Origin of the sequence: Paenarthrobacter sp. CCNWLY172 (genome assembly GCF_037402035.1) — a bacterium.
Taxonomy (GTDB): domain Bacteria; phylum Actinomycetota; class Actinomycetes; order Actinomycetales; family Micrococcaceae; genus Arthrobacter.
In genome coordinates this window covers 1-81,379 of record NZ_JBBEGB010000016.1, presented here as the reverse complement: position 1 = coordinate 81,379, position 81,379 = coordinate 1, and the positions used below count along the sequence as shown (strand labels likewise).

General features: G+C 63.0%; 77 protein-coding genes. 39 read left to right on the top strand and 38 right to left on the bottom strand.

Features of this window, described 5'->3' with window-relative positions; all coding sequences use genetic code 11:
• The first annotated feature begins 616 nt into the window (after positions 1-616).
• Positions 617-2,065 (top strand): aromatic amino acid lyase, encoded by a 1,449-nt coding sequence (locus WBN73_RS19540; protein ID WP_337341080.1) that lies wholly within the window; start codon positions 617-619, stop codon positions 2,063-2,065.
• A 164-nt stretch (positions 2,066-2,229) separates the two neighbouring features.
• Here the strand turns inward: WBN73_RS19540 and WBN73_RS19535 are convergent, their stop codons facing one another.
• Both WBN73_RS19535 and rraA read right to left on the bottom strand, forming a co-directional pair.
• Entirely contained in the window at positions 2,230-3,882 is a 1,653-nt protein-coding gene (locus tag WBN73_RS19535) for an MDR family MFS transporter (protein ID WP_337341079.1), read from the bottom strand.
• A gap of 132 nt (positions 3,883-4,014) precedes the next feature.
• Entirely contained in the window at positions 4,015-4,488 is a 474-nt protein-coding gene (gene rraA, locus WBN73_RS19530) for a ribonuclease E activity regulator RraA (RefSeq protein WP_207595300.1), read from the bottom strand.
• Between the two features lie 157 nt (positions 4,489-4,645).
• On the opposite strand from rraA, the gene WBN73_RS19525 reads away from it, so the two are divergent.
• Positions 4,646-5,950: an MFS transporter gene (locus WBN73_RS19525; protein WP_207595299.1), complete on the top strand. Its 1,305-nt coding sequence runs from the start codon at positions 4,646-4,648 to the stop codon at positions 5,948-5,950.
• 2 nt (positions 5,951-5,952) lie between these two features.
• Here the strand turns inward: WBN73_RS19525 and WBN73_RS19520 are convergent, their stop codons facing one another.
• The 6 genes from WBN73_RS19520 to WBN73_RS19495 form a co-directional block, all read right to left on the bottom strand.
• On the bottom strand, positions 5,953-7,260 hold the full coding sequence (locus tag WBN73_RS19520; protein ID WP_337341078.1) for an FG-GAP repeat domain-containing protein: 1,308 nt from the start codon (positions 7,258-7,260) through the stop codon (positions 5,953-5,955).
• A 592-nt stretch (positions 7,261-7,852) separates the two neighbouring features.
• On the bottom strand, positions 7,853-9,025 hold the full coding sequence (locus tag WBN73_RS19515; RefSeq protein WP_337341077.1) for an FG-GAP-like repeat-containing protein: 1,173 nt from the start codon (positions 9,023-9,025) through the stop codon (positions 7,853-7,855).
• A 171-nt stretch (positions 9,026-9,196) separates the two neighbouring features.
• Positions 9,197-10,480 carry a VCBS repeat-containing protein gene (locus WBN73_RS19510; protein WP_337341076.1) on the bottom strand — a complete coding sequence of 428 codons (1,284 nt, stop codon included), beginning with the start codon at positions 10,478-10,480 and terminating at the stop codon, positions 9,197-9,199.
• A gap of 142 nt (positions 10,481-10,622) precedes the next feature.
• Positions 10,623-12,476, bottom strand: a complete 1,854-nt coding sequence (locus WBN73_RS19505) for an FG-GAP-like repeat-containing protein (protein ID WP_337341075.1) — start codon at positions 12,474-12,476, stop codon at positions 10,623-10,625.
• Positions 12,477-12,491: 15 nt separating this feature from the next.
• Positions 12,492-13,640 carry an FG-GAP repeat domain-containing protein gene (locus WBN73_RS19500; protein ID WP_337341074.1) on the bottom strand — a complete coding sequence of 383 codons (1,149 nt, stop codon included), beginning with the start codon at positions 13,638-13,640 and terminating at the stop codon, positions 12,492-12,494.
• Between the two features lie 51 nt (positions 13,641-13,691).
• Positions 13,692-14,819: an FG-GAP repeat domain-containing protein gene (locus tag WBN73_RS19495; protein ID WP_337341073.1), complete on the bottom strand. Its 1,128-nt coding sequence runs from the start codon at positions 14,817-14,819 to the stop codon at positions 13,692-13,694.
• 203 nt (positions 14,820-15,022) lie between these two features.
• Between WBN73_RS19495 and WBN73_RS19490 the strand changes: the two genes are divergently transcribed.
• From WBN73_RS19490 to WBN73_RS19480, 3 genes are all read left to right on the top strand, one after another.
• The gene (locus WBN73_RS19490) at positions 15,023-15,631 is read left to right on the top strand and encodes a TetR/AcrR family transcriptional regulator (RefSeq protein ID WP_207595291.1); all 609 of its coding nucleotides are present in this window, start codon (positions 15,023-15,025) and stop codon (positions 15,629-15,631) included.
• Positions 15,632-15,912: 281 nt separating this feature from the next.
• The gene (locus WBN73_RS19485) at positions 15,913-17,103 is read left to right on the top strand and encodes an NAD(P)-dependent malic enzyme (protein WP_207595290.1); all 1,191 of its coding nucleotides are present in this window, start codon (positions 15,913-15,915) and stop codon (positions 17,101-17,103) included.
• A 171-nt stretch (positions 17,104-17,274) separates the two neighbouring features.
• Positions 17,275-17,778, top strand: coding sequence for a DUF456 domain-containing protein (locus WBN73_RS19480; RefSeq protein WP_280624304.1), 504 nt, complete (start codon positions 17,275-17,277; stop codon positions 17,776-17,778).
• 90 nt (positions 17,779-17,868) lie between these two features.
• Here the strand turns inward: WBN73_RS19480 and purU are convergent, their stop codons facing one another.
• Genes purU through glyA form a run of 7 tightly spaced genes read right to left on the bottom strand, consistent with a single transcriptional unit; the run spans position 17,869 to position 26,814 of the window.
• Positions 17,869-18,768, bottom strand: coding sequence for a formyltetrahydrofolate deformylase (gene purU, locus WBN73_RS19475; RefSeq protein ID WP_337341072.1), 900 nt, complete (start codon positions 18,766-18,768; stop codon positions 17,869-17,871).
• A gap of 2 nt (positions 18,769-18,770) precedes the next feature.
• Entirely contained in the window at positions 18,771-20,174 is a 1,404-nt protein-coding gene (locus tag WBN73_RS19470; protein ID WP_280624300.1) for an L-serine ammonia-lyase, read from the bottom strand.
• The gene (locus tag WBN73_RS19465; RefSeq protein WP_337341071.1) at positions 20,174-20,833 is read right to left on the bottom strand and encodes a sarcosine oxidase subunit gamma; all 660 of its coding nucleotides are present in this window, start codon (positions 20,831-20,833) and stop codon (positions 20,174-20,176) included. The genes WBN73_RS19470 and WBN73_RS19465 overlap by 1 nt, the downstream gene beginning before the upstream one ends.
• Complete coding sequence (locus WBN73_RS19460; protein WP_337341070.1) at positions 20,826-23,771, bottom strand: sarcosine oxidase subunit alpha family protein; 2,946 nt, start codon at positions 23,769-23,771, stop codon at positions 20,826-20,828. Before WBN73_RS19460 ends, WBN73_RS19465 begins: the two co-directional genes overlap by 8 nt.
• Before the next feature lie 2 nt (positions 23,772-23,773).
• A complete protein-coding gene (locus WBN73_RS19455) occupies positions 23,774-24,190 on the bottom strand; it encodes a sarcosine oxidase subunit delta (protein WP_280624293.1) in 417 nt (138 codons plus the stop codon).
• Positions 24,191-24,211: 21 nt separating this feature from the next.
• The gene (locus tag WBN73_RS19450) at positions 24,212-25,432 is read right to left on the bottom strand and encodes a sarcosine oxidase subunit beta family protein (RefSeq protein WP_011776430.1); all 1,221 of its coding nucleotides are present in this window, start codon (positions 25,430-25,432) and stop codon (positions 24,212-24,214) included.
• Positions 25,429-26,814, bottom strand: coding sequence for a serine hydroxymethyltransferase (glyA, locus tag WBN73_RS19445; RefSeq protein WP_337341069.1), 1,386 nt, complete (start codon positions 26,812-26,814; stop codon positions 25,429-25,431). The genes WBN73_RS19450 and glyA overlap by 4 nt, the downstream gene beginning before the upstream one ends.
• A 151-nt stretch (positions 26,815-26,965) precedes the next feature.
• On the opposite strand from glyA, the gene WBN73_RS19440 reads away from it, so the two are divergent.
• Positions 26,966-27,637: a GntR family transcriptional regulator gene (locus tag WBN73_RS19440; protein ID WP_089596525.1), complete on the top strand. Its 672-nt coding sequence runs from the start codon at positions 26,966-26,968 to the stop codon at positions 27,635-27,637.
• A gap of 333 nt (positions 27,638-27,970) precedes the next feature.
• Here the strand turns inward: WBN73_RS19440 and WBN73_RS19435 are convergent, their stop codons facing one another.
• Positions 27,971-28,450, bottom strand: a complete 480-nt coding sequence (locus WBN73_RS19435) for a DUF4383 domain-containing protein (RefSeq protein WP_207595280.1) — start codon at positions 28,448-28,450, stop codon at positions 27,971-27,973.
• A 155-nt stretch (positions 28,451-28,605) separates the two neighbouring features.
• Here WBN73_RS19435 and WBN73_RS19430 point away from each other — a divergent pair, with 155 nt between their 5' ends.
• The 3 genes from WBN73_RS19430 (at position 28,606) to WBN73_RS19420 (ending at position 30,537) form a co-directional block, all read left to right on the top strand.
• A complete protein-coding gene (locus WBN73_RS19430; RefSeq protein ID WP_207595279.1) occupies positions 28,606-29,577 on the top strand; it encodes a hypothetical protein in 972 nt (323 codons plus the stop codon).
• A 109-nt stretch (positions 29,578-29,686) separates the two neighbouring features.
• Entirely contained in the window at positions 29,687-30,073 is a 387-nt protein-coding gene (locus WBN73_RS19425) for an ArsR/SmtB family transcription factor (RefSeq protein ID WP_280624286.1), read from the top strand.
• The gene (locus tag WBN73_RS19420) at positions 30,070-30,537 is read left to right on the top strand and encodes an SRPBCC family protein (RefSeq protein WP_337341068.1); all 468 of its coding nucleotides are present in this window, start codon (positions 30,070-30,072) and stop codon (positions 30,535-30,537) included. Before WBN73_RS19425 ends, WBN73_RS19420 begins: the two co-directional genes overlap by 4 nt.
• Here the strand turns inward: WBN73_RS19420 and WBN73_RS19415 are convergent.
• On the bottom strand, positions 30,534-31,190 hold the full coding sequence (locus WBN73_RS19415) for a LysE family translocator (RefSeq protein WP_337341067.1): 657 nt from the start codon (positions 31,188-31,190) through the stop codon (positions 30,534-30,536). The two genes, WBN73_RS19420 and WBN73_RS19415, sit on opposite strands and share 4 nt — an antisense overlap.
• 101 nt (positions 31,191-31,291) lie before the next feature.
• Between WBN73_RS19415 and WBN73_RS19410 the strand changes: the two genes are divergently transcribed.
• A complete protein-coding gene (locus tag WBN73_RS19410; protein ID WP_280624280.1) occupies positions 31,292-31,747 on the top strand; it encodes an Lrp/AsnC family transcriptional regulator in 456 nt (151 codons plus the stop codon).
• A gap of 7 nt (positions 31,748-31,754) precedes the next feature.
• On the opposite strand, the gene WBN73_RS19405 is transcribed toward WBN73_RS19410, so the two are convergent.
• Positions 31,755-32,264: an Lrp/AsnC family transcriptional regulator gene (locus WBN73_RS19405; RefSeq protein ID WP_337341066.1), complete on the bottom strand. Its 510-nt coding sequence runs from the start codon at positions 32,262-32,264 to the stop codon at positions 31,755-31,757.
• A 311-nt stretch (positions 32,265-32,575) separates the two neighbouring features.
• Here WBN73_RS19405 and gluQRS point away from each other — a divergent pair, with 311 nt between their 5' ends.
• Together gluQRS and WBN73_RS19395 are read left to right on the top strand one after the other, a co-directional pair.
• Entirely contained in the window at positions 32,576-33,478 is a 903-nt protein-coding gene (gluQRS, locus tag WBN73_RS19400) for a tRNA glutamyl-Q(34) synthetase GluQRS (protein ID WP_337341065.1), read from the top strand.
• A gap of 9 nt (positions 33,479-33,487) precedes the next feature.
• Positions 33,488-34,606, top strand: a complete 1,119-nt coding sequence (locus tag WBN73_RS19395) for a serine hydrolase domain-containing protein (protein ID WP_337341064.1) — start codon at positions 33,488-33,490, stop codon at positions 34,604-34,606.
• On the opposite strand, the gene WBN73_RS19390 is transcribed toward WBN73_RS19395, so the two are convergent.
• Positions 34,603-35,214, bottom strand: a complete 612-nt coding sequence (locus WBN73_RS19390) for a TetR/AcrR family transcriptional regulator (protein ID WP_207595272.1) — start codon at positions 35,212-35,214, stop codon at positions 34,603-34,605. The genes WBN73_RS19395 and WBN73_RS19390 overlap by 4 nt on opposite strands.
• Positions 35,215-35,317: 103 nt before the next feature.
• Between WBN73_RS19390 and WBN73_RS19385 the strand changes: the two genes are divergently transcribed.
• The gene (locus tag WBN73_RS19385) at positions 35,318-36,109 is read left to right on the top strand and encodes an SDR family NAD(P)-dependent oxidoreductase (protein ID WP_337341063.1); all 792 of its coding nucleotides are present in this window, start codon (positions 35,318-35,320) and stop codon (positions 36,107-36,109) included.
• A 45-nt stretch (positions 36,110-36,154) separates the two neighbouring features.
• Positions 36,155-36,736: an HD domain-containing protein gene (locus WBN73_RS19380; RefSeq protein WP_337341062.1), complete on the top strand. Its 582-nt coding sequence runs from the start codon at positions 36,155-36,157 to the stop codon at positions 36,734-36,736.
• 161 nt (positions 36,737-36,897) lie between these two features.
• Here the strand turns inward: WBN73_RS19380 and WBN73_RS19375 are convergent, their stop codons facing one another.
• From WBN73_RS19375 to WBN73_RS19360, 4 genes are all read right to left on the bottom strand, one after another.
• Positions 36,898-38,142, bottom strand: a complete 1,245-nt coding sequence (locus tag WBN73_RS19375) for a low temperature requirement protein A (protein WP_280624272.1) — start codon at positions 38,140-38,142, stop codon at positions 36,898-36,900.
• A gap of 132 nt (positions 38,143-38,274) precedes the next feature.
• Positions 38,275-39,600, bottom strand: a complete 1,326-nt coding sequence (locus tag WBN73_RS19370) for an ATP-binding protein (RefSeq protein WP_089596512.1) — start codon at positions 39,598-39,600, stop codon at positions 38,275-38,277.
• A gap of 107 nt (positions 39,601-39,707) precedes the next feature.
• Positions 39,708-40,478 (bottom strand): SDR family NAD(P)-dependent oxidoreductase, encoded by a 771-nt coding sequence (locus WBN73_RS19365; RefSeq protein WP_337341061.1) that lies wholly within the window; start codon positions 40,476-40,478, stop codon positions 39,708-39,710.
• Complete coding sequence (locus tag WBN73_RS19360; RefSeq protein ID WP_337341060.1) at positions 40,478-41,404, bottom strand: fumarylacetoacetate hydrolase family protein; 927 nt, start codon at positions 41,402-41,404, stop codon at positions 40,478-40,480. The genes WBN73_RS19365 and WBN73_RS19360 overlap by 1 nt, the downstream gene beginning before the upstream one ends.
• Before the next feature lie 138 nt (positions 41,405-41,542).
• Between WBN73_RS19360 and WBN73_RS19355 the strand changes: the two genes are divergently transcribed.
• The 5 genes from WBN73_RS19355 to WBN73_RS19335 are packed head-to-tail and all read left to right on the top strand — an operon-like array spanning position 41,543 to position 46,255.
• Positions 41,543-42,847, top strand: a complete 1,305-nt coding sequence (locus tag WBN73_RS19355; RefSeq protein ID WP_337341059.1) for an L-fuconate dehydratase — start codon at positions 41,543-41,545, stop codon at positions 42,845-42,847.
• Complete coding sequence (locus WBN73_RS19350; RefSeq protein ID WP_337341058.1) at positions 42,844-44,151, top strand: alpha-L-fucosidase; 1,308 nt, start codon at positions 42,844-42,846, stop codon at positions 44,149-44,151. The genes WBN73_RS19355 and WBN73_RS19350 overlap by 4 nt, the downstream gene beginning before the upstream one ends.
• The gene (locus WBN73_RS19345) at positions 44,144-44,458 is read left to right on the top strand and encodes an L-rhamnose mutarotase (protein ID WP_207595265.1); all 315 of its coding nucleotides are present in this window, start codon (positions 44,144-44,146) and stop codon (positions 44,456-44,458) included. The genes WBN73_RS19350 and WBN73_RS19345 overlap by 8 nt, the downstream gene beginning before the upstream one ends.
• Positions 44,455-45,393 (top strand): aldo/keto reductase, encoded by a 939-nt coding sequence (locus WBN73_RS19340; protein ID WP_337341057.1) that lies wholly within the window; start codon positions 44,455-44,457, stop codon positions 45,391-45,393. Before WBN73_RS19345 ends, WBN73_RS19340 begins: the two co-directional genes overlap by 4 nt.
• Positions 45,386-46,255, top strand: a complete 870-nt coding sequence (locus WBN73_RS19335) for an amidohydrolase family protein (protein ID WP_337341056.1) — start codon at positions 45,386-45,388, stop codon at positions 46,253-46,255. The genes WBN73_RS19340 and WBN73_RS19335 overlap by 8 nt, the downstream gene beginning before the upstream one ends.
• Here WBN73_RS19335 and WBN73_RS19330 read toward each other — a convergent pair.
• From WBN73_RS19330 to WBN73_RS19310, 5 genes are all read right to left on the bottom strand, one after another.
• Positions 46,252-46,923 carry a FadR/GntR family transcriptional regulator gene (locus WBN73_RS19330; RefSeq protein ID WP_207595262.1) on the bottom strand — a complete coding sequence of 224 codons (672 nt, stop codon included), beginning with the start codon at positions 46,921-46,923 and terminating at the stop codon, positions 46,252-46,254. The two genes, WBN73_RS19335 and WBN73_RS19330, sit on opposite strands and share 4 nt — an antisense overlap.
• Before the next feature lie 201 nt (positions 46,924-47,124).
• Positions 47,125-48,633 (bottom strand): amino acid permease, encoded by a 1,509-nt coding sequence (locus WBN73_RS19325; protein WP_207595261.1) that lies wholly within the window; start codon positions 48,631-48,633, stop codon positions 47,125-47,127.
• Between the two features lie 138 nt (positions 48,634-48,771).
• On the bottom strand, positions 48,772-50,187 hold the full coding sequence (aspA, locus tag WBN73_RS19320; RefSeq protein ID WP_207595260.1) for an aspartate ammonia-lyase: 1,416 nt from the start codon (positions 50,185-50,187) through the stop codon (positions 48,772-48,774).
• A 13-nt stretch (positions 50,188-50,200) separates the two neighbouring features.
• The gene (locus WBN73_RS19315) at positions 50,201-51,208 is read right to left on the bottom strand and encodes an asparaginase (protein ID WP_337341081.1); all 1,008 of its coding nucleotides are present in this window, start codon (positions 51,206-51,208) and stop codon (positions 50,201-50,203) included.
• Between the two features lie 17 nt (positions 51,209-51,225).
• Positions 51,226-51,945: a FadR/GntR family transcriptional regulator gene (locus tag WBN73_RS19310; protein WP_280624253.1), complete on the bottom strand. Its 720-nt coding sequence runs from the start codon at positions 51,943-51,945 to the stop codon at positions 51,226-51,228.
• A gap of 175 nt (positions 51,946-52,120) precedes the next feature.
• On the opposite strand from WBN73_RS19310, the gene WBN73_RS19305 reads away from it, so the two are divergent.
• The 3 genes from WBN73_RS19305 (at position 52,121) to WBN73_RS19295 (ending at position 53,836) form a co-directional block, all read left to right on the top strand.
• The gene (locus WBN73_RS19305; RefSeq protein ID WP_337341055.1) at positions 52,121-52,627 is read left to right on the top strand and encodes a hypothetical protein; all 507 of its coding nucleotides are present in this window, start codon (positions 52,121-52,123) and stop codon (positions 52,625-52,627) included.
• Between the two features lie 78 nt (positions 52,628-52,705).
• Positions 52,706-53,311, top strand: a complete 606-nt coding sequence (locus WBN73_RS19300; RefSeq protein WP_337341054.1) for a hypothetical protein — start codon at positions 52,706-52,708, stop codon at positions 53,309-53,311.
• Positions 53,312-53,374: 63 nt separating this feature from the next.
• Complete coding sequence (locus WBN73_RS19295; protein WP_216659694.1) at positions 53,375-53,836, top strand: DUF3817 domain-containing protein; 462 nt, start codon at positions 53,375-53,377, stop codon at positions 53,834-53,836.
• A gap of 675 nt (positions 53,837-54,511) precedes the next feature.
• Here WBN73_RS19295 and WBN73_RS19290 read toward each other — a convergent pair.
• The 5 genes from WBN73_RS19290 to WBN73_RS19270 form a co-directional block, all read right to left on the bottom strand.
• Positions 54,512-55,024: a PKD domain-containing protein gene (locus WBN73_RS19290; RefSeq protein ID WP_337455635.1), complete on the bottom strand. Its 513-nt coding sequence runs from the start codon at positions 55,022-55,024 to the stop codon at positions 54,512-54,514.
• A 439-nt stretch (positions 55,025-55,463) separates the two neighbouring features.
• Positions 55,464-56,138 (bottom strand): DUF6318 family protein, encoded by a 675-nt coding sequence (locus tag WBN73_RS19285; protein WP_337341052.1) that lies wholly within the window; start codon positions 56,136-56,138, stop codon positions 55,464-55,466.
• A 121-nt stretch (positions 56,139-56,259) separates the two neighbouring features.
• Entirely contained in the window at positions 56,260-56,637 is a 378-nt protein-coding gene (locus WBN73_RS19280; protein WP_018779945.1) for an RNA-binding S4 domain-containing protein, read from the bottom strand.
• A 150-nt stretch (positions 56,638-56,787) separates the two neighbouring features.
• Positions 56,788-57,891 carry a sulfite oxidase gene (locus WBN73_RS19275; protein WP_337341051.1) on the bottom strand — a complete coding sequence of 368 codons (1,104 nt, stop codon included), beginning with the start codon at positions 57,889-57,891 and terminating at the stop codon, positions 56,788-56,790.
• A gap of 163 nt (positions 57,892-58,054) precedes the next feature.
• Positions 58,055-59,089, bottom strand: a complete 1,035-nt coding sequence (locus WBN73_RS19270; protein ID WP_207595247.1) for an aldo/keto reductase — start codon at positions 59,087-59,089, stop codon at positions 58,055-58,057.
• Positions 59,090-59,383: 294 nt separating this feature from the next.
• Between WBN73_RS19270 and WBN73_RS19265 the strand changes: the two genes are divergently transcribed.
• Positions 59,384-59,875 carry a flavin reductase family protein gene (locus tag WBN73_RS19265; protein WP_231341747.1) on the top strand — a complete coding sequence of 164 codons (492 nt, stop codon included), beginning with the start codon at positions 59,384-59,386 and terminating at the stop codon, positions 59,873-59,875.
• Positions 59,876-59,881: 6 nt separating this feature from the next.
• Here WBN73_RS19265 and WBN73_RS19260 read toward each other — a convergent pair whose 3' ends face one another.
• Positions 59,882-60,856, bottom strand: coding sequence for a hypothetical protein (locus WBN73_RS19260; protein ID WP_337341050.1), 975 nt, complete (start codon positions 60,854-60,856; stop codon positions 59,882-59,884).
• Positions 60,857-60,991: 135 nt separating this feature from the next.
• Between WBN73_RS19260 and WBN73_RS19255 the strand changes: the two genes are divergently transcribed.
• Complete coding sequence (locus WBN73_RS19255) at positions 60,992-61,447, top strand: YchJ family protein (RefSeq protein ID WP_207595244.1); 456 nt, start codon at positions 60,992-60,994, stop codon at positions 61,445-61,447.
• 4 nt (positions 61,448-61,451) lie between these two features.
• Here the strand turns inward: WBN73_RS19255 and WBN73_RS19250 are convergent, their stop codons facing one another.
• The gene (locus WBN73_RS19250) at positions 61,452-63,416 is read right to left on the bottom strand and encodes an acyl-CoA dehydrogenase family protein (RefSeq protein ID WP_207595243.1); all 1,965 of its coding nucleotides are present in this window, start codon (positions 63,414-63,416) and stop codon (positions 61,452-61,454) included.
• A 62-nt stretch (positions 63,417-63,478) separates the two neighbouring features.
• The gene (locus tag WBN73_RS19245; protein WP_207595242.1) at positions 63,479-63,781 is read right to left on the bottom strand and encodes a hypothetical protein; all 303 of its coding nucleotides are present in this window, start codon (positions 63,779-63,781) and stop codon (positions 63,479-63,481) included.
• 247 nt (positions 63,782-64,028) lie between these two features.
• On the opposite strand from WBN73_RS19245, the gene WBN73_RS19240 reads away from it, so the two are divergent.
• Genes WBN73_RS19240 through WBN73_RS19230 form a run of 3 tightly spaced genes read left to right on the top strand, consistent with a single transcriptional unit; the run spans position 64,029 to position 69,947 of the window.
• On the top strand, positions 64,029-65,486 hold the full coding sequence (locus tag WBN73_RS19240) for a DUF3375 family protein (protein WP_242703423.1): 1,458 nt from the start codon (positions 64,029-64,031) through the stop codon (positions 65,484-65,486).
• Positions 65,479-66,480 carry a DUF4194 domain-containing protein gene (locus WBN73_RS19235; RefSeq protein WP_337341049.1) on the top strand — a complete coding sequence of 334 codons (1,002 nt, stop codon included), beginning with the start codon at positions 65,479-65,481 and terminating at the stop codon, positions 66,478-66,480. Before WBN73_RS19240 ends, WBN73_RS19235 begins: the two co-directional genes overlap by 8 nt.
• Positions 66,477-69,947 carry an ATP-binding protein gene (locus WBN73_RS19230; protein ID WP_337341048.1) on the top strand — a complete coding sequence of 1,157 codons (3,471 nt, stop codon included), beginning with the start codon at positions 66,477-66,479 and terminating at the stop codon, positions 69,945-69,947. Before WBN73_RS19235 ends, WBN73_RS19230 begins: the two co-directional genes overlap by 4 nt.
• An 89-nt stretch (positions 69,948-70,036) precedes the next feature.
• On the opposite strand, the gene WBN73_RS19225 is transcribed toward WBN73_RS19230, so the two are convergent.
• Entirely contained in the window at positions 70,037-70,531 is a 495-nt protein-coding gene (locus WBN73_RS19225; RefSeq protein WP_207595240.1) for an FBP domain-containing protein, read from the bottom strand.
• 490 nt (positions 70,532-71,021) lie between these two features.
• On the opposite strand from WBN73_RS19225, the gene WBN73_RS19220 reads away from it, so the two are divergent.
• The 7 genes from WBN73_RS19220 to WBN73_RS19190 all read left to right on the top strand — a co-directional run bounded on the left by WBN73_RS19220 (position 71,022) and on the right by WBN73_RS19190 (position 78,025).
• The gene (locus tag WBN73_RS19220; RefSeq protein WP_207595239.1) at positions 71,022-72,092 is read left to right on the top strand and encodes an iron-siderophore ABC transporter substrate-binding protein; all 1,071 of its coding nucleotides are present in this window, start codon (positions 71,022-71,024) and stop codon (positions 72,090-72,092) included.
• Positions 72,093-72,097: 5 nt separating this feature from the next.
• Positions 72,098-73,210, top strand: a complete 1,113-nt coding sequence (locus tag WBN73_RS19215; protein WP_207595238.1) for a FecCD family ABC transporter permease — start codon at positions 72,098-72,100, stop codon at positions 73,208-73,210.
• Positions 73,207-74,316 (top strand): FecCD family ABC transporter permease, encoded by a 1,110-nt coding sequence (locus WBN73_RS19210; protein WP_337341047.1) that lies wholly within the window; start codon positions 73,207-73,209, stop codon positions 74,314-74,316. The genes WBN73_RS19215 and WBN73_RS19210 overlap by 4 nt, the downstream gene beginning before the upstream one ends.
• 1 nt (position 74,317) lies before the next feature.
• A complete protein-coding gene (locus WBN73_RS19205; RefSeq protein WP_207595236.1) occupies positions 74,318-75,142 on the top strand; it encodes an ABC transporter ATP-binding protein in 825 nt (274 codons plus the stop codon).
• The gene (locus tag WBN73_RS19200; protein WP_207595235.1) at positions 75,139-76,194 is read left to right on the top strand and encodes a siderophore-interacting protein; all 1,056 of its coding nucleotides are present in this window, start codon (positions 75,139-75,141) and stop codon (positions 76,192-76,194) included. Before WBN73_RS19205 ends, WBN73_RS19200 begins: the two co-directional genes overlap by 4 nt.
• A 179-nt stretch (positions 76,195-76,373) precedes the next feature.
• The gene (locus tag WBN73_RS19195; protein WP_207595234.1) at positions 76,374-77,204 is read left to right on the top strand and encodes an SGNH/GDSL hydrolase family protein; all 831 of its coding nucleotides are present in this window, start codon (positions 76,374-76,376) and stop codon (positions 77,202-77,204) included.
• Entirely contained in the window at positions 77,201-78,025 is an 825-nt protein-coding gene (locus WBN73_RS19190; RefSeq protein ID WP_337341046.1) for an SGNH/GDSL hydrolase family protein, read from the top strand. Before WBN73_RS19195 ends, WBN73_RS19190 begins: the two co-directional genes overlap by 4 nt.
• Here WBN73_RS19190 and WBN73_RS19185 read toward each other — a convergent pair.
• Positions 78,001-78,288 carry a YciI family protein gene (locus WBN73_RS19185; protein WP_011776364.1) on the bottom strand — a complete coding sequence of 96 codons (288 nt, stop codon included), beginning with the start codon at positions 78,286-78,288 and terminating at the stop codon, positions 78,001-78,003. The two genes, WBN73_RS19190 and WBN73_RS19185, sit on opposite strands and share 25 nt — an antisense overlap.
• Before the next feature lie 68 nt (positions 78,289-78,356).
• Between WBN73_RS19185 and WBN73_RS19180 the strand changes: the two genes are divergently transcribed.
• The 5 genes from WBN73_RS19180 to rpsN all read left to right on the top strand — a co-directional run bounded on the left by WBN73_RS19180 (position 78,357) and on the right by rpsN (position 80,761).
• Positions 78,357-78,836: a MarR family winged helix-turn-helix transcriptional regulator gene (locus WBN73_RS19180; RefSeq protein ID WP_089596480.1), complete on the top strand. Its 480-nt coding sequence runs from the start codon at positions 78,357-78,359 to the stop codon at positions 78,834-78,836.
• 43 nt (positions 78,837-78,879) lie between these two features.
• Positions 78,880-79,644 carry an SGNH/GDSL hydrolase family protein gene (locus WBN73_RS19175; RefSeq protein WP_337341045.1) on the top strand — a complete coding sequence of 255 codons (765 nt, stop codon included), beginning with the start codon at positions 78,880-78,882 and terminating at the stop codon, positions 79,642-79,644.
• A 403-nt stretch (positions 79,645-80,047) separates the two neighbouring features.
• Positions 80,048-80,284 carry a 50S ribosomal protein L28 gene (rpmB, locus tag WBN73_RS19170; protein ID WP_011776361.1) on the top strand — a complete coding sequence of 79 codons (237 nt, stop codon included), beginning with the start codon at positions 80,048-80,050 and terminating at the stop codon, positions 80,282-80,284.
• Positions 80,284-80,451: a 50S ribosomal protein L33 gene (rpmG, locus tag WBN73_RS19165; RefSeq protein ID WP_003798558.1), complete on the top strand. Its 168-nt coding sequence runs from the start codon at positions 80,284-80,286 to the stop codon at positions 80,449-80,451. Before rpmB ends, rpmG begins: the two co-directional genes overlap by 1 nt.
• A 4-nt stretch (positions 80,452-80,455) precedes the next feature.
• Positions 80,456-80,761, top strand: a complete 306-nt coding sequence (rpsN, locus tag WBN73_RS19160; protein WP_011776360.1) for a 30S ribosomal protein S14 — start codon at positions 80,456-80,458, stop codon at positions 80,759-80,761.
• The last annotated feature ends 618 nt before the right edge of the window (positions 80,762-81,379 follow it).

The following is an 81,379-nucleotide window of genomic DNA, read 5'->3' as shown; positions in this document are numbered from 1 at the left end:
TCGACGCCGGCTACGACCGCGCCATCGACGTCGCCAACGAACGCGGCGTCCGCATCCCCATGAACGAGAAGTAGGCACGCGCTAGCAGGATCTCGCAGGAATCCCAGGGCGGCTATGCACAGCATTTTGCGCGGCCGCCCTGGGACAAACCGCAAGCATCAGCTTGTATGCAAAGTCCAAACACACTTTCTGAGAGCGAGGAGACGCACCATGGACAGGCAAAGCCCGGCGGTGTGGGCATCAGCCGCTATCGGAGCACCGGTGACCATGACAAAACAGGGCCACCATCCGTTTCGGGGGATTGTCGCTGACAGGACCGCCGATGGAACCATTCTTTGGGTCCTTTCCAGTACTGGGATTCGGAAGCTTTTTCACGCAGGGGATGGGTTTCATCTGACCCCTGGTGGACGATGACAGCACAACTTTCGCCTCTGGCCCTCCAGTCTGATGCCGGGATTCATGTTCGGGATCGGGAGGAATACCCGTACCGAGCCAATACAGGCGTAGGAGAAACCCAGTTATCTTGTCCGGAGGACTGCTTCTACTGCACTGCGCCGGAAACTGATTAGTGCACGAGGCTGATGAGCCCACGCAACTGAAGAGAAAGGATCGGTTCATGATCGTGATCGATGGCTTGACACTGGACTTGGCTGACGTCGCCGCAGTAGCCGACGGCGAGGACGTCACCTTGGCTCCGGAAGCCATGGTCCGAATGGATGAATCGCGGAAGTCTGCGGAAGCTACGGCGCTGCAGCGTCCCGTCTATGGCCGCTCCACCGGCGTCGGAGCGAACCGCGCGGTTTCCCTGATGGAAGCCGACGGCGGGGACACTCACGGACTGAAGCTTCTGCGCAGCCACGCTGTAGACGCCGGCAAGCCTCTTGCCTGCAGGACCGTCCGGGCGATGTTGGTGGTCAGGCTCAGCCAGCTGGCGGCCGGTGGATCTGGAATCAACCCCGTCATTGCCGAAGCCTTGGTGGAACTCATCAACTCCGACGTGGTTCCTGAAATCCGGGAGTTCGGTGGAATCGGAACTGCGGACCTGCAGGCACTAGCCGGAACGGCGCTGACGATGCTGGGCGAACGTCCCCCCTTGGGCAGGGGTGAGGTTCCGGTTCGCCTTAAGGGGTGGGCCACGGCTGATGCCCTGCCCTTCATCAGTTCCAGTGCGCTGACCATTGCTCAAGGGGTCCTGGCGCAACAAAAACTGTCGACGCTTTTGGACAACGCAGCGTCGGTGGCCGCACTCTCGTTCATTGCGATGTCCGGCAATTCCGAAGCTCTGAGTCCGGCCGTGGCGGCAGCGGCGGACACGTCCGCCGTAGCCGATGCCGCACACACTCTTCATTCAATGGTCCAAGGCAGCGGCCAGCCAGCCCGGATCCAAGATCCCTATTGCTTGAGGACGCTGCCGCAGGTCTTCGGGTCCCAAACAGAGGAACTCAAGGCCTTGGGTGCTCTGCTGAGTCGCCTTGTCACAGCAGGACATGAGAATCCGCTCGTACACGGCTCGCCGTCCGACGGCAGCAATGATGTGGCCCACCACGGGCTCTTCCAAATGACCAACCTCGCCCGCCGGGTGGACGCGTTGCAACTGGCTATCGGCGCGGCGTGTGCAACCCACTTGCGGAGGATCGACCTCCTGTGCGACCCCAAATACACGGGCCTGCACCCGTTCCTGGCTGAGGACGGTTCAGGTCAGTCAGGGCTGATGATGCTCGAATATGTGGCCGCGGCCGCCGTCGGCCGGATTCGTGCCGACGCCCAACCGGTTAGCCTGCAGACCGTGGTGCTCTCGCTAGGCGCTGAGGAGGATGCCAGCTTTGCAAGCGTCGCCACAGCGCGGTTGGAGTCGACGGCGGACGCACTCGCCACTGTCGCCGCCAGCGAGCTTGTGTGCGCTTCACGGGCTCTTCGCCTGCAGGGGCGGCGGCCCGAAGAGTTTGCCAGCGGCCGCCTGCGCGCCATGATGCGGGCGGGTTTCACTCTGCCCTCCGAGGTGGAGGACCGCGACCTCCGCGGGGATCTGGAGCAGGCCATCGAGATCATGAGGGCTTCGCACTAGAAGCAATCGACCGGAGTAGACGAATCCGGTAGCTCAAGGAAAACGGCAGGCAGTCCGAGGACTGCCTGCCGTTCTTCGCGGACCAACTCGTGACCGACCAACTCGTGACCGACCAACTCGTGACCGACCAACTCGTGACCGACCAACTCGTGATGAGCCGGCAATTAGTGTGCGGGCACCGATTCTTTGGCTGCAGCCTTCGGGTCGGTGAGCTTCTTGTTGGGCAGCGCGAAGCTGATCAGGAACGCGATGAGCATGAGTCCGGCTGCCGTGAGCATGACGATATCTATCGCCTGGGCAAAGCCCTCGGTGATGGGCCTGGTCAGCGTGCTGTTGGCAGTGTGGAGCCAACTGGTGTCGTTCAAGGACTCATTGTTGGCGCCGTTCTTGAAGAAGTCGAACAGCTTGGCGTTGGCGGGGTCGGATGCCACAGCCGGGTCCTTCATGACCGCTTGGTAGTCCGGGCTGGAAGCAGCGGTCTTCATACCGTCGGCGATCTTGTCGGCCGCGACGCTGAACAGCATGGAGATGAACACGGCAGTGCCTACTGCGCCACCCATCGAACGGAAGAAGGCGGCCGTGGACGTGCCCACGCCCATGTCCTTGGGCGGAACGGAGACCTGCATGGCGAGGGTGAGCGGCTGCATGCAGAATCCCAGTCCCACGCCGAAGAACACGGCGATCAGGCCCGGTACCCATAAACCGGTATCGACGCCGAGCACCAAGCCCATGACGGTGGCAGCGCCTGCCAGGATGGCTGTGCCCATGATCGGGAAGATCCTGTAGATGCCGGACGATGAGATGGTGCGGCCGGCCGAAATGGAACCGAACAGGATGCCCACGGTAAACGTGATCATCATCAGGCCGGCCTCGGTGGGTGTGAGGCCCTTTACCAACTGCAAGTACATTGGCAGCATGGCGATGGCACCGAACATGCCAATGCCGATAATGAAGTTCAGCAGCGATGACAGACCGAACGTCATGTTCTTGAAGAGACGCAGCGGAATGAGCGCGTAGTCACCCGCCCGCTTCTCTGCGAGCAGGAACGCCACGATGCCGATGACGCCAAGGCCGTAGCAGAGCCAGGACGCAGCCGACGCCCAACCCCACACGCGGCCCTGTTCTGCTACCAGCAGCAGCGGCACAATGGCCAGCGTGATAGCGGCAGCACCCCAATAATCGATCTTCTGCTTTACGTGCCTCGCAGGCAGATGCAGATACATGAAGACCACCACAAGAGCGGCCAGCCCAATGGGCAAGTTGATGAAGAAGACCCAGCGCCAGCCGTCGAAGCCCAGAATATTGGACGTGCCGGCGAAGGCTCCACCGATCACAGGGCCCAGTACGGAGGAAATGCCAAAGACGGACATGAAATAGCCCTGATATTTGGCTCTGTCCTTCAACGCCACGATGTCGCCGATGATGGTCAGCGCCAAAGCCAGCAAGCCACCGGCTCCCAGGCCTTGGATGCCACGGGCGATGGCAAGCTCCGTCATGGAGTGGACGGATCCCGCGTACAAAGACCCCACCAGGAAGATCACGATGGCCACGAGGTAGAGCGGGCGGCGACCGAAGATGTCGCTGAGCTTGCCATACAGGGGCGTGCTCACCGTTGAGGTGATGAGGTATGCGGTAGTGGCCCAGGCCTGAAGCGAGAGGCCGTCGAGATCGTTCGCAATGGTGTAGATGGACGTGGACACGATGGTCTGGTCCAACGAGGACAGGAACATGCCGAGCATGAGTCCCACCATGACGGTGAGTGTCTGACGGTGGGTCAGAACCTCGCCGGCGGCCCGGACGGGCGTGGTTTTGGACATATCTTCTCCAGAGGTGGCAGAAAAGTGGATTAAGCAGGATAGTTGCTTTCAGTAACTATCTTACGACCAAGTTGATTCCCGCCGGGAGAATATTTCTTCCACTTTTGCTCTAAGTCGGGCCCCACCGAAGAGTCAGCGCTCGATCAGGATGCCGTCCGGGTCACAGTAGATCATCACGCCGGGTTGGATGCGGACGCGATCGATCACCAGCTCTACGTCCACTTCGCCAACTCCCGTCTTGGCGCTCTTCTTCGGGTTGCTCCCAAGTGCCTTGACGCCAAGGGGCAGGCGGGCGATGGCCTCCCGGTCCCTGATGGCACCATTGATCACCACACCGGACCAGCCGTTGGCCACAGCGCTCGCGGCAATGAGGTCTCCCATGAGTGCCGTCCGCAGAGATGCCTGGCCATCAATGACCAGCACGGCACCCTCACCGGGTGTGTTGAGGACCGTTTTCACCAGCGCATTATCCTCAAAGCACCGGATAGTGCGGACCGGCCCACTGAAATGGGTTTGGCCTCCCAGATTGAGGAACTGAACGGCTATGGACTCCAGTTCCTCGCCGCGCTCGTCGTAGAGATCGGCCGTATTTATTTGCTTGCTCACAGTGCTTCTCCTCGATTGCTGTGAGGCCACACTAGCGCTCGCGAGGGGGCTAAAGCAGCGCTGGCAGCGGCCTATGTGGATAAAGGGCTTAACGGCGGTTCAGTGTCGCTTCGCCGCGCTAGGCTGAATCCAAACATTCAATGAGGGGGAACCTGCCATGAGCTTGTCTGACCTGCCGGGTCCTGTGCCGGATCCTGCAATCGTCCGCGGTGGAAACACCACGGCGCTTGCCGAACCTGTTGCCAGGGTAAGGCCGATCTGGGTTACCGGCGTTGTGCTGGTCAACCTCGGCATCAACGCAGCGTTCTTTGGCCCCCTCCAAGTGCTCCTGGGGCTGCAGGCAGCCCACTTTGATGAAGGCCAGAAAGAAGCGATCCTTGCCTTGGTCACTGGCTGTGGAGCGGCCGTTTCCATGGTGGCAAATCCACTTTTCGGGGCGTTCAGCGACCGCACGACGTCCCGGTTTGGTCGCCGTGTTCCTTGGGTCCTGATGGGCGCCATCCTGGGAGCTGTTGCGCTCGTTGCTTTGGCCGGTGCTCCCAACGTTGCAGCAATGACTTTGCTTTGGTGCCTTGTGCAGGCCGGAGCCAACGCCATGTACGCCGCTATTACGGCCGCCGTACCTGACCGCGTCCCGGTGCCACAGCGCGGAACTGTAGGCGGACTCGCCGCCATGGGACAGACAGTAGGCATTTTGATCGGCGCGGTGATCGCAGCGGTCGTCGTTGGGAACTTTGCGGCCGGGTACTGGCTGTGCGCTGCGGCGTTGCTGGCCGGCGTCGTGCTTTACCTTTTCAAGAATGACGATCAGCAGCTTCCACCAACTGAGCGCCCGCCCTTCAATCTGGCAGACTTCCTCAAGGGCTTCTGGGTCTCGCCCAAACGGTATCCGGATTTCGCGTGGGCTTGGCTGACCCGTCTGCTGGTAAGTACAGGCAACCACATGGTCACGTTGTATTTGTTGTTTTTCCTGAGTGATGCTGTGCGGCTCAAGGAAACTGAGGGAATCGATCCCTCCTTTGGTGTCCTCATTCTCACCGGGCTGTACGCGGTCTCGGTCATCATTACCAGCGTGCTTGGTGGCCGGCTGAGCGACAAGATGGGCAAACGGAAGCCACTGGTGATCGCGTCGTCGGTCATCATTGCGCTGGCCTCGCTGATCCTCGCCTTCGCACCAACGTGGATCGGCGGGCTTGCCGGTGCAGTGGTGTTGGGGATCGGGTTTGGAGCCTACCTCGCCGTCGACTTCGCCCTCATCACGCAGGTCCTTCCCACGGGAATGGACCGCGGCCGGGACTTGGGCGTTATCAACATTGCCAACTCTTTACCGCAGGTGATCGCCCCGTTGATCGCCTCTCCGTTTGTCCTTTACTGGGGCGGCTACGTCTCGCTGTACGTCGCCGCTGCGGTCATTGGGCTCCTGGGAGCGGTGTTTGTGGTGAAGATCAAGAGCGTTGACTAGGCCTAGAGGACGGCAGTAAAGCCACCCCAGCCCCACCCGACGACGGCGGACCCTTTCCAGCCACCGGCCCCGTTTCCGTAGTACATGTGCATTCGGCCGGAATAGTCGATGCCATAAACGTCCTGATGACCGTCTGAGTTGAAATCACCGGCAGCGCCAACTCTGGCCATGACCTGCCACCCAACACCGATGACCTGGCGTTGGTCGATCTTGTCACCATTCAGCCGGTAGCTGTAGAGCAGTCCGGAGGGTGTTCGGCCCATCAGGTCCTCGACGCCATCGCCATTGAAGTCTCCGGCAGGGAAGATTGTGTTGAACATGTTCCAGCCAGTTCCCACCGGGTACCCGCCGTAGGTCAGGCCACCACCGCTGTAACTGGCGAAGTGCCAGAGAGTTCCGTTGGCGTCGCGGCCGTAGATGCCGCTGTGGCCACCGTCCATGGTCGTGCTGGTTGCCGCAAAAATGGTGTTGAAGACATTCCAGCCAGTGCCGATTTGCCGCTGCTGGAGCCAGCCGCCTTGGCCGTTTCCCGGGTATAGGAACAGGCGGCCCGCGGCGTCTCTGGCCACGACATCGTTCTTACCATCGCGGTCAAGATCGCCTGCCTTGAAGATGGACGTCATCTCAGACCAACCCTGCCCGATCGCACGTGGCGCCAACCACCCGCCCTGGGCTGACGTGGGATACATGCTAAGGATGCCGGACCGGTCGCGGGCCAGAACATCCGTTGTTCCATCGCCGTCGAAACCACTGGACCAGTGGGAATCCTTGATATTTTCCTTCCATTCGCTGGTTACAAGCCGCAAGGTGTCCCAGCCGGAAGAAACAGTGACCTCAGCGGCGACGTAGTGCTCGGAGTAGCCGTGGGCTTGGTCCTGCGGGGTTGGACGATACGTCGCACCGCCAGGGCGCTCCGCATAGGGAGGTCCCACCCACCGGTACGTGACAACTGGACTTGCCCCGGACGGTACAGCCACTTCGGCGAGGTTGAAGTCGGTTCGGAGAATAGAACCAACTGCTCCTTCGCCCAGTACTTTCGGGCGCCGTGGCTGAATGATGGGCCCCACCGCTTTTGAAGCAATCGCTGTGGGCAGGTAGCCGGGCGCATACACCACCGCTCTGAAGGAAATCAGTGAGCCGACGTCAAAGGAGGAAAAGTCATAATCGTAGGTCTTTCTTTCGTGGTCCACGCCATCCCGCACCCACTGATAGTCGGCATGTGATACTCCCCCTTTCCACGAGCCAAGGTTGGCTTTCGCCCAAATACCGGTTTCGGGGGAGCCCTCAACGTGGGCGGGAGTCAGGTTCACATTTGGCTGAAGTCTCAGGCCCGGGTTGCTGACGTCAAAAGCAGCTTGAGGAAAGTCATCCGTTGCCGGTGAGCTCGCTCCAAATTTCTTTGGCCGTATGGTGGCATTTGAACCGTCGGCGAAGTGAACGTTGGCTTGTCGCAGTGTGTATTTTCCTTCTGCGTCGCTTGCCTGGACAGAACGTACTGCCGCCCCTGACACCTGCGCTTCACCGCCAAGCGGCTGCTTCCAGGATAGGAATATCTCTGTGGCTTGAGATGGGTCGACCATCACAACACTAAGACGAATTGCCGGACGGGCGACCGTGAAGTTCAAGCGCATCTCGCCGGTCACCGGAATCGGGGCAGTGGCTGCCGCTGCCAGAGTCAAGAAGGCCGGGTCTGGCGGCCAAACGTAGGAATTTACGCCTGATGCTTGTGCCTCCAACGGAGACGCCTCAGCCGCTGGGCTCTGCTGTAGAAGTCCGGCCAGCATGACCGTCAGGACCAATGCCAGGATACGCAGATGGCGCCCTGGGGATCGGGTTGGCGAATTCGTCATCTTCACATCTCCTATTGAGGTGCTGAGTAGCCAAAATGCGGTATGGTTCGGCTTAGAATACGGCGGTGAATCCGCCCCATCCCCAGCCGACTGTCGATTGGCCTGCCCAGAAGCTACCGGGCAGTCCGCTGGCCAAGTAATCCGCGCCATTGCCGTAATACATGGTCAGCTGGCCGCTGCGGTCAATACCGAAAACGTCAATCTTTTCGTCGCCGTTAAAATCGCCCGCGGAACCTATCGTGCTTAGGGCACCCCAACCCCAGCCAACGGTATCTGCGAAGTTGATAAACCATCCATCGCGACGGGTTTGGAATATCTGGAGTCCGCCGTATGCGTTTCGTCCGGCGACTTCCAACTTGCTCGTTCCGCCGAAATGCCCCACTCCCACGATCACGTCGTAGAGCCACCATGCCCACCCCGCAGTGTATGGCTGCAGCCATCCGCCGCTGCCGTTCCCGGGGTACAGCAAGACGTTGTTTGACTTGTCCTTGACCAATACGTCGTTTGTGGCGTCGCCATTGAAATCGCCGACTCCCACTATTGCGTTGAATTCTTGCCAGCCCTGGCCGACTTGGATTGCTCGCTTCCAACCGCCGCTGCCGTTTCCCTGATAGAGGTGCAGCCGTCCTTGGGAATCACGTGCCATGACATCCACTGTGCCGTCCCCATCGAAATCACCAGGAGAGAAGATGTGGTTGAAGACGTTCCACCCGGTTCCGATGACCTGCGCCGGTTGCCAGTGCCCCCGGCCGTCCGTCGGGTAGAGCAATAACCTCCCGGCCGCGTCGCGGGCGAAGATGTCCATGGTGTTGTCGCTGTTGAATCCCCGCGCGCGAGGCTTTGCAGCAATGCGGAGTGTCTCCGTAGCTTGGAGCGTAACCGCAGAGTCGGGATCATACGTTACGGTCGCGAAGGCTGTGACCGCTCGCCCATAATCCGCCGCTGTTGCCCGGTATGTCTGGTTTGTCGCGCCGGGGATTACTTGGCCGTCCCGTGTCCAGTAAAAGGAGAAGGATGGGGCTCCGCCTTCGGGCGATACTGACGGGTTGGCCCACGGGACGTCTGCTTTCAACAGTCCGCCGACTGTCGGATCTCCTATGAGCTTCGGTGGTGCCATAGAGACCAAGCGCGCAGGCACTCCAATCGCCGGCACAGCCGCTTCTGCCGGCAGCGCCGAGGTGACGAGCAAACCTGCCACCACGGACGCGGCAAGGACTGAAAACAAACGTCGTCGCTTGCGCGCAACGGCTGGCATAGGAGTACTCGTCTCCAAGGGGTTCCTCCAGGAAAAAGGCTGCGTGACTCGGGCAGCGGTAGATAAGTTGGAAAACATTCAGAGGGGACCCCGCCCGCGTCCATCAGCGGGGCCTCCTACTGGATGACGTATCGAAAGCTTCTAGAAGACTGCGTTAAAGCCGCCCCAGCCCCAACCGACCACGGCCGAGGTCTTCCAACCACCCGAGCCGTTGCCGTAGTACATGCGCATCTGGCCGGAGGTGTCGATGCCCCAGACATCGTTGGCGCCGTCGCCGTCGAAGTCTCCTGCTCCGCCCAGCTTGGTGATGGCGTTCCAACCCTGGCCAATCACGCTGCTGGTGGTCCAGCCTCCGTAGCCGTTACCGCCATAAAAGCGCAGATTACCTACCGCGTCGCGGGCCAGAACGTCGGGCTTGTGGTCACCGTTGAAGTCGCCTGGTGAGAAGACGGACGTCATGCCGTTCCAACCCCAGCCAACTGTTGATGCAGTAAGGAATCCGCCGTGTCCGTTGCCGGGATACAGGACGAGCTCACCAGAGGGCTTACGGGCCAGGAGGTCGTTGTTGCCGTCACCGCTGAAGTCGGCAGCAGGGAAGATCGAGCTGAAGATGCCCCATCCCCAACCAATCTGCTGACGGGGGTACCAGCCGCCCTGACCATCCGCGGGATAGAGGAACAGGGAACCGGCGCCGTCGCGGGCGATGACGTCGTTCTCGCCGTCATTGTTGAAGTCTCCGGCGGAGAACATCAGGTTGAAAATGTTCCAACCCGAACCAACTTCATAGGCCTGCTTCCATGTACCGTTGCCGCCAGTGGGGAAGAGACCCAGGCGGCCTGCGGAATCACGGATGAAAAGGCTCATGGTGTAGGGATCCCAGTACTCCGTGCGGTACGAGCCTGAGGTGTGGGGCCGGTCGATGTCCACGGGCGTCATGTAATTGAAGTCCAAAGCATCCAGAGCCACCGCAGCAGTGCCGGAGCCCGGCAGATTGCCTGGGTTATGGATCAGTGAACCGTCGCGCCAGTAGCCCAACTCCTGACCGGCTGCGGTGAGGATCTGCAGGTATTGTGCAACATACGTTCCTGGCGGAGTGCCTTGGGCGAAGAACACGTCAAACGAGTAGGTCGAGTCGGCAGCACTGTAGGAGCCCTGGGTCATCTGCGTGTGGAGCTTACCAGTGGCTGTATTACGGAAGAGCACGTAAACGTCGGTGATAGGCCCCGAGGCCTGGACCGTAATCCTGGATGTTGCTTGTCCTCCGGACGCGATGGAGTCCGGCGTCGTGGAGACAGCAACCGGGACCGGTGCGAAGGTGTCGTCAGCCTGTGCTGCAGGTGCCAAGCCCAGCCCGCCAACCAAAACGATGCTGCCTGTTATTGCTGCCAGCCAACTGCGCACGCGGCGCAAAGGAGTGATCCCCATTGTTCCCCCAAATCAAGCCGGTCCCAGTTGGCCGGCGGGTGTAAGTGAATTGAGAGTACAACGGCGGAACGACAGTCTGGGAATTTGCTGGCAAAAGTTCAGGGAAAAGACAAGTCAAACCCAAAACTCAACCAAAATCGGCTTAGAAAACCGCAGTGAATCCGCCCCAGCCCCAACCAACAACGCCAGCGCCCTTCCAGCCGCCGCTGCCACTGCCGTAGTACATGTTCAGTTGGCCCGAGGCGTCGATGGCCCAGACATCGTTGAAGCCATCGCCGTTGAAGTCTCCCGCGCCGCCGATGCGCGACATGACGTTCCAGCCGGTGCCGATGGACCGTGCAGTGGTCCAGCCGCCGCTGCCGTTGCCGCCGTAGAGACGGAGGTTCCCGGCATTGTCGCGGCCCATGACGTCGGGGTTGCCGTCACCGTCGAAATCGCCGGGGGAGAAGACCTGGCTGAGGACATCCCAACCTTGGCCGACTGCGCCCGGGGAGCGGAAACCGCCCACGCCGTTCCCGGGGTAGAGGACCAGAGCTCCTGAAGGGGTGCGGGCCAGGAGGTCGTTGGCGCCGTCCCCTGAGAAGTCGCCGGCTGCGATGACGGAGTCAAAGATGTCCCAGCCCCATCCGACTTCCTTGCGCGGCAGCCAGCCGCCGGTCCCGTTGCCCGGATAGAGGAACAGGGTGCCGGCATCATCCCGGGCCAGTACGTCGTTGAAGCCGTCGCCGTTGAAGTCGCCGGCGTTGAACACGAGGTCGAAAACATCCCAGCCATACCCGATGGTCTTCGCCGCTTGCCATCGTCCGGCGCCGTCCGTCGGGTAGAGCAGAAGGTTCGCCGCGGCGTTCCGGGCGAACAGGTCCAAGGAGGCACCGGCGTCGAAACCTGCTGTGTGGGCTTTGTTCCGCACCACAGTGCGGCTGTACACCGTGAACGGGCGAGTGGCCGTGGCTGGATTGCCGGCCTGGACCACTGCGCGGAAGCCGACGACGGCGCCACGGTCGGCAGCGGTCAGCGTGTAGGTTTTGGCGGTGGCCCCGTTGATCGGGATACCGTTCCGCACCCATTCGTACCGCACGCTGACGGCGCCGCCGGACGTCCCGGTGGAGACGCTGCCCTCGCTGAAAGCACCCGTGAGTTTTTCTCCCACGGTCAGCTTGCCTTGGAGCGCCGGGGCAGTTGCGGTAATGGGGGAGGTGGGGGTGAGCGGCAGGGAGGATGCCGACACAGCCCGGTACCCTGCCCTGGTGGCCGTGACGCGGACGGACAGGGTCTGGTCCAGGTCGGCTTCGGCTACCCGGTAGCTGTTGACGGTAGCGCCGGGGATGGGTTGGCCGTTCCGCAGCCACTGGTAGGCGAAGCCAGTGGGCGGGTAGGTCCAGGTGCCGTTGTCAGTGGTTAGTACTTGGTCGTAGCGGGCCACTCCGGACACCACTGGTGTTTTGGTATTGGGGTTGTCGATGAGCGGGAAATTGGGGTTGTTGACGGAGAAGTCGACGCCGTCCAGGGCGCCGGGCCGTTGCGTTGGCGCGTCGAGGCCTTGGCTCAGGAAGAGGATGTTTCCGTCACGGCCGTAGCGCACGGATCCCTGCCCCGCAGGAAGCACAATGTTGACGCTGAGGAGTTTGTACCGGCCCGTGCGTTTGAACGCGCTTCCGTTGACCGGCACCTTGGCCTGCGCACTGTATGGTCCCGGAGCCGCGCTGGTGGGTCCATAGAGAATTGCCTGCTCCAGCGTGTCCTCGTTGACGAACGCGAATCCCACTTCCCGGGCCGGCCCGCTCAGGGTGAAGGAGAGGGAGATGGTATTGCCGGGGACCACGGTGGCGGGTGAAGTCCGCGTCACCACGGTAGGCAGCGGCGCCGGTCCTGCTGCGTTGGCACCCGGCGGCGGAACCGCGATGACGAGGGCGGCGCACAGGATAATGGCCAGAAGGAGGTGGAAACCCAGCCGCAGCGGACGTCCGGAAGCCAAGGCGGAAGAATGAAATGTCATAAAATCCCCCAAGTCTTAGAAGACTGCGTTGAAACCGCCCCAGCCCCAACCGATGGCACCGGCGCCGTTCCAGCCGCCGTCGCCGTCGCCGTAGTAGGCGAGCAGTTGGCCGGAGCCGTCCACCGCGTAGACGTCCACGTTGCCGTTGCCGTCAATGTCGCCGGCCGCGCCGATGGTAGCCATGCCGCCCCACCCTTGGCCGACCACCGTCATACCGGCCCAGCCTCCCGCGCCGTTGCCCTTATACAGGCGCAGGGCTCCAGCTGCGTCGCGTGCCAGGATGTCCACGTTGTGGTCGCCGTTGAAGTCGCCGGGGGTGATGATCTTGTTGACCACGTTCCATCCGCTGCCCACCACGGAGCGGGTAAGCCAGCCGCCGTTTCCGTTGCCCGGGTAGAGGTAGAGGAGGCCGCCGGCGTCGCGGGCCAGGAGGTCATTGGTGCCGTCGCCGTTGAAGTCGCCGGGGGAAACGATCGAGTTGAAGGCGTTCCAGCCGCTGCCTACCTGGCGCCCGGCGAGGAAACCGCCGTTGCCTGTTCCCGCGTAAAGGAAGAGATTGCCGGCCGAATTCTTGGCCAGGATGTCGTTGGCGCCGTCGCCGTTGAAGTCGCCGGGGGACACCACAGTTCCGAAGCCGTTCCAGCCCGGCCCCACTGTCCTGGCGGATTCCCAGGCGTTGTTGACGCGCGGATACATCATGAGGGTGCCGTCGGTGCGGCGGGCGAGTATCTCAAAAGCACCGCGCCCGGTGAAGCCGTTCGCCCTGTTGGAAGCGGAGATCGGGGCGGTCTCTTCGCTGGAGACTTCCAGCGGCTCGCACCCATTCTGGCTGGCCACGACATGGGCTGCGATGGTCTTGCCGCGATCTGACTCATCGAGCGTATAGGTCCACCACGCCCAGTGGTCCTGGGCTCGAACGCCGTCGCGGGTCCAGTAAATGCCGTAGTCCGGGCCGGCAGCGGCGCCGCAGCCACGGTAGGAAGCAGGATCGATTTCAAGCGTGAGTGTTGAGCCAACAAAGGGCGCACCGTGAACCACGGGATTCGAGGGATCCATGGTTGCCATGGCGGGTGCCGGCGCGAAGGCGAGTGCGGCGACGACCGCCGCTGCAATGCCAGCCACCGCCCGGCGCACACCTGACGTAGGGCGCGTTGGTGCGTTCATGATGTCCTCCCCAGACTTTATGGGGCTAATTCTACCGCGCAGGGGTTTTCTCTAGAAGATCGCTGTGAATCCGTTCCAACCATGACCGGCGATCTCAGACCCGCGCCATCCGGTGCGCCCGTTGCCGTAGTAGATCACCAATCGACCCTGCTGATCGACGCCATAAACATCGTTGAAACCGTCATTGTCGAAGTCCCCGGCGGCACCCGCTGCTTTCAGCGCGTTCCAGCCGACCCCGATCAACCATGACCTCGTCCATCCGCCGGCACCGTTGCCGCCGTAGAAGTAGAGATATCCGCTGCGGTCCCGGGCCAGTACGTCCACGTTGCCGTCGCCGTTGAAGTCCCCCGGCGTCAGCAGAGCATCCATCATCTGCCAGCCCTGCCCGACGGCGGTCCTCGCCAACCAGCCCCCCGAACCATTGCCCGGGTACAGGTAAAGAGCGCCGCCGGGTTCGCGGGCCAGGACGTCGTTGTGGCCATCGCCGTTGAAGTCTCCGGGGCTCACGATCGTGTCGAAGACGTTCCAGCCCTTGCCAATGGTCTGTGCCGGTTTCCATCCGCCGGTTCCGTCGCCGACATAGAGATACAGGGTTCCTGCAGAGTCCTTGGCGATCACATCGCCCTTGCCGTCGCCGTTGAAGTCGCCCGGCGAGAAGGTCAGGTTGAAGATGTTCCAACCCCAGCCCACCGTCCGTGCCGCTTCCCATGCGCTTCCCTTGCGGCCGTAGAGTTGCAAGGCGCCGTCGGTGCCGCGGGCCAGCAACTCGTAGCTCCTGCCCGTGAACCCGGCCGCCCGGTTGGCGGCGCCCACGGGTTTGGTTTCGTCGCTGTGCAGGGAATCGCCGCTGCAGGCCGTCTTGCTGGCGGTGACATGGGCGGCCATCCGGGCCCCGGTGTCGTCGGGCTGCAGCGCGTAAGTCCGGGCTGTCTCGCCAGCCACCAGGAATCCGTCCCTGGTCCAGTAGATGGTGAAGTCCGGTCCCTTGCCGCCGCCGCAGCCGTAGAACGTGTACGGGCCGATGTCTACGGTGAGCTTGCCGCCGACGAACGCCTCTCCACTGAGGACGGGATCGGGTCCGCTGCTTTGGGCGGCCGACGCCGGGAGCGGACTCAGTGCCATGGCCGCTACAGCTGCGGTCAGCAGCGCTGCTGCCATCCGGCGTCGAAATGTCCCCATATGCGTTCCTCCCGTGATCCAGACCTGCCTGCAGTGTATGTGCGCGGAGCGCCAATGGCAGGGAGCGGCATGCGCGCTTTCTTGGCTGGAGAGCTCTCAGGAAACGGTCATATAGCTCCCGTATCATTGATGCGATCGGCCAGCCGAGGGTCTATGACCCCAGCCGGCCGCTTCCTTGTCAGCCTGCCAAGAGATCGCCGGAAATGCCCGCCTCAAACTCACTGGAACCGTATTCCCTTGACCTGACCACGGGGTTGCCCCGTATGGCTGCCGCGCCCACCACCCCGCGGCAGCAGCTGCGTTATGCCCGCATCCTGAAGACTGCTGCGGGTTTTGCCCAAAGGCAGTTCGATACGCTGAGCCTTTCCGACGTCGCGGCCAGGGCTGATATCCCGCTCGGCACGCTGTACCGCTACTTTCCCTCCACAGCCCACCTGATGCTGGCCGTGTACAGGCAGCAGCTGCGGGAGCTCCGGGATGGCGTCCGCCGCCGCGAAGGTAAAGGTCACGCGCTCGCGGGTTTGATGATGGAAATCTTCCATCTGAGGGTCATGCAGCCGGGGGTGGAGCACTGCTTGATCCGTCCTGCAGGCAAGGACGACGACACCGCACAGTTGCTGCGCGAGATCGATGCGTTGTCCGAGGAGGTGGTGGGTTCGCTCAGCAAGGACACCGGCCAGGATTCCGTGCGTGCCAGGATCCTGCTCCACCTCGTTAGTGGACTTGTCCAAGCCGTTCGATGCCGACGGTTGTCGCTCTTTGAAGCCGAAAAAGATCTGAAGAAAGCCTGCTCGCTGTTGACCGGAGAATGACGGAATGTGGACTCTGGTCTAGACCAGCAGGGCTTCTGAACACGGTTTTTCGCATGACGTGGATCACAATTAGAGCTGGTTGAACGTTTTACTCTCGAATCGTCTCTCTTGGTATTGAATCTTGTACCTCCTCAGGCTCCCTAGGCTGGAAACACCGAAGCGGCTAGCAGCCCCCTACCTGCAGAAGCAACGCCGGACCAGCCATCCTTGGTCCGCTACAGCAGTTCTGTTCCTGCCCGAACCATGCCGTGGGTCCACGGCTAGCCTGAGGAGACAAAGACGTGTCCATTGAGACAATTGCTACAGACAACGACGCCCTGGTACTGACCGAAGAAGAGATCTTCGCAGCCCACGAAGGCGGCAAGCTGACCATTTCCAGCACCGTGCCGCTGAACAACAAGCGCGACCTTTCCATCGCCTACACCCCCGGAGTCGCGCAGGTCAGCCGCGCAATCCACGCCAACCCCGAGCTTGCCCGCACCCACACCTGGGCCGAGCGCCTGGTTGTTGTGGTCAGCGACGGCACCGCGGTCCTTGGCCTCGGCAACATCGGCCCCAGCGCCTCCCTGCCGGTCATGGAAGGCAAGTCTGCCCTGTTCAAGTCCTTCGGGGACCTCGACTCCATCCCGCTGGTCCTCAACACCACCAACGTGGACGAGATTATTGAGACCCTGGTCCGCTTGCGCCCCAGCTTCGGCGCCGTGAACCTTGAAGACATCTCCGCTCCCCGCTGCTTCGAACTCGAAGAGCGCCTCATCGAAGCCCTAGACTGCCCGGTCATGCACGACGACCAGCACGGCACCGCCGTCGTGGTTCTTGCAGCCCTGACCAACGCCGCTAAGGTGACTCAGCGCGAACTGGCCGGGCTCAAGGTTGTTGTTTCCGGTGCGGGCGCCGCCGGCATCGCCATTGCCGAAATTCTTCTTGCTGTTGGCATCAAGGACGTCATCCTGCTCGACTCCAAGGGCGTGGTCAACGCTGACCGTGCCGATCTTGCGGCAGACCCCGGCAGCGTCAAGGCCCGCATGGCCCAGCGCACCAACCCCCGTGGCATCACCGGCGGCCCGGGCGAGGGACTGACGGGCGCAGACGTCTTTGTGGGCGTCTCCTCCTCCAAGTTGGACGAAGAGCACTTGAAGCTCATGAACGATCAGTCGATTGTGTTCGCGCTGTCCAACCCGGACCCGGAAGTTCTCCCCGAGGTTGCCCAGAAGTACGCGGCCGTTGTTGCCACCGGTCGCAGTGACTTCCCGAACCAGATCAACAACGTTCTGGCCTTCCCCGGAATCTTCCGTGGTGCACTCGATGCCAAGGCCCGCCGCATCACGCCCGCCATGAAGATCGCCGCAGCCAACGCCATCGCTGAGCTGGCCGCTGAAGACCTTTCCGCGGACTACATCGTGCCGAGCCCGCTGGATGCCCGCGTGGCACCGGCCGTCACCGCGGCAGTTGCTGCCGCCGTGGCTGAATAGCGGTTACCCGGTCGCGGTTTCAACCGCAAGACCGACGAGGGCGACGCCTCCCGTGCTGGGGAGCGTCGCCGTCGTTTGTGGTTAAGGGCAACGCGGGGTCACTTACGTGCCGCCATGACGCGCTCAAGGGGCCATAAGTGACCCCGCGTTGCTGTGCATAGACTGAGGGGCATGAACGCCGAACTGATCGTGACCATCCTGTGCGGCCTGGCCATTGCGGTAGGTGTCGCCGGGACCATCATTCCTGTACTCCCGGGCAGCATCCTCATCGGTGCGAGCCTGCTGGCCTGGGCCATCTGGGGAGGCGCCGGTCCACTCGGCTGGGTGATCTTCGCCATCGGCATGGTGTTTGTGGTGGCCGGTATGGCCGCCAGTGCCGTGCTCACGGGACGGAAGCTCAAGCAACACGGCATCCCCAACCGGTCGGTGCTCATCGGCGTGGTGCTGGGCGTGGTGGGCATGTTCGTCATTCCCGTAGTGGGGCTCTTTGTGGGGTTTGCCGTAGGGCTGCTGCTCAGCGAAGTCCAACGGACGCGGGACTTCCGTACAGCCGTCCGATCCAGTGGTGCCGCGCTCAAGGCAACGGGCATCGGGATCCTCGTGGAGTTCGGGTTGGCGTGTGCCGCGGCGAGCACGTGGATTATCGGCGTTTGGATCAACGCGGTGAACGGCTAAGCCCTTAAACGCCAATTCGACGGCCCGCTGCGGGTTGGATGGTTGGAACCATCTGTCACGCAGCAAGCCGTCGAATCGGGTATGCAAGCCCTACTTCAACACGATTGTCCTGTTCCCATTCAGGATGATCCGCCCCTCGCAGTGCCAGCGAACGGCGTTGCTGAGGGCTTTGCATTCGGTGTCCCGGCCGGCGGCTACGAGATCGTCCGGCCCGAACGTGTGGTCCACCTCCACTACCTGCTGGGCGATGATGGGACCTTCATCCAACTCACCATTCACGTAGTGGGCGGTGGCACCCACAGTTTTCACACCACGCGCGTATGCCTGGTGATAGGGCTTGGCACCCTTGAAGCTGGGCAGGAACGAGTGGTGGATGTTGATCGCGCGGCCATCCAGTTTGCGGGCCAGATCATCACTGAGCACCTGCATGTAGCGGGCCAGGACAATGAGTTCAACGTCCAGTTCATCGATGATCTCCAGAAGGCGCCCCTCGGCGTCCGGCTTGGTAGCCGCGGTGACCGGAACGTGGAAGAACGGGATCCCGTGCCACTCCGCCAACCCCTGGTGGTCGGTGTGGTTGGACACAACGCCCACCACGTCGATGGGCAGCTCGCCGATCCGTGCGCGGAACAGGAGGTCGTTCAGGCAGTGCCCAAACTTGGAGACCATGATCAGCACACGTCGCTTGTACCCTTGGGGCTGCAGCTGCCAGTTCATGCTGTACTTATCACCTACCGGGGCGAAGTCCTCCCGCAAGGTATCAACCGTGGAGGCATCGCCGTCGGACGCGAAATGCACGCGCATGAAGAAGTGGCCCTCGGCACGATCGCCGAACTGCTTGTTGTCGATGATGTCGCAGCCGTGGTCCAGCAGGAAGCCGGACACAGCGTGCACGATGCCCGGACCTTCGGGGCAGTCGAGGGTGAGAACGTGTTCAACAGTCGTCTCCGGGGAGGCGGCGGCAGCAGTTTCAGTTTGGATGGCAGTCATGGCTAGCACTCCACTACGTTGACGGCGAGGCCTCCACGGGAGGTCTCCTTGTACTTGGATTTCATGTCGGCGCCGGTCTCGCGCATGGTCTTGATGGCCTTGTCGAGGGACACCTTGTGGCTGCCGTCGCCGTGCAGGGCAAGGCGGGCGGCATTGATGGCTTTGACGCTGGCGATCGCGTTGCGTTCGATGCAGGGGATCTGCACCAGCCCGCCCACGGGATCGCAGGTGAGGCCCAGGTTGTGTTCGATGCCCACTTCGGCGGCATTTTCCACTTGCCCAGGAGTTCCGCCCAGGACTTCGCAGAGGCCGGCGGCAGCCATGGAGCAGGCGGAGCCAACCTCACCCTGGCAGCCAACCTCGGCACCGGAAATGGACGCGTTGATTTTGAACAGGATTCCGACGGCGGCCGCCGCCAGCAGGAACCGCACGACACCGTCGTCGTTGGCTCCCGGAACAAACTTGGTGTAGTAGTGCAGCACGGCCGGGACAATTCCGGCAGCACCATTGGTGGGTGCGGTGACAATCCGGCCGCCCGCGGCGTTTTCCTCGTTCACGGCCAGGGCGAACAGGTTGACCCATTCCATGGCGAGCAGCGGGTCCGAAGGATTGGAGGCAGCGCCGTCGGCCTTGTTGGCGGCGTCAGTGGCGGCAAGCGTCTTGAACAACGACGGCGCCCGTCGCCTGACCTTCAGCCCTCCCGGCAGGATTCCCTCGGCAGAGCAGCCGTTGTCCACGCACTCCTGCATGACGGCCCAAATCCCCAGCAACCGTTCGCGGAGTTCTTCCTCGGAACGCCACACGAGTTCGTTGGCCAGCATGATGTCCGAGATGGACTTGCCTTCGCGTAGGCAGATGGCCAGCAGTTCATCTGCCGTGGTGAAGGGGTAGGGCAGGACGGTGTCATCGGCTACCACTTTGTCGGCTCCGGAGACGTCACCGTCCACTACGAAGCCGCCCCCGATGGAGTAGAAGCTGCGTTCCCGGAGTACGGTGCCCGTGTGGTCCAGCGCCCGGAAGGTCATCCCGTTGGGGTGGGCGGGCAACGACTTGCGGCGGTGCAGGACCACGTCCTCGTCCCAGTTGAAGTCCACCCGGTGGTTGCCGGCCAGGTGCAATTCCGCGTCGAGTGCCGCGGCCGCAACCTGGTCATCGGCTGTGTGGGTATTAACGGTTTCAGGGGAGTGGCCTTGCAGCCCCAGCACCACGGCCTTGTCTGAGCCATGGCCCCGGCCGGTGGCGCCCAGGGAGCCGAAAAGCTCTGCCTGGACGCGCACCGTAGCCGGAAGCTGGCCGGACGATTCAAGACCGTCCGTGAACTGCTTTGCCGCGCGCATGGGGCCTACCGTGTGTGAAGACGACGGTCCGATGCCAACAGAAAACAGATCAAGCACACTCAGTGCCATCAGGGGACCTCAGGCGAGGCGTACTCCCGCATGGCGTCGAGGAGCCAGCGTCCCAGGAAATCGGCAAACGAGGCCCGGGGAAAGATCCGGTACGACTCATCCGAGGTCTTCCAGAGCATCACCGGGATGTGCGCGAGCTCAGTGGAGACAGCCGTGCCGGCCTTGAAGACCCGTGGATGCAGGTCCAAGGCGCAGGTCTTCTCCAGCACTGCGCGGGCGTGGCTGCCGGAGAGCTCAAACGTGGTGCGGTTGGCGGACAGGTCCACCACCTGGCCGGCGTCGCCACCCAGCGCCGAGGTCAGATCGCTGACCAGGGAGCCACCCAACGAATCGTGGGCTTCCTCCGGAGCTACCACCAGGAACTCGGTGGGGCCGAGCCACAGGGTGTTGACGGAACCCTTGTCTGAAAACGCACCGCCCGTCACTGCACCGCAGGTGGCAGGCAAGCCGCCGGTCACGGACGCAACGCGGGCACCGGCGTCGGACGCTGGGTGAACCCGGATGCCCACCATGGCCTGGTAAGGGATTTCGGTGAGCGTCACCGTGCCCGGCACGGAGCCGGAGATGAAGGCCTCAGCCAGGTGCTCGGCCGGGCTGCGGCGGGCGCCCCGGACGCGGTCGACGTGTGCGGTTTCTGCTGGTGTTGCTGTTTCAGCCATCTTTGCGGGTCCCTTCAGCATCGAAAAGTACGGTTTCGCCAACAACCACGTCCACCAATTGGTCTCCCAGCGAGGCCACCAGGGTCTCGCCGATGCGGTTGCGGCCGTTGTGAATGAGTGCCAGGGCGAAGGAACGGCCCAGCGCGGCGCTGTGGTAGCTGGAGGTCACGAAACCCTCCATGGGGACGGGTCCGGAGGCCGGGTTGACCGGGATGCCCTTTTCCACCAGCTGCGTACCTTCCGGCAACCTCAGCGAGTGGTCCACGGGAAGGACGCTCACCAGGTGCTTGCGGTCCTCACGGCTGGCGTCCTGCCGAAGGTAGGAGCGCTTGCCGATGAAGTCCTTCGCTTTGGAGACGATCCAGTCCATGCCGGCGTCCTGCGGGGTGACCGTACCGTCGGTGTCCTGCCCAACGATCGGGTAGCCCTTTTCGGCGCGGAGCACGTGCATGGTTTCGGTGCCGTACGGGGTGATGTTGAACTCCGCCCCTGCGGCAGCAACAGCTTCCCAGGTGTTGAGTCCGTACCAGGACGGGATATTGATTTCGTAGGCCAGTTCGCCGGAGAAGGAGATACGGCAAACGCGTGCCTGCACTCCGGAGGCCAGAGTGGTCTCGCGGAACGTCATGAACGGGAAGGCTTCAGCGTCCAGGCCACCGTTTTCGGCGAGCTGGGGAGCAACCTTGGCGATCACTGCGCGGGACTTCGGGCCAACCACGGCGATGGTGCTCCACTGCTCCGTCACGGACGTGCAGACCACATCGAGCTCCGGCCACTCCGTCTGGTGCCACTCTTCCAGCCAGTCCAGCACCTTGGCTGCGCCTCCGGTGGTGGTGGTCATGAAGTAGCGGTCCTCGTCCAAGCGGAGGGTTACGCCGTCGTCGAAGATCATGCCGTCCAAGGTGCACATGACACCGTAGCGGGCGGATCCCGGGGCGAGCTTTTTGAACGCATTGGTGTACACACGGTTCAGGAATTCGCCGGCGTCCTTGCCACGGATCTCGATCTTGCCCAAAGTGGTGGCGTCCATGAAGCCCACGGAGTCGCGGACCGCTGCGCACTCACGCAGGACTGCCGTGTCCATGTCTTCCCCGGCCTGCGGGTAGTACCAGGGGCGCTTCCACTGTCCAACATCTTCGAACAGTGCGCCCTGGGCAACGTGCCACGGGTGGATGGAGGTGACGCGGGCGGGGTCGAACAGTTCGCCACGCTGGCGGCCTGCCAACGCTGCGAAGGCCACCGGCGTGAACGGCGCACGGTAAGCGGTGGTGCCAATTTCGCCGACGCCCGGAATGTTCTCAGCTCCGCCGAACTTCAGCGCCGCGGCGATGACGCCGATTGCGTTGACGCCGGAGGTCTTGCCCTGGTCATTGGCCGTGCTGATGGAGGTGTACCGCTTGACGTGCTCCACGGAGCGCATGCCGGCCCCGGTGGAGCGGAGGACATCGGCCACGGACTGGTCGCGCTGGAAGTCGACGAAGTGGTGGTGCCATTCGCCGGGCCCACCGGTTTGGCCGGGGACCAGCCAGAGCTGGCGGCTTGGAGCGCTGGCCACAGGTGCCTGCAGTTCCACCGGGGTGGTGGCGGATTCGAAGCCAGCGGCGATGGACGCTGCCGCTCCCGCCGAGATGCCTTCTGCCAGGCAGTCCTGCAGTTCAAAGCTGCCACGGCCGGCGCCAACCACCTGCTGGTCACGGACCGGCTTGGTGGGAATGAAGGCAGCGAGCTCATCATCCCAACGCAGCTTGCCCTGGCGCTGGCTGTGAAGGTGGACCACCGGGCTCCAACCACCGGAAACGGCGAGCAAATCGGCAGCGAGCTGTTCGACGCCTGAGGTGAGGTCGCCGTCGTCGTTAATGCTGCGGACGGTGACGCCATTCAGGCGGCCATTCTCGTCCGCCGACGTGTCAGCCACGGCGCTGCCGATCAGGACCCGGATACCGGACTCGACGGCGGCGGCTGCCTTTGCGCTGATCTGCGGACGGGCATCGACGACGGCGGCAACCGCCACGCCTGCTGCCTTCAGGTCTGCGGCAAGTGCGTAAGCGGAATCATTGGTGGTGGTGATGACCACGCGTGAACCGGCCGCCACGGCGTAACGGTTCAGGTAGGTGCGGGCAGCCGAGGCGAGCATGATGCCGGGGCGGTCGTTGTTCTCGAACACCAACGGACGCTCGTGGGCGCCCGGAGCCAGGACAACCTGCTTGGCACGGATGTGCCAAATACGCTGGCGCGAGACACCCGATGCTGCCGGGACGCTGAGGTGGTCCGTGCGGTTCTGGGCTGCGATGAAGTAGTTGGAATCGTAGGAACCGAAAGCAGTGGTGCGGTTCAGCACCGTGCATTCGCCGGCGGAAACCAGTTCGGCTTCGACGTCAGCAACCCATTCCAGGGCCGGCTTGCCTTCGATCAGTTCGGCCAGCTCCGGGGCGGTGGAACCGGAGAGCAGGGAGCCTCCGAGCTCGGGCTGGTCGTCGATCAGGATGACTCGGGCACCGGTGCGGACAGCTTCGCGGGCGGCTGCCAAGCCGGCGATGCCACCGCCGACGACCAAGACATCCGTGTGGACATACTTCTTGTCGTACTCAGCCTTGTCCTCGTTGGGATCAAGCTTGCCAAGGCCGGACAGGAGCTCAATGTTCATGCCGTCCACCAAGGACACTGCGGTGGCGGGAAGCATGGACTCGGCAACGTGTCCGCGGAAGCGGGGCGCGATCTTGACCAAGGCATTGGACTCTTCCACGCCGGCGGCCATGATGCCGCGGGGGCGGTCCTCGTAGAGGGAGTTGCCGGCGTTGATGTGGCCGTTGGCGAGCAGCGCCGAAGCGATGGTGTCGCCAGGGTGGCCGGTGAATTCCTGGCCGTCCACGGTGAAGCGCCAAGAGATGCTGCGATCGATGCGTCCGCCGGTGGCGAGGCGTGCGTTCTTGTTGGTCACTTCTAGACTCCTTCCGAGGAGATGGGGGTGGTTGCCGTGGGGGCTGTGGCTCCGGGGGCGAGCCCGGGTTCGCCGGCCTGGCCGAAGTCCCCGGACTGGGTGAACTCCCCTGGTTTGTCCGGTTCGCTCTTCGGGCTGTTCACTGTGAGGTCCGGGCGGGGCTGGCCCATCCCGTAAATGGAGTGGATTTCGTAGCTCACGGTGTCGCGGAGCATGTTGAACCACTGGCGGCAGCCGGTGCTGTGGACCCAGCGCTCGGCGAAGGTGCCCTTGGTGTTCTCGCGGTAGAACAGGTATTCAGCCCATTCGCGGTCCGTGAGGTCGTTCGGGTTCTCCGGGTAGGCGATGTGTGCTTGGCCGCCGTAGTGGAATTCGGTTTCGTCGCGTGGCCCGCAGTTGGGGCATGAAATGAGGAGCATGTCTTTTCAGTCCTGTCCTGGCTAGTGGGCTACGGCTGCGGCGCCGTGTTCGTCGATCAAGGCGCCGGTTTCGAAGCGTTCCAGCGCGAACGGCTTGTTCAGCTTGTGCGGTGCGCCGGTAGCAATGGTGTGCGCGAAGGTCAGGCCTGCCGCCGGAGTGCCCTTGAAGCCGCCGGTTCCCCAACCGCAGTTGACGAACATGTTCTCCACGGGGCTCAGCCCCACGATCGGCGAGGCGTCCAGTGTGGTGTCCACAATGCCGCCCCAGGTCCGGAGCACGTGGGCCCGGGCGAAGATCGGGAAGAGCTCAACAGCTGCTGCCATCTGCTCCTCAATCACGTGGAACGAGCCGCGCTGGCCGTAGCCGTTGTAGGAGTCCACGCCGGCGCCCATTACCAGTTCGCCCTTGTGGGCCTGGGACACGTACACGTGCACGTGGTTGGACATGACAACTGTGGGGTGGACCGGCTCGTGCAGTTCGGAGACCAAGGCCTGGAGCGGGTGCGACTGGATCGGCAGGCGGAAGCCGGCCATTTCTGCCAGGACTGAGCTGTGGCCGGCGGCGCAGAGGCCCACCTTTTCGGTGTTGATGGTGCCGCGGGTGGTCTGGACTCCAGTGACGCGGTTGCCGTCCTTGATGAAGCCGGTGACTTCGCAGTTCTGGATGATGTCCACGCCCAGTTCGTCGCACTTGCGTGCAAAGGCCCACGCCACGTGATCGTGCTTGGCAATGCCTGCGCGTGGCTGGTACGTGGCGCCCATGACGGGGTAGCGGATGTTGTCGCTGATGTTCAGGATGGGGCAGAGTTCCTTGACCTGCTGAGGGTCCAGCCACTCAGCATCCACGCCGTTGAGCCGGTTGGCACCCACACGGCGAACGCTTTCGCGGACATCGCCCAGGGTGTGGGCCAGGTTCATGACGCCGCGCTGGCTGAACAGGAAGTCGTACTCCAGCTCCTCCGGGAGGATTTCCCAGAGCTTGAGGGCGTGCTCGTAAATGGCGGCGCTCTCGTCCCAAAGGTAGTTGGAACGGATGATGGTGGTGTTGCGGGCCATGTTTCCACCGGCCAGCCAGCCCTTTTCCAGGATGGCGATGTTGGTCATGCCGTGGTTCTTCGCCAGGAAGTACGCGGTGGCCAGGCCGTGCCCGCCGCCGCCCACAATTACGGCGTCGTAGCTTTTCTTCGGGTCCGGGTTGCGCCAGAGGAAGTCCGGGTGTTCGGGGAGGTGGTCTGCACTCACTGGGCTGCTCCAATCAGTTCTGCTTCGGTTGCGGCGCCATTGCCGTTGTTGTTCAGGTGCGGGTAAAGCGGGAACTTGTCTGCCAGCGCGGTCACGCGGCGGCGAAGTTCGACGGCGGTGGCCTCGTCCAGGGTGACGTCACCTTCGGTGCCTGTCTCTGAGCTTGTGGCCTTGGTGCCGCTGTTCGCTGCGGCGATCAACGCCGTCGCAATGATGTCCGAGACTTCGGTGAAGTCCTCAGCTTTGAAACCGCGGGCGGCGAGGGCGGGAGTGCCGATGCGCAGGCCCGAGGAAACCATCGGCGGGCGGGGGTCGAAGGGAACGGCGTTGCGGTTCACCGTGATGCCGATGCGGTGCAGCGTGTCTTCTGCCTGCTGGCCGTTGAGCACTGAATGGCGGAGATCGGCAAGGACCAGGTGGACGTCGGTGCCGCCGCTGACAACGGAGATGCCGGCTGCAGCTACGTCGTCCTGGAGGAGGCGCTGGGCCAGGATCTTGGAGCCTTCAAGAACGCGGACCTGCCGTTCCTGGAACTCCGGCTCAGCGGCCATCTTGAAGGCCACGGCCTTGGCGGCGATCACGTGCTCCAGCGGACCACCCTGCTGGCCGGGGAAGACTGCCGAGTTGACCTTCTTGGCGATGTCGGCATCGTTGGTCAGGATCACGCCACCGCGGGGACCGCCGAGGGTCTTGTGCGTGGTACTGGTGACGATGTGGGCGTGGGGCACCGGGCTGGGGTGCAGACCCGCGGCTACGAGACCCGCGAAGTGGGCCATGTCCACCATGAGGTAGGCACCCACCAGGTCGGCGATGCGGCGGAACTCGGCGAAGTCCAACTGGCGGGAGTAAGCAGACCAGCCGGCGACGATCAATTGCGGCTTGCTCTCAAGAGCCAGGCGCTCGACCTCAGCCATGTCTACAGTGTGGGTGTCCTCGCGGACGCCGTAGGGGACAACCTTGTAGAGCTTGCCGGAGAAGTTGATGCGCATGCCGTGGGTCAGGTGGCCACCGTGTGCCAGGTTCAGGCCCATGATGGTGTCGCCGGGGGTGATCAGCGCGTGCATGGCCGAGGCGTTGGCCTGGGCTCCGGAGTGGGGCTGGACATTGGCGAACTCTGCACCAAACAAGGACTTCAGGCGGTCGATGGCCAGCTGTTCGATCACGTCTACGTGCTCGCAGCCGCCGTAGTACCGCTTGCCCGGGTAGCCCTCGGCGTACTTGTTGGTCAGCACCGATCCCTGGGCCTCCATGACGGCCGTGGGGGCGAAGTTCTCAGAGGCGATCATTTCCAGCGTGGACTGCTGGCGGATGAGTTCCTGGGCGATCGCCTGATCGACCTCCGGGTCCGCCTGGGCGAGCGGGCGGATCAGCGGTTCAACCATGGTGTTCTCCTTCAAAGCTTGTCTAGTGGCCGACTGTTAGGCAACTGATATATTAGAACTATTGCCATAGTATGTTGGAGATCACATAGTCGTCAACAGGTCAGCGGTAACTCATCCAGCAGACTATGAATGCGACTAACGGGAGAGACTAATGAGCGCAGCACTGGAAGCACTGGAATCAGTTCCGCAGGGCACGTCCCTGGCGGAGAACGCCTACTTGCTGCTGCGCGACCGGCTTATCATGCTGGACATCAAGCCCGGCGACCCCATTAATGACGGCCAGATTGCTGCAGAACTGGGAATCGGGCGCACCCCCGTCCGCGAAGCCATCAAACGCCTTGAAAGCGACCATCTCGTGGTGTCGTACCCGCGGCGCGGCACCTTCGCCACCGGCGTGGACATCACCCAGCTCGCCGAAGTCTCCGAAATCCGCGAGCTCCTGGAACCGCTCGCCTCCAGGAAGGCTGCCCGCATGGCCAGCCCCGCCATGCGTTCCGAGCTTCGCGGCGTCGCAGCGGCCATCCGTGATCTCGAAGGCCAGGACAATTCCTCCCAGGAACTCATGCGCTACGACATCCAGGTGCACCGGCTCATCTACAAAGCCTCCGCCAATGCGCACCTCGAAGACGTTCTGATCCGATACGACAACCTCGCCACCCGCATCTGGTGCCACATGCTCGAGAAGATGCCCTCCGTGTCCGGTCACATCTCCGAGCACGCCGACCTACTCACGGCCATCGCCGACGGCGACGAAGACCGCGCCGCCGAGCTCGCCCTGCACCACGTGGTCAGCTTCGAAGAGACCATCCGCAAGGTCCTCTGACCCTCTCTCGCGTCCCGCGTGCTTGAGGCGGACCCTCTCTCATGTCCCTCGTGCTTGAGGCGGACCCTCTCTCATGTCCCTCGTGGTTAGGGCGGACCCTCTCTCACATCACTCGTGCTTGGGGGCGCTGCCGTGGCCGCCCCTGGCTGCGGCATTGGCACTTGTTGGGTTGCCTAACGGTGGGCGGCCTTCTTCGGCCAAGTGAGAGAGCGTGCGGTGATGGGCTAGGGATGTGAGAGAGGGACGAAAATGGCCTGGATGTGAAAAGAAAAACGGCGGCCGTCCCCTCAGGGGGAGCGGTCGCCGTCGTTTGTTCACAACGTGTGTGAAGGTTTACATCTTCCGTCGGGCCGTTGTGGTTTCGTCCATGGCATCCCTGCCCAGCCAGGCGCCCAAGCCGATCATGGCAACGCCGAGGATCAGGTGCAGCCAGTTGTCAGCCGTGTTGAACGGGACAAAGTTGGCAGCTGTTTCCTGGTTGATGACCAGGCCGTAGATCCAAAGAACGATGTACACGGCGCCGCCGCCCAGGAGGAACAGGCGGGCCATGCGTGCGTTCCTTGCCATGGCCAAGCCGGCCACGCCAAACAGCAGGTGAACGATGTTGTGGAGTATGGACACTTGGAAGATTCCAAGCAGCATGGCGCCTGACTCATGTCCAGCAAAGGTCATGGCGCCGAAATTGGTGGTGATTCCCGGGATGAACCCCAGGACGCCTACCAGCAGAAATACAATGCCAACGCCCATGGCGGTGTTGCGAAGCGTCAACCCCATCATGTGGTGGTGTTCGGCGGGGTGCGAAGCGGTGGTCATCAGTCCTCCCTTTCACGCGGTTACCCGGCTCTTCTCATGGAGAGCCGACCTGCGGCAAGGGGTGTGGCAAAACCTTGCCGACGCCGCCATAATACTCCTGAAATGCCTCCGATAGCAGGGGATGTGCCCAGTTCAGCGGCGGTTAGCATGGATTTATGAGCCAAGCTCCGAACGGACGTGTGCACACGATCTTCCACGACACCCGCGATCTCACGCCCTTCCGCGAGGGCTACGTCCGCACCCCGGTCCGTGGCCTGGCCGACGGTGTGAATGACGTGCTGTCCGGCGTGCTGAGCGGACGTGACCACGCGAGGTTGTCCGTGGTGGGCAACGTACCGCGGTTGAAGATGCTTTCCTCCAGGACGGCCAAGGCGATGCACGAAGCCGTGTTCACCTCCACGGAGCCGGATGGGCTTCTCGCTTTTGGCCGCATGAATCCGGGGTGGGCCGGCTTATGCCACGTTATGGCAGGCCTGCTCGCATACAAGCATGGCGGGTTCCTGCGGGCTTCGGAGCTGCTGCAGCGCGGTTTAACAACAAGGATCGACGACGACGCCAGCCAGTTCTCGGCTACGTACCTTGGGCAGGTGGTCACCAAAGTCGAGGTAGCCGAACGCATCGAGGTTCCGGTTCTGTTCAGTGAGGAATCCGTGTTCCTGGCGCTGGCCCATTGCCTGCGGGAGATGGGGATGACCGAGTCGGCGTTGGAAGCAGTGGTCGGTTTGCCGCCGTCGTTGCCTTCTGCCCTGGCGCGCTGCACGGCGGCGTATTCGCTGGAGCGGCACCGGGACGTGGTGCTGTGGACCGAAGGTTTGCTGAACACTGACGACCTATCGGCTGCCTTGTTGCTGATCCGTGCGCGTTCACAGCGGGCCCGGGGTGACATCGAATCCGCGCAGCTGGCCTTGAAGGAAGTCCTCCGGCGGCGGAAGACCAACCTGGCGTTGAAGAACGATGCACTGACAGACAGGGCACTCCTCGCGCTTGACCAAGGCCGCCGAACCCTGACTCCGCGGTCCAGGCGTCCTGCCCCTCCGGCTGAGCTGGAGACGCTGGAGGTCATCCGGAAAGACGCTGAAATGCGGCGCCTTTGGGAGAACGACTTCAGGCAGCTGGGCGGCGAATAAAACACCATTGCGTCCTCGGGGGAGGAAGCGTATTCTCTTAATCAACCAAACAGTTGATCAATGAATTGATTGAATTAGGTTTGGTTGAGGACGAAGGGTTGAAGCGGCGATGGAACACGATGCCCCGGGGTCGGACACCCTGGACAGGGCTTTTATGGCGTTGGCGGACCCGGTGCGGCGGGCCATGGTGGCCCGGCTGTCCCGGGGAGATGCCACTGTCAATGAGCTCGCGGAACCATTCGCCATCACCAAGCAGGCGGTTTCCAAGCACATTCAGGTCCTGGAGCATGCGGGCCTGGTGACCCGATCCCGGGATGCCCAGCGCAGGCCGGTTCATTTGGATGCAGCAGCTTTGGAGAGATTGACGGCCTGGATTGACCAGTACCGGCTGATCGCCGAATCCCGCTTCCGGCAGTTGGACGAACTGCTGGGTGCGGGCATCTCCCACCAAGAACACGAGAACACAACAGCAAAGAAGAAAGAGGAACTGAAATGAGCAATCCAACAACAATCACCGCTGACAGCGGCGTCCCGTTCGTTGATACAGTCCGCGAATTCGATGCTCCCGTCAGTGCGGTCTTCAAGGCCCATGTTGACCCGGACCTCTTGGCCAGATGGCTGGGCCCGCGCAGCACGGTCACCAAAATTACCGAGTACAACGCCACCACCGGCGGCAGCTGGCGCTACGAAAGCGGTGACGACAACGGAATGTATGGCTTCCGCGGCGTCTTCCACACCGTTGAAGCCGACGCACTGATCATCCAGACAGTGGAGTTCGAGGGCGCACCCAACCAGGTAGTCATCAGCACCACCACCTTCGAGGAAATCGACGGCAGGACCCGGATGGTCGCCCACGAGGTCTACCCCTCCGTGGAAGCCCGCGACATGGCCCTTGCAACGGGAATGGACTACGGCGTGATCGAAGGATACGAGCGGCTGGACGAACTGCTTGCTGCCTAAGCGCCCGCCGGCTGCAACTGCAGCAGCAGCGGGAGGAGTTGCTCTGACAACAGCACTGTTCCCAGTCCGATCATGATGATCCCGCTGGTCAGCGTCACAACCCGCGCGGCACCCGGCCGGGAAGCCAGCAACTTCCGGGACGTCAGGGCCACGCCGGTGTAGACCGCCCCTGCCAGGATCACGAAGGTCAGGCCCAGCAAACCTGACTGGACCGGAACGGGCAGTGCTGCCTCGGGGCTGACGAACTGCGGTACCAGCGCGATAAAAAAGAGCAGGCCCTTGGGGTTGATGCCGCTGGTACCCATGCCTTGAAGGAAGGTGCGGAGCTGGTTTCCGGACTGCACGACGCCGGCTTCCGCGCTGAAGCTCGCACCTCGCCACGAGCGGATGGTCGAGCCGCCGAGCCACAACAAGTAGGCCGCACCGGCGATGGTCAGCCATCCCAGGAGTCCCGGGATTCCTGCCAGCAGAGCGGCCAAGCCTGCCACCATCAGCAATGTGTGGATGACATACCCGCTGCACAGGCCCGCCACTGCGGGAACGAAGCTGCGTGGGCGTAGGCCGGCCGAGATTGAATACGCCCAGTCGACGCCGGGGGTGCACGCCAAGCTGACGGCCACCAGCATGAAGGCGAGGAACAGCTGCGGATTCACGATCTCTCCAGAGGTAGTTGGTAGGAAAACTCTAGGAAAAATCCCCCCATAAGTGTTCCCGGATTTAGCCCTTAATCCGGCATTTTGGGTAAGATTCTTGCGTGATTGACGGAATCGATAGAAGTATTTTGCGCCACCTTAAAGAGGATGGCCGAATGACATCGACAGCCTTGGCCTCCAAGGTGGGTTTGACCGTGGCTCCATGCCATCGGCGGCTGAAGGATTTGGAGTCGTCAGGGGTGATCCGCGGCTATCGTGCCGACATCGATCCTGCTGCCGTGGGGCTGGGTTTCGAAGCGATAGTATTTGTCACCCTCAAGCAGGTGGAGCGCACCATCATGGCCGAATTCGAGGAGCGCGTGACAGCCAGTCCCAACATCGTGGAGGCGCAGCGGCTGTTTGGCTCCCCCGACTATCTGTTGAAGGTCATTGCCGCAGACTTGCCTGCCTATCAGCGCTTCTACGACGACGAACTCGCGGCTCTTCCAGCCGTGGAACGACTGACGTCAACCCTGGTGATGAAGAACTTGAAAACCAACATCGGCCCGCCCGTATAGTCCCGGCCTACTCGGCAAGCAACCCAGTTGTCCGGTAGGGAATCACTTCGCGGAGGAACATGCTGGTGGACGTGCGCACGATTCCGGGGCATAGGCGGATTTCCTCGGACACGCGGTAAAGATCGTCCGGGCTCTTGGCTACCACTCTGATGATGAGGTCGGTATCGCCAGCGGGTGCGTGGCACTCGAGGACTTCGGGGATGTCCCGGAGTGCGGCGATGGCTTCATTCAAGTGGCTTTGGTCCAGTTCGGCGCTGACCGCAGCCGCGACGCCACGCCCCAAGGCCGCCGGCAGGACGCGGCTGCTGTTCGGTCGCAGGGCTCCGGCGGCCGTCATCCGTTCCAAGCGGGACTGCACAGTTCCCCGCGCGAGATGGAGCTTCTGGGCCAGCACCATGATGGGCACACGGGGATCGTTGTCGAGGGCGGCCAGGATTCGCCGGTCCGTCGCGTCGAGTTCCTGCAAAGTGACCACTTCCTGTCCAAGTTTTCCGAGCAGACTGATCAGATCGACCATTCTTTTTTGTGTCCGTTGCACCAACTGTATGTCTCCTGCTCAAATGGTGACAACGAAGCAGGGCAAGGCTACCGCCGGACCCCGCAGGCACCAGGCATCCGGAACACCACCCGGATCCCTGCACAGGTTTCCCGCAAGGAAGCAGCCGCTGATTGACTCTTGTTCACAGCATTGTCATTCTGCACTCGCCCGTATCGTGCGGGCAGCACAGTAAGAGCCCCTGAGCCACCGGATCGTTGCGGTAGCTGAGGGGCTCTTGCATTGCCCCGTCCCGGCGGACGCCGCGGAGCACGGCCACATAGGCTTGGAGCATGACTTCAGCTGGCCGTTTCGCCCCGAGCCCTTCCGGCCAACTACACGTCGGCAATCTCCGTACGGCCATCCTGGCCTGGCTCTTCGCGAAGTCCAGCAGAAGGGACTTCCTGCTGCGCGTCGAGGACCTGGACCGTGCCCGGTCCGGCGCCGAAGCGGAGCAGCTCCGCGATTTGGAGGCCGTCGGCGTCAGGTGGGACGCCGGCGTCGTGCGCCAGACTGAACGCGCGGCGTTCTACGACGAAGCGATTGCGCGCCTCACTGCTGAGGGCCGCACCTACGAATGCTTCTGTACCCGCCGGGAAATCCAGGAAGCAGCGTCGGCGCCGCATGCGCCGCAGGGCGCGTATCCGGGGACGTGCCGACGGTTGTCCCACGCTGAACGGGAGATCCGGCGCGCGTCACGCCCGGCGTCGATACGCCTCCAGGCGGACGTTGTTGAGTGGGCTGTTGAGGACCAGTTGTGCGGCATCTATAGGGGCATGGTGGACGACTTTGTGCTGCGTCGGAATGACGGAGTGACCGCCTACAATCTGGCAGTGGTGGTGGACGACGCCGCCCAGGGAATCGACCAGGTGGTGCGCGGCGATGACCTCCTCCCTTCCACCCCGCGGCAGGCCTACCTGGCGACGCTGCTGGGCCTGCCCGTTCCCGAATATGCCCACGTGCCACTGGTGGTAAACCACGACGGCGCCAGGCTGGCAAAGCGCGACGGTGCGGTCACGCTGGGCGACCTCGCCGCCGTCGGAATTCCTGCCGGAAGAGTCCGTGACCTGATCCTTGAATCGGTGGGCCTGCCTGCCGGAACCCTGGAGGAGGCGTTGCCGCATTTCCGCCCCCGGAGCCTCCCCAAGGAGCCATGGGTGTGGAAAACCCCCGGCCCTGAAACGCCCACCACGTAGGCTGTCTGGATGCATGCAAAGGTGATCGCCCCAGGTTTCGAACCCGTCGCCGAGCTCTTCGGCAGTTTCCTCGATCAGGATCCGGAGTATTCGGCGCAAGTCGCGGCCTACCATCGCGGCGTCAAAGTGCTGGACCTCAGCGGCGGACCGCATATCCGCCCGGACTCGGTTACGGGCGTCTTCTCCTGCTCCAAAGGCATGGCGGGCCTGGTCATGGCGTTGCTGGTTCAGGACGGCACCTTGGACCTTGATGCCGAGGTGACCAAGTATTGGCCGGAGTTTGGTGCCGAGGGGAAAGCTTCGATCACCGTTGCCCAGCTTCTTTCGCATCAGGCCGGGCTCCTTGGAGTGGAAGGCGGCCTCACCCTCCACGAGGTCAACAACTCCGGGCTCGCAGCCGCCAAGCTCGCCAAACTGCCGCCGCTATGGAAACCCGGCACTGCTTTCGGCTACCACGCACTGACCATCGGTATCTTCATGGAGGAGCTGTGCCGCCGCATCACCGGTTCCACCCTCCAGGACGTCTTTGAACAGCGGATCCGGGCCGCAACCGGAGCGCACTTCTACCTTGGCCTGCCTGACGCCGAAGAGGCCCGCTTCGCTCCCTTCCGCTGGGCGGCCGATCCGGCGTGGCCGTGGGTGGATCCTGCCAGCCACGCCGGACTGGCGGCCAACTCTGCCGTGGGCGACATCCTGGACTTGCCCAACATCCGGGAGGTGCGGGCCGCGGGGCTGAGCTCGGCTGCTGGAGTGGCGAGTGCGGATGGGATGGCAAGAATCTACGCTGCAGCGCTGACAGGGTTGGAAGGCGAACCCGCCGTTGCCCCTCTCCTGACGGAGGAGACCATTCGTGCGGTAACCCGCGAGCAGGTTTTCGGGATCGACCGCGTCTTTGGAGAGACCGGCTGCTTTGCCACGGTGTTCATGAAGTCCCACACTCGGATGCCGTTCGGCAGCTACCGCGCATTCGGGCACGACGGCGCCAGCGCATCTTTGGGATTCGCGGACCCTGTGTATGAACTCGGCTTTGGGTACGTGCCGCAGCAGGCGGAGCCCGGGGGAGTGGGCTGTCGCAACTTCCAGCTGAGCGCGGCGGTGCGGGAAGTGATCGCTGGGCTCGCGGCTTAGCTGGGCTGGGCAGCCGGGACTCCGGCCGCCATGCCTGCCCATAGGGTGTCGGTGGCAGCGGTAACTACGTCATCCACTGAAGTGCCGTCCAAGTGTCCGCCGGCCGCTAGGAGGGCAGTCCCATGAAGGCTGACGAAGCACACCATGGCCAGTGTCCCGGGGTCGCCTTCGGCCAGGACGCCGGCTTCCTGGGCCTCGGCGATCATGGCTTGGGCAACATGTATTCCCTGGGCGCCAGTGTTCCGCAGTTCCTCGCTGGAATCGGGGTGGTGTTTGGTGGAGTACATCACCGTCAGCAGGGCGGGGTGCTCAACGGCAAAGTCGACGTATGCCTTGCCGACGCGGACGAAACGGCCATGGAGGTCATCGCTGGACTGGGTGGCATCCCGGATCAGGCGGTTCATCGACTCAAAGCCAGCCAGCGCCACGGCGTCGATCAGGGCTTGCTTGTCACGGAAGTGCTTAGCCGGAGCGCCGTGGCTGACGTTGACATCACGGGCCAGCTGCCGGAGGGAAAGTCCTTCCACGCCGGCTTCCTCAATGGTCTCCATGGCGCGCTCCAGGAGCGCCTCCCGGAGTTTGCCGTGGTGGTAGGGCTGGTCAGTCATGACTCAAGTCTAAGCCAATGTAGTCATTGACAACAAAGTAGACACTGCCTACCATGTAGACAGCGACTACATCAGTCTCTTACTCAACCGATGGGATTCCGCCATGACCATGACCTACGCAGGTACCACTGCACTCATTACAGGTGCCAGCTCCGGCCTCGGCGCTGAGTTCGCCGGACAGTTCGCTGCCCGGGGCTCCAACCTCGTCCTGGTGGCCAGGCGCGAAGACCGCCTGGAGAAGTTGGCCCAGGACTTGCGCTCCCGCCACGGGGTCACCGTGACCGTGCTCCCCATGGACCTGGGCCGTGCAGGGGTGGGGCGCGAGCTCTTCGATTCACTGGCCGGCCGCGGGATCACCGTGGACACGTTGATCAACAACGCGGGCTTCGGCACCCATGGGCCTTTGGTTGAGGAAGATCCGGACACTATTGCGTCTGAGATTTCCTTGAACGTGGCCGCCTTGGTGGACATCACCCGGGCTTTTCTGCCGCAACTGCTCGACTCCGGAAAAGGTGCCCTGGTGAACGTGGCCAGTACTGCCGCTTTCCAGCCCATTCCCGGCATGGCCGTTTACGGTGCCACCAAGGCCTTCGTCCTGAGCTTCACTGAAGCCGTGGCCCACGAAACCAAGAACTCCGGACTTAACGTCCTGGCCCTTTGTCCCGGCGCCACTCGCACTGAGTTCTTCGACGTCCTCGGTGGCGAGTCCGCCGCGGTGGGCAAGATGCAGACCTCCGAACAGGTTGTTGGAACAGCGATCAAAGCCCTGGGTCGCAAGGACACGCCCGGCAGCGTTGTCTCCGGGTGGGTCAACCGGGTGACGGCTGGGCTTGCGCAGCGCTTGCCCAGGGCAGTCACGGTCGCCATCGCCGCACGCGCCGTACAGGACTGGTAGATCCCCCCACGCGCTTGCCGTCCCGGAACAACCGATAGCCTGAACATGGGATCGATCGCCGTTGATCCCATGTTCAACCCGGAGGCCAGCATGACCCAACCACACTTCACTGTAGAAACAGCCCAGGTCCTGGCGGAGGTGGCCCACAACCGGCAGAAGGACAAGCTCAAGCGACCCTACCGCGAGCACGTCCTGGCAGTGGGCGATGCTCTGGCCGACTTTGATGAGGACATCCAGATCGCCGGGTACCTTCATGACATCGCCGAGGACACTCCCATCACCCGGCAGGCACTGCTGGAAATGGGCGTGTCCGAGCGTGCGGTAGACATTATCGAGCGTGTCACCCGCCGCTTCCACGACGACCCGGATGACTACGACGCCGGCATCCGTTTTGTTGCGGAGGATCACGACGCCACGTTGGTGAAGATCGCGGACAACGCCCACAACTCGCTCCCGGAACGGGTTCAGGCCCTCGCGGAGAAGTGGCCGGACAAGCCGCCGGTCACCCGCTACGCCGATGCCCGACCTGTGCTGTACACGGCCGTTCCCCGCGACGAGGTCAGGATGATCTTGGAACGGATCAACCCATACCTGCTCCAGGAACTGGACGAGATCGTTCCCGAGTAACCCCTCCGCGCCCGTTGTGGGGCCTGCTCTGCGTGCCTCGGGGACTGAAATGGCGCCCAAAGCGGGCCCCACAACGCACCGGACTGAGTTGCGGGGCCTACTCTGCATGCTTTCGAGGCGATATTGCGTGCAGAGCGGGCCTCGCAACGCACCGGAATGCCCTAGCCCGCGGCGTTTTCCAGCCTTCGGAGCGCGGCGGCCCGGCCCTTGTGGCCGCGTCGTTCGTCGTAGGCGATCGACAGGCCCAGAACCAGCATCATCTCCAGCATGCACACCGGGACTGATGCTCCGGCGGCAGCCAGGGCTATGCTTCCAGCCAAGCCCAAAACCACCAAAGCTGAGCTCACGAGGTGTTCGCGTTCCAGCCCGAGCATGATGCTGTACAGCGTTGTGAGCGAGATCTTGAACAAGATAATCGGCAGGGCAATCGAGGCAACAGCGGCAGCCGCGGGAATGTGTGCTTCATGATCAATGAAGTACGCGGCAACGTGCAGGCCCGCACCTGTGGCGGCAATGGCGGCAAAGACCGGCATGTGCCCATAGCCAAACACCCACGAACGATGCCGCTGGACGTGCAATGCCGGGCCAGAGGGCAGGATGAAGTAGATCCACCACATGGCGAAGGCCAACCCGGTGCCACTCAGCCCGACCAGTGCTGCATCCACGGACCACTGATGGGTAGCAACAATGGCACGCAAGGTTTCAATGGCGCCAATCAAGCATTCGCCCAAGGCGATGATGGCCAGGAGCCCGTACCTTTCCGCGATGTGATGGGCGTGCCACGGGGTACGGATCTCCCGTTCCGCGAAGTAGGGTGCCGCCATCTCCATGATGAACAGCGGAGTTGCCACAAGGAACGTGGTGAGGACACTCGCGTCCACCAACAGCACAACAACCCAGCCGATCTGGACGATCGCCACGTACTTTGCATAGCGCAAACAGGTTTCCCGGCGTTCGGGATCCTGGCGGGCAGCGCGAAGCCATTGGAAGATCAGGGCCACCCGCATGATGATGTAGCCCAGCACGATGGTGACATTGTCCACGTGCCTGCCCTCGATGATCGAGTGGAACATCGGCTCGATGCCCATGGCCAGGATGAGCACGCCCACCATCTGGATCATGGTGACCACACGGAACACCCAGTCATCGGTGTCGTAGGCGCTGGCGAACCACGTGAAGTTGATCCAGGCCCAGATCACCGCGAACATGGCGAACGAGAAGGCCAGCAGCCCAGGCCAGAAGTGCGCCTCCGCCACCGCATGGGCGAACTGGCTGCCAGCAACACCGAAGGCAATGACAAAGGTCAGGTCAAAGAAGAGCTCCAGCGGGGTTGCTGTGCGGTGCTTTTCATGGGGATCGCGGCCGCCCATGCGGGACAGCGCATGGCGAAGGGGATTCGAGGACATGGCTCAAAGATTACCGCTGCCCCTGCCTTCACGCCGAGACCGCCGCAATGCGTCGAGACCGCCCGGAGAGTTCCGGCGAACCCGCAGTGTTCCGGCGAACCCGCAGTGTTCCGGCGATCTCGCGGGAAGGAGTTACACCCGCCCCAGCACGTCGATGTCCTCGAGGAAGTCCTGGTGCACTTCGGGACTCACGGTGGTGCGCGTGTCACCAATCGCGTCGAGGTAGTCCTGCGTCACGGGTCCCTTGCGCCCGTTGGACCCGGCTCCGGACGCAGCGCCGGCTGAACCGCCCAAAGCAGCGCCGTCGTCATACACTGCTTTTTCCAGGGCACGCTGGGAGGCGCTGCGGGCCGCGAACTCGATGTCGGCGGGCGAGAAGCCTTCCGTCCGTTCCACCAACTGGGCGATGTCCACGGAGTCCACCACTGTGGCGGGGATGAAACGCTGCCACATGGCTTCGCGGGCGTGGACGTCCGGGAGGCCGATGGGGATGACGTAGTCGAACCGGCCATGGCGGAGGAATGCGGTGTCCAGGGCGCGGATGAAGTTGGTGGCGCACACCAGGAGGCGGCCGGGTTGTTCGCGGAAGGCCGGGATGATCTTGAGGAGTTCGTTGGTGACGCCCTGCAGCGGCGACGGCGGATCCCCGGCACGCTGCGACGCGATTTCCTCCACCTCGTCGATGAACACCACGGCGTGCTCCAGTTCGGCGATTTCCAGGAACGTCTCGCGCAGCGCACCGGCCAGGCCCTTGGGGTCAGCGGCCAAGCGCGACGGGAAGACCTCTACGAACGGCCACTCCAGCCGCGATGCAATGGCCTTGGCGAACGTGGTCTTTCCAGTACCTGGCGGGCCGAACAGCACAACAGCCCGGGGCGGCACTACGCCGTATTCGTCGGCGAGGTCCGCCTCGGCCAGGGGAAGCACCAGGCGGCGTTCCAGCAGTTCCTTCTCGCGGCGCATGCCGGCCACGTTCTCCCACAGATCCCGTGCAAGGATGCGGCCACCGAGCAGGCTCAATGGCTCCAATTCCTGCCGCTGCACGGGGATGGTGCGCTCGAAATAGCGCAGGTTCTTCTTGACCACAAAGCCTCGCCCCAGGAAGGCTTCCACCCGGGTTTCAGTTTCAGGCATGAGTGCAGACAGCTTGTTGAGGCCGTGCGGGGCCATGCGGTTCTCGACGGCGGACAGCAGCGAGGTGCCGATTCCGCGGCCGCGGAACTCCGTCAGCGTGGCCAGGAACACGATCCAGCCTTGGTCGTGTGCGGCGCGTCCGACGGCGGCGCCCACCACTTGGTCGCCCTGCACCGCCACCACGGCGTGGTCCTTTTCGCACGATGCCAGGACCTCGGACAACGCGTACACCGGCTCCACGCCGTCGGCTTTGAGTGACTCCCAGAGGTGGAGGATGCCATCGAGGTCGGATGAGTGGAAGTCCCTGATGCGCCAGTTGCTCATGGGTAATGCTCCTGAGTTTGCTAAGTGAGTCGCCATTGATTCCTTGAGGTTGAGCATAGGCGAACCACCGGTGCCGGACGTTGCAGGCCCGTAGCGTTACGAAACTCCTACTGCACCGGACGCAACCGCAAACCCTGCATGCCGCCGTCGACCGCCAACGAGGTTCCCGTCGTGGAGCCTGACAGCGGGCTCGCAAGGTACGCGACGGCACCGGCCACCTCAGCGGCGTCAACCAGCCGGCCGTGGGGCTGCCGGGCGTTGAGGGCGGCGCGCTCGCTGGCGGGGTCGGCAGCGGAATCCAACAGACGTCCCACCCAGGGAGTGTCTGCGGTGCCGGGATTGACGCAGTTGACGCGGATCCCCTCACGGACGTGGTCTGCTGCCATGGCGAGCGTCAGGGACAACACTGCACCTTTCGACGCCGAGTACAGCGCACGTTGCGGCAGTCCCGCGGTCGCTGCGATGGAGCAGGTGTTGACGATCGCTGCTGCCGGTGACTCACGGAGGTAGGGCAGAGCTGCGCGGCTGACGCGGGCGATGCCCACCACGTTGACGTTGAGGACGCGCAGCCACTCGTCGTCGTCGTTAGCGGCAATGTCGCCTTGGGCGCCGATTCCGGCGTTGTTGATCACGATGTCCAGCCGGCCAAATTGCTCCACAACGGCGTCGACGGCGGCACGCACCGATGCATCATCGGCCACATCGCACTGGACACCAAAGTGCGGGCTGGCTTCCGGGGCGAGGTCCAGGACGGCGACCTGCGCGCCTCCGGCAGCGAGGCGGTCCGCGATGGCCGCCCCGATGCCGGACGCGCCGCCGGTGATGAGGGCCGTGAGGCCCTCAAAGTCGTTGCCCACCGAGGGCGCTGCGGCTGCCATCAGGCGTTGACGTGGGCGGGAGCGGCTGCGCCGGCCTGACCGCCTGTCGCGGAACCGGCCTGCGCCCTGAAGTACTCCTGGCGCTGGCGTCCCAGTCCCTCGATGTCCAACTCCACGACGTCGCCGGGCTGGATGAAGGGGAAGCGGCCGGACAATGCAACGCCCTCGGGGGTCCCGGTGATGATCACATCTCCGGGCTCCAAAACCATGTATTGGCTCAGGTGGTGCACAATGGTGGCCGGGTCGAAGATCATGTCCGACGTGCTTGAATCCTGGCGGACTTCACCATTAACCAAGGTCTGGAGGCGCAGGTTGCTTGCGTCGATCTCGGAGGCCGGGACCAGCCACGGGCCCAGGGGAGTGGAGCCGGGCAGGGATTTGCCTTTGGTCCACTGTCCCGCAGCACCGGGAATTTGGTAGTCGCGCTCGGAGAGGTCGTTCGCCACGGCGTAACCGGCGATGCAGGCTTCGGCTTCCGGGACAGATGAAAGGTATGACGCTTCCCGGCCGATCACGATGGCCAGTTCCACTTCCCAGTCGTACTTTTCCGACGACGGCGGGATGGGAGCGGCGTCGAACGGTCCGGCGATGGTGTTGGTGGGCTTGAGGAAGACCACGGGAACCTCGGGCGGTGTGGCACCGGACTCGGCAGCATGGGCGGTGTAGTTGAGGCCGATGGCCACTACTGCACCCGGGCGGGCAACCGGCGCACCGATGCGCAGGCCCGCAGGGGATATTGGGGGAAGATCCCCGCTGTTCAGGGCTTCCCGGGTGCGCTCGATGCCATCCGAGGCGAGGAATCCGCCGTCGATATCCTGGGTCAAGGGCGTGAGGCTGAAGTATTTCTCGGTGCCGTCGGCGTCCTGGGCGATGACGGCCGGTTGTTCGTTTCCGGCCGTACCCAGCCTGGCGAATTTCAAGGTCATGGCTTCCTCCGTGTTCGGGACTAACATCCGAGCTCTAGTGTGGTGTTTCACCCCATAATACGGAAATGTGACCCATTGACAAGGGAGACATCGGATGTTTAGGCTCGGTGCAGAATCGTAACGGACTTCAGGAGCCGCATGAGCACCATCACTGCAATGGATACGTTCGATATCCGCTTTCCAACATCCCTTGAGCTGGATGGCTCTGACGCCATGAATCCGGACCCGGACTACTCTGCGGCATACCTGATCATCCGCACTGACGCCGGGGACGGACACGAGGGCCACGGCTTTGTGTTCACCATCGGCCGGGGGAACGAGGTGGAAACGGCGGCGATCAACGCGCTCCGCGATCACCTCCTCGGCGCTGATGTTGAGACGCTGCTGGCTGACATGGGGGCCACGTGGAAGCTGCTGGCCCACGATTCGCAGCTCCGTTGGCTGGGTCCCGAAAAGGGCGTCATGCACATGGCCATCGGAGCCGTGGTCAATGCGCTGTGGGATTTGAAGGCCAAACGTGCCGGGCTGCCACTCTGGGAACTCTTGGCAGGAATGACGCCCGAAGAGCTCGTGGCCCTGGTGGACTTCCGCTACCTCACGGACGCCCTTACTCCCGCGGAAGCGCTGGGCATTCTTCGGGCGGCCGAACCTGGCAGGGAAGCCCGGAAGGCGGCACTTCGCGCCGAGGGTTACCCCGCATACACCACGACGCCGGGCTGGCTGGGGTACAGCGACGGGAAACTGGCGCGGCTGGCCAAGGAAGCCGTTGCAGATGGTTTCACCCAGATCAAGTTGAAGGTGGGGGCCTCCCTGGAGGACGACATCCGCCGTGTACGGACTGCCCGTGAAGCAGTGGGTCCCGATATCAAGATTGCCCTGGATGCCAACCAGCGCTGGGATGTCCAGGAAGCCATCGACTGGATGGCCCACCTTGCCCCGTATGACATTGCCTGGATTGAGGAGCCCACCAGCCCGGACGACATCCTGGGCCACGCCGCCATCGCCCGCGGGGTAGCCCCGATTCCCGTGGCCACCGGCGAACACGTGCAGAACCGGGTGGTGTTCAAACAGATGCTGCAGGCCGGATCACTGCAGGTCCTGCAGATCGATGCCGCCCGGGTAGCAGGGGTGAACGAGAACATCGCCATCCTCCTGCTCGCCGCGAAGTTCGGCGTCAGGGTGTGCCCGCATGCCGGTGGCGTTGGCTTGTGTGAGGCCGTTCAGCACCTGTCCATGCTGGACTTCGTTGCCGTGTCCGGCACCAAGGAAGGCAGGACCATCGAGTTCGTGGATCATCTCCATGAACACTTCACCACTCCCGTGGACGTCCACAGCGGCGCCTACTGGCCGCCGTCGAACCCTGGCGCCGGAAACGAAATGCTCCGTGAAACACTGGCCGCGTACAGCTTTCCGAACGGCCCCGTATGGAAGGAATCCCGTTGATCCAGCACGCACCTTGGTTCGAGGAAGCACGCTTTGGCATGTTCGTGCATTGGGGCCTCTACGCCCTTCCAGCACGCCACGAGTGGGTGATGAACCAAGAGGAAACAACGGTGGAGGAGTACTCCAAGTACTTCCGGCGCTTCGATCCGGACCTTTACGACCCCCGCGAGTGGGCCCGGGCCGCCCGCAACGCCGGGATGAAGTACGTGGTCCTCACCACCAAGCACCACGACGGCTTCTGCCTGTGGGATTCCGCCCTGACGGACTACAAAGCCACCAACACTCCCGCCGGCCGCGACTTGATCAGCCCCTTTGTTGAAGCGCTCCGGGCCGAGGGATTGAAGGTCGGTTTCTACCACTCACTCATCGACTGGCACCACCCCGACTTCACTGTGGACGGGGTCCATCCCCAACGCAACGCGGCCGACGTCGAAAGCTTGAATGCCGGCCGCGACATGGACCGATACCGCCAGTACCTGCATGGCCAGGTGCGTGAGCTCCTCACTAATTACGGCACTATCGACTACCTCTTCTTCGACTTCTCCTATACAGGCGGACACCAAGAGGAATACTGGGGCGGCAAAGGCCGGAAAGACTGGGACTCGGAAGCCTTGCTCGCCATGGTGCGGGAGCTGCAGCCAGCCATTGTGGTCAACGACCGGCTGGAAATCCCGGGAGACCTGGTCACACCTGAGCAGTACCAGCCAGCCGGTCCCATGATGGTCGACGGCGAACCGGTCACCTGGGAGGCCTGCCAGACGTTGAATGGCAGCTGGGGCTATGACCGGGACAACCTGAATTACAAGCCCGTTGACTTGCTGATCCGCATGCTGGTGGATGGCGTGTCCAAGGGCGGCAACCTGTTGCTCAACGTGGGCCCCACAGGAAGGGGCAGCCTGGATCCGCGGGCGCTGGGTTCGCTGGAGGGCATTGGCGAATGGATGAAGCTGCACTCGCGCGCCATCTACCGGGCCGGAGCTTCGTCCTATCCCGCACCGACGGATACCCGCTACACGCAGCGTGGTGACAAGCTGTACGTCCATCTCTTCGCGTGGCCCTTCGAGTACGTCCACCTGCCGGACCTCGCCGGCAAGGTGGAATACGCCCAGTTGCTGAATGACGCCTCGGAGGTGTTCCTGCGGGAACTGGATCCCGCCCAACAGGCCATGAACATGACCCCGGGCGGCCAGCCACCCGGAACGCTCACCATCAAGCTGCCCGTTCAAAAACCCGACGTGGCGGTGCCAGTGCTGGAACTTTTCCTGAAACCGTCAGCCCTCCGGAAAGAGTCCGCCCATGGCTGAGAGCATCGCCCTCCACACCAAGCTCAAGCCGGGAACCGCGGACGAATACGCCGACGCCCACGCACACATCCCGCCCGAACTGGTGGCAGCCCTCAAAGAGGCCGGGGTTAAGAACTGGCGGATCTGGCGAAGCGGTCTCGATCTCTTTCATGTGGTGGACGTCGAAAACTACCAAGCCATGCGGCACGCGCTCGCCGACCACCCCGCCAACGTTCCATGGCAGGCGCGGATGGCTGAACTTTTAGCGGTGCAGGATGATTATTCGGGGGAGGATGCGGGTATCCAGAAGGTATGGGAAATGCCATGAACTCACTTGAGCTGGGCAAGCTTGGCTTCGGTGGTGCGGGCATTGGGAACCTGTACCGGGCCATTCCGGACGGTGCAGCGCTCGCCACCGTTCTGGCCGCTTGGGACGCCGGCATCCGCTACTTCGATACCGCCCCGCACTACGGGCTTGGCCTCTCCGAACAGCGGCTGGGCGCGGTCCTTCGGGACAAACCACGGAATGAATTTGTCATCTCCACCAAGGTAGGCCGGCTGTTGGAACCGAGCTCCGGCGGCGGGCAGGACCCTGAGGGGTTCGATGTTCCCGCTGCTGCACGTCGAGTGTGGGACTTCTCCGAGAAGGGGATCCGGCGCAGCATCGAGGACTCACTGGAACGGCTTGGCCTGGACCACGTGGACATCGCCTACCTTCACGATCCTGATGTCCACGATCTCCAAGCCGGCATCTCCGAAGCGTTGCCCGTGTTGGAAAAGCTGCGCTCGGAGGGACTGGTCAAGGCCATTGGCGTGGGTATCAATTCAGCCGAGGCTGCCCTGGAATGCGTCGACGCAGCTGACCTGGATCTGGTGATGTTGGCTGGCCGATACACCTTGCTTGAGCAGCCCGGCGTTCCGCTGCTTGACCGCTGTGTGGAGCGCCGCACCGGCGTCGTCAGCGTGGGTGCCTATAACTCGGGCCTCCTGGCCCGGCCCGATGTCGCCGAGGACGCGCACTATAACTACCAGCAGGCACCGCCGGACGTGCTGGAGCGTGCGCGTCGCCTTGCGGCGGTCTGCCGCGACTTTGGCGTGGAACTTCCGACGGCGGCCCTCCAGTTCCCGCTGCGGCATCCCGCGGTGGTGAACGTGACCGCCGGGGCCACTTCTCCTGAACAGGTGGCCACGAACGCATCGCGGATGGAAGCGCCTGTGCCGGAGGAGCTCTGGGACGCGTTGGAGGCAGCCGGGCATGATTGATTCGCATCTGCACCTCTGGACGGTGGATTCCTTCGTCACCGGCGGAGTGCGTCCCTATGGATGGCTCGGCCCGCAGCACGGTGCGCTCTACCGGAGTTTCGGCGGAGACGAAGCCCGCGAGACGCTGGAGGCCGCCGGTGTTCGGGGAGCGGTGCTGGTCCAGGCCGACGATACCCTTGCCGACACCGAAGCCATGCTGGCGGTAGCTGCGCAGAATCCTTGGGTGCTGGGTGTGGTGGGCTGGGTCCGGTTGGATGCACCCGATGAAGCAGCAGAGCAGCTGCACCGCTTCACAGCCCAGCCCGTCTTCAGGGGAGTGCGGCACCTGGTGCACGACGACCCCCGGTCCGACTTCCTGGACCTCCCCGCAGTTCGCGAGTCCTTGATGATGGTGGCAGAGCGCGGGCTCACCTTTGATGTTCCGGATGCCTTCCCGCGGCATCTGGGATCTGCGGTCCGACTTGCCCGTGAGATGCCGGAACTGACAGTGGTGCTGGATCACTTGGGAAAACCACCGCTGGCTGACCCTCAGCTCATGGACTCGTGGCGCGCCGGCTTCAGCGCGCTTGGGCGGGAACCGAACTCGGTGGCCAAACTTTCCGGGCTGCATCTGCCAGGCACTGAATACACCGCGGATGCGTTGCGGCCGCTGTTCGAAGCCGCGTTGGAGGCTTTCGGGCCAGAGCGCTTGATGATCGGCGGCGACTGGCCGGTCAGTACACTCGGGGCTCCTTATGGCAGGACGCTGGATGTGTTGTTGGAATTGGTGTCGTCCCTGAGCCCTTCAGAGCAGGACGCCGTGCTCGAAGAGACCGCGATCCGGACCTACGGCCTGGCAGTCACCCCTCTGGCCGAGGGTTAGAGCGCCTGCCGCAGCCAGTTCTCCACGCCACTGATGTGCACTGTCACCAGCGCGCGCACCAGTTCGGCATCGCCCCGCTCCAGCGCGTCGGCGATTGCGTGGTGCTCCGCCAAGGTGTGGGCCACTGCTTTTTCCTGTGTCAGTCCGCGCCAGATCCGTGCCCGGACAGTGCTGCTGGACAGGGCCTCCAAGAGACTACCGAGGTAGTCGTTTCCCGCGGCTTCGGTGATGATGCTGTGGAATTCGAGGTCATGGGCCACAAGTTCCTCGACGTCCGTGTTCTCGTCGATGCCGTCCATGGTGCTCCGGAGGGCCAGTATTTGCTCAGGCGTCATTTTGCCCGCTGCCAAGTGTGCGGTGGCCGGTTCCAGTATTCGTCGGACCTCGAAGAGTTCCAGAATGGACCTGTCCTGGTGCAGGTCCACAACGAATGCCACGGCTTCGTTAAGCAGCTTGGCGTCGAGGCTGGTCACATAGGTTCCGTCACCGCGGCGGACGTCCAGCACACGGATCAGTTCGAGGGCTTTGACCGCTTCGCGCAGGGAACTTCTGGAGAGGCCAAGCCGCTCGCTCAGTTCCTTTTCCGGCGGAAGTCGATCGCCGGCCTTGAGTTCCCCGCGGATCAGCATGCCTTTGATCTTGCTGATCGCCTCGTCTGTGACAGCCATGGACCAATAGTAGCCACGAATGATCCGATGTCTGCCTCCGCCCCGCCCCCACCCAACTGAGTAACAGCACACGTTCTACTGAGCAGTCATTGGGACGTTTGCTGTTACTCAGTTGGGGGCGTTAACCGACGACGGCGGCACCCTGGGTCCGATTGTTACGGAACCCGGGTGCCGCCGTCGTGATTCAGCGGTTGTTGCTTGTTACTTGTCGCCGCCGGGCAGCGGGCGGTTGGCGATCACGGGCGCGCTGCCGGTGTAGCCGTCGCGGGTGGCAGCAAGCTCGTGGATTTGCTTGCGGCACAGGAACCAGCCCCAGACCATGAGTCCGCAGGCAATCGCGGTGACCAGCATGGTCAACGGGGACTCGATGAACACCATGATCAGCACGGCCGCCAGGAAGATCAGGGACAACCAGCCAGTGTAGGGGGCGCCGAACATCCGGAAGGACGGGCGCTTGAGCCACCCCTTGTCGGCCCAGCGTTTGAGTTGCATCTGGCACAGGACGATGGTGGCCCAGGTGACGATGATGCCCACGGAAGCGACGTTCAGCACGATCTCGAAAGCGTCGGCCGGGACCAGGTAGTTCAGCGGAACACCGAGGAGGGACACGCCGGCCGTGATGGCGATGCCACCGTAGGGGACGCCTGCCTTGTTCATGCGCTGGGCGAACTTCGGGGCAGAGCCGGCCACCGACATGGAGCGGAGGATGCGGCCTGTGGAGTAGAGCCCGGCGTTCAGCGAAGACAGTGCTGCGGTGAGAACCACAAGGTTCATGATGACGTCCACGCCCTCCACGCCGATGGAACCGAAGAACGTCACGAACGGGCTGACGCCCTTCTCGTAAGAGGTGTACGGCAGCAGCAGAGCCAGCAGGATCACGGAGCCAACGTAGAAGAGGGCGATGCGGATGACCACGGAGTTGATGGCCTTGGGCATGATCTTTTCCGGGTTGGCAGTTTCGCCGGCTGCGGTGCCGATGAGTTCAATCGATGCGTAAGCGAAGAGCACACCCTGCATGAGGATGATCATGGGAAGCACGCCGTTGGGGAAGACCCCGCCGTTGTCTGCGATGAGGCTGAAGCCGACTTCCTGGCCCTCCACCGGGGTGCCGAAGATGACGAAGTAGGTGCCCACCAGAAGGAAGGCCACCAGTGCTGCCACCTTGATCAGCGCGAACCAGAACTCCATTTCACCGAAGACCTTCACGGAGACCAGGTTGAGGCCGAGCACCACAACCAATGCAATGAGCGCCCACGCCCACTGCGGAACGGCGCCTATCCATGCGACATATTTGCCGAAGAACTCCATGTAAAGCGCTGCCGCGGTGATGTCCACGATGGTGGTGGTGGCCCAGTTGATCCAGTAGAACCAGCCCGAAACGAAGGCTGCCTTTTCGCCGTAGAACTCGCGGGCGTAGGAAACGAAGGAACCCGACGACGGGCGGTGCAGAACCAGTTCACCGAGAGCGCGGAGGATCAGGAAGGCGAAGAAGCCGCAGATTGCGTACGCGATAACGAGGGAGGGGCCAGCTGCGTTGAGCCGGCCGCCGGCGCCCAGGAACAATCCGGTACCGATTGCGCCGCCGATCGCGATCATCTGGATCTGGCGGGGCTTGAGGTCCTTGTGGTAGCCGGAGTCCTCCTTGTGGAGGGCTTTCTCGCTGGCGTGCGCTTGGGCCGGGACCGTGTGGTCCGTGATGGGGTTGGTCATTGGAATCCTTAGGGGTGTCCTGTTGGGGGTGTCCTGGACGCGTCCGGTTGGAAGTCCGGGCACGCAGAACAAAGCCTCGTGGGGGTATGCCTCATGGGGCGGGACGGCTGGTTGGAGGATTTACAGGCCAGTGTCGGCCTATTTGCTGAGATTTGCCAGACGCTCGGGGCTCAGCAGTTCCTCCAGCTGGGTGGCGGTCAGAAGACCGTGCTCCAGCACGAGTTCCGCAACGCCCTTGCCCGTTGCCAGCGCTTCCTGCGCGATAGCGGTGGCGGAGGCGTAACCGATATGGGGGTTCAATGCCGTGACGAGACCGATCGACTGCTCCACGGTAAGCCGTAGCCGTTCGGTGTTTGCAGTGATGCCCCGGACGCAGCGCGCCGTAAGGGTGCGGCACGCTGCTTCCAGGTGGGAGATGCTCTTGTGCAGGCTGTGCACAATGATCGGTTCGAAGGCGTTCAGCTGAAGCTGGCCGGCCTCCGCGGCCATGGTGACGGTGACATCGTTGCCGATGACTTCGTATGCCACCTGGCTGACCACTTCCGGGATCACCGGATTGATCTTGCCGGGCATGATCGACGAACCGGACTGCACGGCCGGAAGGTTGATCTCGCCCAAACCCGCACGCGGTCCGGAAGACAGCAGGCGGAGGTCGTTACAAATCTTGGAGAGTTTCACTGCCACGCGCTTCAGCACGCCGGACAGGTGAACAAACGCGCCCACATCCTGAGTTGCCTCAATGAGGTCAGCGGCTGTGAGGAGGGGAAGGCCGGTGATTTCGCCCAGATGGCGGCAGGCAGCCTCGGCGTAGCCCGCCGGGGCATTCAACCCTGTGCCGATGGCTGTGGCGCCAAGGTTGATCTCGTGGATCAGCATGTGGGACTCGTCCAGCCGCGCCCGGTCCTCACCGATGGTCACGGCGTAGCCGCCGAATTCCTGTCCGAGGGTCATGGGAACAGCGTCCTGCAGCTGGGTGCGGCCCATCTTGACGACAGTCCGGAACTCGCGGCCCTTCTCAGCGAAGGCCAGCTCGAGTTCTTCGAGGGCTTCCAGGAGTTCCTTGACTGAGAAGATCGTGGCCAGATTAACCGCCGTCGGGTAGACGTCGTTGGTGGACTGGCTCAGGTTCACATGGTCGTTCGGGTGCAGCTTGGAGTAGTCGCCCTTGGGGTGGCCCAGGATTTCCAGTGCACGGTTGGCGATGACCTCGTTGGCGTTCATGTTGGAGCTGGTGCCGGCGCCGCCCTGGATTACGTCCACCATGAACTGCTCGTGGAGCATGCCATCCATGATGTCCTGGCAGGCCTGCACAATGGCGTCCGCCTTCTCAGCATCCAGGAGTCCGAGTTCCTGGTTGGTGCGGGCCGCGGCCTGCTTCACTGCGGCCAGTCCACGGACCAAGTGCTTGTTGGTGGAGAGGGGTTGCCCTGTGATGGGGAAGTTTTCGATTGCGCGGAGGGTATGGACGCCCCAGTAGGCATCCGCGGGGACATTACGGTCGCCCAAGAGGTCGTGTTCGGAACGGAGGGGGATCGCCTGATCGACGGTGGTCATAGCTGTCCTTGGTTTAGTTGCTGAAAATGTGGGCCGCACGGAGCTCGCCGACCGGAAGGCCGCCGCCCAGCACGGGTGGGCTCTGAAGCGTGCCCAGGCTGCCGCCGTCGACGCCCAACCGGCGAAGAACCTCAACGGTGACAGGCATGCGGGCACGATCGCCGCCGTCGGAAATCTTGACGGCCACACCGGTGCCGTTCGGGAGGCCCACCAGCTGGAGGCCCTCAAAACCGTCCTTCGCCAGAAGCCCGGGTACGGCCCGCATGAGGGCGGTGACGTCGCGGCCTTCGCCGGCCACCATCTCTGGGAAGCGGCGCATGGCGTGGGCGACTTTGCCCTCGTTGGTGCTTTCGTCGGCGGCGGCGAGGCGGCCATAAGCGCGGGCCATGCCGTGCAAGGAGTGCGCAAAGAGCGGGGTCCCGCAGCCGTCGGTGCTGACCGCTGCTGCATCCTCGCCGGTGAGGTCCGTGATGGTGTCGCGGACCAGGACCTGCAAGGGGTGCCCGGGGTGCAAGTACCCCTCCACAGGCCAGCCGTTGATGACGCAAACTGCGGCCATGGAAGCGTGCTTGCCGGAACAGTTCTGTGCAATCTGGGTGGGACCGTTACCGGCACGGAGCCATTCTTCGCGCTCCTGAACGCCGTACGGCAGGTCCGTGCTGTTGGCCAGTGCGGCCTCGGTCAGGCCGTGCAGCTTCAGGATTTCAGTGGCGCCGTCGCGGTGCATCTGTGCGCCCGAGTGGCTGGCAGCGGTGAGTGCCAGAAGGTTTTGGGGGATGTCCAAACCGGCCTTGAGCAGCGCTACGGCCTGCAGCGGCTTCAGGCTTGAACGCGGGTACATCGGCGCGTCCGGTTCGCCGGCTTCCACGGCGGTGGTGCCGTCTTCTGTGAGGGCAATCAGCGAGCCGTAGTGGATGCTCTCCACCAGGCCGTCGCGGGTTACCTCGACGAGGGGGACGTGGTGCGGCGCTTTGAGGTTTTGTGCCGCGGTTTGGTGGGCAGGTGCTGCGGGGGCGGGCATGGTGTCCTTTGGAATATTCATTTGCTGAGGATCGTGTCCAGTGCCACGCTGACGGCCTGCAGGTGGGCGGCCATCGCTTTGCTTGCGGCTTCAGAGTCTCCGGCTTCGATCGCATTGAGCACGGCGACGTGTTCCTCGTCCGAACGGTGTTGCCGGTCAGCTACCAGGTTGAGGGTCTCGGACTGGTGGGCCAAAGCCTCACGGATGTCCGAGACGACGCTGGCGAACACCCGGTTTCCGCTGGCGCGGGCCACGGCGGAGTGGAAGCTCGCGTCCAGGTTCACCCAGGCCTCGGGGTCGTTCTCGCTGAGCATTTCCTGGACGATCTCCTTGAGGTGCTCAAGTTCCTCGTCCGTCCTTCGTTGCGCGGCGAGCCCGGCTGCCGGGATCTCGATGTGCGGGCGGGCTTCGTTGAGATCACGCGCACTGTACTGACCCAAGGTAAGGTCATTAGCGACCTTGTTGGCCACAATGAACGTGCCCTTGCCCGTTTTGGTCACGGTGAGGCCCAGGGTGTTGCAGGATCGCAACGCTTCCCGGATAACGGAGCGGCTGACGCCGTACTGGCCCGCCAGGGTCGCTTCCGAGCTCAGCTTGGTGCCGATATCGAACTGGCCGCCCTCGATCGCACGCCTCAGTGCCGCGAAGACCGCTTCAGCTGCGGAGATGCGGGAAATGGGCATATGCCCACCCTGGGGCTCTTGCTGTCCGGCTGTCCGGCTGTCTGACAGGTTCACGCTTTGAATATGGCACGGGTCACAAGGGGCTGTCAACGCTGAAAGAACCGCTTCACGGTTTGGCGTCTTATAGCCACTCTGGCCCGCCCTCGCTCACCCCGCATGTCCCGGGCCGGGGCTGCTTCAAGGTACCCACAGGAGGGGTGTCTTTCCTAAGAGCTTGACACAATGGACCATGCTCTTCACCAAAAAGTCCCTCACGCAGGACGGTTTCACCGGATTCCGGCCACTCGATGAACTCGACCCCATGCGAATCCCCCAAGGTCCCGGCATCTTCGCCATCCTGTGCTCCGCAGACTTCGACCCCGTATTCCTCAGCAAGAGCACTGCCGGAACGTTCAAGAAGAAGGACCCTTCGCTCAAGCGGGAAGCCTTGGAGGCCGAGTGGATTGCGGATGCTTGCGTACTGTACATAGGCAAAGCGAGCGCCGGCAGCCAAGGTAACCGGGGGCTTCGTAAGCAGATCCAGGAATTCCTGGACTACGGCCGCGGACGGCCCACCGTTGTCTGGGATACCCGGCTCATCTGGCAGCTGCGGGATGCTTTGGACCTCATTGTTGCCTGGAAGGAGTTCCCCGCCTCCGACGTCAATGCCGCCGAAGCGACCTACCACGCCGACTTTGTTGCGGCTTTCGGAAGGCTTCCGTTCGCCAACCTCGTCCAGGCCCGCTCCAAGAAGTAAAGACACCAGCACGACGGCGGCAGGCGAGTTCCGCCGTCGGCCTCCCGCCCGCTTGGCGTTCGGCGCATAATGGCAACCATGACGGCCAGCAACCGCACTGGAAGCACACCGCATGGACCTCGCATCACAATTGAGGTGCCCGTTCTCCGCATCGGCGACGGAGTCTCCGACTATGACGGCCTGGCCCGGTTCGTTGATGCCCTCCGCAATCCTTCGGGGTTGCACCTGACACTGCTTCACGTGGGGATTCTCGACGACCTGGCCCAGGACATCGCGGCGTGGACCAAAGGAGCGGCGAAGCCTGAGCATGTGCTCCCTGAAGTTGCCAGTTGGTTGACGGAACTGCCTGTTTTGGCCGGATTCCTTGGTAAATCGGACCGGCTGATTCCCTTGGGTGGCGGACGGGTGATGGGCTTGGAAGTGGATGTTCCTCAAGAAGTTCACGACTACCAGGCGCTCCTGCTGCAAGGGTTGCACCTTCTGCTGGATGACCTGGGGCTCGACAATATTGACGACTTCATCCTGAGCTCACCTGCCCTCGGTTACAGGTCACCCCGCTGGGTTCCGCATATTGCTGTCGGGAAAGCCCGCACACGGCACGAACCCGAGGTGGAAATCGCGCCCGTTGCCATCGAGTTTGGCGATTCCCGCATCCGGAACCGGGAGGCACTTCCGTTGCCGTGACCGAGGGAAGTTCTACGGCCGGTAAAATACTACGTGTCTCCTGTTTTCTACCTGAGGACTTCCATGCAGCCCCGCACCTTGTTCCGAACCGTTGCTTTTGCCGAGGCCGTGACTTGGACGTTGCTGCTGATCGGGTTGTTCCTTAAGTACGTCACGCGAACCACCGATGTCGGAGTGAGCATCGCTGGAGGAATCCATGGCTTCGTCTTCCTTTGCTACGCCGCAACTGCTGCTTTCACTTGGATCAACCAGAAGTGGTCAACGCGCACCGGCCTCCTTGCCATAGGTTCAGCCGTCATCCCCTATGCCACCATCCCGATGGAGAAGTCGCTCGACCGTCGTGGCCTCCTCGCCGGCGGTTGGCGCTTGGCAGCCGGGGGAGAATCGCCGCGAGGTGGATTCGAGAAAGCCCAGGCTTGGGTCCTGCGGAACCCGATCCTTGCCGTTGTTGTCACGCTGGTGGCCGTGGGTGCAGTGTTCAGCTTCCTGCTCTTCATGGGCCCTCCGGGGACCTGGTTCTCGTAACCTGCGGCTAGACCTCGCGGCTTACTTCCTCTCTGCGCCGGGGCAGCCCTCAGGCGTGAGGATCATAGAAGCAGGTTGGGGCGCTCACGGGAACCCAGTCGTGCCATCCAGGATTGGAGATTGTTCTCAAGGCTCGCTTCCAGATAACGGGCCGCCCTTCTGCCGCGCTGTCAGCGGTGGGTAGGCACTCGAGCGTCAGGCATCTTGTGTCCTCGGAGTCGGGGCCATCATCCCGGCAGTGGAAGTCCGGCATGAGCACGTACAACCCGTCGGCCGAAACGATGGAACCCTGCGTCAACTCCGGAATGGTGGACGTCGGCAAGGCCGACGAGGCATCGGCTGAGGCTGCGACGGACGCAGCCCCTCCACCTTGGCAAGCAGTTAAGAGAAGCGCTGCTGACACAGCCAAGATCGCCGCGCGTAGACCGGCGGGGGCTGATTTGCGGACAAATAGTGCTCGTGTCATTTGGGAGCTCCCTGTGAGTTGGGTGGTGTTTCGAACAGCCTAGGTTGGCTGTTCGAACGGGTCGTAGTGATGCGCCAGCACCAGTGGATATCGTTCTGAGCGACTCTCGGCGACGGGTGAGAGTGCGGCGTGCAAACCTTTGAAATGCCGCGAATTCGGGCACAGCGTCATGACACGTCGTCCCGTTTGGGGACGGTGCCTGGCTGTGACTAGCGCGTTGCTCCGGGGCAGCCCCAGGAGTTGGGGTTTTCCTGGCAGGTGTCGGCGACGAGTGCTCTTTCTGTTTTCCAGACGTGGATGGTTTTGGCCGGTGTGGTGATGTGGAGGGTTCCGTTGATGGGTAGGGGTGGGCCGTTGTTGACGGAGTAGGTGCCGGTGAAGCTGGTGGTGAGAGTGGCCTGGTAGTTGCCGGTTTCGGTGTAGGTGTGGCTGGTGCGGGTCTCGCTGGTGAGCCAGTCGGTTTCGGGGATGGAGTAGCCGGCCACCGCGGTGGGTCCTAGTGTGCTGCCGTCGCCGAAGGTGTAGGTGTAGTTGGCCGGTGTTGCGGTGAGGTGGACTGCTTGGCCGAGGATGGTGACGTCGAAGCCTTGTTCTGCGGTGGTGGTGTAGAAGTTGGTGGGTCCGCCTTTGAGGGTGTGCGGGAACGGTTGGGCTTCGAGGGTTCCTGGGTTGACGGGTAGTTGTTGGAAGTCGGTCAGGATGCGGGCGGCGATGTTGGCCATGCCATCTTCCGGCTCGACGTCATACAGGCACGCAGGTTTACCGTCGACTGGTTGCCAGTCAGTGAACGTCGGATTCGAGATACCTTTTGGAGCCATTAACCAGATGACCGGTGAGCCCTTTTCGCCGTCGGGTGTTGTGGGCGGGCATTCCAGAGTCAGACAGCCCATCTCACGTGCGCCGGGTCCGCCGAGGCGACAGCGAAAGTCGGCCTTGTATTGGTACGGGTCGCTGGTTGTTGGAGAAATTGCTGATCCACCGACGGCCGGAGTTGGCTTCCCCGCGTTCGGACCAAGGTTCCAGACGGCGCCGAAATCTACGGTTTTGTTTTGTTGGTTTGCGCTGCCCCAAGGGTCCGGGGTCTCTGCCGACGCTGGTGACGCACTGGTTGCTGCGATCAGCCCGGCCAGGGCAACGATGGTCGAGAGTAGACGAGGGAAGTCAGCGAATGACACCGGTATCCACAACTTTCCACCCCGTCTGAAAGCTGGCCACGACGACAAAGACGTCGTTTGTCGCTACGTCAGACGGCCTGCCCTCGGTTCCGTCTTCGTTGTAGTAGGCGATTGCGTCTTGAATAACCTGAACCCTGGCTACGTGCGAAGCCTCTTGGGGGTCCCAGTCAACTTCCACGGTGGGTGTGCGCATCTTGCCACCAACCATCCAGCGCCCGTTTTTGTAACTATCGATCGAGGCTTCATTGAGGTGAGTGCATATGAGGCAGGCTGGGTCGCTCAACGCCGACAGTTCGGCTACGTTTCCTGTTTCGTTCACGTAGTTGCCAACCTCGTAGTAGTACCCAATAAACGCCTCCAACCCGGCCTTCGAGTTCTCCTTCGCCAACTCCGGCATCACGGGAACAGGCACATTCTCGGCCTTCCCCTTGGCGTCCGCGGGTTTGTACACGGCGGATGTCGGCGGACTTTCCGGAGTAGCCGAAGCCGCCGGAACCGAAGCGCTGGTGGTGGGCGACGCCGTCGTCGAATCCGGTTCGGGGGGTGGCGCGCTGCGTGTGGTGCCGCCTTGGCAACCCGTGAGGAGCAGGGCCAGTCCAACTGCTATCGCTCCCGTCCGGGCCAGGACTAACGGAAAAGTGGCAGACGAAAGGCGTGGCATGACAGGCTCCCCAGCAGCTGTTTTGGCGGTGTGCCGGTCAGTCTAAGCAGCGGGCTGGGAAAGTTTCATGTCAGAAAGAGCGACCTGTGGATAAGTGCCAGCTGCGGCCCGCGAGAGTCATCTACCCGCGCAGTTTCTCCATATCCCTACGGTCCTTCTTGGTGGGCCGGCCGGCGCCGCGGTCGCGCTGGGGAAGGCCGAGTTTGGGAGCGACTGGGCGCGGGGGAGTGTGGTCGGTGAAGCAGTGTGAGGCGGCTTCGGCTCCGACGCGCTTGGCGATGAGGCGCCGGACTTCGAGGATCCGTTCCCAGCCTGATTCCCGGACCCGGATGGTGTCGCCAATGATCACGCTTTGCGACGCTTTGACAGGGTTCCCATTGATGCGGATGTGTCCGGCACGGCAGGCGGCAGTGGCGGCGGAGCGGGTTTTGTAGGCGCGGATCGCCCACAACCAGGCGTCGACGCGGACGTTCGCTGGGGAGGAAGACGGGATACTCATGATTGGAACGAGTCTAACCGGGGTCCGCCTGCCCCGCGAGAACACACGAAAGCGGCGAGGTCGTAGGGAAAGTTCCGGCGATTACGCAGCGTTCCAGCGTTCTCGGCACGCCGGAGCTCGGCGCGCTCGGAGCGGGCCCACGAGGAAAAACTACCGAACCGTCACCTCAACCCGCTGTGCCATGTTGTTCCCGATGCCCTGGTAATTCCACACTTGGTCGGTGGGCTGCAGCGCGCCGGACGTATCCATAGCCCGGCAGCGCAGCACGTGCTCGCCGGGACTCGCGACCCACACCATGGACCACGATCTCCACGCGAAATCACCCAAAGGCGGGTCCACATGAGCGGGCATCCACTCGCCGTCGATCCCTACCTCCACCCGTTCCACCTCGCCATGCCCGGACCACGCGCGGCCGTGCAGCATGACCGGACCCGAATCCACAATGCGGCGTCGGGTGAAGAAATCAGGAATCCCGGGAGGCACCATCAGCGATCGAACCCGGATGTGTGTGACGGGCAGCCCAGGCCCATCGGGCCCTTGCAAGTAGTGGTAAGCGACCGCCTGCTGGAAACCCATGAACCGCGACGTCACAGCCTCGATCGACGTCAACCACTTCACACTCGCCATGCCATACCACCCGGGCACCAGCAGCCTGAGCGGGAAACCGTGCTGGATTGGCAGGGGACTTCCGTTCATGGCGTAGACAAGCATGACCTCGGGATGCATTGCCTCTGCGATCGAAAGACTGCGTGCGTACGGCTCTTCGACGCCGCCCTGGACACCGACGTCGGCGCCGGTAAAGACCAGCTCGACGGCGTCACTCGCCAAACCTGCCTCCTCCAGCAGGGGTGCCAAGGGAGTTCCGGTCCACTCCGCGGTGCCCACAGCGCCGAGGACCCACGGCTGACTCAACGGCCGCGGTTCCAAGAGGGACCGGCCGTTCCCTGCACATTCCATGGTCACTGGCATGGTGACGGCGGGCCTGGCCTTGATGTCCTCAAGGCTCAGTTCGAGGTTGTGATCCACAGCCCCGCCCAGCCTTAACCGCCACGAGTCAGCGGGAACGTGCGGGATATCGAAATGGATCAGCAGGTAGTGCAACCCGGCCGGCGTGATGTCGTCGTGCAGGGCCTCCAACGGCATGGAATGGTTCCGGCCGGAGAGTTGCAGTTCTTCGTGGGTCAGCGGACCTTCGGTCGGCTGCCCTGGAGTGGCGGCTTTCGCTGCACTTTGCTTGAGATGGTGCTTGGACATGGGACGGCGGCGTTCTACTGGAAGCTAGACGCTGCGGAGTGCCGCAGCACTTAGGACAAGGATCACGCCGCGGCCGAACCCCGTCAAGAGTCTGTTGCGAGGCCCGCTCTGCGCACAAAAGGAAGCCCAAAGCATGCAGAGCGGGCCTCACAACTGAAAGAGGCTACCGGCGTCGTAGTTCCGGGTACTCAAGGTGCGGGGCAACTGTGCCGGCGTCGCGTTCAAGGAAGTTCACGGCCGGTGCGACGATGTCGTCGATTTCATCCAGAACGGCCTCGCTCAGGACCACGTCTGCGGCCTTCAAATAGTCCGTCAGATGTTCTTCGGTGCGCGGCCCAATGACGACGCTGGTGACGGCCGGGTGATTCAGGGCGAAAGCCACAGCGAGCTGGATCAAGGTCAGCCCATGCCGGGACGCCAGCTGCGCGAGGGCGTCGGCCGCGTGCAGCTTGCCCTGGTTGAACGGCGCATTCACGTCGAACCGGCCGGGAAGAGCGGAGAACCGCGAACTTTCAGGCTGGCCCGCACCCACGCGGTAGCCGCCAGCCAGCCAGCCGCCGTCGAGCGGTCCATAACTCAGAACCCCGACGCCGTACTGCTGGGTGATGGGGAAAACGTCACGTTCGTTGGCACGCACCAGAAGCGAATAGGGCACCTGGTCAACCACGGGCGGCGTGAGGTGGTTGGTGTTGGCGATCCACTGGGCCTCAACAAGTTGGGCGGGGCTGAATACGGACGTGCCGTAGTACAGGATCTTTCCCTGCCGGATGAGGTCGTTCAGCGCAGTGATGGTTTCCAAGAGATCGGTGTTGTAGTCCGGACGGTGCGCTTGGTAGAGGTCGATCCTGTCGGTGTTCAGCCGCCGCAAGCTGTCCTCAACAGCCCGGACGATCCAACGGCGCGAGTTGCCTGCATGCGCCGGGTTGGAACCCATCTGACCGTGGAACTTGGTGGCGAGGAAAACGTCGTCGCGCCGACTGTGAATGGCTTGGCCAACCACTGTTTCGGCCTCGCCCTGGGAATAGATGTCCGCGGTGTCGACGCTGGTGATGCCGGCGTCCAGCGCCGCTTTGATAATGCGGATGCTCTCGGCGGGACCCGTGGGTGCGGCGCCGGTGCCGAAGTTGAGGGTGCCCAGCGTGAGCGGGCTGATCAGGGCGCCAGTGCGTCCAAGCGTTCGTAGCTCGTTGAGGCTCATGTCGGCTTCCTGTGGTGGGACGGTGCTGATGGGCGGTGCTGGTGTCCAGGCGTGAGTCGGTGGCCACGGACGGGATGTTCAATCGAGGCTACACACGGCCGTCTGCGGCATAAATGCAAGCGGTAGAACTTCTTCGTTTTTCGTCTTGCGAAGTAACGGAAGAGGCCTTACTTCGCGACATTTCTTGACACGCGGCAACACAAATGTCTTTCGAATCAACAAATATTGCCCTTCCCGGAAGCAGGTGAATTATGGGAAAGGAACTCAAGCAACGCACGAATAGGGGACAGCGGAATGACACAGACCACAGTGGAAGAAACGGCGGCCATCAAGGCTGCATTTGCGCAGTTCCCGTCCGGAGTTGCTGCCTTCAGCGCGATGGTGGACTTCACGCCGGAAGCTTTGGTGGCCTCGTCCTTCACCGTGGGTGTTTCGTTGGAACCGCCGCTGGTGATGTTTGCCGTGCAGAACTCCTCCACAACCTGGCCGAAGCTCCGCCAGGCCCAACGATTGGGTGTCTCGGTCCTTGCCGAGGGGCAGGAAGGCGCCGCACTCCAGCTGGCGTCGAAGACCCGCGACCGTTTTGCCGGGCTGGACACCAGCGTCAGCGACTCAGGAGCAGTGCTGATCGACGGCGCCGTGCTGGGCTTCGAATGCGAAGTTGTCTCGGAGACGCCCGCAGGGGACCACGCGATCGTGGTTCTGGAGGTCAAGGCGACCACCATCAACCTGGAGTCCAAGCCGCTGATTTACCACGGCGCGTCTTTCCGGCAGTTGGCCGCGTAGCCGTAACTAGGAGTTGCGGCTGGCGCTGCTGAGCGAACCTTTTCGGATCGGGCTCGGAGACTTCCCATTCTTGGAAGTGTTCGGGCCCGATTTCTTTGCGCCGTTGCCGGTGCCACCTCCGGTGGAGCCGCCACCGTCGTTACTGGAGCCGTTTTTGTCGCTGCCACCGCCAGCCGGTTTTGCCGAAGAATCCGGCGTGTTGGGGTCTGGCGTTTTCCCATTGGACGGCGACGGCGTGGGCTCGCCGACGTCGCGGACAGTCACCTTGATGGCGGGCGGCTGCTCAGCCTGCGCGCGGGCGGCTGCACGGCGGTCGGCCTCGGCCACGGCATCAGCCCAGTCTTTCGCCAAAACCGGCGGTTCCTTGGTGGCTGCCACGAGAATCGGATGGTGGGCGGCCTGGTTTTCGACCACCGACTTGACCTCCGCCGGCTTGGGAAGGTTGCGGGGGTCTACCTTGGCCTTCCACGCGCCGTCCTTGACAGCGGTTGACGCACCCGAGAGCCGCCGTCGAACATCTCCCAGGAGGTCGCGCTTGGGGGCGGCGGGCTGGGCAGGAGCGGAAGGTGCGGAAGGTGCGGAAGGTGCGGAAGCCTCGGCGGGCTTCGCCGCTGGCGGAGCTGCCGGCGCAGAGGCAGCAGGCTTTGCCGTAGCGACCGCCGTGGGAGCCTGCGCCGCGGTGGATCCAGTTTCAAGATAGGCGAGGTCATCCAGAGGCGATGCAACAGCTGCTGGAGACTCGACGCCGGTCACAGGATCAGGGACGCGCGCCGGGCGTGGGGGCAACTGGACGATGGGAGTGGTTTCCTTCTTGGGGAAGATCCCCACCATGGCCAGGAGCACAATCGACAGCAGTCGCCCAACTCCGGCTATTACCAGAGTGATGATGATGATCAACCCGAGACCCAGGAACATGAGGACAGCGAGTCCCAATGTTCCCAAATACGTCAGGTTGATGGCGAGTGTTGTCGGATCCTCCACGTAGCCTCCCCTGGCTGTCGTTTTGTGATGCGCGCATTGCCCACCCAGCTTGCGTATCCAGCCTAAGGTCCAGCACCGACGGAATCACGCGCCGCCCCCTACTCTGGCGGGGTTGTTTCAAAGCTGTTATATGGCGTGGGAAAATATGTTGCCCAGCTCTCATTTACAGCCCCAGATTGGGACCTCGTGACCCCTGACCTTGCCAGACTCCACAACAGCGCCTGCCCCTGCCTCTCCGGGGATCAATACGTCGATTGCTGCGCCCGGTTCCACCGCCGTGACGCCGACGCGCCCACCGCAGAACAACTCATGCGTTCGCGCTATTCGGCCTTCGTTGTCCTGGACCCCGATTACATCCTGAGTACCTGGCACGCCTCTACCCGGCCGGAATCCATCGACCTCGATGCGGACATGCTGTGGCGCAGGCTGGACATCGTCTCGACGTCGGAGGGCGGCCCCTTGGACACCACGGGCACCGTAGAGTTCGCTGCGCACTACAGGCTCGACGGCGAACGCGGCGTCCAGCGCGAAGTCAGCCGCTTTGTCCGGGAAGGCAAACGATGGTTCTACGTGGACGGGGACGTCCGCTAGCGCGTCACCGATAGTTGCGGTGCAGGTTCTCCTTGGTTGAAGCCCCGGGCGACGCATCGCCGATCCACGGTCCGGTACCTTCGGACTGGTCCATGACTCCGGCCTCCAGCCAGGCGTAGTCACCGGCGAGGACTTTGCGCGAGAGACCGTGATCTCCGTCGTCAGTATTCCTCCACAGTTGGTCGAAGTATTCGTCCACCCGCACACGGGCCTGCTCACAGAAGGCCTCGGCCAGTTCGAATGCGGTGGCGCCTTGTTCCGGGTGCTTGCGGAGCAGCATTTCAGCCCGCGAGCAGCACGCGGCCATAGCGAACAACTCGGCGCCGATGTCCACGATCCTGCCCAGGAACGCCTGCTTGTGTTCGAGCTTCGCCTGCCACCTGCCCATGCCATAGAAGGTTTGCCGTGCAAGCCGCCGCGAGGACCTCTCAACGAATCGCAGCTGTTTGGCCAAGCGCCCGAATTCCGCATAGGACCGGGGATCCATGCCGGCGCCCGCCACAAGTTTCGGCAGCCATTTCGCGTAGAAGCCAGAGGCCCCGACGGCGGCCCTCGCCTTGTCCTGCAGGCTCGCATCCGCTGAGGCGAGGTCGCCGGCGGCGGCAAGGTGTGCGTCCACGGCTTCGCGGGCGATCAGGAGTTTCATGATCTCGCTGGAACCCTCGAAAATCCGGTTGATGCGGAGGTCCCGGAGCTGTTGCTCAGCGGCAACAGCACGCTCGCCCCGGGCCTCAAGGGAGTCCGCGGTTTCGAAGCCCCGGCCGCCACGGATCTGGACAAGTTCATCGGCGATCCGGCAGCTCAATTCCGTCGACCACAGCTTGGCCAGCGCAGCCTCGATGCGCACATCCTTCTGGCCGGCGTCGGCCATCTCGGCGGACAATTCGAACACCGCTTCCAGTGCAAAAGTGGTGGCGGCGATGAACGCGATCTTTTTGCCCACTGCCTCGTGTTGGCCAACTGGACGCCCCCACTGGGTCCGGGCGTTGGACCATTCGCGGGAAATCTTCAGGCTCCACTTTCCGGCAGCAACACACAGGCCAGGGATGGAGAGCCGTCCCGTATTGAGAGTGGTGAGAGCAATTTTGAGTCCTTGGCCTTCGCGGCCGAGCCGGTTGGCCGCGGGGACCCGGACCTGGTGGAAACGGGTCACGCCGTTTTCGATTCCACGCAGGCCCATGAAAGCGTTGCGGTTCTCCACCGTGATGCCGGGGGAGTCCATTTCCACAACGAACGCAGAGATCCCGCCCTTGTGCTCGGTCCCGTCAGTATCGGTATGTGCCGGGACACGGGCCATGACCACCACCAGTTCGGCGATCACACCGTTGGTGGTCCACAGTTTCACGCCGTCCAAAAGGTAAGAACCGCCGTCGTCGGACAACACGGCAGTGGCGCCCATGCGCGCGGGGTCACTGCCGACGTCGGGCTCTGTGAGGAGGAAAGCGGTAATGGCACCGGCGGCGCAGCGCGGCAGGTATTCCTGTTTCTGTTCCGGTGTGCCGAATTCCTTCACAGGCTCAGGGACGCCGATGGACTGGTGTGCAGAAATGAGGGCGCCGAGGCTTGGATGTACCGATCCCAGCAGGGCGAGGGCGCGGCCGTAATAGACAAGGGACAAACCCAAGCCACCGTATTCGCGCGGAATTTTCATACCGAAAGCGCCCAGATCGGCGAGCCCCCGGAGGTACTCGTCGGGAATTTTGGCGTCGCGTTCAATCACGCGTCCGGACATGGTCTTGGCGAACGTGAGGAGCCGGCCCATGAATTCCTCGCCCCGCTCCACATCGTCTGCCCGTGCTTGAGGCCACGGGTGGATCAAGCTGAGGTCGAAGCTGCCCAGGTAAAGCCCCTTGGCGAAGCTGGGCCGGTTCCATTCGGTTTCCCGCGCGGCCTCGGCGACGGCGCGGGCTTCTTCTGCGGTGGCGTTGACGCTTGCGGCGGCGAGACTGTTGTCAGTGGCGGACGTCATGGAATAACTCCTCTAGCCGGTTGTACCGGATGGAGCCAGGGTCCGCCGTGGGTGGGAACCCTTCAGCTGTCCCTCAATGCTACCCGCGGGTAGCTACCCGTGCCAGAGGAAATCTGGGGCTGGAATTCGGCCGGAATTTCCACTTGTCCTGCGTGGTGGACCAGACGGTCCCACGCAAAATTAATGCCATGGACAAGGCCGCCCAGAATGCCTTTGACGGCATACCAGACCATACCCATGGTGCCAACGAGAATGATGGTGGCCATTGCTGCTGCTGCGATGAATGCCACCAACAGTGCAGCAAAGACCAGCGTTCCAATAACTACGTAGGTGCCTGTTTCCAGCGCAGTGAAATCGAAATCCATGGTTCCCCCCGGAGCGACGGTGCGTGGGTCGGCGCGGCGTGGCTGCGTCGATGTTCTGACACTAGGGGTGGGCGGGCTTTCCGGCCAGAGGCGAAACGCCTCCCGAAGCCGTTGATACGGGATCGAAACCATACCGCACGGTAGGTTACGAAATGGTTGCGGTGGGGAGGCTCTGACGCTCTGCGTTAACCTTGTACGGGGCAGTTTCCGCTGCCAGCCAGGTTTCGCAGCAGCTGAAGGAGAGTAGTTGTCCCGTTCAGCCATGTCCTCCGCCGACGCCATCAGCGCGAGGCTACGTGACCTCGAACAGCTGACCAAAGGCCCTGCGTGGGCTTTGACCCGATCGGCGCCGTGGGTGATCGCCGTGCTGCAGGCATCCTTTACCCGCACCCGGCCGCAGCTTCCGCTCGAAGAGTTCCATGCCGACGTCGACGCTTTCCTTGAGCAGCTTCGGCGCCAGGACCCGGCCTTGGGCGGTCAGCAGAACGGCAAGCTGTTCGGCGACGAATGGACGCGCAAGCAGTTCCTGACCCGACGCAACCAGTCCGGCCAGATCGTCTACGAAGTCACAGAACCCGCCGCCCGCGTGCTGGCGTTCCTGGACAGCCTTTCCAGCGAGCGTTCCACGCTGAATGGATCGCGGCTCGGCACGCTTCTGGGAGATGTGGAGAAGCTGGCCAACGAAACCAATCCGGACCAGAGCGCGCGGCTGGAAGCCCTGGAGGAGGAAATCCAGGAGCGGCAGCAGTTGGTGGAGGACATCAGCTCGGGCGAATTCGATGGCCTTCTGGACGACGAAGATGCTGTGGAAGCTGCCGGCAACATTCTGGACCTCGCCGCCAGCCTGCCCGCGGATTACAAGAAAATGCGTGACCGCATCGAGGAATTGGTCGGCGAGCTCCGCAACCAGATCATCGAGGAGTCCCTGAGCAAGGGTGCCACCATGGCCCAGGTTCTGGAGGCAGACAAGCGGCTGCGCCAAAGCCCCGAGGGCCGCACCTTCCGGTCGTTCACGGCCTTCCTGGAAGACCCGCAGCAACAATTGCGCTTCCGCTCGGCGATCGGCGAAGTGCTGAGCAGGCAATTCGCCGACGACCTCTCCCACGAAGACCGCGAGACGCTCAAGAACCTGGTGGCTGAACTGCGAACGCAGCACAGCCAGATCCAACGTATCTACGGCAAGCTTTCCGAGAGCCTGAATACGTACATCCAGAGCGACGACGTCCGGCAATCCGTCAGCCTCCGCAAGGTGCTGGCCGAAGCCGAGCAAGCCATCCGCTCCATGCCGTACGAGCGGGACCGGCCCGGCTTGATCCCAGGGCCAGTCCTGTTCAACGCCGGGTTCGAGTCGCTGGCAATGGTCAAACTGTTCGACCCCGACGAATTCGCCACACCCCCGCGCCTGGCCGACCCCATCGCGTTCAGCGACTCCGACCGGGTGCGGTCTGCGCGCACCGGCAAGGCCAAGCCTGCCGTTATCCGTGCAGCCATGGCCGGCGCGGCCACCCTGGGCGACGCCTGGGAAAACCTGCCCGCCGAGGAACGGCACATCAACACAGTACGCACCCTGCTGTCCATGGCATTACAGGGCGGCGCTGCCTTCGACCGGGCCGCCTGGGAACACATCGACTTCGAACAAATCGACGGCAGCATCCGCACGGCATACCTGCCCGTCGTCACGCTGAATGAGGATTCTGATGACTGAGGAAATCACAACAGAGGAAATCACGACGGCGGATGGCGCCGAAGCGGACGAGGTCACCGAGGAGGTGGCTGAAGTTGGTGTTGAGACGGCTGAGCCCTTGACCGGTCCGGCAGAGTCCGCTGAACCGGCGGCCGAGATAAGCCATGCGGATCCGTTCCGGGTAACACCGCGGGACTCCTTCGTTGACGGTGCAGCGCTGTTCCCCGGCGACACCGGCGTGCTCCCCATGAAGGTGCGGCATGCACTGGTGAAGCTTCTCAAGGGCCCGTACATCGACGGCGGTCGCGACGAGAAATTGTGGACCACCCTCTTGGACAACCAGCTGATCCTCCGCAGTCGCCTGTCCGAACTGTTCCTCACCCTCCAGCTTGATCACGACCGCAAAATTGCGGTCCTCCGTCCCGTCGATCCCGACATCATCGGTGCAAGCTCCCGGTCGAGCATCCTCCGGCAGCAGCGTGCCCTGAGCCGCGTGGAGACCATCGTCCTGCTCCGGCTTCGCCTGCTGCTGGATCGCCACGTCACTGCCCAGACGGACCCGACGATTACACGTGAAGAAATCTCGGACCTGGTGGCCAACTACACCCCGGCCGGCCAGCAAGACGCCCTCCGAGACTCCGACGTGGTCACCCGCACCATCACCAAACTCCTGGCCCGACAACTCCTCCTTCCCACGCCGTTGGACGACAGCTACACCATCAGCAACGCCCTGCCGCTGGCCCTCCCCTTCGAGAACATCGGCGACATCCCAGCCCAAATCGAGGCCCTGATAGCAGTAGCCGCCGACGAGTCCGGAACAGAACCCCTCCTGGACCTGGACTCCGACTCCGACTCCAGCGACGACGACTCTGGGAACGACGCCGAGGCAGGGGACCGCACAAGCGGCGACGCCGGAGACATGCGGCAGCATGCGTCTAAGGGAGGAACGACCGAGCATGCCGAGCATGTGTCTGGTACCGCCGCGGACGCAACAACTGAAGGACAAGCCAAGTGACCATCGCAAGCATGCTCCCGCTCGGTGAGCTCACAAACCCGGGCCAAATGCGTTTGGCACTTGTGCAGGTGGTCAACTGGGGCACATTCCATGGGGCCCACACCATGCACGTGGACCGCAAGGGCACCCTCTTGACGGGTAACTCGGGCGTAGGTAAGTCGACGCTCTTTGATGCGATGCTTCGCGTGTTTGATGCCCGTCCGCGCTCGAATGAGGCTGCTGCCCAGCGGTCCGGCGGTGCTGTGGAGGACAAGAGGACCACGTTCACCTACATGCGCGGCAAGGTGGGTGATAAAGCGGTGGGCGACAGCTCGGCCAGTGCCTTCCAACGCCCGGGTGCCACGTGGTCCGCCGTCGCACTGACGTTTGATAACGCGGCCGGCACAAAGGTGACGGTGTCGGCGCTGTTCGATCTTCCCAAGAACGGCACGGAGTCGAGCGTCGGGCGCTTCTATGTGATCGACAGCAAGCCGTTGGACCTTGAAGCCATTGAAGGGATCGCGCAGAAGCGGTTCACAAAAGGCGCGCTGGAATCGATCTTTCCGGATGGCCAGGTTTTCGACGTCCACAAGGCGTTCGCCGAGCGTTTCCGGAGGCTCCTGGGTATCAACTCGGACCAAGCGCTGCCACTGCTTCGCGTGATCCAGGCCGGTAAGGGTTTGGGTGGCAGCGTGAATACGTTCTTCCGCGATCAGGTGCTTGATGCTCCGGCCACGTTGGCTGCCGCTGATGATGTGGTGGAGGAATTCAGCAACCTGATGTCCATCCGGCAGCGGTTGGAGGATGTGCGGCAGCAGCGCGACCAGTTGGCACCCGTTCCGGGGCTGAACAAGGAGTATGCACAAGCCCTGCTGGACGCGAATCGCCTCCGGGAGTTGGCCGGCGAGGAGTTCGAGGCCTACAAGCAGCAGCTCGCGGTTACTGTTCATGCCAAGACGCTGGCGCGTTTCAAGGAGCTGGCCCAGTCCAAAGCGCAGGAACTCGCCGCCGAACGCACGGTGCGTGACGCCCTGGCCAAGGACCTCCGTGATCTTGAACTGGATTACAACAACCGTGGCGGCAACGCGATTTCGGCCATTGAGCAGTCGTTGGAGAACGCCAGGGTTGGGCTGAAGCTCCGTCAGCAGGTGGAGGATTCGGCCCGGAAGGCGCTGGCCGATGCCGGGTTGAACCTGGAGTGGTCCGCCGAAGGGTGGGACCAGGCACACGAGCAGGCAGCCGCCCGATCAGCAGAGCTGAAGGACGATTCGGAGGCCCTGAAGGAGCTTCGTTTTGAGGCGTTCGACGGGCACGCCACCAAAAAGCGTGAACTCGCAGCGGCCCAGCAGGAACTCCTGTCGTTGCGGTCGCGCAAGTCCCTGTTGCCGCCGTCGAGTATTGAAAACCGCGCTGCCATCGCGGCAGCAACCGGCGTCCCGGAAGAGCGGATGCCGTTTGGCGGCGAGTTGATCGACCTTGCGGAGGGCCAGGACCAATGGCGTCCGGCCGCCGAGCGAGCGCTGCGCAACCTCGCCACCACGCTGCTGGTTCCGGGTGAGCATTTCGCCGCAGTCACTCGGTACCTGAACGACAACGCCGTCCGTGGCGCCCTCCGCGCCGTTGATGTGTCCAAGCCGCTGGCCGGCGGCGCGTTGGCTGTGGAGGACGTGTCCGACGGCGACCTCTTGACGAGGTTGAGCATCCTCACCTCGGGGGCCAACGCCGACGCCGGGGAATGGATCCGCGAGCGGATCGCCCTGGATTTCGCGTACCCGTGCGTGGAGGATCCCGACCAGCTTGCGTCGATGGACAAGGGCCTGAGCCTTGGTGGCGTAGTTAAGCGCAACCGTCACACCGTTGAGAAAGACGACCGTTTCACGAGCCGGCAGGATTACGTCCTGGGCTTCGACAACGCTTCCAAATTGGAGCTTGTGGCAGCCCGCGTGGGCGAATTGGAGAACGAACTCGCGAAAGCTGCGGAACTTGCGCAGAGCCGTGAGGATTCGCACCAGGGTATGGCCCGGCAGCTCGAGGCGCTCCGCCGTGTTGCTGAGGACGAGCGGACGTGGGAGCAAGTTTCCGCAGCGGTCGCAGCGGACGAACTTGCCAGGATTGAACAGCGCCTGACGGATGCTTTGGCCGCGCAGGCGGACCTTGAGCCTTTGCGTGCCAACATCGAAGCCGTGCGGGAGAAGCACCAGTCCTCCACAGGTACGGCCGCCGTCCTGCAGAGCGAATACAAAGCACTCGACCACAAGATGACCACGGCTGACGGCCTGCTCGACGCGGCGAGGCTGAAGCTCGAGCAAGCACCGCCGTCGGCCTCTACCGTCACCGCGCTGGAACCGTACTTTGAGGGTGTCGGTGAGGTCTCTGAACTGTACGAGCTCGACAACCTGGCCAACAGTGTCCGCAACAAGCTGCTCGACGAACTGCATTCCGCGGAATCGCGCGGACAGGCGACGGCCGAGCGGTTGACCCGCTTGTTTGAAGCCTTCGTGCGGGACTGGGGAAGTGCCATCAGCGCCGACCACGGTACGTCGATCGGTGCTGCCGGAGACTTCGAATCCCGGTATCACGCGATTGTGAGCGATGGCTTGCCCGCGCAGGAGGCCGAGTTCCGGCTGTTCTTCAACCAGCGCACCCACGAGTCGTTCAGCACGCTCCTGCACTTGTTGGACGAGGAACGCCGCAGCATCACCAGTCGTATCCTGCCCCTCAACGGCATTCTGTCGCAGGTCAATTTCCACGAGGGCAGCTTCCTGGAACTAGACATCAAACAGACGCTCCCGGCCACCGCCAAACAGTTCAAGGATGCGATTCAAAACGCCTTGAAGGCGAAGCACACTCGCCCCTCGCGTGGCGCTGCTTCAGCCACAGAAATGGACGACGACGCCGAACTCACCGCGCGTTACAAGTCGTTGGAAACGCTGGTGAAGCGGCTTGGATCGCAGACGCCTGAGGATCGCCGTTGGCGTGCCGAAGTGCTGGACGTCCGAGGGCACCTGTTCATCCAGTGCAAGGAGCACCGTGAAGTTGCTTCGAAATCGGGCAAAGCCGGCACCGGCAAGGCAGCCAAGCGGAAGACCGAAGTCTTCATGCATGCCGATACCGGCTCCATGTCCGGCGGTGAGCGCCAGCGTTTCACGGCGTTCATCATGGCCGCGGCCTTGAGTTACCAGTTGGGCATCGCCGAGCAGGGCTTCACGACGTACGGCACGGTGATGATGGACGAAGCCTTCGTATTGGCGTCCGAGGAATTCGCGGGTGCAGGCATCAAGGCGCTTCACGAATTCGGGTTCCAGTTGTTGCTTGCTGCCCCCGAAAACGTGATTGACCTGTCCCGACACCTTGGATCCGTCACAGAAATCCTCCGCGACAAGCGCACCAACCGTTCCGGCGTGCTGACGGCTCCGGTGATCGCCGGACCGGCCGAGCCTGGTGCATGGCGGTCCGAAGCCAACCCTGTGGACATCGTCCTGCGCTAAGCGCGCTCTACGACGACGCCAGCCCAACTGACTGGCAGTAGTGGTTGGTATGAGCTCACATAGCAACCACTACTGCCAGCTGGATCGAGTTACTCAGCCCGGACGCGGTCCAGGAACTGTTCGGTCCTGGACTCCAGCCCGGCGATCTGCCGAACAACGACGGCGGCCGGGTCCGGGTTGATCTCGTTGACGGGCGGTTCTTTGCGTACGTTGGTGCTGCAGCCGAACTCGGCGCAGATCAATGTCCCCACGGTGTTGCCGTCCCTGCCGGATTGTCCGGCCTTCTTGGCAACCCACAGGTAGACGTCGTCTTTGGAGAAAACGTCACGGCATAGTTCGCAGAGGACAACGCGCCTCTTGCCGGAACCACCTTCAGGAGCCCGGAGCAGGATCCCCGTGAGCTTGCCCCGATGTGGAACCACGAGGTAGCCGCGTTGGGGCATCTTTTCGTCCCGCCACCCCAGGAACTCCAGGTTGTCCCAGTCGAGGATTTCGAAGTCGCGGGGGAGATTGACCTTGGCAGCCTCTGAGCGACTGGCGTTGATGAACGACGAACGGATTTGTTGGGCAGTGATTTTCTGCATGGCAAAGCTTCTTTCGGAAATGGTCGACGTCCGCGCGTTTCTGGAGGGCGCGCGGGAATGGGCAGAAGACGTCGGTCACCGGAGAAAGAGGGCACTGCAAAGAGACCCCAAAATGAGGGCTGGGTTAGTGCCTAGAACGATGCCGACGTGTGGGGGAGTGCCAAGCAGGCCAATGCGGCCACCTCGCCAACCATGGCTGCAGCAACTGAAACAGTGCGCACGCTCATCCCCTCGTTCATATCCGTAAGAAGCGGTAGTCCGCTGTCGCCCATACTTTCAAAACTTCCGGGCGGATGTCCACTGCGAGAGCGTTCGGTTGAAGGGCGCGGGATGTGAGAGAGGGTTCGGTTGAAGGGCGCGGGATGTGAGAGAGGGTGTGATCTGCGTCCCAATTCAGAAGGATACCGGATTAGGTGACGCAAACGTTTCTTAATTATCGGCAGGCTAGGCTAGCCTTACTTAGGTTCGCATCACTTACTTAAGGAGTCCCGTGGCTTCCCTTCTCCCACGCCGCGCCCTGCTGAAAACAGCAGGAACCGCGACGGCCGCTTTGGCCGCCGTCGCTCTTACCCTCACCGGCTGCTCCACTGGTCCGGCAACGTCCGCTCCGGCTTCTGAGCAGGCAGCGTCTTCGGCGTTCCCCGTGACCATCAAGAACGTCTTTGGTGAGACCACCATCAAAGAGCAGCCCAAGCGTGTAGTCACTGTCTCGTGGGTCAATGACGATATCGCGATCGCCCTGGGTGTTGTTCCCGTAGGTGTCCCGAAGAACGAATGGGGCAACAACGAGCAAGGCTCCACCCCGTGGAAGGACGCAGCGCTGGAGAAGCTCGGCGCCGGCTTTGGCACCGACAAGGCTCCGGTCCAGTTCTCCGAAGCTGACGGCATCAACTTCACCGAGATCGCCAAGCTCAATCCGGACGTTATCCTGGCTGCATACTCGGGCCTTGAAGAAGCTGACTACAAGAAGCTCAGCGAAATCGCCCCCGTCGTGGCACAGCCGGAGCTCGCCTACGGCACCCCCTGGCAGGAAAGCACCACCTTGATCGGCAAGGCACTGGGCAAGGAAGCCGAAGCCAAGAAGCTGATCGAAGACACTGAGACCACCGTCAAGGACAAGGTCTCCAAGTTCCCGCAGATCAAGGACAAGACCTTCATCTACGGCAACCTCGAGCCCGCCAAGGGCGACGGCGCCAACGTTTACACGGCTATCGACAACCGCCCCCGCTTCCTCTCCGAAATCGGCATGAAGCTGGCTCCCGTGGTTGAGCAGAACACCAAGTCGACTACTGAGTTCTTCATCCCGTGGTCCGCTGAGAAGGCCAACGAGCTCGAGTCCGACATCTTCGTCACCTGGGTTCCGGACGCCACCACGGCAGATGCCATCAAGGCTGATCCGCTGCTCGGACAGATCCCGGCCATCAAGAAGGGCGCCCTGGTTGCCGATTCGGACAACACCCTGACGCTCTCCATCTCCGCCTCATCGCCGCTGAGCTTGCCGTGGGCACTGGATACGTTCCTGCCGCAGCTGGGTAAAGCAGCAGACGCAGCGGGCAAGTAACTGCAATGAAACTGAGTACGACGACGGCAGTCCAGGGGCGGGGCAACGGCACTTCGGTGCCGGGCCCGGGAGGCATCGCCCCTGAAACTGCTGGAACCGGAGGGGGAACCGGTTCCCGCAGCACCGCAGGCAAGCGCACCGCTTGGCTGTTGGCGGCCGTCGTCGTACTCGCCGCTGTCTGCGCCGCATCCTTGGCGATCGGCGCCCGCGGGCTTCCGCTCACCACTGTTTGGGAAGCACTCACCGACTTCAATCCGGCAGACGGCAACCACGCCGTGGTCATTGCCCGGATTCCCCGCACCGTCCTGGGCCTGCTTGCCGGAGCGGCACTTGGCCTTGCCGGCGCAGCCATGCAGGGCGTGGCCCGCAACCCGCTTGCCGATCCCGGGATCCTGGGACTTAATGCCGGCGCTGCCTTGGCCGTGGTCGTGGGGATCTACGTTTTCGGTATCGGCTCGCTGTCCGGCTACATCTGGTTCGCCTTCATCGGCGCCGCGGTGGCCGCCGTCGTGGTTTACGCCGTTGCTTCCCTGGGACGTGATGGTGCGACGCCGGTCAAACTCGCCCTCGCGGGTGCGGCCCTGAGCGCAGGCCTGTTCTCCCTGATGAACGTCATCCTGGTTTCGAGCCAGGACACGTTCGATCGTTTCCGCTTCTGGCAGGTGGGTACCATCGGCGGACGTGACTGGTCCGTCCTCCTTCCCGCGCTGCCGTTCCTCGCCACCGGGGCCCTGATCATCCTGGCCGGCGGTCGCATTTTGAACAGCCTGGCACTGGGCGACGACATTGCCCGTGGCCTCGGCCAGAACGTTGCTTTGGCCCGTGGCATCACCGGGCTGGGCATCGTCCTGCTTTGTGGATCCGCCACTGCCGTGGCCGGACCGATCGCCTTCCTGGGCCTCGTCATTCCGCACGCCGTCCGCTCGCTGACCGGGCCGGACTACCGGTGGATCCTGCCGTTCTCCGCCGTTGTGGCCCCCATCCTGCTGATCAGCGCCGACATCATTGGCCGCGTGATCCTTCTCCCCGGCGAAGTCCCCGCAGGAATCATGACGGCCATCATCGGGGCCCCTGTGTTCGTGTGGCTCATCCGCCGCGGCAAGGGGGCCGGGCTGTGACAACTGTTCATAAATTACCCACCGACCTGGCACCTAATGCCAATAATGACGGCAAACATAACCATCAATTGTCACTTCGGCGGGTGCTGGGCCCCACCTTTGTGCTCGGGCTCGCTGTAGTGGTCATGTTCGCGGTCTACGTGCTGCTGGGCAGCTACACCGTGACCATTCCGGACTTCTTTAAAATCGTCATCAACCACCTGACCGGTGGGGAGAAGATCCCCGGTGCAAGCTTCATCGTCATGGAGCACAAACTGCCCCGCGCGGTAGTGGGAACCATGATCGGCATTGCCTTCGGCTTGGCAGGTGCGCTCTTCCAGACCATGCTGCGGAACCCGCTGGCCAGCCCGGACATCATCGGCATCAGCTACGGTGCCAGCGCGGCAGCCGTGACGGCCATCGTCATCTTCGGCGCTTCCGGGGCCGTCGTTTCGGGGGCTGCGCTCGGCGGTGCGCTGGGGGTCGCAGCCATCATCTACGCAATCTCGCGCGGTGGTTCGGGCGCCGGTGGAGGCAGCCGCGGCAATGCCGCCGGCAACCGTCTCATCCTGGCAGGCGTCGGCATCGCCGCAGCCCTGCACGCAGTGGTCAACTTCCTCATGACCCGCGCTGACATCCGTACCGCAGCCGATGCCCTCATCTGGCTCAACGGATCTTTGAACTCCGCAACCTGGGACAGGGCAGGTGTCCTGGCGGTCTCCTTGCTGGTCCTGATTCCCGCCGTCATTGCCCTGGCAGGCCCATTGCGCATCCTCGAGCTTGGCGACGACGCCGCTGCGGGCCTTGGGATCAAGGTCAATGCCGCCCGGCTGGGACTGGTGTTGACCGCCGTCGGACTTGCCGCCGTCGCAACCGCCGCCGCCGGTCCCGTTGCATTCGTCGCGTTCCTTGCAGGTCCGATCGCCCGCCGGCTCGTCCGCAAACCGAGCCTCCCGGCGTCGGCCCTTACCGGTGCGCTGATCGTGCTTCTGGCCGACTTCTTCGCCTCCAACATCGCTCCCGTCATCCTCGACGGAACCGTCCTCCCGGTCGGCGTCATCACCGGCGCCCTCGGTGCTCCCTTCCTGCTGTGGCTGCTGGTCACGTCGAACCGAAAGGAGGCCTGACATGGCCATCCTTAATGCCCAGGACCTGACGCTCCAATACGAGGCACGCAAAGTGGTGGAGGGACTCTGCACCGAGATTCCCGAGGGCAAAGTGACCATGATCGTGGGAGCCAACGCCTGCGGAAAGTCCACCCTCCTGCGCGGACTGTCCCGCCTGCTCAAGCCCGCCGGCGGCGCCGTGACCCTCGACGGCAAGGACATCCACACCCGCCCCGCCCGCGAACTCGCCCGCACGCTCGGCCTGCTCCCGCAACACCCCACCGCTCCTGACGGCATCACCGTGCGCGACCTCGTGGGCCGCGGCCGGTACCCCCACCAAGGCTTCTTCCGCAGCTGGAGCGCAGCCGACGACGCCGCCGTGCAGCGCGCGCTCGACGCCACCTCCACGCTGGAACTCGCTGACCGCAGCATCGATGAACTATCCGGCGGACAGCGTCAACGCGTATGGATCGCCATGGCCCTGGCGCAGGAAACGGAAGTCCTGCTGCTGGACGAGCCCACCACCTACCTGGACCTCGCGCACCAAGTGGAGGTCCTGGACTTGATCACGGACCTCAACCGCAGCCGGGGAACCACCGTGGCAATCGTGCTCCACGACCTCAACCTCGCAGCACGGTACGCGGACCACGTCATCGCCATGAAGGGCGGGTGCATCGTGGCCGAAGGGCCGGCGCCCGTCGTTGTCACCGAAGAACTTGTCTACAACGTGTTCGGACTGGAATCCCGCGTGGTTCCGGACCCCATTTCAGGCACACCGCTGATCGTCCCCATCGGACGCCACCACGCACGCCCCGCTTCAACCAACGAACTGGAGATCGCCTCATGAGTGCACAACCGACCCAGGCAAAAGCAAGCGCCGCCGTGGAGCCCATGACCCTCGCCTTCGACGTCACCGTGACGGCAGTGCAGGAATTGAGCCCGAACTTCCGCCGCATCACCTTCGGCGGTTACTCACTGCGCGGCTTCGGCGTTGCCGGAGACACGCTGGATCTCCGCGTGAAGCTGATGATCCCGTCCTTTGACGCGTCCGGAAACGTCATTCCGCTGCCTCCCTTCAAAATGGAAGAAGCCGGCTGGTACCAGGAATGGCTCGCCATGGACCCCTCCGTCCGCGGTGACATGCGCACCTACACCGTGCGTTCCGAGCGCCTCGACGCCGTGTACCCGGAGATCGACATCGACTTCGTCATGCACTTCGACGACGCCGGCCACGGCGGACCAGCCGCCAATTGGGCTCTCGCCGCAAAACCGGGAGACGCCCTCACCATCATCGGCCCCAACAACCGCGCAGCCCAGTGCACCACAGCCGGTGCATATGGTGGCATCGAATGGCGTCCGGGCATGGCCCAGCGCGTGCTCCTGGCCGGCGACGAAACCGCGGTCCCGGCCATCAGCGCCATCCTCGAGAGCCTCCCCGCGGACATGACCGGCCACGCCTTCCTCGAAGTACCAGAAGCCGGCGACTTCCAGGACATCAACACCGCAGCCGACATCGAAATCACCTGGCTTGCACGCGGTGCGGCCATCGGACGCGCACGTCCTCACGGAGAACTCCTCAAGGAAGCCGTCGCCAAGGCCGTTCCCGTGCCGGGCTGGGTAGGCATCAAGGGTGCCGGGACCGCAGCCGGACCCGAGCCCGAAGACGTCAACGTGGACCAGGACATCCTCTGGGAAACGCCGCAGCGTATGGACGCTGCAGCCATCGAAGCAACCAAGAACCCCACCCTTCCCGCTGGTGCACTGCCGTTCTATGCCTGGATCGCCGGTGAAGCGTTTGTCATCAAGGAAATGCGGCGCTACCTGGTGCGGGACGTTGGCATCGATCGTAAGCAGGTGGCTTTCATGGGCTACTGGCGCCGGGGCAAAGCGGAGGGCTAAGGCCGGCTTGATCGCTTAGTCCGCCACTGGGTGGCCGATGGCCGGCCATCCTCGGCGTGCTGCTCCTTCGTCGCTCTCTCACATCCCTCGGGTTTGGGGGGTGATCCTCTCTCACATCGCTCGGGCTTGTTCATTTGGGGTTGGTTCTGGTGTAACCGGGGGCGGGTAGCTTCGGTGGGGTGCGGGAGGAATTCGGGGACGGAGTTAAGGCTCGACGGCGGTTTGTCGCCATCGGGGATTCCTTCACCGAGGGCGTAGGGGACCCGAGCAAGGTCCTGCCCAACGGGGTCCGCGGATGGGCGGACAGGGTGGCCGAGAAGTTGGCGAAAGCAGAGCCGGGCTGGGAGTACGCCAACCTGGCAGTGCGCAGCAAAAGACTCCGCCACATCATTGACGAACAACTCGAGCCTGCGGTGGCCATGGAGCCGACGCTCATCACGCTCTACGCGGGTGGCAACGACATTCTGGACTTTGGTACGGACATGGAGGCGCTCCTCAACGACTATGAGCTGCTGGTGGCCCGGCTGAGTGAAACCGGGGCAACGCTGGTGCTGTTCACTGGGTTTGACGTGAAAGTCTCCGCGGTTTTGGAGCCTTTCAAAAAGCGCAACACCCTCTACAACCAAAGGGTCCGTGAGGTCGCCGCCAAGTACGGCGCAGTCCTGGTTGATTACTGGTGCTTTGACGCTTACAAAGACCAGCGGATGTGGGCCCCGGATCGCCTCCACATGTCCAAAGCGGGCCACAAGTACCTGGCCGCGCAGGTGTTGGACCATCTCAACGTCCCCCACAAATTCTCGCCCAAGGATTGGGACCCGCCCACGCGTTTGTCCATACGCGAATGGGAACGCCGGCAGCGTCGCTGGGTCAATGACTGGGTGGTCCCGCTCTTCGGACGGAAATTGCGGGGCGTCACGCTGGGCGACGCGCTCAGCCCACGCTGGCCCCAACCTGTGAAGGTCCCGCGCAAGGGTGGCTTGAAGAAGCTCATGGAAAAGGCCACCCAGTGAAGGAACAAACCAGATTCGTGGCGCTCGGCGATTCCTTTACTGAGGGTGTTGGTGACAACGACCTCAGGCTTCCCAACCATTGCCGGGGCTGGGCAGACCGGGTGGCAGAAGAACTGGCACGGCACGACGAAACAGTGCGGTACGCCAATCTGGCCATCCGCGGCAGGCGCCTCCAAAGGATCGCCGACGAACAAATCCAGCCCGCCCTCGCCATGAATCCCACGTTGGTCAGTTTCTACGCCGGCGGCAATGACCTTCTGATGGCCCGGCCCAACATGGCCAAACTGATCAAGGACTATGAAGGTGCCGTCCGACGGATCACAGCCAGTGGGGCCACGGTGCTGCTGTTCACGGGTTACAACGTTCCCTTGTCACCCCTGCTGGAGCCGCTCAAAGTCCGCACGGCAATCTACAACCGCAATATTCGGCGCATCGCCGCGGAATACCAGGCGCTTCTGGTGGACTACTGGTGCTTCGAGAAATTCCAGGACCCGCGGATGTGGGCACCCGATCGCCTGCATATGTCCACGCGCGGCCACAGCTACATGGCCAAAAAGGTCCTCGAAGTGCTCGGAGCGCGGCACTCACTCCATTCGCCCAGGCTCGCGGCTCCCCGTCCGCGGACCCGCGCCGAAAGCATCGCCGACGACGTCGCCTGGCTGAGGCGCGACGTCGGACCTTGGCTTTCGCGTCGGCTTCGCGGCGTATCCAGCGGCGATCACGTGGATGCGCGCTGGCCGGAACTCATGCCGGTGGTGCTGCCCGAACGACTGGGTACTGCGAAGGCGCAGGCGCCTCAGCTATCCAGCAGGTTTTCGTAACCCTCAGCAACGCTGGTTGCCGTGAATTCGATGATCTCGAACTCGGCCACACCATTGCTGTAGAACGGGTCCTTGGCCAACGATGCATCCAACGTGGCCCGGTCCACCTTGGACAGCAGCACGCCGCCCGTGGCTGGGACGCGGCGTCCGGACGCAAGGAAGATGCCGCCGTCGAAAGCGTCCTTAAGCCAGGCCATGTGGCCCGGACGGTGGAAGTCGACAATTTCGTCGGGAACTTTGTAGGTCAACGAGACTACGAACATGCCGCCAGCCTATCGGTTGGGCCGCTGCCCGGACCTAAGGAGGCTGTGAATTCTCCTAAGATGGGTTCATGACTCAACCCCGCTGGCTGAACGCCGACGAACGCCGTGCCTGGCTGGCCCTGCTGAGCATCAACACCCTGCTTCCCTCGGCGTTGGACACCCAGCTTCAGTCGGTCGGCAAACTGTCTCTTTTCGACTACAACGTTTTGGCGATGCTCTCCGAAACCGAAGGCCGATACCTTCCCATGAGCGAGCTTGCTGCGCGAACGAGTGCCTCCTTGTCGCGCCTGTCGCATGTGGTGACCAAGCTGCAGAAGCGTGGCTGGGTAGAGCGGCAAGCGCACCCCGGCGACGCCCGTGTGACCGTTGCGCACCTCACCGAGGCCGGCATGTCCACCATTGTTTCCCTTGCCCCGGGACACGTGGAATCCGTGCGTACGCTGATGCTTGATTCGCTGACCCCGGACGACGTCGCAGACCTCGCCCGGATCGGTGAGAAAATTGTGGCCCGCCTGGACAACAACCACTGGATCCTTCGGGACTCGTGAGGGTGCTTTTTGGCCTCGGGCGTTGAGGTGGCAGACTGACGGCATGGATTTTTCTGCCCGTTACGTTGCCCTGGGCGACTCCTTCACTGAGGGCGTCGGCGACGACGATCCCCACCGCCCCAATGGCGTTCGAGGGTGGGCCGACGTCGTAGCCGGGCAGCTGGCAAGCAGCAACGAGGACTTCGGCTACGCGAATCTCGCGATCCGCGGCCGGAAGCTCCGCCAGATCATGGCAGAACAGGTGGACGCCGCCATCGCCATGAATCCAACGTTGGTGACCCTGTACGCAGGGGCGAACGACATCCTGCGGCCCAAGATCGATATTGACTCGCTTCTTGAGGAGTACGACGCCGGTATCGCCAAGTTAAGTGCGGCGGGCGCCACCGTTGTCCTCTTCACCGGCTTTGACGCAAAGAGCTCCAAAGTCTTCAGCGCCATGCGCGGCCGAACCGCGATCTACAACGAACTGGTGCGCGAAATAGCCGAGAACCACGGCGCCTTGCTGGTGGACTATTGGCGCTTTGACGAGTACGACGATTGGCGGCTTTGGGGCGAGGACCGGATGCACATGTCCACCGCCGGCCACATCAACATGGCGAAGCGGGTGCTTGATGTCCTTGAGCACGAGCACGTCATCGAGGTCCCCGAACTGGCGCCGGCGCGTCTGATGAACCGGGTTGAAGCACTCAAGGCCAATGCACGCTGGTTCCGGGAATCCGCGGCGCCGTGGGTGGCCCGCCGCGTCCGAGGTGTCTCCTCCGGCGACGGTTTGAGCCCTAAGTATCCCGAATTGATCAGGCCGCTCTAGCCCGGTCTTGCGGGCGACCCGCCAGTGTTGGCGCGGTGGTCCGGGCGGTGGGCGCGGAGGGCTTATGATGCCGGATTGGTCTTAATTTGGCCTGGCCCGTAGAATAGTTAGGCGCTAGGTAGTGCGGTTCGTGTGCAATTGCTCCGGTTGGTGGTGACTGTCGGTTTTTCCGACATCCCGGTGGCCGGTAGTTAGGGGCTCAAGTTGCGTGCATTCCTGTATTCGCCCGGTATCCCAGGACCTGTTCCAGTGTTCATCACTGCCCGGTCCTGAGGCCAACCTTCTTCGCCGCACTTGCTGCGGAAACTACCGAAATGGTTTGGACTCGGATGCGGACGCTGCCTGTCGCACGGTAACGCAGGAACATCTGCACGCCGTTACATTCAATCTTTGGAGGAGAGTCATGGCAGCACACTGCCAAGTGACCGGAGCCGAGCCGGGCTTTGGACACAGCATTTCGCACTCGCACCGTCGCAACAAGCGTCGGTTCGACCCGAACATTCAGAAGAAGCGCTACTGGGTTCCGTCCCTACGCCGTAATGTCACGCTGACTCTGTCAGCCCGTGGCATCAAGACAATCGACGTCCGCGGCATCGACTCAGTCGTCGCCGACATCCTGGCACGAGGAGTAAAGCTCTAATGGCAAAGGACAAGGACGTACGTCCCATCATCAAGCTGAAGTCCACCGCGGGCACCGGTTACACCTACGTAACCCGCAAGAACCGTCGTAACGACCCGGACCGTCTGGTCCTGAAGAAGTACGACCCCAAGATCCGCCAGCACGTCGAATTCCGAGAGGAGCGCTAAACACATGGCAAAGAAGTCAAAGATTGCTCGCAACGAGCAGCGCAAGGTCATTGTTGAGCGTTACGCTGCCAAGCGTCTCGAACTGAAGAAGACCCTGGTTGACCCCAACGCGACTGACGAAGCACGCGAAGCTGCACGCCTCGGCCTGCAGAAGCTGCCCCGCAACGCCTCCCCGATCCGTCTGCGTAACCGCGACCAGATCGACGGCCGTCCCCGCGGCACGCTCCAGAAGTTCGGTATCTCCCGTGTTCGCTTCCGCGACATGGCTCACCGCGGTGAGCTCCCGGGCATCACCAAGTCTTCCTGGTAATCACGAAGCTCTGAAAAGGCCGGCAACCGTCATGGTTGCCGGCCTTTTCTGCGTTTAAGCCTGCTTCCTGGCGTGTGGCGAAGACTGTATGGCCGGCTGTGGGCGTTGGTTGGGGTGGACGCTCTCTCACTTCCCTCGGGGTTCACGCTGTCGCTCTCACTTCCCTCGGGTTTGGTCGAATGTTCGACGGCGGTTGTCGGCTTTGCGTCGGGGCGGAGGTCTTGGCGAATCTTGCTGGTGTGACGGGCTTCACTCGGGTTGTTTCCGGCGGATTTTGGTTGGTTTGAGGCCTCGATGGGGCCTTTTGGCCCGTGCGGGCGGGGTTTTGGCTGGTACCGATGGTGATTTGTGCCGGGGCCGGTGGGCGTGTAATGTCTTCTGAGTCGCCGCGAGTGAGACAGCCTGGAGCTGAGAGCCGCGGAGGCCGAACCCCTTTGATAACAGCCTGAAAAATGGTTCGCTTTCGAGCGTTCCTGTGCAGGGTGGGGCCGAAGATTGGATCGGGAATCGCGGAAACGATGATTTGCCAAGATCTGGTTGATCGGGTAAGTTTGAAAAGTTGCTCCGGAGCGATCCTGGACCCTTGTGGGTGTGGGTGGTGCCGGTAGTGTCTGTTGT

Bases quoted from the DNA above. Each gene is read 5' to 3' on its own strand.
- WBN73_RS19540 (WP_337341080.1), top strand. From the start codon at position 617: ATGATCGTGATCGATGGCTTGACACTGGACTTGGCTGACGTCGCCGCA.
- WBN73_RS19535 (WP_337341079.1), bottom strand. From the start codon at position 3,882: ATGTCCAAAACCACGCCCGTCCGGGCCGCCGGCGAGGTTCTGACCCAC.
- WBN73_RS19525 (WP_207595299.1), top strand. From the start codon at position 4,646: ATGAGCTTGTCTGACCTGCCGGGTCCTGTGCCGGATCCTGCAATCGTC.
- WBN73_RS19510 (WP_337341076.1), bottom strand. From the start codon at position 10,480: ATGGGGATCACTCCTTTGCGCCGCGTGCGCAGTTGGCTGGCAGCAATA.
- WBN73_RS19505 (WP_337341075.1), bottom strand. From the start codon at position 12,476: ATGACATTTCATTCTTCCGCCTTGGCTTCCGGACGTCCGCTGCGGCTG.
- WBN73_RS19500 (WP_337341074.1), bottom strand. From the start codon at position 13,640: ATGAACGCACCAACGCGCCCTACGTCAGGTGTGCGCCGGGCGGTGGCT.
- WBN73_RS19495 (WP_337341073.1), bottom strand. From the start codon at position 14,819: ATGGGGACATTTCGACGCCGGATGGCAGCAGCGCTGCTGACCGCAGCT.
- WBN73_RS19490 (WP_207595291.1), top strand. From the start codon at position 15,023: ATGCCCGCCTCAAACTCACTGGAACCGTATTCCCTTGACCTGACCACG.
- WBN73_RS19480 (WP_280624304.1), top strand. From the start codon at position 17,275: ATGAACGCCGAACTGATCGTGACCATCCTGTGCGGCCTGGCCATTGCG.
- purU (WP_337341072.1), bottom strand. From the start codon at position 18,768: ATGACTGCCATCCAAACTGAAACTGCTGCCGCCGCCTCCCCGGAGACG.
- WBN73_RS19470 (WP_280624300.1), bottom strand. From the start codon at position 20,174: ATGGCACTGAGTGTGCTTGATCTGTTTTCTGTTGGCATCGGACCGTCG.
- WBN73_RS19465 (WP_337341071.1), bottom strand. From the start codon at position 20,833: ATGGCTGAAACAGCAACACCAGCAGAAACCGCACACGTCGACCGCGTC.
- WBN73_RS19455 (WP_280624293.1), bottom strand. From the start codon at position 24,190: ATGCTCCTCATTTCATGCCCCAACTGCGGGCCACGCGACGAAACCGAA.
- glyA (WP_337341069.1), bottom strand. From the start codon at position 26,814: ATGGTTGAACCGCTGATCCGCCCGCTCGCCCAGGCGGACCCGGAGGTC.
- WBN73_RS19440 (WP_089596525.1), top strand. From the start codon at position 26,966: ATGAGCGCAGCACTGGAAGCACTGGAATCAGTTCCGCAGGGCACGTCC.
- WBN73_RS19435 (WP_207595280.1), bottom strand. From the start codon at position 28,450: ATGACCACCGCTTCGCACCCCGCCGAACACCACCACATGATGGGGTTG.
- WBN73_RS19430 (WP_207595279.1), top strand. From the start codon at position 28,606: ATGAGCCAAGCTCCGAACGGACGTGTGCACACGATCTTCCACGACACC.
- WBN73_RS19425 (WP_280624286.1), top strand. From the start codon at position 29,687: ATGGAACACGATGCCCCGGGGTCGGACACCCTGGACAGGGCTTTTATG.
- WBN73_RS19420 (WP_337341068.1), top strand. From the start codon at position 30,070: ATGAGCAATCCAACAACAATCACCGCTGACAGCGGCGTCCCGTTCGTT.
- WBN73_RS19405 (WP_337341066.1), bottom strand. From the start codon at position 32,264: ATGGTCGATCTGATCAGTCTGCTCGGAAAACTTGGACAGGAAGTGGTC.
- gluQRS (WP_337341065.1), top strand. From the start codon at position 32,576: ATGACTTCAGCTGGCCGTTTCGCCCCGAGCCCTTCCGGCCAACTACAC.
- WBN73_RS19395 (WP_337341064.1), top strand. From the start codon at position 33,488: ATGCATGCAAAGGTGATCGCCCCAGGTTTCGAACCCGTCGCCGAGCTC.
- WBN73_RS19390 (WP_207595272.1), bottom strand. From the start codon at position 35,214: ATGACTGACCAGCCCTACCACCACGGCAAACTCCGGGAGGCGCTCCTG.
- WBN73_RS19385 (WP_337341063.1), top strand. From the start codon at position 35,318: ATGACCATGACCTACGCAGGTACCACTGCACTCATTACAGGTGCCAGC.
- WBN73_RS19380 (WP_337341062.1), top strand. From the start codon at position 36,155: ATGGGATCGATCGCCGTTGATCCCATGTTCAACCCGGAGGCCAGCATG.
- WBN73_RS19375 (WP_280624272.1), bottom strand. From the start codon at position 38,142: ATGTCCTCGAATCCCCTTCGCCATGCGCTGTCCCGCATGGGCGGCCGC.
- WBN73_RS19370 (WP_089596512.1), bottom strand. From the start codon at position 39,600: ATGAGCAACTGGCGCATCAGGGACTTCCACTCATCCGACCTCGATGGC.
- WBN73_RS19365 (WP_337341061.1), bottom strand. From the start codon at position 40,478: ATGGCAGCCGCAGCGCCCTCGGTGGGCAACGACTTTGAGGGCCTCACG.
- WBN73_RS19360 (WP_337341060.1), bottom strand. From the start codon at position 41,404: ATGACCTTGAAATTCGCCAGGCTGGGTACGGCCGGAAACGAACAACCG.
- WBN73_RS19355 (WP_337341059.1), top strand. From the start codon at position 41,543: ATGAGCACCATCACTGCAATGGATACGTTCGATATCCGCTTTCCAACA.
- WBN73_RS19345 (WP_207595265.1), top strand. From the start codon at position 44,144: ATGGCTGAGAGCATCGCCCTCCACACCAAGCTCAAGCCGGGAACCGCG.
- WBN73_RS19340 (WP_337341057.1), top strand. From the start codon at position 44,455: ATGAACTCACTTGAGCTGGGCAAGCTTGGCTTCGGTGGTGCGGGCATT.
- WBN73_RS19335 (WP_337341056.1), top strand. From the start codon at position 45,386: ATGATTGATTCGCATCTGCACCTCTGGACGGTGGATTCCTTCGTCACC.
- WBN73_RS19330 (WP_207595262.1), bottom strand. From the start codon at position 46,923: ATGGCTGTCACAGACGAGGCGATCAGCAAGATCAAAGGCATGCTGATC.
- WBN73_RS19325 (WP_207595261.1), bottom strand. From the start codon at position 48,633: ATGACCAACCCCATCACGGACCACACGGTCCCGGCCCAAGCGCACGCC.
- aspA (WP_207595260.1), bottom strand. From the start codon at position 50,187: ATGACCACCGTCGATCAGGCGATCCCCCTCCGTTCCGAACACGACCTC.
- WBN73_RS19315 (WP_337341081.1), bottom strand. From the start codon at position 51,208: ATGCCCGCCCCCGCAGCACCTGCCCACCAAACCGCGGCACAAAACCTC.
- WBN73_RS19305 (WP_337341055.1), top strand. From the start codon at position 52,121: ATGCTCTTCACCAAAAAGTCCCTCACGCAGGACGGTTTCACCGGATTC.
- WBN73_RS19300 (WP_337341054.1), top strand. From the start codon at position 52,706: ATGACGGCCAGCAACCGCACTGGAAGCACACCGCATGGACCTCGCATC.
- WBN73_RS19295 (WP_216659694.1), top strand. From the start codon at position 53,375: ATGCAGCCCCGCACCTTGTTCCGAACCGTTGCTTTTGCCGAGGCCGTG.
- WBN73_RS19290 (WP_337455635.1), bottom strand. From the start codon at position 55,024: ATGGCCAACATCGCCGCCCGCATCCTGACCGACTTCCAACAACTACCC.
- WBN73_RS19285 (WP_337341052.1), bottom strand. From the start codon at position 56,138: ATGCCACGCCTTTCGTCTGCCACTTTTCCGTTAGTCCTGGCCCGGACG.
- WBN73_RS19280 (WP_018779945.1), bottom strand. From the start codon at position 56,637: ATGAGTATCCCGTCTTCCTCCCCAGCGAACGTCCGCGTCGACGCCTGG.
- WBN73_RS19275 (WP_337341051.1), bottom strand. From the start codon at position 57,891: ATGTCCAAGCACCATCTCAAGCAAAGTGCAGCGAAAGCCGCCACTCCA.
- WBN73_RS19270 (WP_207595247.1), bottom strand. From the start codon at position 59,089: ATGAGCCTCAACGAGCTACGAACGCTTGGACGCACTGGCGCCCTGATC.
- WBN73_RS19265 (WP_231341747.1), top strand. From the start codon at position 59,384: ATGACACAGACCACAGTGGAAGAAACGGCGGCCATCAAGGCTGCATTT.
- WBN73_RS19250 (WP_207595243.1), bottom strand. From the start codon at position 63,416: ATGACGTCCGCCACTGACAACAGTCTCGCCGCCGCAAGCGTCAACGCC.
- WBN73_RS19245 (WP_207595242.1), bottom strand. From the start codon at position 63,781: ATGGATTTCGATTTCACTGCGCTGGAAACAGGCACCTACGTAGTTATT.
- WBN73_RS19235 (WP_337341049.1), top strand. From the start codon at position 65,479: ATGACTGAGGAAATCACAACAGAGGAAATCACGACGGCGGATGGCGCC.
- WBN73_RS19225 (WP_207595240.1), bottom strand. From the start codon at position 70,531: ATGCAGAAAATCACTGCCCAACAAATCCGTTCGTCGTTCATCAACGCC.
- WBN73_RS19215 (WP_207595238.1), top strand. From the start codon at position 72,098: ATGAAACTGAGTACGACGACGGCAGTCCAGGGGCGGGGCAACGGCACT.
- WBN73_RS19205 (WP_207595236.1), top strand. From the start codon at position 74,318: ATGGCCATCCTTAATGCCCAGGACCTGACGCTCCAATACGAGGCACGC.
- WBN73_RS19200 (WP_207595235.1), top strand. From the start codon at position 75,139: ATGAGTGCACAACCGACCCAGGCAAAAGCAAGCGCCGCCGTGGAGCCC.
- WBN73_RS19185 (WP_011776364.1), bottom strand. From the start codon at position 78,288: ATGTTCGTAGTCTCGTTGACCTACAAAGTTCCCGACGAAATTGTCGAC.
- WBN73_RS19180 (WP_089596480.1), top strand. From the start codon at position 78,357: ATGACTCAACCCCGCTGGCTGAACGCCGACGAACGCCGTGCCTGGCTG.
- WBN73_RS19175 (WP_337341045.1), top strand. From the start codon at position 78,880: ATGGATTTTTCTGCCCGTTACGTTGCCCTGGGCGACTCCTTCACTGAG.
- rpmB (WP_011776361.1), top strand. From the start codon at position 80,048: ATGGCAGCACACTGCCAAGTGACCGGAGCCGAGCCGGGCTTTGGACAC.
- rpmG (WP_003798558.1), top strand. From the start codon at position 80,284: ATGGCAAAGGACAAGGACGTACGTCCCATCATCAAGCTGAAGTCCACC.
- rpsN (WP_011776360.1), top strand. From the start codon at position 80,456: ATGGCAAAGAAGTCAAAGATTGCTCGCAACGAGCAGCGCAAGGTCATT.